This window comes from Ruegeria discodermiae (assembly GCF_030758345.1).
Lineage (GTDB): Bacteria > Pseudomonadota > Alphaproteobacteria > Rhodobacterales > Rhodobacteraceae > Ruegeria_C.
On record NZ_JAVAMO010000001.1, the window covers coordinates 337,229 to 449,716 of the forward strand.

Sequence of the window (112,488 nt, forward strand, 5' to 3'; positions counted from 1 at the left end):
TCGAGCGGGCAGTCGCGGGCAGGATCTGCAGCAGACCGTAATAAGGTCGGTTCACCGCCCAGGGGCGATGGGTGCTTTCGCGGATAGCCAGCTTGTGGACCAGCTCGCGCGGGACCTCGTAGTGATCGGCCCATTTGTTGATCGAGGCGCGCAGTTCCGGCGTCTCGTTTGGGTAGAGCGGTGGGTCGAACGCGTCGGGCCGTTCGGTTCCGCGCGCCCGCTCGCCGCAGGCGGTCAGCAGGGTGGTTGCTGCGAGCATCGCAATCGTGTTTCGGCGGGTGATGGGGGGCATTGTGGTCTCCTGTTCGCGGCAGGTTAGCGCCCGGTGATCCCGAGGGGAACTGCAACCAGGAGGGTCTTTGCCAAATTTTGCCGATTCCAGACGCGTTCATCCGGGCAGGTAGTCGTGCACCACCTCTCCCAATCCGATGGTCAGATCTGCAAGGATATGGGTGGCCGAGAGAGTTTCGAGCACCGGCAGATCAGCCACCGGCGCAAAGGCATGCTGGTTGACAGTCAACCCGGCGGGTGCCTGCCACGCGCCCTTCACGGTGACGTCCTCAAGATAATATCTGACTAACTCGCAGATTCGCGGCGTGCAATCGACATGCGGGATGATCTTCAGCAGGAAGCTGGGTTGCTGCAACGCCGACTGCACGGCGGCCTTGTCCAACTCGCGGTGCTTATAGCCCATCGTGCCGGTGACGACCCGCACCGATCCCACATCCAGCGTTCCAACCAGCGTTTCTTTCTCGACCCGCAGGCTGGGTTCGGCGAGTTTTTTGGGAAAGCCCCAGATCTCGCGGCCACCGGCAATCGGGCTGTGGTCGTTGAGATACATGGAGTGCACGTAAGAGCCAGGCTTGCCCTGATAGATCACAGGGATGACCTGACCGGATTCGGTGTAATCTCCGAAACCGGTCGAGTCGGGCATGCGGATGAATTCGTACTTTACGACGGGCTCGATGATCTCCAGCGGTTCAGGAACTACCGCACGCAAACCATCGATATCTGTGCGATAGGTGATGATCATAAATTCTCGGTCGAAGAACTTGTAGGGCCCGCGCGGATAAGACGGGCTGGTCAGCGGCATCGCAAAGGCTTTGGATTTTATGTCACCGGGCGTCATCTGAATATCCTTCTGTCCCAAGAACGCGACCGCAGGCGATGGTCGCCCATCAAATAGGGGTTCTGGTGGTGCAGAATGTTCATGCACCCAGCAGCCAGAACGTTTCATCCTGAGATTAGACTTGGCGTGCGCGGATTTTCCAGATCGAAGTTCAGCGCTTGGCTGGCAGATGCGTCGATAACAAAAAAATGCCGCGCGAAGGGCTTCGCGCGGCATTGAAATCTGTCAAAGCCCAGGGGCTCAGTTGGTGCTGTCGTCCTCGGCGGGCGCTTCGGCGTCGGCAACCAGTTCTTCGTCTTCGGATGCGGCAGAGCCGATATCGTCGAAGAGTTCCGAGATTTCGAACTCGGCTTCGGCTTCTTCTTCGGCTGCCAATTCCTGGATCGACTTACCCGAGGCCTGCAGTTCGGCTTCTTCTTGCGAACGCGCAACGTTCAGCTGGATCGAAGCTTCAACCTCGGGGTGCAGGATCACCGAAACCGAGTGCAGACCCAGTTCCTTGATCGGTGCAACCAGCGCGATCTGTTTCTTGTCGACGGTGAACCCGTCGGCGGTGGCCGCATCGGCGGCGTCACGCGGGGTGACTGAGCCGTAAAGCGCGCCAGCGTCAGAGGCCGAGCGGATCACGATGAACTGCTGACCGTCGAGCTTCTCGGCCAGAGCCTCGGCTTCTTTCTTGGTCTCCAGGTTGCGCGCCTCAAGCTGCGCTTTCTGGGCCTCGAACGAGTCGATATTGGCTTGGGACGCGCTCAGGGCCTTGCCCTGGGGCAGCAGGAAGTTGCGGGCAAAGCCGGGCTTGACGTCAACGACGTCGCCCATCTGGCCAAGCTTGGCAACACGTTCCAGAAGGATAACTTGCATGATCAGTCTCCTTACTTCACGGCGTAGGGCAGCAGGGCCAGGAAACGGGCGCGTTTGATGGCGCGAGCCAGTTCACGCTGCTTCTTGGCCGAAACGGCGGTTATGCGGGACGGTACGATCTTGCCACGCTCAGAGATATAGCGTTGCAGCAGACGGGTGTCCTTGTAGTCGATCTTGGGCGCGTTCTCACCGGAGAACGGGCAAACCTTGCGACGGCGGAAAAACGGTTTTGCAGCCATTTCAGATGTCCTTTCTCAAGCTAAGATCAGCGGCGCTCGCGGCGGCCTTCGCGCTCGTCGCGCTTCTGCATCTGGACCGAGGGGCCCTCGGCATGCTCGTCGACCTTGATGGTCAGAACGCGCATCACGTCGTCATGCAGGCGCATCAGACGCTCCATCTCCTGAACGGCCGGTGCGGGTGCATTGGTGCGCAGGAAGGCATAGTGGCCCTTGCGGTTCTTGTTGATCTTGTAGGCCATCGTCTTGACGCCCCAGTACTCGTGATCGACAAGGTTGCCACCATTGTCGGACAGCACGGCACCGAAATGTTCGATGAGGCCCTCGGCTTGCGTGTTGGACAGGTCCTGACGCGCAATCATGACATGCTCATAAAGCGGCATGTGAACTCCTGTTTCTGTCAAGGCGCACTTCAAAGACGGGGCGTTTGACCTTTCGCTGCCCCACCACGAGAGGATGCGCGGTTCGAAATCCTGCGAAAGGATGGCGCTATATACACCCTCTGGCGGGCCATGCAAGGGCAGAAACAGGGTGCGGCTGCCGCTCAAATTCCCCGCGCATGCCCCAATCTTTCGCGGGCGTGCCGCAATCCTGACGCTTTCTCTTTAGAAGCTTGCAACCAAGGGGAGAACTTCCCGCAAACGGATCAGATGCGACAAGGATGCCAGAAGGATGAAAGCAGTGCGCAAGGATATGATGGAGCAGGCGGTCGCCCTTCCCAGCTTTGAGGAAGCGATGCCATTGATGATTGCCTTTGCGCCAAACTGGCCGGCACGAAAGGTGCTGTTCCGGATTTTCGGCACCGCGATGATCCTGGGCTCGGCGCTGATGTGGCTGTTGCCGGGCGCGGATATGTCGGCCGAGGCGGCAACGTTCAAACTTGGCGCATCGCTGTTTTTCCTGCTCTGCGGGATGGCATTACTGATGATGCACCATGTGGACAATCAGCCCGATGCCTATTTCGACCCGATCCGCCGCGAGGTACGGGTGTTGCAGAAGAACAACCGCGGACGCCCCCAGACGGTCCTGCGCCGCAGCTACGAGAGCCTTGGCGCCGCCCGGTTCACCGAAAACCTGCTGGAGGTCTTTGATGTGGATGGCACCATGCTGATGCGCCTGCCGATCGAGTCCCCCGAGGTGCGCGATGCGCTGCGCGCGCAGTTGAGCGGGATGGTCAATATCACCGCCTGATCGGCGGATGTTCACCTGATCACAGCAATTGTGAGCTTATAGAGACTTGCCGTCGCCCTCGGGCGGCGCAATTCTGTTGTCATGGCGTCGTATTCAGCGGCCCCGTACTGATGCGCAAACAATTGACCGGAGAAGACCCCTATGAAAACCGCCCTTTTTGCCGCCGCTCTGGCGACAGCCGCGACTGCCGGCTTTGCCGCGCCGGAGAAATACCTATTGGATGCCAGCCACAGCCAGGTTGTGTTTGACTATAACCATCTCGGGTTCTCGACCACCTACGGCATGTTCTCGGGGTTCGAGGGCGAGATCATGTTTGACGCCGAAAACCCCGCTGATTCCAGCGTCTCGGTCGCGATGCCGGTCAAGTCGATGTTCACGGGTTGGGAAAAACGCGATGAGCATTTCATGTCCGACGACTTCTTTGGCGCAAGTGACGAAGATCTGGTCACATTCACCTCGACCAGCATCGAGGTGACCGGTGAGGACACCGCCAAGATCACCGGTGATCTGACCATGAACGAAATTACAAAGTCGGTGGTTCTGGATGCAAAGCTGAATCAATCGGCTGAACATCCCATGGCCAAGAAACCCTGGCTGGGCTTTGACGCCACCACCACGCTGGTCCGGTCGGAATTCGATGTCGGCAATTTCGCGCCCTTCGTGAGCGATGAGGTTAACGTCTTCATCTCGGTCGAGGCGATGAAAGCGGAGTAATCCGACCACAAAATATTTCTGATCGACGCCGGGGCTCGCCCCGGCGTTTTTCATGCAGGACCTATGTGCTTGCCGCATCTGCAGAGTTGCCGAGCAAAACCACATGGCTTATCCCAGCGGCTATGCGCGATGCATTTACAATCCGGGAAGCGGGCACAGATGACCTGGCCAGCCTGCTGGAACTCTACACCCATCTGACAATCAACAACCTACCGTTTTCAGTGGAAACCGCCGAAGATATCTTTCGCAGGTTTTCGTTATACGACGGAAGCGCCCTGTTGCTGGGTGAGGTTGACGGAGAATTGGTGGCCTCTTGCGCCCTGGTGGTTATTCCCAATTTGACCAGGGGTGGAACCCCTTATGCCTTGGTCGAAAATGTCGTGACACATACGGATCACCGATGCCGAGGGTATGGCAAGCGCATACTGGATGCAGCGTCACAGCGCGCCTGGGATCAGGGCTGCTATAAGGTGATGCTGATGACCGGCTCGAAAAAGCCCGCGACCTTGGCATTCTATGAGAGAGCCGGGTTCAGGCAAACCAAGACCGGGTTTCAGAAGCGGGCAGATGAGGGTCGCTAGCGCCTACCGGTGGCCTCAGTCATCATCGCGTTCTGCGGTCAGGGACACCACAACCTCCACGCCGAAGGCGAGGGAGCTTTCGTCGGGCATGCTCTGACCGATGCCGAAATCAAGCCGGTTCAGCTGCAGCGATCCGGTCATGTCTGCGCGATCATCTTCAAGCGCCAGATCGAAGGGCAGGACCACATCCAACGATTGGTCGCGGATGGTGAGCGGGCCGCGTGCCTCGTAGCCGGTTTCGGTCTTGAAGAGCTCTGCGGTGAAATTGGCCGTCGGAAACTGCGCGGCGTCAAAGAAATCTGCTCCGAGCGCCTGGCCGGTGACCGAGCCGAGCGTCAGCGACGGGATCGAGACCACAACCTCGACATCGCCCGCCTTGCCGGGGGCGTCTGGCGCGTCGAAACTGATGGACGCGGTCCAGTCGGCGAAACTGCCATCTACCTTGCTGCCCAACTGGGTGACGGAAATGCCCAGGCTGCCTTCTTCGACCTCCCAGTCTGATTGCACCTCGGCCAGCTCTGCCTGGCCCGCATGATGGTCCTCGCTATGATCATGCGCGCCGTGGCTGAACGCGCCGATCATTGCGCCTCCGATGATGGCAGCGCCCCAGGCGATGAGGGCGGCAATCGGTGGCAGGGCCGAACGGTGCTGCGTGGGCGGTTCCGGCGCGGTATTGGGGCCGGGCAGCATCCGGCGCAGGGTCTGGTCATGGTCGATGATGTGATGCTTCACCGCCCCCGCGATATGCAGCACCAGCGCCCCGATCAGCACCCATTGCAGGATCCAGTGCAGCCCGGCGGAGAATTCCGCGACGCTCTCGCTTTTGGGAACAAAGGGCAGGGATTGACCGAAGGGCCACCAGATCGGCGCAAAGCCGGTGGTTGCCGCATGGTGTATCCAGCCGCTGAGCGGGACTGCGACCAGCGAGCCATAGAGCAGCCAATGCATCGTCTCGGCGGCAAAGGCCTCGGGCTTGTTATCGGCATTCAGCAGCCCCGGATGCGGTTGGGTCAGCGTCCAGATGATCCGCGCCAGCGCCACAAAGAAAATGGTCACGCCGATGGTTTTGTGCATCGAGAACAGCAGCGCGGCGCGCGCGACCTGTGCGTCGGTTGTGGGGATGTCAGGATTGACGATCGCCTCGGCAAGCGAATTGGCGATCAGGCCCAGCGGGATCACCGTCAAGATCAACAGGGCGGTCAGCCAGTGGAACCATTTCGAAACACTGCCATAGCTGTGGCTGGTATTGGCGATGGACATGGACGGCTCCTGACTGGGTCTGTGTCGCAACATTATCGTGCCCGCGAGGCGGGACAAGTCACCTCTGCGCACAGGTAACGTGTCCGGATGCAGAGCTTGTGCGGCGCGGGCTGGTTGTCTAAACGGGGCCGACAGGACAGAACGCAGGACCAAGCAGCCATGACATTAGCATTCGTTTTTCCCGGACAGGGCGCGCAGACCATCGGAATGGGCAAGGCGCTGGCCGAGGCCTATCCGGCCGCCAAAGCGGTTTTCGACGAGGTCGACGCGGCGCTGAGGGAAAAGCTGAGTGATCTCATCTGGGAGGGCGATATTGCCGAGCTGACGCTGACGCAGAACGCGCAACCGGCGCTGATGGCGACCTCGCTGGCCGCGATGCGCGCTTTGGAGGCCGAAGGCGTGTCGATTGACCGGGCGTCGTTTGTGGCCGGGCATTCGCTGGGCGAGTATTCGGCATTGGCGGCTGCCGGGGCGTTGAGCGTGGCGGACACGGCGCGGCTGCTGCGCACCCGCGGGCAGGCCATGCAAAGCGCGGTGCCGGTGGGCGAGGGCGCGATGGCGGCCATTCTGGGCCTCGATCTGGAGGCCGTGCGCGCGGTGGCTGATGAGGCGGCGCAGGGCGATGTGTGCCAGGCCGCCAATGACAACGATCCTACACAAGTCGTTGTTTCGGGCAGCAAGGCGGCGGTGGAACGCGCTGCGGTGATCGCCAAGGAAAAGGGTGCCAAGCGGGCGGTGATGCTGCCGGTCAGCGCTCCGTTCCATTGCGCGCTGATGCAGCCCGCCGCCGACGTGATGGCCGAGGCGCTGGCCGGGGTCGAGATCAAAGCCCCTGCCGTGCCACTGGTTGCCAATGTGCGGGCCGAGGCGGTCTCGGACCCGGATATGATCCGGCAATTGCTGGTCGAGCAGGTCACCGGTTCGGTGCGCTGGCGCGAAAGCGTGCAGTATATGGCGGCGCAAGGCGTGACCGGCGTGTGGGAGATCGGCGCGGGCAAGGCCCTGTCGGGCATGATCCGCAAGATCGACCGTGCCATCACCTCATACGCGGTCGGCACGCCTGACGACGTTGCGGCTGTTCTGGCACAATAGAATTGACGAGCGCGGGTTTCCCCTGAATACCCCCGCGCGAAACGAAAACCTTGTGCTGCAAACGCAGCGGGAGACTTGAGACATGTTTGACTTGACCGGAAAGAACGCGCTGATTACCGGCGCCTCGGGCGGGATTGGTGGCGATATCGCGCGCGCGCTGCACGGGGCGGGGGCCACGGTGGGGCTGTCCGGCACCCGCGTCGAGCCTTTGCAGGCACTGGCCGATGATCTGGGCGAGCGTGCCCACGTGCTGCCCTGTAACCTGGGCGATACCGAGGCAGTCGAAGCGCTGCCAAAACAGGCGGCCGAGGCGATGGGCTCGGTCGATATTCTGGTCAACAATGCGGGCATCACGCGTGACAACCTGTTCATGCGGATGTCGGATGAGGAATGGCAGAACGTGATCGACCTGAACATGACCGCCACGATGAAGCTCTGCAAAGGCGTGATCCGCGGCATGATGAAGAAGCGCTGGGGCCGGATCGTGAATATCTCGTCCGTGGTCGGGTCCATCGGCAATCCGGGGCAGGCCAACTATGCCGCCTCCAAGGCTGGCATGATCGGATTTTCCAAGGCACTTGCGCATGAGGTTGCGACCCGCGGCATTACGGTGAACGCGGTGTCGCCGGGCTTCATTACCACCGCCATGACCGAAAAACTGACCGACGAGCAGAAAGAGGGTCTGCTGCGCAAGGTTCCTGCCGGTCGCATGGGAGAACCCGAAGAGATCGCGGCAGCCGTTTTGTATCTTGCCAGTCCCGAAGCCGCCTATGTCACCGGAAGCACCTTGCATGTGAATGGTGGCATGGCCATGTTGTAGGCTTCAAATCGGGCGGGCGGCGAAACCGTTTGCCTTGTGTGCCGACTATGCTATAGGCGGCGCACATCCCGGGGCGGTGATCATTCGCCCCGTCCTTTTGCCCGGCGAGCCGGGATCTAAACCGCCCGGACCGGGCAAAACCAAGCCAACCCGAGCGGGCAAGGGCAGACAATCGGGCCAAGAGGCCCTATGTGAATGAGGAATTGACATGAGCGACGTCGCAGATCGCGTTAAGAAGATCGTTGTAGAGCACCTGGGTGTTGAAGAGGACAAAGTGGCCGAGAATGCGTCGTTCATCGACGATCTGGGCGCAGACAGCCTCGACACCGTTGAGCTGGTCATGGCGTTTGAAGAAGAGTTCGGCATCGAGATTCCGGACGATGCAGCCGAGACCATCCAGACATTTGGCGATGCGGTCAAATTCATCAGCGAAGCTTCCTGAGCCAACGCTGACGACTGACAAAACGGCGTCTCCTGCGGGAGGCGCCGTTTTTTGTTGTTTGTTTGCCGCGCTGTGCCGGTAAATCGACCATCGGTCTCTTGCCCGAATCTCTTGCTGGTCGCACGGTCCGCCTGAGGCACAAGATCAGACGAGCAGAAAATGATCCGATCGGTCCCGATGATAAATACCGCCCGGCTGACGCTGAGCGGAATGCGGCCGGAGGATTTCGACCGCTATGCCGAGATCTGGGCGGATCCGGATGTGATTCGCTTTACCGGCGGGCAACCGCGTTCGCGCGGCGAGGCCTGGACCGCTTTTCTGCGCAATGCCGGGCACTGGCAGATGACCGGGTTCGGGCAATGGGCGGTGATCGAACAGAAAACCCGCCGGATGATCGGACAGGCGGGGTTTTTCTTTACCGACCGCGCCTTAGGCGATGATTTCGATCCTTTCCCCGAGGTCGGCTGGGTGCTGGCGCCCGAGGCGCGTGGCAAGGGCTATGGCTATGAGGCCGCTCAGGCTGCGCATGACTGGTTCGACAGGGTCATTCCCGGACCGCTGGTGGCGATGATCGACGCTGACAACCCGGTGTCGCAGCGCCTTGCCGGACGCCTGGGCTATGCGCCGCTCAGGGATGCGGTGATCCATGAAAAGAGCGTCAATCTCCTTTGCCGCAAGGGGCCGCCCGCCCGCGTCTGAGGCGAAGGCCGCAATTGACACATGCAATGCCGAAACTGGGTGATTTTTCCGAGCTATCGCGAGGTATGGTATGGTGATGAGTGCGTTGGCTCAGCGGAAGGACCGGCCATGATAATTTATCCGACAATGGAACTTCAGAACGGGCATTGCGTGACCCTGACTAAGGGGCGTCTTGAGGACCCGATGCTGTGGCATGTGGACCCTGTCGAAACCGCCCGTGGATGGGCGGCGGCCGGGGCCGAGTACATGCAGATCACCGATTTCGACGCGATTGACGGCAAGGATGGCAATGCCGAACTGATCGAAGAGATCATTCGCGCCGTGGGCATCCCGGTGCAGCTTGGCGGCGGCATGCGCAGTCGCGAGGCCATCGAACGCTGGATCGACAAGGGCGCGGCGCGGATCGTGGTGGGCACGCTGGCGGCAATCGAACCAGATATGGTCAAGGAATTGGCCAAGCGGTATCCCGATCAGATCGTTCTGTCGGTCGATGTTTGGCGCGGCCAGGTTATGACCGAAGGCTGGCGCAGCGCCAGCGCGTTCGCGCCGGAAGCCTTTATTGAAGCATTTGAGGGCGTGCCGCTGGCCTCGATCATCGTCACGGATATCGACAGCGACATGGAAGACCTGGAGGCTCAATTGGGCCTGATTTCCGCATTGGCCAGCCATTCGCGGACCCCGGTGATCGCCAGCGGTGTGGTTCGATCGAGCGATGACATTTCGCGTCTGGCCTATATCCACAACATCTCGGGCGCGATTGTTGGCCGGGCGCTGTTTCTCAAGACTGTGGATCTGAGCGACGCGCTTGACGTTGCGCGCCAGGCGCATGAGCCGGTCGCGGAATTCCGCTGATCCGGCCTTGCTTATCGTCTCAGCCGCATGCCGCCTGTAGTGGCATGCGGGCGTGTATAGATGAACGGAACATTTGTGCTCTGACGCCCAGTTAGGCGGTGGATAGCCGGTTCCGTCACGTGCCGAACACTTGCCCCCGGCCCCCCGCGCAGGCTAAGAGCAGTGACGAACACGAAAAGCAGGCATGAGGCACTATATGCGCAGAGTCGTTGTAACCGGTCTCGGATTGGTCACTCCGCTGGCAAGCGGCGTTGAGGAAACCTGGTCGAGATTGCTGGACGGACAATCGGGTGCGGGCCCGATCACACGGTTTGATGCTGTGGCATCCGGGGTCACGACAACCTATGCCTGCGAGGTGCCGCGCGGGGACGGGACCGATGGCACCTTCAGCCCCGATGACTGGATGCCCCCCAAAGAGCAGCGCAAGATCGAGGATTTCATCCTCTATTCCATCGCGGCCGCTGATATGGCCTGCCAAGATGCGGGCTGGACCCCCGAGGACGAGGCCGACCGGCTGCGTACCGGCGTTCTGATTGGGTCCGGCATCGGTGGTCTGGGCTCGATTGCCGAAACCGCCAACCTGATCAAGGAACGTGGCCCGCGCCGGGTCTCGCCCTTCTTTATTCCGGGTGCGCTGATCAACCTGGCCTCGGGTCAGGTGTCGATCCGTTTCGGATTCAAGGGGCCGAACCATTCGGTGGTGACCGCCTGCTCGACAGGCGCGCATGCCATTGGCGATGCCAGCCGTATCATCCGGGCCGGCGATGCCGATGTGATGATCGCGGGCGGCGGCGAGGGCTGCATCTGCGAGATCGGGATTGCCGGCTTCAACTCCTGCAAGGCGCTGTCGACTAAATATGGCGACGATCCGCAAGCGGCAAGCCGCCCCTATGATGTTGATCGCGACGGGTTTGTCATGGGTGAAGGTGCGGGCATTGTCGTTCTCGAAGAGTATGAACATGCCAAGGCGCGCGGCGCAAAAATCTATGCTGAAGTTCTGGGCTATGGCATGTCCGGGGATGCCTATCACATCACCGCGCCATCTGAGGATGGCGACGGGGCCGAGCGCTCGATGAATGCCGCGCTGGCCAGCGCGGGCCTGCAGGCCTCTGATCTGGACTATATCAACGCCCATGGCACTTCGACCATGGCGGATACCATCGAGTTGGGCGCGGTTGAGCGGTTGCTGGGGGATCATGCGGCGAATGTGACCATGTCATCGACCAAGTCCGCCACCGGGCATCTGCTGGGTGCGGCAGGCGCGATTGAGGCCATCTTTTCGATCCTGGCGATCCGGGATCAGGTCGCTCCGCCAACGATCAACCTGGACAACCCTGCTGTCGAAACGCCGGTTGACCTGGCCCCGAATGCCAAGCGGGAACGCAAGATCGATGTGGCCCTGTCGAACTCCTTCGGATTTGGTGGCACCAATGCGAGCGTGATCTTCGGAAAGGCCAGCTAAATGTGGCGCAGTCTTGCCTCGAACATGCTGACATTCCTGCTGGTTGGCTTGTTTCTGGTTGCTGGCGTGGTGCTGTGGGGTCAATCGCAATACCGGTCCGCCGGGCCGCTGGAAAGCGCGATCTGTCTGCGGGTTGAATCCGGGTCGAACATGACACGGGTCAGCAATGATCTCGTCGATCAGGGCGCAGTGACAAATGCGCGGATCTTCCGGATCGGGGCGGATTATCAGGACAAGGCCGGGGACCTGAAGGCCGGCAGCTTTCTGGTGCGCGAGGGTGCGACGATGGAACAGATCGTCGATCAGATCACCAAAGGCGGTGCAAGCACCTGTGGGACCGAAATCGTTTATCGCATCGGTGTGACCCGCAACCAGATGGAAGTGCGCGAGTTGGACCCCGAAAGCCTGCAATTCGTGGAACTGGCCGAATTTGACCCCGATGCGGATGACGCGCCAGAGGTCTATGGCGAGAAACGGGATCAATCGGACACACGCTATCGCATCGCGATGGCCGAAGGTGTCACCACCTGGCAAGTGGCCGACGCGCTGAAGGCCTGGGATGTGCTGAGCGGTGATGCGGGTGAGCTGCCGGGTGAGGGCATGCTGGCCCCTGACAGCTATGAGGTGAGGCCGGGCACCGAGGTTTCGACGGTTCTGGCCGATATGCAGGACAAGCAGGAATTGCGGATCAACGCGGTCTGGGAAAGCCGTCAGGACGGGTTGCCGCTGAACTCGCCGGAAGAGATGCTGACCCTTGCATCGATCATCGAAAAGGAAACCGGCCTGTCCGAAGAGCGCGGCCAGGTGGCCAGCGTCTTTGTGAATCGGCTCAATCAGGGGATGAAGCTGCAGACAGACCCGACCGTGATTTATGGGATCACCAAGGGGCAACGGGTGTTGGGACGCGGTTTGCGGCGCAGTGAGCTTCGCCGTGTAACACCCTGGAATACCTATCTGATCGACGGGCTTCCGCCAACGCCCATCGCCAATCCCGGACTGGCCAGCCTGGAGGCCGCTGTGGCGCCTGAGGAAACGAATTTTGTGTTCTTTGTTGCCGATGGCACAGGGGGCCATGCTTTTGCCGAGACGTTGCAGGAGCATAACCGCAACGTCGCCAAATGGCGCGAGATCGAGGCGGAGCGGGCAAATTCCGGGAACTGACCGGGTTTGTCCGAAAGGGAGTTTATTTCTTGCACGCAACGGGGTTTAGTATGGTGGGGCCTCATGGCCCTGCCTGACAAACATCCCCCACATCGGACCGCCCATGCCCTGTTTTTGTGACACTGCCGCCTTCAGCATGCCGGTGATGCCGGCGAGCAGCCTGTCGGTCATGGCGGTGCCGCCGCAGATGGTAAAGCTGCAAAGCCTGCTGGGGTTGCAGGCACAGGCGCAGGCCGACATCCGTGCGGATATGAAACTGGCTGCGATGCTGCCGGACATGAGCTCGGATGCATACCTGCGGGCGACCCTTGCGGCCAATGCACCGACGATCCAGTTGCCTGCCGTGCTGCCACCGGGCGGCGGCGGGATGCTGTCGATGATGGTGAAACTGGCGATGGTTGCGCCGGTCTTTCCGGTCACCAATCCGCGTATGCTGATGGCCTATATCCAGCAGGCCGTTGCGAGCCTGGCGGCGAGTGTCCTGCCGCAGGCGCAAGCCTTGCCAGCCGTGCAGATGCAGAACATGGCCATCGCTGCGCGGGTGACGCTGGCGCTGCGGGCGCAGGGCATCTGCCCGATGGCGCTGGCCAATGTGGATGCAAGCTTTGCCGCGCAGGCGGGTGTCGCCAATTCGCAAGGCACATTTTCATCGGCCATGGGGTTTGCCGCTACGCTGCCGCGCTTGCGTATGCCGCCTTTTGCCCTGCCCGGACCAAAGCTGGATCTTGCCTATCAGATGGCAATGGCGGCGCAGGCGGCCAATGCGCCTGGGGCGATGGGGTTGCCCGCCATGTCCGATCCCAACCTGACAAAGGCGCTGCTGAGCCAGCTTGGCGTCTTGTCGACCGTCCCGGTGCCTGCCTTGCCGATCCCGCTTGATGAGTTGAAGGCCATGGCCGAGCAGGTGCAGGATCTGGCGACGATACAGGAAGCCTTCGGGCCGGATGCGCTGACGCCTGCCGGTGTTGCGCGGGTAAACGCGATGCTCAGCTATATGGCCAGTCTGAAGATACCGATGCCGCTGCCTGCGCAGTCGCTGCAGGTGCAGCTGGATGCCTTGCCCAAGATCGAGGATGTGACGCAAGGGGCGCAAGCCGCGAGTTCGGGGGCCATGAATATGGCGGCCTCGATGAGTGTTGCGCCGCCTGCTGTGCCGATTCTGCCCTTGCTGGAAGAACTCGCCGCAATGAAGGCAAAGCTGACGCCGGGATCGTTGGTGCCATGCGTCATCTGCAATGAACAGATTGGGGAGATTGCGGCTGCTATGGCAAATAATCGGCTGCCAGCGCCGCCGCCGCTGCCTCAACTGCCGTTCTAGCTGGCGTCTGATCGCGCGGCGCGTCTGGCAGGGTTTTCCTAATTTTTCGTATATTTAACGGATGGTTATCCGTTGCATCTGTTGCGGGATTCCTTGACTTTCCGCACGTTAACGCGTATAGGTTGTGTCATGCTGGAAGACATGGGTGAGCGGCCTCGGGGATGACCCCGTTGGCCGTTTTTTCATTTCTCTCGTGCGGAGATCACTCACGCAAGAGGTCACGAGCAAACATGACTTTGATTACCCCGGAGGAGCGGATTTCGCGGACGGCAGACCTGTTGGCGTCGTTCGAGGAAACCATTCGCGGTCTGCGAAACGCGGCGGAAGACCTGCGCAGACAGATCGAGGCCGGGGAGGATGCAGATCTTGCTGGCGGAGCCAGGCAATTGGGACAAGTGAGCGGCCTGATCCGCGACTGTCAGAAAGTGGAGAAAAGTTTTGTCGAACTACATCATGCCCAAACCGGAATTGCCCAGGGCGGGTACGCCCTCGACCTTGAGCAGGCTCGATTTGAGGTCGGGTGCCGACTGGCTCGCCTCCGCGCCTGCTGCCGTCAGGGAGGAGTTCCTGAGTGAGATCGGGGAGGGAGGGCTGTGCGCCCTCCCTTTCCTGTTCGAGTTCTGGGCGCTGCCGCATCAGTTGCCGCCCGAGGGCGACTGGCGCGCCTGGGTGGTGATGGGTGGCCGGGGTGCGGGTAAGACGCGTGCCGGGGCGGAATGGGTGCGGTCTATGGTCGAAGGCGCGCGGCCTTTGGATGCCGGGCGGGCGCGCCGTGTGGCGCTGGTGGGCGAGACCTATGACCAGGTGCGCGATGTGATGATTTTTGGCGATAGCGGGATACTGGCCTGCTCGCCGCCGGATCGTCGCCCGAAATGGAAAGCCTCGGAACGCAGGCTGGTCTGGCCCAACGGGTCCGAGGCGCAGGCGTTTTCCGCCTCGGACCCCGAGGCTTTGCGCGGGCCGCAATTTGATGCGGCATGGGTCGATGAATTGGCGAAGTGGAAGAAGGCAGGCGAGACCTGGGATATGTTGCAATTTGCCTTGCGGCTGGGGGATGCGCCGCGCGTCTGTGCAACAACCACGCCGCGCAATGTGACGGCGCTCAGGGATTTGCTGGCGCCCCCCTCGACCGTGGTGACCCATGCGCCGACTGAGGCGAATCGGGCCAATCTGGCGGACTCGTTCTTGGACGAAGTGCGGGCACGTTATGCCGGGACAAGGTTGGGACGGCAGGAGCTTGAGGGCGTTCTGATGGCCGATGTCGAGGGCGCGCTCTGGAGTTCTGAGATGCTGGAGGGCGCGCAGGTTGACGCCGCGCCTGAGCTTGACCGGGTGGTGGTGGCACTAGATCCGGCGGTGAGTTCAGGCGCGTCTGCGGATGAATGTGGGATCGTTGTGGTTGGCGCGCGGATACAGGGGCCGCCGCAGGATTGGCGGGCTTACGTGCTGGCGGACCGGACGGTGCACGGAAAGGGACCGGCGGGCTGGGCGCAGGCGGCCATTGCGGCGATGGAAGAATTTGATGCGGAGCGGCTGGTGGCGGAGGTCAATCAGGGCGGGCAGCTTGTCGAAGAGGTTTTACGTCAGGTTGATCCGATGGTGCCGTTCAAGGCGGTGCATGCGGCGCGGGGCAAGGCGGCGCGGGCGGAGCCGGTGGCGGCGCTTTATGAGCAGGGCAAGGTGTTCCACCTGCGAGGGCTTGGTGCCTTGGAAGAGCAGATGTGCCTGATGACAAACGAGGGCTTCGAGGGACAGGGATCGCCGGACCGGGTGGATGCACTGGTCTGGGCCTTACATGAACTGATGATCGCATCAGCCGTGCACTACAAGCGACCACGGTTGCGGGTTTTGTAAGGCTCTCGGCTGCGGCCGCTCTACATCCAACAAAATGGCGCTCGGGTTTCGGGCGCCTTTTTTTGTGCCCCGTTGCGCGGGGGGCGGACGGTGGGTTCCGAGGCTTTCAACCTCTTTGCGCGATAACGGTGTCAACGAAGCGGTGAGGCGTCACTGGCGCGGTGGGCAATGAGGAGCATCACGGATGGTATTTGATTTCTTGCGGCGCGGGGCAAAGGCGGATGTGCCGGAGGCCAAGGCAAGTGCGGCGGGGCCGGTGGTCACCTGGCACAGTGCAGGCCGCGTGGCGTGGAGCGCGCGCGACACCGCCTCGCTGACGCGGACCGGCTTTGCGGGCAATCCGGTGGGGTTCCGGTCGGTAAAGCTGATCGCTGAGGCGGCGTCGGCGCTGCCTTTGGTCCTGCAGGATGCGGAGCAGCGTTATGAGACCCATCCTCTGCTGTCGCTGATCCGACGCCCGAATGTGGCGCAGGGCAAGGCCGATCTGCTCGAGGCGCTTTTCGCGCAACTGCTCTTGTCGGGCAATGCTTATGTCGAGGCGGTGCAGGGCGAGGGCGGCTTGCCGCTTGAGCTGCATGTTCTGCGCTCGGATCGGGTCAGCGTGGTGCCGGGGCCGGATGGCTGGCCGGTGGCCTATGAATACGCGTTGGGCGGGCGCAAGCATCGGTTCGATGTCACGGGCGTCAATCCGACGATCTGCCATATCAAGAGTTTTCATCCGCAGGACGACCATTACGGTTTTGCGCCGATGCAGGCGGCAGCGATGGCGGTCGATGTGCATAACGCGGCCTCGCGCTGGTCCAAGGCGCTTCTGGACAATGCGGCGCGGCCTTCGGGGGCGCTGGTCTGGAAAGGATCGGACGGGCAGGGAGTCATGGCCGAGGATCAGTTCCGCCGCTTGAGCGACGAGATCGAGGCGAATTATCAGGGCGCGCGCAATGCCGGGCGACCAATGGTTCTGGAAGGGGGGCTCGATTGGAAACCGATGGGGTTCTCGCCCTCGGATATGGAGTTTCAGAAGACCAAAGAAGCCGCCGCCCGCGAGATCGCGCTGGCCTTTGGGGTGCCGCCGATGTTGCTGGGCATCCAGGGTGACGCGACCTACTCGAACTATCAGGAGGCCAACCGGGCGTTTTACCGCCTGACCGTGCTGCCCCTGGTGACGCGGGTGGCGGCGGCGCTGTCGGAGTGGCTGTCCGGGTTCAGTGGCGAGGCGTTCGAGCTGAAGCCGGATCTGGATCAGGTTCCGGCGCTGGCCGCCGAGCGCGATGCGCAATGGGCGCGGGTGAACAATGCGGACTTCCTAAGTGGGGCGGAGAAGCGGGCGTTACTGGGACTGCCCGCAGGAGAGGCGGATGGCTGATGGGCCGGGATACGCGCCGTTTGATTGCGCGCCGGGGCTGCGGCTGGCGGCGCATGAGAAGGTCTCGGCGATCCAGCATGAGCATCTGTGCCGGAGGCTGGACCAGATGGAAGAGCTGATGCAGCGGCTGGAAAAACGGTTGTGGCTGACGGTCTACGGGGTCGCGGCGGTGATACTGGCGCAGGCGTTTCAATCGCTGGTGATTGCAACGCCATGAGTTTCAGGGATTTGCGAGGAGGTGTTCACGTATGAGCACGGAGTTGGAACACAAGTTTGCGCGCTTCGGCGACGGTCTGACGGTCGGGCAGGACGCAACGATCCAGGGCTATGCCAGCCTGTTTGGGCAGGTGGATCAGGGCGGCGACCGGGTGATGCCGGGGGCTTATGCGCGGTCTCTGGAAAAGCTCGGTACGGCGGGCCAGCGGGTCAAGATGTTGTGGCAGCACGACCCGGCGCAGCCGATAGGTGTCTGGGACGAGGTGCGCGAGGATGAGCGCGGGCTGTGGGTCAAGGGCCGACTTCTGGAGGATACCCAAAAGGGCCGCGAAGCGGTGGCGCTGATCAAGGCGGGGGCCATTGACGGGCTGTCCATCGGCTACCGCACCACCAGGGCGCGCAAGGATGAGAGCGGCCATCGGCTGCTGACGGAACTGGAGCTTTGGGAAGTGTCCTTGGTGACCTTTCCGATGCTGCCCAGTGCGCGGGTGACGGCCAAGGGCATCACGCCCGACGAGGCCGAGGCCTGGCGCAGCATTGCCGATGTGCTGGAGGGCGCACGGCAGGACCTGGCGCAGCGATAGCGCCGCGACAAACAGCAGAAAAAGGGGTGTTCCCATGAGCAAGACCGATGCGTCGGCCTTGACCGGCGAGGCTGTGCCGCCGGTGCAGGAGGTGAAGCGGGCGATGGCTGGCTTTGTCAGCGAGTTCAAAGGGTTCCGGGCGGAACTTGAAACCAAACTCAAACAAACAGAAGAGCGAGTGAGTATGCTGGATCGTAAATCTCAACTGGCGGGCCGTCCGCCTTTGGCGGGCTCCATCGAGGCGGGTCAGCCGCATCAGAAAGCCTTTGGCGACTATCTGCGCTCGGGCGATGACGACGCGCTGCGCGGGCTGGAGATGGAGGCAAAGTCTCTGTCCACCGCCGTCAGTGGCGATGGCGGGTTTCTGATCGACCCGCAGACCTCGGATGTGATCAAGTCTGTGCTGAAATCGACGGCCTCGATCCGCTCCGTTGCGTCGGTGGTGAATGTTGAGGCCAATTCCTACGACGTGCTGGTCGATCATTCCGATGTTGGCGCGGGCTGGGCCGCCGAGAACACGCCCTCGACCGAAACCGGCACTCCCAGCATCGACCGTATCTCGATCCCGCTGCATGAGCTGTCGGCGCTGCCGAAAGCTTCGCAGCGCCTGCTGGATGACAGCGCCTTCGAGATCGAGACCTGGCTGGCAGGTCGCATCGCCGACAAGTTCGCCCGTGCCGAAGCCGGTGCCTTCATCACCGGTGACGGTGTCGACAAGCCGCGCGGCATCCTGGATCACGCCAAGGTGGACAATGACGTCTGGGCCTGGAGCAATCTGGGCTATGTGCCGACCGGTGTTGATGGCGGTGTCGAGGCGGATGCGATTGTCGATATCGTCTATGCGCTGGGGGCGCGGTACCGCGCCAATGGCAGCTTTGTGATGAATTCGAAAACGGCCGGCACCGTGCGCAAGCTGAAGGATGCCGATGGCCGCTTCTTGTGGTCGGATGGTCTGGCGGCGGGTGAGCCTGCGCGCCTTATGGGCTATCCGGTGGTGATCGCCGAGGACATGCCTGATCCCGGTACAGACAGTTACGCGATTGCCTTTGGTGACTTTGCGGCGGGCTATACCATCGCCGAGCGTCCCGATCTGCGGGTGCTGCGCGACCCGTTCAGCGCCAAGCCGCATGTTCTGTTCTACGCCACCAAGCGCGTGGGCGGTGATGTGAGCGATTTTGCCGCGATCAAGTTGCTGAAATTCGGCACCGCGTAAGCGGTACCGAGTGGCGGGCCGGGGAACCGGCCCGTGCGCGGGCGTGCGCCGTGAAGGCCTTTCACGTTGTCTAGCTGCTCCCCTCCGTTCGAGCGACGTGGGGTGGTGCGCGTCCGCATCAATCAGGGAACGCGACCCGGAGGGGTCCGAGTTTGCGGAGTGTATCTATGATGTTGACCGAAGAAACCTCGATCCCGGACGCGGCGCTGCCGGTGGATCAGTTCAAGGCGCATTTGCGGCTGGGCACCGGGTTTGCCGAGGGCGACCTGCAGGATGGTGTGCTGCGCGGGTTTCTGAGGGCTGCGATCGCGGCGATCGAAACGCGCACGGGCAAGGCTCTGATTTCGCGGTCGTTTTCGCTGGTCCTGAACCGCTGGCGCGATCCGGCGGGCGAGGTGCTGCCGGTGGCGCCGGTCACCGAGCTGCGCTCGGTGGTGCTGGAAAACGCGCAAGGTCACGAGAGCGTGTTGAATGCTGAGAGCTATTGGCTGGAGAAAGACAGCCAGCGGCCAAGGCTGAAACCTGTGGGCGGAGCACTGCCCCTGATCGCGCAGGGCGGCAGCGCGCGGGTTGTCCTGAATGCCGGAATGGCGGCGGATTGGGGCGGGTTGCCCGCTGACCTGGGTCAGGCGGTGCTGATGCTGGCGGCGCATTACTACGAGTACCGCCACGAGACTGCGCTGGGCGATGGCTGCATGCCCTTTGGCGTGACCAGCCTGATCCAGCGCTACTGCAGGATGCGTCTAGGTCTGGGAGCGGGGCAATGAGCGCGCCGCGTCTCAATCGCAAGCTGGTGCTGGAAGCCCCCGCGCGGGTGGCGGACGGGGCTGGCGGGTTCAGCGAAAGCTGGCAGGCGCTGGGCACGCTCTGGGGCGAGGTTAAGGCGCGCAGCGGCACGGTGCGGTCGCAGGCCGGGGCTACGGTGTCGCGGGTCAATTACCGGATCGTGTTGCGGGCGGCACCCCAGGGTTCGTCGATGCGACCCGAACCGGATCAGCGGCTGCGCGAAGGCGACCGGATCTATACGATCCGGGCGGTGGCTGAACTGGGATCGGACGGGCGCTATCTGACCTGTTTTGCGGATGAGGAGGTGTCGGCATGAGCTATGGCATGGCGGCGGCCTTGCAGGCGGCGGTGTTTCAACACCTGTCGGCGGATGTGGATATCAGCGCGCGGGTTGGCGATGCGATCTATGACGCGCTGCCGAGCGGCACGGTGCCCGAAACCTACATTGCGCTGGGCCCGGAAGAGGCGCGGGACCGCTCGGATGTGAACGGGCGCGGTTCGGAGCACCGGTTCATCGTTTCGGTGATCTCGGAGGCGGCGGGGTTTGCCGCGGCCAAGGAACTGGCGGGCCTGATCGGGGACGCGTTGGACGATGCGCCCCTGGCGCTTGGCCGAGGACGGCTGGTGGGGCTTTGGTTCGAACGCGCAGTGGCGCGCCGGACCGGCTCGGGTGGGGCCGTGCGGCGTATCGATCTGCGTTTTCGCGCGCGCGTCGAAGACAACTAAATTTCTGGATTTGGAGACACGATATGGGTGCTCAAAACGGCAAGGACCTGTTGGTCAAGGTGGATATGAATGGCGGTGGTCTGTTCGAGACCATTGCGGGGCTGCGCGCCACGCGGGTGAGCTTCAACGCGGAAAGCGTGGATGTGACCAGCCTGGAAAGCCAGGGCGGCTGGCGTGAGCTGCTGTCGGGTGCGGGTGTGAAATCGGCGGCGATCTCGGGGTCGGGCGTGTTCAAGGACGCCAACACCGATGAGCGGGCGCGGCAGTTGTTCTTTGACGGCGAGACGCCCGAGTTTCAGGTGATCATCCCCGATTTCGGCATTGTCGAGGGGCCGTTTCAGGTGACCTCGATCGAATATGCGGGCAGCCATAACGGCGAGGCGACCTATGAGATGTCCATGGCCAGCGCCGGGGCGCTGAGCTTTACGGCGCTTTGAGCCATGGCCAATCCGTGGGCGGGCGAGGTGGCCCTTGTGATCGATGGCGAGCGGCGGGTGCTGAAGCTGACGCTGGGCGCGCTGGCCGAGCTTGAGGCCACGCTGGACAGCGGTTCGCTGGTGGATCTGGTGCAGCGGTTTGAAGGCGGGGCGTTTTCGGGTCGCGATGTGCTGGCGCTGATCGTGGCGGGGCTGCGCGGGGGCGGGGCGGATGTGACGGCCTCCGATCTGCTGCGCGCCGAGATTGCGGGCGGTCCCATGGGGGCGGCCAAGGCGGCGGCGGAGCTGATCGCACGCGCCTTCATGGTGCCGGGCGAGGCATGAGCGGGTTTGACTGGCCCGATCTTATGCGGGCCGGGATGCAGGGGTTGCGCCTGTCGCCGCAGGCGTTCTGGCAACTGACGCCTGCGGAATTGCGGTTGATGCTGGGGCAGGCGGCGGCGGGCCGGCCATTGGACCGGACAGGGCTGGACGCGCTGCTTGCGGCCTACCCGGATGCGGGAAATGGAGAGAATGATGACGGATAGCGACGGAATTTCCGATCTGCAGGAAAGCGGTGAGGCGCTGGGCGAAACGCTTGGCAGCACGGCGGCGATGGCCGCAGGTTTCGACACCGAGCTGCGACGGGTGCGGTCTGCGCTTGCCGCGACTGGCAAGGACGTCGAGACGCTGGAGCGGGGCATGTCGAGAGGGTTGCGCCGGGCTTTTGACGGGATGGTGTTTGACGGCATGAAACTGTCGGATGCGCTGTCGACGATCCGGGATTCGATGATCCAGACCGCTTATTCGGCGGCGATCAAGCCGGTGACCAACCATGTGGGTGGGTTGCTGGCCGATGGCGTGGGCAATCTGGTGTCAGGCATCTTTCCTTTTGCCGATGGGGCGGGGTTTGCCCAGGGGCGCGTGATGCCCTTTGCCAATGGCGGCGTGGTCTCGGGGCCGGTGAGCTTTCCGATGCGCGGTGGCATGGGGCTGATGGGTGAGGCCGGGCCGGAGGCGATCATGCCGCTGGCGCGCGGTGCCGATGGCAAGCTGGGCGTGCGCAGCGCGGGCGGCGGGCGGCCGGTGAGTGTTGTCATGAACATCTCGACACCGGATGTGCAGGGCTTCCGGCGCAGCCAGGGCCAGATCGCGGCACAGATGGGCCGCGCACTGAGCCGGGGCAACCGCAATCGCTAGGGGAGAGCAGGGATGGTTAACTTTCACGAGGTACGGTTTCCCGCATCGCTGAGCTTTGGCTCGGTGGGCGGGCCCGAACGGCGGACCGATGTCGTCACGCTGGCCAACGGGTTCGAGGAGCGCAACTCGCCCTGGGCCCATTCGCGCAGGCGTTATGATGCCGGGCTGGGCATGCGGTCGCTGGATGATGTCGAGACGCTGATCGCCTTCTTCGAGGCGCGGCGCGGGCAGCTCTGCGGCTTTCGCTGGAAGGATTGGTCGGATTTCAAGTCGTCATCAGCCTCGGCTGAGGTGTCCCATGATGATCAGGTGATCGGTGTCGGGGATGGCGTGCTGCGAACGTTCCGGCTGACCAAGCTCTATCGCTCGGGCGAGTTCAGTTACGAACGGCCCATCAAGAAGCCGGTGCGTGGCAGCGTTCGGGTTGGCATCGAGCAGGACGAGCAGCGCGAAGGGGTGGATTATGAGATCGACGAAACCTCGGGGCTAGTGAGTTTTGTGGTGGCCCCCGCGGCAGAAACGCAGATCACCGCCGGGTTCGAGTTCGATGTGCCGGTGCGTTTTGATACCGACCGCATCCAGACCAGCGTGGCCAGCTTTCAGGCAGGCGATGTGCCGAATGTGCCAGTGGTGGAGGTCCGGGTGTGATGGCGGGTCTGACGCAAGGGTTTCAAGACCATCTTGACAGCGGGCTGACCACGCTGTGCCGCTGCTGGGCGATCCGGCGCAAGGACGGCGCGCGGCAGGGGTTCACCGACCATGATTGCGATCTGGAGTTCGACGGGCTGCTGTTCCGCGCCGATACCGGGTTGACGGCGGCGGCCCTGCAGCAGGGCACCGGGCTGTCGGTCGACAATTCCGAGGCGGTTGGCGCATTGAGCGACGCTTCGATCCGGGCCGAGGATATTGAGGCGGGCCGCTATGACGGCGCCGAAGTTACGGCCTGGTTGGTGAATTGGACGGACCCGCAGATGCGGCTGATGCAGTTTCGCGGCACGCTGGGTGAGTTGCGCCAATCGGGCGGCGCCTTTCAGGCCGAACTGCGCGGGCTGACCGACCAGCTGAACCGGCCGATTGGGCGGGTTTATCAAAAGCCGTGTACAGCGGTTTTGGGTGATCGCGCTTGTACCTTCGATCTGGATAGGCCGGGATATGCGACCGAGCTGGAGGTGGTGGAGATCGACGAGGATGTCAGCCTGCGCTGGCCCGCGCTGCCCGGCTTTGCGCCGAGCTGGTTCGAGAGAGGCAGGCTGGATGTGCTGGACGGGGCGGCAAAGGGGCTCTGGGGTGCGATCAAGACCGATCGACTTCTTGATGGGCGCCGCAAGATCGAGCTGTGGGAGCCGTTGCGTGCGGTGGTCTCGCCTGGGGACCGGGTGCGGTTGACGGCGGGGTGTGACAAGCGGATGGAGACATGCCGGCTGAAATTCAACAACCTGCTCAACTTTCAGGGATTTCCGGACCTGCCGGGCGAGGATTGGCTGATGGCAGTGCCGAAACGGTCAGGCGTGAACCAAGGCGGGAGCCGCAGATGATCGCGCGTGGCTCGGAGATCGTGGAGGTGGCGCGGGGCTGGCTGGGCACGCCTTACCGCCATCAGGCTGCCGCCCGTGGGGCAGGGTGCGATTGCCTCGGGCTGATCCGGGGCGTCTGGCGCGAGTGCTATGGTGCCGAGCCCGAGGCCGCCCCGGCCTATAGCATGGACTGGTCCGAACCCCAGGGCGAGGAACGGATGTGGGCGGCGGCGCGCCGTCATCTGATCCCGTGCGATGCGGGGCCATGGCGGCCCGGTGACATGTTGCTGTTCCGAATGCGGTCGGGGTCGGTGGCCAAACATGTAGGCATCCTGTCCGAGGTGGGGGAGGTGCCCCGCTTCATCCATTCCTATTCGGGGCATGGGGTGGTGGAGAGCGCGTTGAGCGCGCCCTGGCGGCGCAAGGTGGTTGCCCGGTTTGAATTTCCTGTGGAGGTGAAGTGATGGCGACGATCGTCCTTTCTGCGGCCGGAGCGGCCATTGGCGGGTCCATCGGGGGCACCTTTACGGGTCTGTCCTCGGTGGCGATTGGGCGCGCGGTTGGCGCAACGGTGGGCAGGCTCATCGACAACCGTTTGCTGGGGCAGGGTGCCGAGCCGGTCGAAACCGGCAAGGTGGACCGGTTCCGCCTGACCCATTCGGGTGAGGGCGCGGCGGTTTCTCGGCTGCATGGCAGGATGCGGATTGCCGGGCAGATGATCTGGGCGTCGCAGTTCCGCGAACACGTCAGCCGCAGCGGTGGCGGAGGGGGCGGCAAGGGTGCGCCCAAGCCGCCGGAGCCGGAAGTGACCCAATACAGTTACACGGTGTCTGTGGCACTGGCGCTTTGCGAAGGAGAGATCGCGTCGGTGGGGCGTGTCTGGGCCGATGGTGAAGAGATCGAACATGACCGGCTGAACATGCGAGTCTATACCGGCAGTGCCGATCAATTGCCCGATCCGACCATGGAGGCAATTGAGGGCACCGGCGCGGTCCCCGCCTATCGCGGCACCGCCTATGTGGTGATGGAGGATCTGCCGCTGGGTCAGTTCGGCAACCGGGTGCCGCAATTCTCGTTCGAGGTGGTCAGACCGGCGCAGGAAGAGGCCGAGGATTCCCGAGACGATCTGGGGCGGATCGTGCGCGCCGTGGCGATCGTGCCAGGGACCGGGGAATACTCGCTGGCGACCAGGCAGGTCAATTACAGCAAGGGCTGGGGGCAGCATTGGGCGGCAAATGTTCACTCGCCGACCGGCGGGACCGATTTCGTGCAATCCATGAAAGCCCTGCGCGAAGAGGTTCCGGGATGTGATGCCGCCTCGCTGGTAGTGTCCTGGTTCGGGGGCGATTTGCGTTGCGGAGAATGCCGGATCGAACCCAAGATCGAGCGGCGCGAGATCGATGGCGCCAACATGCCCTGGCGGGTGTCGGGCGCGGGCCGCTCCGGCGTGGCCGAGGTGCCGCGCAAGGATGGCGAGCCGATCTATGGTGGTACCCCGGCAGATGACTCGGTGGTCGAGGCGATCCGGCATCTGCAGGCGCAGGGCAAGCGGGTGATGTTCTATCCCTTCATCCTGATGGATCAGGATGAAAACAACACGCTGCCCGATCCCTGGAGCGGGGCCGAGGCCCAGCCGGTTCTGCCTTGGCGTGGGCGGATCACGCTCAGCGTTGCGCCGGGGTGGATGGGCAGCCCGGACAAGACGGCGGCGGCGGATGACGAGGTGGCGGCGTTTTTCGGCACCGCGCAGAGGTCACATTTCCAGATCAGCTCGGGCCGAGTGTCCTATAGCGGTCCGCAAGAGTGGAGCTTTCGCCGCTTCATCCTGCATTACGCCGCACTCTGCGCGGCGGCGGGAGGTGTATCGGCCTTCTGCATCGGCTCGGAAATGCGGGCGTTGACGCAGATCCGGGGGGCGAATGGCTTTCCGGCGGTTGACGCGCTGCGCCAGTTGGCGGCGGAGGTGCGCGACATTCTCGGGCCGGATACCAAGATCAGTTATGCGGCGGATTGGTCGGAATATTTTGGCTATCAGCCCGGCGATGCGCCCGGCGACCGGTATTTCCATCTGGACCCGCTTTGGGCGGATGAGAATATCGATTTCATCGGCATAGACAATTACATGCCGGTGGCCGATTGGCGCGATGAGGAGGATCATCTGGACGCGCAGGCCGGTATCAACTCGATCTACGATATCGACTATCTGCGCTCGAATATCGAGGGCGGCGAGGGGTTTGACTGGTATTATGCCTCATCCGAGGCGCGCGCGGCGCAGGTTCGCACCCCGATCACCGATGGCGATCATGACGAGCCGTGGGTCTGGCGCTATAAGGACCTGCGCAACTGGTGGTCGCAGCGGCATTACGAGCGGATCGGTGGGGTGCGCCAAGCGCTGCCGACCGATTGGGTGCCGGGGTCAAAGCCGTTCTGGTTCACCGAACTGGGTTGCGCGGCCATCGACAAGGGGTCGAACCAGCCCAACAAGTTTCTGGACCCGAAATCCTCGGAATCCCGGTTGCCGCACCATTCTAACGGGCTGCGCGATGACTTCGTGCAGATGCAGTATCTGAAGGCGGTTCTTGGCTATTGGACGCAGCCTCAGAACAATCCGGTGGCAAGCGAATATGACGGGCGCATGATCGACATGGCCAATGCCTATGTCTGGGCCTGGGACGCGCGGCCTTTTCCCGCCTTTCCGAACAATCGCGAACAATGGAGCGATGGGAGCAATTATGCGCGCGGGCATTGGTTGACTGGGCGGGTGAGCAACCGGTCGCTGGCCTCGGTCGTGGCCGAGATCTGTCGTGCCTCCGATCTGGTGGACAATCTGGATGTCTCGGAACTCTGGGGTGTGGTGCGCGGCTATGTGCTGGATCAGGTCGAAGATGCGCGCGCGGCCCTGCAACCACTGATGCTGCGCTATGGCTTTGATGCGATTGAGCGCGACGGCAGGCTGGTCTTTCGCCTGCGCGATGGCAAGCAGGCCATCGAAATCCTGCCCGACCAGTTTGCCGAGAGTCGCGAGCTGGACGGGGATGTCGAGCTGCGCCGCGAGGCGGATGTGGACATGACCGGGCGCGTGCGGCTGCGCTTCGTACAGTCAGGCGGCGATTTCGATGCGATCTCGGAAGAGGCGATCTTGCCCGATGACGCGACCCATGCGGTGGCGACGAGCGAGATTCCCCTGGCCATGACCCGCGCCGAGGGACGGCAGACGGTCGAACGCTGGCTGGCCGAGGCGCGGGTGTCACGCGACACGGCCCGGTTTGCTCTGCCGCCCTCGAAATTAGCGCTGGGCGCGGGCGATGTGGTGCAATTGCCCTCGTTGGATGGCAAAACGGCGCGGTATCGCGTGGACCGGGTGGAACAGACCGATTTGCAACTGATCGAGGCGGTGCGGATCGAACCGGGCATCTACGAAACCACCCAAATGGTCGAGGATGTGCCTGCGCTACGCGCCTTCGCGCCACCCTTGCCGGTGACGCCGATGTTTCTGGACCTGCCGCTCATGACCGGGGACGAGGTGCCGCATGCGCCTTATCTGGCGGTCGCGGCTGACCCGTGGCCAGGTTCGGTCGCGGTGTATCGATCCTCCAGTGACCAGGATTATGAGCTGGGTGAGATCATCGCGGCGCAATCGGTGATCGGCAGGACAGAGACGCCGCTGTTCCGGGCGGGGCAGGGGTTGTGGGACCGTGGGGCGGATTTGCAGGTTCGTCTGATCTCGGGGGAATTGGAATCACGTGGGATCGATGCGTTGCTCAATGGTGCGAATCTGGCGGCGATCGGAAATGGGTCGAGCGGGACCTGGGAATTGCTGCAATTTTCCGAGGCAGAGCTGATCGCACCGGACACGTACCTGTTGCGCAACCGGCTGCGGGGGCAGTTGGGCAGCGATGCGCTGGTGCCCGAGGTCTGGCCGGAAGGCTCGGTCTTTGTGCTGCTCGATCGCACGGTGACGCAGCTGGGCCTGTCCAGCTCGGCGCGACGGGTTGCGCGGCACTTCAGGATTGGTCCGGCGGCACGTGGTTATGATGACCCTTCTTATCTACACCGGGTCGAAGCCTTTGACGGCAACGGATTGCGGCCCTATGCGCCGGTACACTTGCGGGCCGAGGCAAGCCTAAGCGGGCATCGGATCAGCTGGATTCGCCGGACCCGGATCGACGGGGATAGCTGGGACGCGCCCGAGGTGCCGCTAGGTGAGGAGAGCGAGAGCTATTTGCTGCGGGTGACGCGTGAGGGGGCAATGCTGCGCGAGGTGGTGCTGGGTGGGACGGACTGGACCTATACAGAAGCGATGCAGGCGCAGGATGGCGCTGAGAACGGCGTCCGGATCGAGGTTGCGCAGGTTTCGGCGCGGTTTGGACCGGGGCTTTTTGCGATTATGGACTGGGCGGCCTGAGCTTGTGTTGCCTCTGCTGCATGGTGACATCAGCAACGCCGCATGCGCCTTGCTGAGGGTCGCACCAGACATGCGCCGTCGGATATGCGTGCAAATGGTGGCGGACGCATCCCAGGCGGCGGAGCATGTGCGGCGCACCGGGCGGCTGCATCCGCGCTATGGCAACGGATCGCTGATGGCGGCCGCACGCGCGCGCGGCATCGCCGATGAGCCGGGATTTGACGACCCGGACTATTGCGGCTGTGTGATTGAGGTCCTGCAAGCCGTGATGCGATACCGCGAAACCGAAGGGTTTCACGTCAAAGATAGTCTCGATTACAAGGGGTTGCCAGAAAGTTGAACCTCCACCGCTTTCGGCTTGCTCCAAGATGCGCTACATATAAGAACTGCGCAAACATGGAGGCAGATTGATGGCCGAAACGCGTGCACATATTTCTTCCGTTGATCCGGTTTGGGATCGCATTACCAAAGAAGCTGAAGAGGCGGTTCGCGATGAGCCGTTGATGGGTGGTCTGGTTCATGCCTGTATCCTGCATCACCGGTCGCTGGAAAAGGCTCTGTCTTATCGGATTGCCGCCAAGCTGGCCTCGAACGAGATGTCGATGGTGATCCTGCGAGAGATCGCGGATGACGCCTATGCGAAGGCGCCGGAACTTGTCGAAGCGGCGCGCGCCGATCTGGTTGCGGTTTTTGAGCGCGACCCGGCCTGCCACCGCCTTTTGCAGCCCGTGCTGTATTTCAAGGGCTATCAGGCGATGCAGGGCTATCGCATCGCGCATTGGCTGTGGCATCAGGGCAAGCACGACCTAGCCTATTTCTTCCAGATGCGAATATCTGAGATTTTCGGGATCGACATTCACCCGGCAGCGCGGATCGGCAAGGGGATCATGATCGATCATGCCCATTCCATCGTGATCGGTGAAACCGCTGTGGTGGGTGACAACGTCTCGATGCTGCATTCGGTGACGCTGGGCGGGACCGGCAAGGAAGAAGAGGACCGCCATCCCAAGATCGCCGATGGGGTTCTGATCGGGGCCGGTGCAAAAGTGCTGGGCAATATCACTGTTGGCCGGTGCAGCCGGATTGCCGCCGGTTCGGTGGTTCTGTCCGAAGTGCCGCCCTGCAAGACGGTTGCGGGCATTCCGGCCAAGATCGTGGGCGAGGCGGGCTGCGACCAGCCTGCGGTCAGCATGAACCAGATGTTTCGGTCCGGGTTGTGACGGCTAAGCGTCACTGACCTGATCCCAAAAAATGAAAACGCCGCCGGAATTCGGCGGCGTTTTTTTGTATCTTGGCGATGCTTCAGGCCAGCATCATCATCGGGTTTTCCAGATTATCGACAATGGCTTGTAGCAATCGCGCGCCAAGTGCACCGTCGATGACCCGGTGATCGACCGACATGGTCACCGACATCACAGTCGCGACCGTCAACTCGCCATCATCTCCGACCACAGGCTTCTTGACGCCGGTGCCCACCGCCAGAATACCGGCATGGGGCGGGTTCACGATGGCGTCGAAATTGTCGATGCCGAACATGCCCAGGTTCGAGATCGCAAAGCTGCCGCCCTGATATTCATGCGGCGCAAGCTTGCGGTCGCGGGCACGGGCGGCGAGGTCTTTCATCTCTGCCGACAGCGCCGAGAGCGATTTCATGTCGGCATCTTTCAGCACCGGCGTGAACAGGCCACCTTCGATCGCGACCGCAACGGCGACGTCGGAGGGTTTGAGCTGGAATACACGGTCCCCGGCCCAGACGGCGTTGCATTCGGGGACCTGTTGCAGCGCATTGGCCATCGCCTTGATGATGAAATCGTTGACGCTGAGCTTGGTGCCGCGCGATTCCAGCTGTTTGTTGAGCTGGCTGCGGAATTTGAGCAACGCGTCGAGCTTGATGTCGCGGCGCAGATAGAAATGCGGGATCGACTGTTTTGCTTCGGTGAGACGTGCGGCGATGGTCTTGCGCATGCCATCAAGCGCAACCTCTTCGTATTCGCGGCCTTCATACATGCGCGCGACCATATCAGTCGAGGGGCCAGTCGCTGCGGCTGCGGCAGGGGCTGCGGCGGCAGGTGCGGCAGCGGCGGGCGCGGGTTTGGCGGCGGTTGGGCTGGCGCCTTCCACATCCGCCTTCACGATCCGCCCATGCGGGCCGGAGCCTGCGATCTGGCTGAGGTCCAGCCCCTTCTGGGCGGCAATGCGGCGGGCCAGCGGCGAGGCGAAGATGCGGGTGCCGTCAGCGAATTTGGCTGCGGCGGGGGCAGGGGCGGGTGCATCGGAGCCCCCTGCGGGGGCCGCCTCTTTACCCGCGTCGGCAGCGGGGGCTGCCTCCGGCGCCTTGGCGGGGCTGGCGGCGATATCATCGGCGCTTTCGCCCTCTTCCAGCAGCACGGCGATGGGGGTGTTGACCTGCACGCCTTCGCTGCCTTCGGCGACGAGGATCTTGCCGACGATGCCTTCATCGACCGCCTCGAATTCCATCGTGGCCTTGTCTGTTTCAATCTCGGCCAGCAGGTCGCCGGACGACACGGTGTCGCCCTCCTTGACCAGCCATTTTGCCAGCGTGCCTTCCTCCATTGTTGGAGACAAGGCGGGCATCAGGATTTCGGTGGGCATCTCAGCGGTCCTCAATCAAAGTAATTTGGTCGAAAGGCGCCCTGGGGCGCCCGGTGCCGCGGGCGAGGGTCTCGATCGCGGCTGTGATCTTCGTTTTGTTCTCGGCCATCCAGACATAAGCGGTCTGGTGGCTGGGGCGGGACCCGATCAGGCGCAGATCCGCGGCCAGCCGTTCGGGAACCAGGCCGGTCACCTCACGGCCATCGACCGTGAGGCTCACCCGGTAGCATTCCGTCGCTGGATCGCGGCCCCTGATCTCCATCCCAGTCCCTTAGCGGTAGGTCACTTCTTTGACGGCGGCGATCACCTCATCCGTGGTCACCAGCGCCAGTTTCTCAAGGTTGGCAGCATAGGGCATCGGCACGTCCTTGCCGGTGCAGTTCACAACCGGCGCGTCAAGATAATCGAAGGCCTGTTGCATCACCACCGAGGAGATGTAGGAGCCGACCGAGCCCTGCGGCCAGCCTTCTTCGACCGTCACCAGGCGGTTGGTTTTCATCACCGAGTTGATAATTGCACCGGTATCCATCGGGCGCAGCGTGCGCAGGTCGATCACTTCGGCATTGATGCCGTCGTCGGCCAGCTTGTCGGCGGCTTCCAGCGCGAATTGCATCGAGATGCCGAAGCTGACGATGGTGACATCGCTGCCCTCGCGGCAGATTTTGGCCTTGCCGAAGGGGATGGTGAAATCATCCAATACCGGCACATCGAAGCTGCGGCCATAGAGGATTTCGTTTTCCAGGAAGATCACCGGGTTGGGATCACGGATGGCGGTTTTTAGCAGGCCCTTTGCGTCGGCGGCTGAATAAGGCATCGCCACTTTCAGGCCGGGCACCTGCATGAACCAGGCCGCATAGTCCTGGCTGTGCTGGGCGGCGACGCGGGCGGCGGCGCCGTTGGGGCCACGGAAGACCATATGCGCGCCCATCTGACCGCCGGACATGTAGAGCGTCTTGGCCGCCGAGTTGACGATGTGATCCATGGCCTGCATCGAGAAGTTGAAGGTCATGAATTCGACAATCGGCTTCAGCCCACCAAAGGCCGCGCCGACACCGATGCCGGTGAAGCCGTGCTCGGTGATCGGCGTGTCGATGACGCGTTTGTCGCCGAACTCGTCCAGTAGGCCCTGGCTGACCTTGTAGGCGCCCTGATATTCCGCGACTTCTTCGCCCATCAGGAAAACGTCCGGATCGGCGCGCATTTCTTCGGCCATGGCGTCGCGCAGGGCCTCGCGCACGGTTTGCGGTTTCAGTTCGGTGCCTTCGGGCCAGTCCGGGGTCAGATCGACCTGCGGGGCGGCGGGGGCCGCAGCGGCAGGGGCGGGCGCTTCGGAGCTCCCTGCGGGAGCCGCCTCATTACCCGCGTCAGCCGCTGGTGCGGCTTCCGGCAGGGCGGAGGCGTCTTCGCCTTCTTCAACGAGGATCGCGATGGGGGTGTTGACCTTGACCGCTTCGGTCCCTTCCGCGACGAGGATCTTGCCGACGATGCCTTCATCGACGGCCTCGAATTCCATCGTGGCTTTGTCGGTTTCGATCTCGGCCATGATGTCGCCGGACGACACTGTGTCGCCCTCCTTGACCAGCCATTTTGCGAGCGTGCCTTCTTCCATCGTGGGCGAGAGGGCGGGCATGAGAATTTCGGTTGCCATGTCTGGTTTGTCCCCTCAGGCGTAGATGTCGGTCCAGAGCTCGTCGAGCGCGGGCTCGGGGCTCTCTTTCGAGAAGTCGGCGGCTTTGTTGACGATCTGCTTGATCTCTTTGTCGATCGCCTTCAGGTCGTCCTCGCTGGCGTGTTTGCCGCTGAGCAGCAGCTCGCGCACATGTTCGATCGGGTCGCGTTCCTCGCGTACTTTCTGCACCTCTTCGCGGGTGCGGTACTTGGCCGGGTCGGACATTGAGTGACCGCGATAGCGATAGGTCTTGACCTCGAGGATATAGGGGCCCTTGCCCGCGCGGCAGTGCGCTACGGCCTTTTCGCCCGCCGCCTTGACCGCCAGCACATCCATGCCATCGACAATCTCACCGGGAATGCCAAACGCCTCGCCGCGGTGGAAGATATCCTTGGTCGAAGTCGAACGCTGTTGCGAGGTGCCCATGGCGTATTGGTTGTTCTCGATCACAAACACCACCGGCAGATGCCAAAGCGCGGCCATGTTGAAGGTTTCATAGACCTGGCCCTGGTTGGCGGCCCCATCTCCGAAATAGGTGAAGGTGACGCGGCCGTTTTCCTTGTACTTGTCGGCAAAGGCCAGACCCGCGCCTATCGGAACCTGCGCGCCGACGATGCCATGGCCGCCATAGAAATGCTTCTCTTTCGAGAACATGTGCATGGAGCCGCCCTTGCCTTTGGAATAGCCGCCCTCACGTCCGGTCAGTTCGGCCATCACCCCGTCGGGGTTCATGCCACAGGCCAACATATGGCCGTGATCGCGGTAGGAGGTGACGCGCTTGTCGCCTTCTTCGGTGGCCGCTTCAAGCCCGACCACGACGGCCTCTTGCCCGATATACAAATGGCAGAACCCGCCGATCAGACCCATGCCGTAGAGCTGGCCCGCCTTTTCCTCGAATCGCCGTATCAACAGCATCTCACGATAGTATTCTTTCAGCTCTTCAGCGGAAACGTTTGGTTTCCTTGTGCTTTTACGCGCTGCCATGGCCGGCGGATCCCCTTATGCTGAGATAGTTTAGCGTTAAACTATCTCTTAAAGCATTTCCGATGCCATTGCGAGACATAATATTACGTAGGGGAAAACGCGGCTGAAAACGGCTGAAAATAAGGGCGATCAGCGAATGACGATCTCATCAGAGCGCAGCAGACCCAAGACCGAACGCGCTTGCTGATCGAGCAGGTCGAGGTCAAGGTAATCGTCGGACAGGCGCTTTGTGAGGTTTTCCATCCGCTCGATCTCGGCATCAAGCGTGGCCAGGTTCTGTTGCAGGTCACTGCGTTCGGCGCTGATTTCGACCCGGCGAAACAGCCCGAAATCCCCCTGCACGGCGGCGAAGGTGAAATAGGTGCCGATGGCAAAGGCGAAGGCAAAGAACAGCAATGCGCCAAGGCTGGGTCGATTGGATCGGGTCACGTTGAAACCGTTTATGAAAACTGCCTGTCTTGCGCCCTTTGCGGACGTCTCAGCGCAGTATGGCACAGGTGATTCGCGTTGTGAATCCAAGAAATGTGACGCGCGCGCAGTTTTTGTTGCGGGTGTTGCCCACCAAGACCGCGCATGCAGCTGGGATTAGACCTACGGGATATTGGAGCACTCAATACCGTTTCTCAGACGATCTGCTACTCGAACTCGACGATATAGCCTTTTGCCTTCTCCAGACCCGAGGCATCGCCCCATTGCGGCTTGCTGTCGCCGCCCCAGTAATGGAACCGCGCGACGCTTTCGTTTCCATCCCGATTGTCGGGCTGATGTTCATACCAGTTGCTATAGCCCAACGGCGCGCCGTTGACCCAGATCCAGCCCTTCTCGGCGCTTTCTACGTCAGGCTGATGCAACAACCCGATCCACGGGCCGATGAAGTGACCGGGTTTCCATTCCTCCCAGAGCGTGTCCTCCTGCCGGATCAGGTCGGCGATGAAGTCGTTTTGCGCCTGCGAGGTAATCGAGACGAGGCTGCCCCCCATGGCGCGCGCTTCGGCATCGGCTTCGGCCCAGTTGATGCCATCGGCCGCCACGATCGAGTAATCATGCCCGTTAAACGCCTCGGTTCTGAGGATATCGCGCCCGGTGATGGCCTCTTTTGCGGCGGCCTCCAGCGCCTGCCGGTCCAGCGCGTCGCGTGCGGCGCTAAGCCCGTTTGCGCCTCCGCCTTCCCAGACATGATGATAGACCACCACACCAGCCGCCGCGCCAACGCAGAGCAATGTGGTTAGGGCGAGGCCGGTTCCGCGCCCGCGCAACTGGCGTCTTAGAATTGCGATCACAGACAGGCGCGCGCCGTCCTCCAGCCCGATCTGATAGGCGCGAACCGGGCGGGGGATGTTCTTGAGCCGTTGATTGCCCAGCGACTGGACCTGCAAGGTCAGTTTGCCCTCGATCTGGTCGCGCACATCGCTGGAGACACAGATACCGCCCGGAGCGGCCAGCGATTCCAGACGGGCCGCGATATTGACGCCATCCCCCAGCAGGTCGCCCTCGCGTTCGATCACGTCACCGACGCCGATACCGATCCGAAACCGGATGCGCTTGTCGCTGGGCAGGGGATCGTTGCGATGGCGCAGCGCCTCTTGCACCTCGACCGCGCAGCGCACCGCCTCGACCGAACTGGTGAATTCGGCCAGCACGCTGTCGCCTGCGGTATTGGCGATGCGTCCGCCGTGATGGGCGATCAGCCCATCCATGATTTCGCGATACTGCGTCAGAGTGGTGGTGGTGAATTCCTCATCCGCCGCCATAAGCCGGCTATAGCCCGCCACATCGGCCGCAAAGAGCGCGGCGAGTTTGCGCTGAATGCCCGTGTCCTGCTGCAAATGGTCCGTCCCGGTTCTCTCTGTTGCCTTGCGCGGCTCTTCCGCCTTTCTCTCAAAGCCTATACTAACCAGGCGTTTTTGCACCATGTCCTGTTTGAGGATATGCGTTCAGGCCTGCTGCTGATCGACAATTTCACTCAACTCGCGATCAAGCGCGCTCCAGACCCGCCGGATCAGCGGGCTGTTGCGAAGCGCCTCTGGCGTGGTCAGCCAGATCGGGAGTGTCGGCAGGGGCAGGGAGAGCGGTATTTCTTCCAGATTCGGATCGGCGCGCCCGACCGAGGCCTGCCCAAAGCCCAGGCCGCAGCCCGCACGGATGAGTTCCCAGTAAGCTGTCTGGAGATCGCATCTTGTCGTAAAGAACTCCCGATCGACGGCGAAGCCCGCGTCGCGAAAGCCCTGAATGATCTGATCGTTGCGGTCATAGCCGACGAATTCATGAGTCAATATGTCGGCATCCCGGGTCGGTCGCCCCGCCCGATCAAGGTAGTCCTTATGACCGAACAGGCCCACTTCCAACTTGCCCACATACCGGCTTACCACGTCCAGTTGGTCTGGCCGCACCATGCGCACCGCGATATCGGCCTCGCGAAACAGCAGATTTTCGGTTGTGTCCGAGGCCACAAGTTCCAGCGAAATCTCGGGCACCGCGCGCCGGAGGCGGGCAAAGATCGGCGGCAGCACGTGATGGGCCATGAAGATTGACGCAGTAATGCGCACGGACCCGCTTTCCGCCTGCGCCGCGCCCGCTGCGTGCAACTCCAGCAGATGCGCCGCCTCCTGCATCCGGCGCGCCGGAGTGAGCAGGTCAAGCGCGGCTTCGGTCGGCTGCATGCCGCTCGCGGTGCGTGTGAACAGGTCAAGGCCAAGCCTGTCTTCCAGCGTTGAGATATGCCGCCCGACCGTTGGCTGGGTCAGTCCCAGACGACGCGCCGCCGCCGAGAGTGACCCGGTCTCAGCCACGGCAAGCAGCGTTTGAATATGGGCCCAGTCGAGCCGGGAGAGCGGAGCTTGCATACATAAATGCATACCAAATGAACATATTTTGGCAATTCTCAAACGAAGAAGAATATCTCAGATTGCCGTTCATACCTGAAAAGGAGCGTCGATATGGGTGGAACGGTTCTGATACTTGGCGCAAGCGGGCGCTTTGGTAGCGCCGCTGCGGATGCGTTCTGGAAAGCGGGATGGTTTGTGCGGTTCTTTAATCGCGAGGCAGATGATCTGGGCAGCGCGGCCTCGGGTGCCGATGTGATCGTCAATGGCTGGAACCCGCCTTATGACCAATGGGCCGCAACCGTGCCCGAGCTGACGCGACAGGTGATTGCCGCCGCCCGGACCAGCGGGGCGATGGTGATCGTGCCGGGCAATGTCTATGTCTTCGGGGTGGACTCCCCGGCGCGCTTTGATGCGGACACGCCGCATCACGCCACGAATCCGCTGGGCCGCATCAGGATCGAGATGGAAGACGCCTATCGCAAGTCGGGGGTCAAAACCCTTATCCTGCGGGCGGGCGATTTCATCGATACCGCACGCTCGGACAGTTGGCTGGACAAGGTCATTCTGGCCAAGCTCGACCGGGGCAGGTTCACCTATCCCGGCGACGCGGACCAGCCCCATGCCTGGGCGTTCCTGCCGGATATGGCGCGCGCGACAGTGGCACTGGCCGAAAAGCGTGACCAGCTTGCCCGGTTCGAGGATGTGCCCTTTCCCGGTCACACGCTGACGGGGCGGGAACTGGCAGAGGCGGTGGCGTCGGCATTTGGGCGTCCGCTGGGGCTGCACCGGTTCAACTGGCTCCCTGTCCGGATGATGTCGCCATTCTGGAAAATGGGCCGCCACCTGGTCGAGATGCGGTATCTATGGTCAAAGCCGCATGCATTGGACGGCACGCGCCTGAGCGAGCTTCTGCCGGAGTTTGAGGCTACGCCCGTGCAAGAAGCCCTGACCTTGGCGTTGAGTGCTGCGCAGTACAGCCAGACCGATCTGGCGCGCGTCGCGAATGCAAAGGCCAGAGAAAAGAAAACGCCGCAGACATTATCTGCGGCGCGTCCTGAATTCTGAGCCGTCCTGAGGCTTTCAGGCTTCGGCCTTGGCGGCAGCCGGGTTAGCGCCGGGCTTGGCCGCGCGGCCGGGGTTCAGCGGGTCGTCCTGACGCTGCACCGAACCTTCGAAATGCGCGCCGCTTTCGATCGCGATGGTCTTGTGGATGATGTCGCCTTCGACCCTTGCGGTCGAGGTCAGGCGCACCTTGAGGCCCCGGACACGGCCCACGATACGGCCATTGATCACCACGTCATCAGCGGTGACTTCGCCCTTGATGGTGGCCGATTCTCCGATCGTCAGCAGATGTGCGCGGATATCGCCCTCGACCGTGCCTTCGACCTGAATGTCGCCGGTGGTCTTGAGGTTGCCGGTCACATGCAGATCCGAGGACAGCACCGATGCGGGCGCTTTTGGCTTGGGCGCGGTGGGCTTGTAATCACTCTGGGCAGGCGCTGCGGGGGCCGCTGCGGGTGCAGCGGATGCGGGTTTGTCCGCTTCGGGCGCCTTGGTTCCGGGCTCGTTGATTTTGCTCTTAGAAAACATCTCTTGCAGCCTTGATGTAGGTCATAGGGTTCACGGGTTTACCATTGACGCGCACCTCATAGTGCAGATGCGTGCCTGTGGACCGTCCGGTGCTACCCATATCAGCTATGTGATCGCCGCGCGAGACCCTTTGACCGACCTTTACGCGGATCTTGGTGTTATGAGCGTAAAGTGTCTCAATGCCGAATTCATGTTTGATTTTAACCAGCCTGCCAAAGCCCGATTGCCAGCCCGCATGGGTGACCACACCATCGGCTGTGGCAAAGATATCGGTGCCATGCGCGCCCGCGAAATCGGCCCCGTTATGCATCCGGCGACCGCCCGTTTTGGGGTCGCGCCGGGTGCCGAACCCGCTGGTAAAACGCACGGCGGCGTGAACCGGGCTGGCAAAGGGCGCTTTCTGGGCGGCGATGCGATAGAGGTTCAGCTGATCCATCTGCTGCAGCAGCTTGTTGGCGCGAATCTCGTCGGGTGAGGCTTCCTCACCGCGTGTGCTGAAGGATAAAGGGGTCAGCGGACCGCCCACACCGCTATAGCCGCGCCGCACCTGTTCGATGATCCGGTCGGTGGGCATGCCCGCGCTGCGGAACATCTTGTCCAGCGGTTCGACCGAGATGGCCATGGCTTCTTCGAGCTGACGGAAGATCTGTTCATTCTGCTCACGCATCAGCGAGATTTCCAGCTCCAGTTCGTCGCGGGCCTCAAGCGCTGATTGCGCATCAGAGATGATCTGGTCGCGCTCGGCTGCAGTCCGGCTGAGCGCGTCAGCGATCAGGTCCATCTGCGCGGGGGCGGCGGAGGCCAGTTTCTGCGCGTCGTCGCTCTCGGCCTCAAGCTGCATTTGTGCCAGCGTGGCGCGTGCCGTCTCGCGTTCTTTCATTGCCGTGCGCAGCGTCGTCTGGACCACCTCGATCCCGGTTTCCAACTCGCTGCGGCGGATTTCCGAGTTCAGTAGTTCGGACTGCATGGCCGAGACCTGCGCCAGTGCGGCGTTGAACCGCTCCTGCGCGGCCAGCGCCTCTTCGGCGCGGGCGTCGCGTTCCTGCGACAGGGCGTTGAGCCGATCCTGATAGGTGGCCTGATCCCGGCGCGCCTGCTCGCGGAAATTGCCCGAGCCGATGCTGTCCATCAACAGGATCGCGGTCGCCACAATGGTCCAAGCCACAAGCGCCGAGGCACCGGCAAAAGCCATAAGCTGGGTTTCAGGTCGGAGGCGGATAAAGCGGGTGTCGCTGTCGGATTTGAGGAAAACACGGCGTTCCGGGAAGCGTCGTTCCAGAAACGCATGAATTTTGATCGCCAGCCTTGTACGCACGCGTAGGTCCCTGTCTGCCCCCAATAGGCGGCCCATCGGTTTGGTCCTGCGGGCCTTGGTGCGACTGAATAGCCACATGTTAACAATTGAGCAAGCGTGACACCTTACTGCTGGTCTCAAGGTGGTACTTTCCGCCGCTCTTGCGCGGAAAATTGCCGAAAATTGAGGCAAATCCGCCTGTCTCAGCGCAGATAGGCCGGAAACTCCTCGGCAAGTGGCCAGTAGAAGTCGGGCGGCAATCCGGCTTCGGCGCGTTTTTCCTCATTGAAAGGCGGCTTCAGGCCGCCTTTGAAATAGTGTTTGACCAGGGCGTGAAAGACCTCTTTCGGGTCGCTGTTTTCCCTCCCGCAGCAGAAATTGAACCATTTCGCCCCATAGGCCACATGGCTGACCTCTTCGGCATATATGGTGTTCAGGCTTTCCACCGCCGCGGTTTCACCGGCTTTTTCGAAGATGGCGATCATGCCGGGTGTGACGTCCAGACCGCGCGCTTCCAGCACCATGGGCACGATGGCTAGCCGTCCATGCAGGTCGTCAGCGGTATCCGTCGCGGCCCGCCACATGCCGTGATGTGCGGGCAGATCACCATAGAAACTTCCCATGTTTTCAAGACAGTCACACATCAGGTTAAAGTGCTTTGCCTCGTCATCAGCGGCCTTGACCCAGTCGTCATAAAACCCGGTTGGCATCGGGGTGTCGGAAAAACGCGCGATGATATCCCAGTGCAGATCGACCGCGTTAAGCTCGATATGCGCGACCGCGTGCAGCAGCGCGATCCGACCGGCGGGCGATCCCGGTTTGCGTTTCGGCACATCGCGCGGGCTCAGCAATTCCGGCCGTTCGGGTCGCGCGGGGTGATCCGGCGGGGTCGCGTTGCCAAGCGGAATGATCTCACCCGCATCGCGCGCCGCCTTCCAGGTCGCGGCATGTGCGCGTGATTTCGCCGCCTTGGCGCGGCCATCGGCGGTGCTCAGCACATCAACCGCCATCGCGCTCAAGGTGTCAGGGGCTGGGGTGCTGGGGGCATCGGTCACGGCGTAGGGCGCTCCGGGGTCGTTTTGAAACAGATCTGTGCCCGGCTATCAAATGCGCGCGGGTGATACCAGCAGATCCGCAGATCGATATCGGCTGCGGGTGCAACAGGGCACTGGACAAGCGCGCCATTCCGTCCTAGCACGCCCTCGAAACTCAGCATTCCTGCCAGGCGACCCCTTTCAACTCAGAATGGAGGCCTGCATATGGCACGGCTTGTTTCCCGCACCCCCAATGGCATTTTGGTGGGCGATCAGCGCAAAGATCAGATCCTTCTTCTTCAGGACATGGATGGCGACGGCACCGCCTCGGGCGTCGATGAGACGCGCGTGTTCTTCGATGCCGACAACGCCTCGGGACTGGTCGCGCCCACCGGCAATGTGTTCACCATCCATCAGGCCAGCGACAAATCGGTCTATTTCGGCGATGGCAATACCGACACGGTCTATCGACTGAGCGATACCAATGGCGACGGCGACGCGCAGGACGCAGGCGAGGCGCGGGTCTGGTTCTCGGCTGATAATGCGGCAGGATTCTCGACTGTGACGCCGAATGGCGTGCATGAGGGCGCTGACGGCGCGATCTATATCGCCAATGCTGGCGTGTCCTCGGCCCCGCAGGATGCGATCTATCGCACGCTTGATCTGAATGGCGACGGTGATGCCAATGACGCGGGCGAGGCGACGCTGTGGCTGGACCTGCAAAGCGTCATCGATACCGCCGTGCCTTTTGATCTGAGCTTTGACGGCGATGTGGCTTATCTGAACGACCTGACCGGAGCTGCGGTGGATGTGATCTACCGGATCGAGGACAAGAATGGCGATGGTAGCATTCAGAGCGACGAGGTCGTCAACTTTATCTCCGACGACATGAATTTCGGCGCGCCGGTGGATATTGCCAGCACGGTTGCGGTGGACGGTGCGCTCTATACGCTGACCTGGTTCCCGGATGCAGGCGAGGTGCTGAAGGTCTATCGCCTGGAGGATCTGGACGGATCGGGCCAGATCGACTCGCAGCACGAGGCGCGCGAGGTCTGGAACGCCAACCAGATGCCCGACGGGATTGATGCAGAGATCGGGTTTTCCATCACCGCGGATGAGGATGGCAACCTGGCGCTGAACGGCAACAGCTTTGCCGGTGCGGGCAATGTGATCCGGTTGAGTGACCTCAACGGTGATGGCGATTATTTCGACGGAGGCGAAACTGCGTTGTTTGGCTCCAGCACCTATGACGATCAACTGACCCGCCCACGCGCTTTGGAAACTTATGAGGGCAAGGCGCAGGTAACCGCCGGGACCGCTGGCGCGGGCAACCATTTCTCGGTCTTCCTCGATACCGAGAGCAACACGCTTTATGCGAGCGGCGAGAATGTGGTGGGCCAGTTGGGCAATGGCGCGACGGGGTTCGATATCAAGACGCCCTTGGCGGTCGAGATGCCGGAAGGGTTTGACGCCAAGATCGTCTCTGTCTCCGCCGGTCTGCTGCATACCACCTTTCTGACCGAGGATGGCGATGTCTATGCGTTTGGCTTCAACAATCGCGGGCCGCTAGGGACCGGGGATGAAGAGACCCGCACCAGTGCCGTCAAGATTGACGCGCTGGATGATGCGGATATTGCCAGCATCGAAAACGGCAATGGCGCCTCTTATGCAATCTCCGAGACGGGGCAGCTCTACGCCTGGGGTAATAACAGCAACGGGCAGTTGGGGCTGGGCGATCTGGAGGAACGGCTGACACCGCAAATGGTCGAGGCGTTGGGTAATGAAACCGTGGTCACCGTGTCATCGGGTACTGCCCACACGCTGGCGCTGACAGCCGATGGTCAGGTCTGGGCCTTTGGCAGCAACACGGACGGCCAATTGGGTTCACCCGACGCGCTAGACGAGGATGGCGCGCCCGCGCGACGCTCGGCAGAGCCAGTTCTGGTCGAAGGTCTGCCCGAAAACATCACCTCGGTGACAGCAGATACCAAGACTTCATACGCGGTGACCAGTGATGGTAGGGTCTTTGGCTGGGGCGAAAGCCGCAATGGTCAGTTGCTGCAAGGCGCGGATAATGGCGATGGCACTTTCGCGCCCGATACCTCGGACTTGCTGGCCCCGGTGGAACTGACCGGGCTGCCGGGTAACGTGGTCGAGGTCAAGGGCGGTGCCCGCTGGGCGATGGCCCTGACCGAGGACGGTGATGTCTATGCCTGGGGTCCGAATGACGAAGGCCCAACCGGTGGGCTGGACGGTGATCCAGCATTGGAAAGCGATGCCAGCTTCTACCCGACCCTGATCGCCGAGCTTGATGACGTGAACGTGGTGGAACTGCAGACCGGCCCGAACTCGATCATCGCGGTGACCGATACAGGTGAGATCTTCACCTGGGGGTCCAACTCTGACGGGCGCCTTGGCTTCTCTTCCGATGGATCGGTCTATGCCCCGACCCAGATCGAGCTGGGCGGCGAGGCTGACCCGTTCCTCGTTTCCGCAACGCCGGGGGACAACGCCCGCGAGGTGGAGAATGACAGCGCGCTGACGCTCTCCTTCACCGAAGAGGTCGAGGTTGGTGAGGGTCTGATCACCTTGGTCAACCGCACCGACGGCACGCGGACCGAGATCTATGTGAGCGACGCGCGTCTGATTCAGATCGACGGCGACACCGTGACGGTTCTGCTGCCAGAACATCTGGACGCCGATACGCGCTATGCGGTGGAAATCACCGACGGTGCCTTTGTCGATCTCGACGGCAATCCGTTTGAAGGCATCGCCGAAGGTGACACATCCACCTTCAACTTCGCCACCAGCGAGACGCCGTCGCTTGCCGAGGCGGGAAAGGGCACGTTCGGGGATGACCTGCTGCGCGCTGGTGCGGGTGATGACCGCGTCAACGGGCGCTGGGGGGATGATATCATCTCTGGCGGTGCCGGCGACGACCGGCTAAAGGGCGGCTTTGGCAATGATCTGTTGAATGGCGGTGCGGGTGATGACCGGCTGAAAGGCGGGTTCGGTCGGGATACGCTGGCTGGCGGCGAAGGTAACGACGTGCTGACCGGCGGCTGGGGTCGCGAAAGTTTTGTCTTTGACGGCGGGCATGACGTGATCCGCGATTTCGACCCGGGTTTCGATTTCTTCTGGTGGAGCCGTCCGGGCGACAGCATCGTTCTGGATATCGAGGGTGTTGAGAGCTTCGATGACGTGCTGGCCTCGGCGTCGCAGAATGGGCGCAACACCGTGCTGGAATTCAGCGAAGACGACAGCCTGACGCTGCGCAATATCTGGGTGGCCGAACTGGACAGCGACGATTTCGCTTTTGTTTGACAAAGTCACCCCGGGCGCGTGTTTGAGCGCCCGGGGTGATTGGAAAACTGCACGGAACTGTGTTGCGATCCGGTGCCGTGCCCGGTGGCCGGAAACTTTCAAAGTTTCCGGACCGATTTCATTCAATGAAATCGGCTGCGCCCAGCCTTCCCATCTCAACTTGCCTCACCGCTGTAGTCTGAAAGCAAAGCTTTAAAGCAGGTCGACCCAAGTCGTCCTGCGTTGCCGAGGTGGGCGGGCCTCAGAGCGCTTCGACCGCCTCCAGCACCTCTTCCACATGGCCGGGAACCTTCACCTTGCGCCAGATACGCGCGATCTTGCCATCCGGGTCAATCAGATAGGTGGCGCGTTCGATCCCCATTGATTTGCGCCCATACATGTTCTTTTCCACCCAGACGCCATATTGCTCGCAGGTGTCAGACTCCGCGTCCGACAGCATGGTGGTGGTCAGCCCGTGCTTGGCGACGAATTTATCATGCTTGATGACGGTATCCTTGGAAATCCCCAAAACGTGAGCGCCCGCATCGGAAAAAGCCTGCAACTGCTCGGAAAAGCCGATGGATTCCTTGGTGCAGCCCGGCGTATCATCACGGGGATAGAAGAACAGGACAACCTTGGAGCCGCGCAGGTCGGACAGCGTGACCTCGCCGCCCCCATCGCGGGGCAGGGTAAAGTCCGGGGCGGTATCGGAAAGATCGGGCATAAATGTACTCCGGCGGTAAATTGGTGACAGACACTCGGCATATTAGGCCGCCCAAGTGAAGCGGAAAGGCGTGAGCGACAAAAATAATACCCCTCCTGGCGCGACGCGCCGCCGCTCGCGGGTGGCGCGTGTCTCGATCTGGTCTATGCGGGGGTTTTTGCTGCTGGTCCTGCTGGCCGGGGTCTCCGCATTTGTCTCTCTGGGCCGGAACCTGGATGCGCCCGACTGGATGCGGCACCGGATCGAGGCGCGGCTGGAACGGGTGCTTGGTGGTGCGCAGGTCGAATTCGGGACGGTCAGGTTCATCATGGATCAGGGCTGGCGCCCGCGCCTGAGCCTGCGCGATGTCACGCTAACCGCCGCCGACGGCACGCCGATCGCGCGTCTGGCTGATACCCAGGCCAGCCTGGCCATGCGGCCGCTCTTGCGGGGCCAGATACGCGCCAAACGGATCGTGCTGGACGGGCTGTTTGTTCTGCTGCGGCGCGATATCGAGGGCAATTTCGCGCTGACCTTCGGGGATGGGGCGACGCCTGTGGAAAGCGCTCCGAACCTGTCCGGGCTGATCGAAGAATTTGACGAGGTGTTCGAGCTGCCGCAATTGTCCGCGCTGGTTGCCGTTGACATGAACGGGCTGACGCTGAGCTATGAGGACGCCCGCCATGGCCGCGCCTGGACGCTGGATGGCGGGCGTATCCAGCTCTACCGCAGTGATGATACCCTGCGCATGGCCACCAGCTTTTCGTTGCTGGGCGGGCGCGATTATGCCAGCAGTATTGAAGCCAATTACACCAGCAGCATCGGATCGCGCGAGGCGTCTTTTGGCGTTTCGATCAGCGATCTCGCCTCCGAGGATATCGCGGTCCAGAGCGTGGCGCTGGCCTGGCTTGAGGTGCTGCGCGCGCCCATTTCGGGCTCCTTGCGCGGTGGCATCGATGCACAGGGCGTGTTGCAGCCGGTCTCGGCCACGTTGCAGATCGGCGAGGGCGTGCTGCAACCCACCAACGAGACCCGCCCGATCCCGTTCCGCAGTGCGCGCACCTATTTCAGCTATGATCCGGGCGCGCAAGTGCTGCGCTTTGACGAGCTCGCCGTGGACAGCGCCTGGGGGATGGCCTCGGGTCTGGGCACGGCCTTTCTGAACGGTGCCGATCGAGGGCAGCTTGACAGTATCGAGGCGCAGTTTCGCCTCAGCGGACTGGAGGTCAATCCCAGGGATGTCTATCCCGAGCCGCTGCAACTGGATGCAGCGGATCTGGGTTTTCGGCTCGACCTGCGCCCGTTCCGCCTGCGACTGGGGCAGATGACCATCCGCCACGCCGATCGCAATCTGCATCTGACCGGTGATCTGGCCGCCGCGCCCGAGGGATGGGACCTGTCGGTGGATGGCAAGCTGGACCGGATCACGCCGCAGCAATTGCTGCATTACTGGCCCGAAGGGCTGGCGATCAAGCCGCGCAAATGGGTCAGCGAGAACCTGCGCGCGGGGCAGGTCAGCGATGCCGAGCTTGCGCTGCGGCTGCGCCCCGACCAGCCTCCGGACATCTATGCGGGTTTTGATTTCGACGAGGCCGAGGTGAGATTCGCGCGCACCCTGCCACCCTTGACCCAAGCGCAAGGGCGGGCCGATCTGTTCGGGCGGCGCTTTACCGTCACCGCCAGCGCCGGGCAGGTTGTCAGCGATGCGGGCGCGGTGATCGATGCGGCAGGCTCGTCTTTCATCATCCCTGATATCGGCATCAAGAAAGCCGCGCCCGGCATCGCGCGCTTGGCGGCACGGGGTCCGGTAACGGGTATGCTGTCGCTGCTGAACCGACCGCCGCTGAACCTGATGGACAAGGCCAACCTGCCGGTTGATGCGGTGGACGGCAATGTCGAGATGACGGGCACACTGGCCCTGCCGCTGAAAGACAAGGTGAAGCTGCCGGATATGGAGTTTCATTTTGCCGGCACGGTCAGCGATGCCGCCAGCGATATTCTTGTGCCGGGTCAGGAGGTCAGCGCCGCATCTCTGGCGCTCAGCGGTGATCAGACCGGTGTCAACCTGTCCGGCCCAGCGCTGTTCGGCGCGGTTCCGATGCAGATCGACTGGCGGCAACCCATTGGCAAGGGCCCCGAGACGCGCAGCCGCCTGACCGGCTCGATCGAGCTGTCGCGCGCTTTGCTGGACGAGTTGAACGCGGGCCTGCCCGAGAGCATGGTCAGCGGCTCGGGGCGGGCGGATATCGTCTTTGAGGTCGGCGGGGGCACGCCGCCGGAACTTGCGGTCTCCTCCGATCTGGTGGGCGTGGTGCTGGCGATCCCGGAACTGGGCTGGCGCAAGCCCGCTTCAGCTTCGGGCAATCTTGAGATCTCCACCGTGCCCAAGCCCGGCGCGGATATCGACCGGATCGCGTTGCAGGCGGCGGGCCTGCGGGCGCAAGGCCGGATTAGCTTTGGCGAGGAGGACCAGTTCGAGCGCGCCAGTTTCAGCAGTTTTGAGTTGCGCAACTGGATCGCGGCCCCTGTCGAGTTGATCGGGCGTGGCAGGGGTGCGCCCGATATCCGTCTGCTTGGCGGGCGGGTCGACATGCGCAACGCCACATTCGGAAGCGGCGGTTCGGGCGGTGGCGGCAGCAGCGGCAGTGGGCCAAAGATCACCGCCAATCTGGACCGGTTGCAGATCACCGACAGTATTGGGCTCACCGGGTTTCGGGGAGAGTTCGTCACCGGTGGCGGCCCAAGCGGGAATTTCACCGGCGCCATCAATGGCGGCACGCAGATCACCGGTCAGGTGCTGCGCCGGGGCGGGCGGAGCGGGTTTTTCCTGCAATCCGAAGATGCGGGCGGTGTGTTCCGCTCGGCAGAACTGCTCAATCAGGCGCGCGGCGGCTCGTTCCAACTGACGCTCGAACCGGTGGAGAGCGCGGGGCATTACGACGGGCAACTCAGGGTGCGCAACACGCGGATCAAGGACGCGCCCGCCATGGCCGCGTTGCTGAACGCGATCAGCATCGTCGGTCTGATCGATGAGATGTCGGGGCAGGGCATCCAGTTCTCGTCGATGGATGGCCGGTTCCGTCTGACCCCAACCGAGGTGATCGTGCTGGAAGGCAGCGCGGTGGGGCCGTCGATGGGCATCTCGGTTGATGGCCGGGTCGATACGGAACGGCGTGTGCTGAACCTGCGCGGGGTGATCTCTCCGGTCTATCTGCTCAATGCGGTTGGGCGGGTGATCAGCCGCAGTGGCGAGGGGTTGTTCGGGTTCAACTATACGCTCACCGGGCCGATGACCGACCCGCGAGTCGGGGTGAACCCGCTTTCGGCGCTGACGCCGGGCATCCTGCGCGATATCTTCCGTGGCGAACCGCGCCCGACGGTTCCGGGGCAAGAGCGCGCTCGCCCACAGGAATCGAGACGCGACTCGCTCACCCGACGCCATGGCGAAGATCGCTAGTTTCCAATCCGGCCGCATCGCCGTATAGGGCGGCGCATGAAACTCAGCGATTTCGATTTCCACCTGCCTGAAGAGTTGATCGCAACCCGGCCCGCAAACCCGCGCTCCTCGGCGCGGCTGCTGGTGGCCGAGGGCGCGCGGATCAGCGACGCCCATGTCTATGACCTGCCCGACTGGTTGCGGCCCGGCGACCGGCTGGTGCTGAATGACACACGGGTGATCCCGGCGCGGCTGAGCGGGCAGCGTCACCGCGACAGCGCGCAGGGGCCTGTTTCGGCCCGGATCGAGGCAACCTTGCTGGATCCGCGTGCCGATGGTAGCTGGTCGGCGCTGGTGAAGCCACTAAAGAAGGTGAAACCGGGCGAAGATATCCGCTTTTCGGACGCGCTCAGCGCCACGCTGGTCGGCGTAGAGGAGGGGCAGGCGGTGCTGCGCTTTAACCTGAGCGGCGAGGATTTCGATGCCGCGCTGGCCGAGGCGGGCGCGATGCCGTTGCCGCCTTATATCGCCAGCAAACGCCCGGCGGATTCGCGCGATAAGACCGATTACCAGACCGTCTGGGCCCGCCATTCCGGGGCGGTGGCCGCTCCCACCGCCTCGCTGCATTTCGACGAAGCCTTGCTGGCAGCCCTTGCCGCGCGCGGTGTCGCATTCACCCATGTGACGCTGCATGTGGGCGCGGGCACCTTCCTCCCGGTCAAGGTTGAGGATGTGACCACCCACAAAATGCACGCAGAATGGGGCCGGGTTAGCCCGCAGGCGGCCGAAGAGATCGCCCAGACACAGCGCGCAGGGGGGCGGATCATCCCGGTCGGCACCACCGCGCTGCGCCTGATCGAAAGCGCGGCACGCGGTGGCACGATCGCGCCCTGGGAGGGCGAGACCGACATCTTCATCTATCCCGGCTTCGAATTCCGGGTGACCGATGCGTTGATGACCAATTTCCACCTGCCCAAATCGACGCTGCTGATGCTGGTCTCGGCCCTGGTCGGGCAGGACCGTGCCCGCGCGATCTATGATCATGCGATTGCAGGCAAATACCGGTTTTTCTCCTACGGGGATTCCTCGCTGCTGATCCCCTGAGCATGGGCCGGAACCGACAGTGAAATTGTCGTAGACAAACGCGTCACACCCGCGCAGAGATGGCACCGTGGACGCAAGATCGGCCAAGCACAGGGAGGCGCAGATGCTACAGGTTCTTTCCAGCGCTTGGGCGCTTTTGCTGGGCATGGGCCTGCTGATGGTGGGCAACGGGCTGCAGGGGACCTTGCTGGGTGTGCGCGGCGAGATCGAAGGGTTCTCGACGCTTGAGATGTCTTTTGTGATGTCTGCCTATTTCCTGGGCTTTCTTGGGGGATCGCGACTGGCCCCCGAGATGATCCGCCGGGTTGGGCATGTGCGGGTGTTTGCGGCGCTGGCCTCGTTCATCTCGGCGGTGATGATCATGTATCCGCTGCTGACCAACCCGGTTGCCTGGTTCGTTGGTCGCGTGGTGATAGGGTTCTGCTTCTCGGGCGTCTATGTGACGGCCGAAAGCTGGCTGAACAACGCCGCCGATAATGAAAACCGGGGCAAGGCGCTGTCACTTTACATGATCGTGCAGATGACTGGCATCGTGACCGCCCAGGCCCTGATGCTGGTGGGCGGGCCGGAAGGCTATGAATCCTTCGTCATCGCCTCGATCCTGGTTTCGATTTCTTTTGCGCCGATCCTGCTGTCGATCTCACCGACCCCGGCCTTTGATACCGCCAAACCTATGAGCTTGCGTAAGATCCAGCAGATCTCGCCATTGGGCTGCGTTGGGATGTTCCTGCTGGGGGGCGTGTTCTCGGCGCAGTTCGGCATGGCGGCGGTCTACGGTTCTGTCGCCGGGCTGACATTGACGCAGATTTCGATCTTTGTGGCGACTTTCTATGTCGCGGCACTGCTGGTGCAATATCCGCTGGGCTGGCTGTCGGACCGGATGGACCGGCGGCGGCTGATCTTTCTTGTTGCCAGTGGCGGGGCAGGCGGTGCGCTGCTGGCGATGCTGCTGGGGGACTATTTTGCCATTCTGCTGATCGCGGCCTTTGTGATCGGGGGCATGTCGAACCCACTCTATTCGTTGCTGCTTGCCCATACGAACGACTTCCTTAGTCACGATGACATGGCTGCGGCCTCGGGCGGGTTGGTGTTCATCAACGGGCTGGGCGCGATTACGGGGCCGCTGATTACCGGTTGGTTGATGAGCGACAAGGTCTTCGGGCCTTCCGGGTTCTTCTTTCTGATCGCGGTGCTTCTGATCGTCCTGGCGCTTTATGCCGCTTTCCGCATGACCCAGCGCCCCTCCATTCCGGTCGAGGAAACCGGGACCATGTCGCCGATGGGTCCGATCGCGACTCAGGTCGCGATGGAGGTCGCCCAAGAGGTGGCCATCGAGGCCGAATTGGAAGGGCAGGAGGCGGAACAGTCGGCCTGAGCGCCCGTATGTTCCGGCAGGGATGGCGACAATGCGCGGCTCACCTCACGCATTGTTTCATTCCGGCGCGCGGTTTTGCTCACACCTGTTCCTTTGATCTGGAAACAATCCCGCGCTCCAAATGGGCGATTACCGCAAAACATTCATAAAAGTGTTATAATTTTCACATTCCGGGTCAAAACTTGCGCACATGACCGGAAACAATCGCAACACTCATGATGTGTTGCAATTCGTGACTATATCGGGGCTGCAAAAAAAGTGTTACTCTACATATGCCTTTGGGGGGCATATGAAAGGTGGAGTGAGGACATGACAGGTCCTGAAGATGTACTGAGTTTTTGGTTGGACGAAATCGGTGAAGACGGGTGGTACCGACAAGACGACGCGCTGGATCAGCAGATTCGCGAAAAGTTCTTGTCCGCCTGGGAGGCAGCATGTGAAGGGCGCTTTGCGCTTTGGCTGACATATCCCAGCGGCGCGCTTGCTTACATTATCCTGATGGATCAGTTCCCGCGGAACATGTTCCGGGGCGAGGGACGGGCATTCGCCTCGGACCGCGCGGCCCTGGCAGCAGCAAAATGCGCTGTGGACAAGGGTTGGGATATGCGGATCGATGAACCCGCACGGCAGTTCTTCTACCTGCCGATGATGCATTCGGAAAGCCTCTGCGATCAGGAGCGCTGCGTGCGTCTTCTGTGTCAGCGGATGCCCGAAACGGGCGCGTCAAACATGGTGCACGCGCAAGCGCATCGCGAGATCATCCGTAAGTTCGGCCGGTTTCCATATCGTAACGAAGCGCTCAGCCGCGAGACAACGCCACAGGAAATGGCGTTTGTGTCAAACGGCGGTTACGGCGCAACCGTTCGCGAATTGCAATCGGCCGCCGTTTAAGACGGCGCCGGAACGCATCCGCGCAGGGCGGTCACGCGTGTCGCGACGGCATCAGCCGTTGTCTCAATGGCTTGGTCAAGCAATTGACCGGGCTGGTCAGCCAGATCGTCGATCCGCGTTTGCGCTGCGCTGAGCCTTGTGTTCAACGCATCCAGTTGTGACTGGATTTTGGCCAGCTGCGGCTGATCAGCCAGCGCTTTTTGTGTGTCGAGCGCCTTGATCTCCCCGCGCAGCGCGTTGAGCTGCGCCACAATCTCCTGCATATCATCGCGCAAGGGTGTCACCACCTGCACCGTCTCTTGAACCGTGTCGGCGACCTGGTTTGCTCTGTCGACGGTTTTCCACGCCAGAAACAGGCAGACCGCCAGCAGGATCAGCGTTGCATTGAGCAGCGCCAGCACAAGATCTTTCAGTATTTTTGCCATGTCTCGGGGGCCTCCGGCGATGTCTGTTTGCAGCTCTGAGGTTAATTTCTAGCCAGCATCGGGCGATGCGTATAGGGTGAATTCCAGCGGATATCCGCGACATAGCCCCGCGATGCGTATTCTTTTCTCATGGGTTGTTGATGCGTCGCAAAAAGTAGTTTAATGCTAAACTAATTTTCACGGACCGGCGCCGAGAGGGAAACATGGCTGCACAATCCTTTGATCTGATCGTAATTGGCTCAGGCCCTGGTGGCTATGTGGCCGCCATTCGCGCCGCGCAACTGGGGCTCAAGACCTGTGTGGTCGAGCGTGAGCATCTGGGTGGCATCTGCCTGAACTGGGGCTGTATCCCGACCAAGGCGCTGCTGCGCACCTCCGAAGTGTTCCACCTGATGGAGCGCGCCAAGGAGTTCGGCCTGTCGGCGGGCAAGGTCGGCTTTGATCTGGATGCGGTCGTGCAACGCTCACGCGGGGTGGCCAAGCAACTCAGCGGCGGGGTCGGGCATCTGCTGAAAAAGAACAAGGTGACCGTGATAATGGGCGAGGCCTCGATCCCTGCCAAGGGCAAGGTCGCCGTCAAGACCGACAAGGGCAGCGAAGAGCTGACCGCCAAGAACATCATCGTGGCGACAGGCGCGCGGGCGCGCGAATTGCCGGGGCTGGAGGCCGATGGCGATCTGGTCTGGACCTACAAGCACGCGCTACTGCCGCCGCGCATGCCCAAGAAACTGCTGGTCATTGGTTCGGGCGCAATCGGTATCGAATTTGCCAGCTTCTACAACACGTTGGGTGCCGATACGACCGTGGTCGAAGTGATGGATCGCGTTCTGCCGGTCGAAGATGCCGAGATCAGCGCATTCGCGAAGAAAGCCTTTGAGAAACAGAGCATGAAGATCATGGAAAAATCCATGGTCAAGCAACTCGACCGCGCCAAAGGGAAGGTCACCGCGCATATCGAAGCGGGCGGTAAGGTTACAAAGCACGAGTTCGACACCGTGATTTCCGCCGTGGGCATTGTCGGCAATGTGGAGGGGCTGGGTCTGGAGGCTCTGGGCGTCAGGATCGACCGCACTCATGTGATCACCGATGAGTTCTGCCGCACCGGTGTGGATGGCGTCTATGCGATCGGCGACATCGCGGGCGCGCCATGGCTAGCGCATAAAGCCTCCCACGAGGGTGTGATGGTCGCGGAACTTATCGCAGGCAAGCATGCCCACCCCGTCAAGCCGGAAAGCATCGCGGGCTGCACCTATTGCCAGCCGCAAGTGGCCTCCGTCGGCTATTCCGAGGCCAAGGCCAAGGAGCTGGGTTATGAGATCAAGGTGGGTCGCTTCCCCTTCATCGGCAATGGCAAGGCGATCGCTCTGGGAGAACCTTCGGGGCTGATAAAGACGGTGTTTGACGCCAAGACCGGCGAGCTTCTGGGCGCGCATATGGTGGGTGCCGAGGTAACCGAGCTGATTCAGGGCTATGTGGTGGGCCGCCAGCTGGAGACCACCGAAGAAGATCTGATGCAGACCGTCTTCCCGCATCCAACGCTGAGCGAGATGATGCATGAAAGCGTTCTGGATGCCTATGGAAAAGTCATCCATATGTAAGGCGCGCTGACCGCGAAAAAGACAGGCTGGGCAGGATGTTGCCCGGCCTTTTTTATGTCGACTCAACGCATCGGCAGGCGCCATCGGCACACTGCTGCTTACAGTCCCTGCTGGACCTTCTCCGGGGTGCCTGTTTAAGTCGCGGCGAACCCGATGGAATGCCATGTCCAGCCTGAATAGAATCGTGATGAACCGATCCAGCCGGCGGCTGATCCGGAACCTGCAGCCCGAGCGGCTGGAGGTGGCCGAGATCTCCGGCAAATGGGGGCAGCATTTCCCGTTTCGCTCTTATGACAGCTTCCGCTATCCAGCGCATGACATCTGTGCCGGCCCGGTTCTGGACCATGACGGGCAGCCCCGCCGCTTCGATCTGGTGCTGGCCAATCAGGTCTGGGAGCATCTGGATCGCCCCTATGAGGCGACGCTCAACGTGATCGAGATGCTCAGGCCCGGCGGGTATTTCTGGCTGGCGGTGCCCTTCTTCATCCCGTTTCACGCAGCACCGCGGGACAATTCGCGCTGGTCGGCGGACGGATTGCGCAACCTGCTGATCGAATGCGGTTTTGCAGAGGATCAGATAGATGCGCATCAATGGGGCAATCGGCAGGCGGCGCTGCGCAATCTGGAACCAGACTGGCCGCCGCAATACGACCCCGAGCGGGACAATCTGGACGACGACCCGGATTTCCCGATCTGCGCCTGGGCACTGGCACGAAAGACATCTGATGACGCCTGAGAGAACCCGCTGGGGCCTGATCCTGCTGATCTGGGCTGCGGGGCTGGGGGCCGCCGCGCAATATGGCAAGATCAGCGTGGTCTTTTACCGGATGGAGGCGCTCTATCCGGGCGTGGGTCATTGGCTGGGCTTTACGGTGTCGATGGTGGCGGTTCTGGGCATCATCTTTGGCATCGTGACCGGTGCTGTCGTGGCCGCGATCGGGTTCCGCCGCGCGCTGGTCGGTGCGCTCTGGATCGGGGCGGCCATGTCCGGCCTGCAGGCGCTGGACCTGTCCTTCGGGCTGTTTTTGCTGACCCGCGCGGTCGAAGGCCTATCTCATCTGGGGCTGGTGGTCGCCGCCCCGACGCTGATCGCGCAGATCAGCAGCGAGCAACACCGGGGCGCGGCGATGACGCTGTGGGGGACGTTTTTTGGCGTATCCTTCACGGTGCTGGCCTGGCTTGGGCTGCCGTTGGTGGATCGCTATGGCGTGCTGAGCCTGTTTGCCACGCATGGGCTGATCATGGCGGCGCTGGCAGTGATCCTGCATCTGGCGCTGCGCAGCGTGCCCGCGCTGCCGCGGCAGCCCATGCCGCGCTTCTCCGCGCTTCCGAAGCTGCACCTGACCATTTACCGCTCCCCCTGGATGAGCGCACCGGCTGCGGGCTGGCTGTTCTACACCGCCTGTTTCGTGTCGATCCTGACGGTGATCCCGCCCTTCATAGCCCCGGAATGGCGCAGCTTTGTCGTCGGCGCGATGCCGCTGGCCAGCATCCTGTCCTCGATGAGCCTTGGCGTGCTGCTGTTGCGCTACTTGCAGGCGGTGCAGGTGGTGCAACTGGGCTTTGGCCTGAGCGCCCTGAGCATGCTCTGGCTCTGGTCCATGCCGGGCGATCCGCTTGCCTGCGTGGTCCTGGCGGCCTCGATGGGGCTGATCCAGGGCGCCAGCTTTGCCGCCATCCCGCAGTTGAACGCCACCGTGGTCGACCGGGCCTATGCACAAGGGGCGCTGGCGCAGACCGGCAATCTGGGCAACGGTATCGGCACGCCGCTGATGGTGGCCCTGCTGGCGCTCTCGGGCTATTCCTCCATGGCGGGGGCGGTCACCTTGCTGTTCCTCTCGGGTTTGCTGGTGCATCTATTACTGGCACGTCTGCGTGCCGCTGGGTGATGTTCTTGTAACGTTCTTATTTTTTTGTTGGAGACTCAGACGCGGTTCACTATGTGTTAACCGGTGAACCGAGGGCATGATGGCTGAGCTGAAAAATATCGAGGTGCGCGGCGCGCGCGAGCATAATCTCAAAAGCATCGACGTGGATATTCCGCGCGATCAGTTTGTGGTGATCACCGGGCTTTCGGGCTCGGGGAAATCCTCCCTGGCGTTTGACACGATCTATGCGGAAGGGCAGCGGCGCTATGTCGAGTCGCTCAGCGCCTATGCCCGCCAATTCCTTGATATGATGGAGAAACCGGATGTGGACCATATCAGTGGTCTCAGCCCGGCAATCTCGATCGAGCAGAAGACGACCTCGAAAAACCCGCGCTCGACCGTGGGCACCGTGACCGAGATCTACGACTATCTGCGCCTGCTTTTCGCCCGCGCTGGAACGCCCTACAGCCCCGCCACCGGCCTGCCCATCGAAGCGCAGCAGGTGCAAGACATGGTCGACCGGATCATGACGATGGAGGAGGGCACACGCGGCTATCTGCTGGCCCCCATTGTGCGCGACCGCAAGGGCGAGTACAGAAAAGAGTTTCTGGAGCTGCGCAAACAGGGGTTTCAGCGGGTCAAGGTCGACGGTGAGTTCTACGAGCTCGACACCCCGCCCACGCTGGACAAGAAGTTCCGCCATGACATTGACGTGGTGGTCGACCGCCTTGTGGTGCGCGAAGGGATGGAAACCCGGCTGGCCGACAGCTTGCGCACCGCGCTTGATCTGGCGGACGGGATCGCGGTGCTTGAGACAGCCCCGAAAGAGGGCGATCCGGAGCGGATCACGTTCAGCGAAAACTTCGCCTGCCCGGTTAGCGGCTTCACCATTCCAGAGATCGAGCCGCGCCTGTTTTCCTTCAACGCGCCGTTTGGGGCCTGCCCGGATTGTGACGGGCTGGGGGTTGAGCTGTTCTTTGACGAACGCCTCGTGGTGCCGGATCAGAACCTCAAGGTCTATGACGGCGCTCTGGCGCCCTGGCGCAAGGGCAAGTCGCCCTATTTTCTTCAAACCATCGAGGCCATCGCGCGCCACTACGAGTTCGACAAGAACGCCAAGTGGAAGGACCTGCCAGCCCATGTTCAGCAGGTCTTCCTCTATGGCTCGGGCGATGAGGAGATTCCGTTCCGCTACGATGAGGGCGGGCGCGTCTATCAGGTCACGCGGGTGTTCGAGGGGGTGATCCCCAATATGGAGCGCCGCTATCGCGAGACGGATTCGAACTGGATTCGCGAGGAGTTCGAGCGCTACCAGAACAACCGCCCCTGTGGTACCTGCGACGGCTACCGCCTGCGCCCCGAAGCGTTGGCGGTCAAGATCGCTGGCCTGCATGTGGGTCAGGTGGTGCAGATGTCGATCCGTCAGGCGTTGGCCTGGATTGAGGATGTGCCGAACCACCTGTCGGTGCAGAAACAGGAAATCGCGCGCGCCATCGTCAAGGAAATCCGCGAACGACTCGGGTTCCTGAATAATGTGGGTTTGGAGTACCTTACACTGTCTCGTTCAAGTGGAACGCTGTCGGGGGGCGAGAGCCAGCGTATCCGTTTGGCCAGCCAGATCGGCTCTGGCCTGACAGGGGTGCTTTATGTGCTGGATGAACCCTCGATCGGGCTGCATCAGCGTGACAATGACCGGCTGCTCGGCACGCTCAAGAACCTGCGTGACCAGGGCAATACGGTGATCGTGGTGGAACATGATGAAGAAGCCATTCGTGCCGCCGACTACGTGTTTGACATCGGACCGGGCGCGGGGGTGCATGGCGGGCAGGTTGTCAGCCATGGAACACCGGATGTGGTTGCGGCGGATGCGGCCTCGATCACCGGGCAGTACCTGTCCGGCACGCGCGAAATCGCGGTCCCGCCCGAACGCCGCAAAGGCAACAAGAAGAATGTTAAGGTGGTCAAGGCCACCGGCAACAACCTGAAAGACGTCACCGCCGAGTTTCCGCTGGGCAAATTCGTCTGCGTCAGCGGCGTGTCGGGTGGGGGCAAATCGACGCTGACCATCGAGACGCTGTTCAAGACCGCCTCGATGCGCCTGAACGGCGCGCGGCAAACGCCCGCGCCTTGTGAAACGATCAAGGGGCTGGAGTATCTGGACAAGGTGATCGATATCGACCAGCGCCCCATCGGGCGCACGCCGCGGTCTAATCCAGCCACTTACACCGGGGCCTTCACCCCGATCCGCGACTGGTTTGCGGGTCTGCCCGAGGCCAAGGCGCGCGGCTACAAGCCCGGTCGCTTCAGCTTCAACGTCAAGGGCGGGCGCTGTGAGGCCTGTCAGGGCGATGGCGTCATCAAGATCGAAATGCACTTCCTGCCCGATGTCTACGTGACCTGCGAGACCTGCAAGGGCGCGCGCTATAATCGCGAGACGTTGGAGATCAAGTTCAAGGGCAAGAGCATCGCTGATGTGCTTGATATGACTGTGGAAGATGCGCAGGAGTTCTTTAAGGCCGTGCCCTCGATCCGCGACAAGATGGATGCGCTGGCCCGCGTTGGGCTGGGCTATATCAAGGTGGGTCAGCAGGCCACGACGCTCTCGGGCGGCGAGGCGCAGCGGGTGAAACTTTCGAAAGAGCTCAGCAAACGCTCAACCGGTCGTACGCTCTATATTCTGGATGAACCCACTACGGGCCTGCATTTCGAAGATGTCCGTAAGCTGTTGGAAGTGCTGCATGAACTGGTCGATCAGGGCAATACGGTGGTGGTGATTGAGCATAACCTCGACGTCATCAAAACCGCCGACCATATCATCGATATCGGCCCCGAGGGCGGCGATGGCGGGGGTGAGATCGTGGCCACCGGCACACCGGAACAGATCATCGAGGAACCGCGCAGCCATACCGGGCATTATCTGAAAGTGATGCTTGACCCGCAGGCGGTGGCGGCTGAATAACAATCGCTGCGATACCGAGCAGGGGATGTCAGAGCGCGACATCATGGATCGCCTGCGGCCCTTGCGCGACCTGCCGGACGGTATCGTCGAGCATCGTCAGGGTCAGTTCGGACAGATCGTCGTTGCCAAGCAGGGAGATGAGCTGTTTCTGGTGTTTTGCCCGGGGGGCGTACCCCTCAGCAATGACGCCCTGAGCGGGGTGATGTCTCGGATCAATCTCGGCACCCCGCTGGTTCTGACCGGGGTATATACGCAGGCGATGTTGCTCTGTCTTGCGTTTGTCGGGTCTCCGAAACAGGTCTATGTCATGGGTGGTGGCGGGGGCCGGGTGCCAATGGTGCTGAGCGCCCTGATCAAAGGTATCACGATCCAGAGCTCCGAGATCGACCAAGACGTGATCGAATTGTCGCGCAAGTATTTCGGGTTGCGCGATGAACCGCGCCATCAGATCGCCTGTTGCGATGGGCAGGAGCATCTGTCAGAGCAGCCGGATGGTTCCTTCGATCACATATATCTCGATTGCTTTGCCGCAGACGGTTTTGTGCCTGAGCTGCTGACGACGGTTGATTTCTTTCAGATGTGCTCGGGAAAACTAAGCGAGGGAGGCGTGATCTGCATGAACATGGTCGATCGCGATCCGTCGTTTGCCATGCAAAGAAAGCGGTTTGCCTCCGCTTTCCCGATCGCCTGGCAGTTGGAGATCGACGGGACCCATGTGCTGTTTGGCCGAATGCCGGGCGCTTCAGCAGCGCGTGATCTGGTCGCAGACGCCAGAGCCGTTCAAACCGATCTGCTGCTGGGGTTCGATTTGTCGGATCACGCCCTGCGCCTGACGTCTCTGGCGGGCGCGGGGTAGTGGCTAGTCGCGTCTGCGCCGCTCAAACCTCGGCAGCATGGCCGAGAAGTCGCGGCCCTTGCCGTCTTCGGCTTCGACAAATTGCTCGTAGAGAGCAGTCGCCGCTTGGCCCATCGGCGTGTCCGCATCGGCGCTTTCGGCGGCTTGCTGGCTCAGGCGCAGGTCTTTGAGCATCAGCTCGGCGGCAAAACCAGGCTGGTAGTCATTGTCCGAAGGCGATTGCGGGCCAATGCCGGGCGCGGGGCAATAGGCGTTCATGGTCCAGCTATAGCCCGACGATGTACTGACCACGTCAAACATCTTTTGCCTGTCGAGCCCCAGCTTGTCTGCCAGCGCAAAGGCCTCGCAAGTGGCGATCATGGTGACGCCGAGGATCATGTTGTTGCAGATCTTGGCGGCCTGACCTGCGCCCGCTTCGCCGCAATGCACGGCCTTTTGGCCCATGATGTCAAACAGGGCGGCGGCCTTGGCAAAGGCATCCTCCGAACCGCCCGCCATGAAGGTGAGCGTTCCGGCGCTGGCGCCACCGACACCTCCCGAAACCGGTGCATCGACAAAGAGCAGCCCGGCCTGTTCGGCTTCCGCCGCGACCGAGCGGGCGCTTTCGACGTCGACGGTAGAGCAGTCGACAAGCGCGGCCCCAGTTTCCATCACCGGCAGGATATCCTCCGCGACCGAGCGCAGGATCGCGCCATTGGGCAGCATGGTGATCACCACCTCGGCCCCGGCAACCGCATCTCTGGCGGTGTCGGCCATGGCGATCCCATCGACCCCGACCGCAGCGGTGTCGAACCCGTGAAGTTGATGCCCCGCCTTGGCCAGATTGGCCGCCATGGGTGCGCCCATATTGCCCAGGCCGATAAATCCGATCCTCATGTCGTCTCCTCCTCGAATGTCAGACCTTCCTGGTCCAATGGGTGCAGCATCCGGGTCACGGCATCCGCCGGGACATCCATGTCCTTGTATTGCCAGCGCGGGCTGCGGTCCTTGTCGATGATCTGGGCGCGGATGCCTTCCAGAAAATCGCCATGCTCCATTGCGCGCGCGGTGAAGCGGTATTCCAGTTCCAGCGCCCTGCGGATGGTGGGCGAGGCCGCGCGCAGACGGTGCAGGATCTCGACCCCACACGCCATCGACAGGGGCGAATGGCGGGACATGGTTTTCAGCGCCTGCCGTGCCAGATCACTGTCCCGCGCGCGCAGATGGGCGAGGATATCACCCAGTGTGTCGCCGTCAAAGAGGGGGTCGATCTCGACCTCCAGACCGCGCAGATCACCGGTTGGGGCAGGGCGAGCATGGGTGTCGACCAGCGTGGCATCGCCCGAGCTTTCCAGCATATCGATCAGGTCAGCCCATTGCTCCTCCGGGATATAGTGATCCGCGAACCCGGCCAGAATGGCGTCATCCGGCCCCAGCCGATGCGCGGTAAGGGCAAGATATTCGCCCAGCCGACCCGGCGCTTGCGCCAGCATCAGCGACCCGCCCACATCGGGCACGAGGCCGATTGCAAATTCAGGCATGGAGATGCGGGAGCTATCACAGACCACCCGGTGCGAGCCGTGGCAGCCAATGCCAACGCCGCCGCCCATGGTGAAACCCTGCAGAAAGCTGACAACCGGTTTGGGGTATTCATGGATCAGCGCGTTCAGCCGGTATTCATCGCGCCAGAAGCGGCGGCCATAGTGAAAGTCGCCCTTAGTGCCGGTGTCATACAGTTCGGCAATATCACCGCCTGCGCAGAAGGCCTTGTCGCCCTCAGCATCGATGATCACCAGATCGATCGCATCATCCTCGCGCCAATTGCGCATCGCGGTGTCGATCCCGAGGCACATGCCATAGGTCATGGCATTCAGCGCCTGAGGCCGGGTCAGGGTGATCCGGCCGGCACGGCCGGTGGTGCGGATGTAGATGTCAGACATTGGCGGGACCACGCTCCATAAGTGTTTCCAAGCGTTGCGTCGCGCGCCGGGGATGTCCAGACATCAGAGCGCCGCATGTCGTGACCCAGCCCAAGAACCAGGGCCCGACAATGACGAAGGCCGCCACGGCGATTAGCAGGGTTGGCGCGAAGCTTATCATCGCGAGCTTCGCGTTCGAACCGATCATCAGCAGAGACAGAGATCCAAGGATCAACACAAGTGGCACTGCCCAGACCCACAGACCCAGGAAGAGAATAGGCGACAGGACCGGGAGCCGGATCGCCTGTTTGAGCGTCCAGATTTCATGGGCACGGAAACAGCCCATTATGCGTTTCCAAATCGCATTCATCCGGTTCGGCCCTAGCGTGCTGCCAGCATATGACGGGCCACGATCACCCGCATGATCTCATTCGTGCCTTCCAATATCTGATGCACCCGCAGGTCGCGCACAAGCTTTTCGATCCCGTAATCGGCCAGATAGCCATAGCCACCATGCAGTTGCAGGCATTGATCAACCACCTTGGACCCAGTCTCGGTCACGAATTTCTTGGCCATGGCGCAGAATTTAGTGGCATCGGGCGCAGCATTGTCCAGCTTCCAGGCCGCCTGCCGCAGAAAGGTGCGGGCGGCCTGCAGCTCGATCTCCATATCCGCCAGGCGGAATTGCAGACCCTGGAACTGGTCGATGCTCTGGCCGAAAGCTTTGCGTTCGGACATGTATTGCAGCGTCATGTTCAGCGCGGTCTGGGCCGCGCCCAGCGAGCAGGCCGAGATGTTGAGCCGCCCGCCATCCAGTCCCATCATCGCGTATTTGAACCCGTCGCCTTCCGTGCCCACAAGATTGCCCGCCGGGATCTTGCAATCATCGAACTGAACCTGCGCGGTGGGCTGGCTCTGCCATCCCATCTTCTTCTCCAGCGCGCCGAAACTGAGGCCGGGCGTGCCATCCTCGACATAGACGGTCGAGATGCCCTTGGGGCCATCGCCGCCGGTACGGACCATGCAGACATAGGCATCGGAATAACCGCCACCCGAGATGAACGCCTTGCTGCCGTTCAGCGTATAGCCCTCATTGGTGCGTTCGGCGCGGGTTTTCAGTGCGGCAGCGTCCGAGCCGGAACCGGGTTCGGTCAGGCAATAGCTGAGCACGGTGTTCAGGTTGAGGATATCGGGCATGATCCGCGTCTTGAGTGTGTCATCGGCGAAACTGTCCAGCATCTTGGCGCACATGTTGTGGATCGACAAGAAGGCAGCAACCGAGGGGCAGGCCATCGACAGCGCCTCAAAGACCAGCGTGGCGTCCAGCCGCCCCAGCCCCGCGCCGCCGCTATTCTCGGAGACATAAAGCCCGCCAAAGCCAAGTTCGCCTACACGCGGCCAAAGCTCCTTGGGGATGGTGCCGTCAGATTCCCACTGACGGGCAAAAGGCGCGATCTGCTCCTGCCCGAAGGCATGGGCCATATCGAAAATGGCGCTTTGTTCTTCGGTCAGTGCGAAATCCATGGGGTCTCCTCCACCGGCATGGTTCGAAATTGAACAGGTGTTAAATTAATACGGCTCCCGCCGGTGCCGATCAAGCCGCAAATCCGCAAAGAGCCTTTGCAGGAATGCAAAGCATTTGCGTTCCGCTGATCCTCGTGACGGTAATTCTGCCGGGTGCGCTTGTGTTTTAGCCAGCTGATCACCGGGACATCTCACTCGAAATCGGATCGCAAGCGTAAGTTGAAATACCGTTTGCCAATACCCGATCACCTACGGCATCGTGCGGGTATGCGATATGGTCCTGTTGTATATCTCCTCTCCGCCTCGGCGGCATTTGCGTCTTGCCCGGCGGATCAGAGTTCTTTCCTGTCCTGTGAAATCGAAGGAAAGTCAGAGATCTTGCAGGTCTGCTATGACGCCGAGGCCGCGTATTATTCCTATGGACCACGCGGAGGGCCAGCCGAGCTTGCCTTGTCAGAGAGCTATGACACGCTCGGCTACACGCCATGGCCCGGTGTCGGGCGCGCGATCTGGGAGGCCATCACATTCACCAATGGAGACTATACATACACGGTTTCGGGCGGTGTCGACCGCATGTTCGGTGATGAGGCCGAAGCAGATAACCCACATCCCCAATTCGGATCGGTAACGGTGAGGAAGGGGGATGACATCCTCGCCGAACTCACCTGCGACCGCGCAACGGTTGCGTTTAGCTGGTCCGATAACCTCTATGACTACAAGGAAGCTGCGGGGTTCGAATGGGATTATCGTGACCGCGGCTGGAAAACCCGCCGCTGAGATCGCCTGAACTTGTTGGTTTCACAGATCGGCGTGGAATTCTTCGATCAGGTGTTGGACCACCGCCTGTCCAGGATCGTCGCCGCGCGCGCTGGCTTCGGCGTGGACGCGGCGCTGTCGGGTGGCTGAGGTGCCGCCCTCGGCGATGCGGCGTAGCCGGGCCAGATCGCCCAGCGTTCCCAGCGCTTCGGCATCCTCGGAGAGCATGCCCATCAATTCATCAACCAGCAGCGAGATCGGCTTGATCGAGCGGTCGCCGAAATCGATCATCCCTTCGCTGACCCCGTAACGCTGCGCGCGCCAGCGGTTTTCACCGATCAGGAACCGGTCATAGGTGCGCCAGCGCAGATTGCGCGATTTCAAACGGCAGAGCATGCGCAGCAGCGCCTGATTGAGTGCGGCCAGCGCCAGCGTATGCTCCAGCCGGGGCTGCACATCCATGATCCGGGTTTCAAGCGTCGGGAATCGATGCGATGGGCGCAGGTCCCACCAAATCTTGGTGGTGTCCTCGATCACGCCCATCTCGATCAGGGTGCCGGTGGTGCGTTCATATTCCGACCAGCTGTCAAACTTGGGCGGCAATCCGGTGCGGGGCAGGTTGTCGAACACGGTCAGCCGGTAGGAGGCCAGCCCGGTATCCTCGCCATTCCAGAAGGGCGACGAGGTCGAGAGCGCCAGCAGATGCGGCAGGAAATAGCTGAGCTGTGGCATCAGGTCGGCACGCAGCGACTTGTCTGCAATCCCGATATGGACATGCATGCCGCAGATCAGCATCCGCCGCGCCACGCCGCCGAGCGCATGTTGTAGCGCGTCATAGCGGTCCTTGCGGGTGTGATGCTGATCTTTCCAGTTTGCGAAAGGGTGGCAGGAGACAGCGATGGGGGCCAGATTATGTTTCGCCGCATGCATCGAGACGCAGGCGCGCAGGCGTTTGAGGTCCTCTCGGGCGCTGGCGATGGTGGTGTGGGGGCGGGTGCCGACCTCGATCTGGCATTGCAGGAATTCGGGACTGACCTGACCCTCGAACTCGGCCTGACAGGCGGTCATCAACGCCTCGGGAGCAGTGGCGAGCTGGAACGTGTCCTTGTCGACCAGCAGATATTCCTCTTCGATGCCCAGCGTGAAGTCTTGCTGCATCCGGTTTCTCCCTTGATGGCCCGCGCCCTGTTTGGCTGCCCTTACGGCCCGCCCAGACACGTTGAGTGGCCTAAACTTCTGCAACCTAACCAGTTTTCTGCTCTCCGGTCGAGAGCGTTGAAGCGCGGGCTGAGCGGGCGGCGACGTCCGCCAAGGTTGGCGCAATGGCGGGTGTCGGAAGCGCGGGCTGATCAGATTAACACAGTTTAATTGCGTGTTCCGGTCTTCGCCAATCCGGCCAACCACCTCTTATCTTGTCCACAAGTGCGTCCCGAGCTTCTGATCACACGGATGGCCGGGCGCAAAAAAACAGAGGAGGATAAGATGAAGACCGAAACAAGCGCCTTCGCAGGCCAAACAAAGACACACCCGCTCAACACGCGCGTTTTTCAGGATGAGGCGTTCGCAAAACGCCTGGAGGCTGACCCACGCGCCGCATTGGAAGAAGTGACCGGCCCGCTGCCCCAAGGGGTCGAATACCGGTTGGTCTGGGATACCGCGACACTCAAACACGTCCATATCCCGCAACCGCCAACCACTGCTGAGATCAGCGACGCGGATCTCCTCTTTGCACAAGGGGGCAGCACGATGCTTTGCACGGCGATTGCCGTCGGAAGTGTGGCCACTGGTGTGATCAGTGCGAGCGTCACCATAAGCTACATGGTCACGACCGAGGTCTAGCGCGCTCCGCTCCGCCCGCGGTTGTGCATGCTTGCACATATACTGGGTGTTCGCGCGGGATACTCTTTCTCGCCGAACACTCTAACTTTGCTCCAAAGGGCCAAGATTGTGGCTCTGCATCCTGGACACGCCATCAGAACGGAGCAAGGCCATGAGTTGGAACCCCGCCCTTGACGCCAATATCCCGACCGGAGATGCGGTCGACGCGATCGAAACTGTCATCGTTCCACGCGCCCGCGATCTGGGCGGGTTCGAGGTGCGGCGCGCTTTGCCTGCGCCAAAACGGCAGATGGTCGGACCGTTCATCTTTTTCGATCAGATGGGACCGGCGGAGTTTCTGACCGGGCAGGGGATCGATGTGCGTCCGCACCCGCATATTGGCCTCGCCACGGTCACCTATCTCTACAAGGGCCGCCTGCATCACCGCGACTCGATGGAGATTGACCAGTGGATCACGCCCGGCGCGGTGAACCTGATGATCGCGGGCAACGGCGTCACCCATTCCGAGCGTACCGATGGCGAGGCGCGCCAGGCCCCGCTGGAGATGTTTGGCATCCAGACCTGGCTGGCTCTGCCGGAGGCGCTGGAGGACGACGCGGCCTCGTTCGAACATGCACCCGCCGATACGCTGCCGCTGCTCGAAGGCGAGGGCAAGCAAGTGCGCGTGATCCTCGGGGATGCCTGGGGCGAACGCGCGCCGGTCACGACCACATCCGAGATGTTCTATGTCGATGCGGTGCTGGAGCCGGATGCCGCCATCCCGCTGCCCGACAATCACGAAGATCGCGGGGTCTATGTGGTCGAAGGCGAGGTGAGCGTTGGCGGCCAGAATTTCGAGGCCGGTCAAATGATGGTTTTTCGCCCCGGCGACCGTCTGAGCCTCAAGGCGGGTCCGCAAGGCGCGCGGCTGATGATGCTGGGCGGGGCGACGTTCAGCGGCTCGCGTTACATTTGGTGGAATTTCGTGGCCTCGTCGCAGGACCGCATCGACGCCGCCAAAGAGGCCTGGCGCGCGGGCGACTGGACCCATGGCCGCTTCCGTTTACCACCAGGCGACAATGCCGAGTTTATCCCGCTACCGGAGCGCTGATCGCGTGGCGGATCGGGGACGGATTGCGAAATCCTCAGGCCGATCGGAAAAAAGTGCGAATGCGTGCTTGACCCTGCACCGCACTGCCCATAATACACGCAAACGCTCGGGCGACCGGGTAAGACAGCGGGCGGTTGTAGCTCAGTTGGTTAGAGTACCGGCCTGTCACGCCGGGGGTCGCGGGTTCGAGCCCCGTCAACCGCGCCACTGCTGTCATCCTGCGGACCCGGGACAAGCGGTCCATGAAAACGATGCGCGGTTGTAGCTCAGTTGGTTAGAGTACCGGCCTGTCACGCCGGGGGTCGCGGGTTCGAGCCCCGTCAACCGCGCCATTTTCTTTCTTTTTGGTAATCCAGATCACAGTCAACGCGCCTCTGCCCGTGATAGCTGCGCGCTGCGGGTCTATTTTGGCCCGTGTGACGGAGACCGATTATGCCGACGAAGATTAAGACCAAGAACCAGAAGCCCAAAAAGAAGATCTTTACCATTTCGGGGATCGATCTGGACGCGCTGACCACGATTCTGGACAAGCGCGACACCTGGGGGGCGTATCGGCCCAATGTTTCGCTCGTGCCCAAATATGACAAGACCAAGACGGTGACCGAGATCACCATCACGCTCAAGCCGGTGATGGATATCCCGAAATGGAAGGAACTCTCCAAATCTACCAAGAAGCGTCAGGCGGAATGGAACCGCATGGTGATCGCGCTGGAAAAGTACCTGCGCAAGCTCTATGCGCTGTCGCTTGAGGCGCTGGTCAAGGTCGTCAAGGATCTGGAAGGCAAGGACGGTCTTAAGAAGGCGGATTTCATCAAGGAACAGAAGAAAGCCAAGGAAGCCATTGAAAAGGCGGCCAAGGACTATGACAGCAAGCAGATGGGCGGCTACAAGCAGGGCGTCGAACTGGCCGACATTCCGCCCGACCCGCCCGAAGTGAAACAAGCGATCTCGAATCCGAAACTGGTGGTCTATTCGGTTGGCGGCAACACCATTGAACAGGTCTTCAACAACCTTAACAAGCGCAAGTTCTGGGGGCGTTACCGCTCGAACCAGTCAAAAACGGCCACCTATCAGCTGGACGGTCATATCAAGACAATCACCGTGACCGCCAAGCCGGTGATCACCATGCCGAAATGGAAGAATTATTCCAAGGGCAACAAGGGGCAGAAGGGCACCTGGGACACTATGTGGAAAAAGCTCAAGGCGCATGAGGACAATCATCACAAAATTTTCCTGAAATGTGTCAAGAGCTTCGAGGAAGATCTTAAATCCGATAACGTCACCAAGAAGGAGCTTCCGACCCATTGGCGGGACGAGACCAAAAGCTGGCAGGATGATCAGGACGCCTATGACTCACCAGCCCAATCGGATCACGGGATCAACGAAGGGGTTGAACTGGATTTCTCGCACGATCCCTGATTTTCGGCATCATGCGAGGTTTTGACTTCGGACCCGAACGATCCTCCGGACGGGGCGGGCTCACGGCAGAGCTTGGCGTCTAGGTTGTCGGGATCGTCGCAAGGGACATTCCCGACCTGATGCGTGACTTGGAGGCCAGATTGCGGGCGGTACTCTACCCCCCGCAGATCAATCGGTTCTTGAGGTGTTTCAGCGCTCGGGGATCAACGGGTTGATCCCCGAACAACCGCCATCAGGTCAGCGCGTCCAGCACCCGCGCCCAGGACCGGATGCCCTTGTGAAAGCTCTTGAGGTCGTATTTCTCGTTGGGCGAGTGAATCGCGTCATCCTCATTGGCATAGCCGATCAGCATCGCATCCATACCCAGAATGTCCTTGAAGAACCCAACGACGGGGATCGAGCCGCCCATGCCGGTGAACACCGCCTCGCGGTCCCATTCATCCGAGAGCGCGCCGCGCGCGGCCTCGAACTCCGGACGATGGATATTCATCACCGAGGCGCGGGAGCCTTCCAGGTCATTGTCCCAGACCACTTTGGTATCCGGGGCCAGACGATCCTCGACATGTTTGCGGATATTGCGGCGCAGCGCGTCCGGGTCCATATCGCCCACCAGTCGGCAGGTCAGCTTGCAATGGGCCTCAGACGGGATCACGGTCTTGGACCCGGCGCCATTATAGCCGCCCCAGATACCGTTGATTTCAAGCGTCGGGCGCGCCCATTGCTGTTCCAGCGTGGAATAGCCCGTTTCCCCATGCGGCTGGCTGTAGCCGACCGAGCTCAGATACTCCTCCTCGTCAAATCCGCAATTCTGCCATTGGCGCAGCTGGTCTGCGGGCACCTCATGCACGCCCTCATAAAACCCCTCAACCGCGACGCGCCCGCTTTCGGGATCGTGGAACGAGGCGATGATGCGGGATATCTCGCGCAGAGGGTTCAGGCCGGGGCCGCCATAGTGACCCGAATGCAGGTCGATGCGCGGGCCGATCAGAGTGAATTCATCCTTCAGCATGCCGCGCAACTGCGCCGCGATCGACGGCACTCCGCGAGATACCATTGAGGTATCGCAGACCAACGCCAGATCGGCTTTCAGCTCGACCTTGTGCGCCTCAAGGAAGGGCACCAGCGAGGGCGAGCCGCTTTCTTCTTCGCCCTCGAAGAAGAAGGTGATGCGGCAGGGCAATTCGCCATGCACGGCCTTCCAGGCGCGGCAGGCTTCGACAAAGGTCATCAGCTGGCCCTTGTCGTCCGAGGACCCGCGACCGCGAATGATGGTGCCATTCTCGGTCTCGTGCAGATCGGGATCGAAAGGCGCGCGTTGCCAGAGCTCAAGCGGGTCGACCGGCTGCACATCGTAATGGCCGTAAAACAGCAAATGCGGCCCGCTGTCACCCACATGCCCCACCACCATCGGATGACCCGGCGTGGTGCGTTTTTCGGCCTGAATGCCGTTGCTTTGCAGATCGCGCACCAGCCAGTCGGCGGCCTGATCACAATTTTCGGTATAGGCCGGATCGGTCGAGATCGAAGGGATGCGCAACAACTCCATCAGGCGCTCGGTGGCCTTGGGCAGGTCGTCGTCGATTCGTGCCAGCACGTCAGCTAGAGACATTCGTGAACTCCGAAGATTTTGAGATTTTCTGCGCCAGACCGTATCATTGTCGCGGCGAGTGTCCAGTTTGACTTGATTGAAGTCAAAGATGCGACATGACGCCCTTGTCTAATGTATTGATTGAACCGGGGAGGGGCTGTATCCACCTCTAACGCAAAATCGGTCGCCGGACCGTCGTTTCGATCCACATCGGGGCGGAAGCCAAGGAGAAGCATGTTGGACTATACCGCACAGCTTGATACCGCCATTGCGCGTCTGCATGAAGAGGGCCGTTATCGGACCTTCATCGATATTGAGCGTCGCAACGGCAATTTTCCACATGCCGTCTGGACCCGGCCCGATGGCAGCCAGCAACCCATCACCGTCTGGTGCGGCAATGACTACCTTGGCATGGGGCAGAACCCGATTGTGCTGAACGCGATGCATGAGGCGATTGATGCCGCAGGTGCGGGCTCGGGCGGGACGCGCAACATCTCTGGCACTACGGTCTACCACAAACAGCTTGAGGCCGAACTGGCTGATCTGCATGACAAGGAATCCGCGCTGCTATTCACCTCGGCCTATATCGCCAATGACGCCACGCTCAGCACGCTGCCGAAACTGTTTCCCGGTCTGATCATCTATTCCGATGCGCTGAACCACGCCTCGATGATCGAAGGCGTGCGCCGCAATGGTGGGGCCAAGCGCATCTTCCGTCACAATGATGTGGCCCATCTGCGTGAATTGCTTGAGGCGGATGATCCCAAAGCACCGAAGCTGATCGCCTTTGAATCGGTCTATTCCATGGATGGCGATTTTGGTCCCATCGAAGAGATCTGCGATCTGGCCGACGAGTTTGGCGCGTTGACTTATATCGATGAGGTCCATGCAGTGGGCATGTATGGTCCCCGCGGCGGTGGCGTGACCGAGCGTGACCGTCTGGCGCACCGGATCGACATCATCAACGGCACGCTGGCCAAGGCCTTTGGCGTGATGGGCGGCTATATCGCCGCATCGGACAAAATGTGTGATGCCATAAGGTCTTACGCGCCGGGCTTCATCTTCACCACCTCGCTGCCGCCGTCGGTTGCAGCAGGTGCGGCGGCATCGGTCGCATATCTCAAGGGCGCGCCTGAGCTGCGCGAGCGGCACCAGACCCAAGCAAAGATTCTCAAACTGCGCCTGAAAGGTTTGGGACTGCCGCTTATTGATCACGGATCGCATATTGTTCCGGTGATGGTCGGAAATCCGGTGCATACCAAGAAGTTGAGCGATATGCTGCTGGAAGATCACGGCATCTATGTCCAGCCGATCAACTTCCCGACGGTTCCGCGTGGAACTGAACGGCTGCGCTTTACGCCATCCCCCGTTCATGGCCCCGATGAGATGAATGCATTAGTGCACGCGATGGACGAATTATGGTCACATTGTGCGCTAAATCGCGCCGAACTTGCCGGATAAGCTCTTCGCTGAGTATGCAAATCCGATAGCTGCGTGTTACAGTTAAGTTAACAATAAGCGTGAACGAATCGCATTGGGGCGATTTCATGCACTGCTTACACTCGCGGCAGGCAAAACGGGGCGGCAGAAATGATTGGGCGTAGACCCCAACCAGTAGAGTCCGAGGAATCGGAAGTCGTGAGACCCAAGGGGTTTGACGATTTTGAATTGCGTCTGGGCGATACCATGCGTGGCGAGCGGGCGACCCTGGGCAAATCTCTGCTGGATGTGCAGCGCGAGCTGCGGATCAAGGCCAACTATATCGCCGCCATCGAAAACTCCGATCCATCCGCCTTTGACACGCCCGGCTTCATCGCCGGGTATGTTCGTTCCTATGCGCGCTATCTGGGCATGGACCCGGATGAGACTTTTGCCTCTTTCTGTGAAGAAAGCGGGTTCGAGGTGGCGCATGGCATGTCGGCGCAGGCCTCGGTGATCAAGAAATCCGGCTCTGAGGTGATCGCCAGGGGACCGATCGGGCATGACCCGTTCATCTCGCCCAACACCCCCTTCATTCCCGGCGGCGACTCCGTCTTTTCGCAGATCGAACCGCGCGCCATCGGCTCGCTTCTGGTGCTGGTCGCGTTGATCGGTGGCATTGGCTATGGCGGCTGGAGCGTGCTGAAACAGGTGCAGCAGGTGCAATTGGCTCCAGTCGAACAGGCGCCGCTGGTGCTGGCCGATCTTGACCCGCTTGAAGGGGCGCTGCTGACCGAAGAGCCCGGCGTCGAAGATGGGGCGCCAACGGCGGATGCGCTGGATCGCCTCTATCGTCCGCAGGCGCTGGATGTGCCGGTTCTGGTTTCGCGCGATGCGCCGATCTCGACGCTGGATCCCCGCACCGTTGGCAGCTTCCGCCCGCCGGAACTGCCCGAGGTGCAGATCGCCGATTACCAGCGCAAGGAAGAGTTGATCGGGCCGCAATTCCCCTCGGTTCCGCAAGTGGTCGAAGATGCGGCGCCCAGCCTGCAGATGGTCGCGGTCCGCCCCTCCTGGGTGCGGGTGACGGCGGCGGATGGCACGCATATTTATGAAAAGATCATGGAGCCGGGCGAAGTCTATGAGGTTCCGCTGACCGAAGAACCGCCGAAATTGCGGGCCGGTGAATCCGGGGCTGTTTATTTCGTGGTGAACGGCGCGCATTATGGGCCGGTTGGCGAAAAGGGCGTTGTGACCAAGAATCTACCGCTCTCGATCGATGCGGTGAACGAGCGCTATCAGGTGGCCGACATCAAGCAGGATGGCGATCTGGCCCGCGTCGTGGCGGAAATGCAGACATTGCCGGACGAAACAGCGCAGGCTGCGCAGTGATCTGACCGTTGCGGGCCGTCCCGCATCGCCCTATGTATCCCCCAAAGACATAGAGACCGGCTCGCCGCCGCAGACAGGGATCCCCATGTCGCTCAATCACGTGCGCCCCTGGCGCAACATATATCGCCGCAAATCCCGTCAGATCATGGTGGGCAACGTCCCCGTTGGTGGTGACGCGCCGATCTCGGTGCAGACCATGACCAACACGCTGACCACGGATGTGGCCGCGACCGTGGCACAGGTGGACGCCGCCGCCGAGGCGGGCGCCGATCTGGTCCGTGTCTCGGTGCCGGATGAGGCCTCCTCGAAAGCGCTGAAAGAGATTATCAAAGAGGTGGCGGTCCCGATCGTCGCTGACATCCATTTCCACTACAAACGCGGTATCGAAGCGGCTGAGGCGGGCGCGGCCTGCCTGCGCATCAATCCGGGCAATATCGGGGACGAGACCCGCGTCAAAGAGGTCATCAAGGCCGCGCGCGACCATGATTGCTCGATCCGGATCGGGGTCAATGCAGGCAGTCTGGAACGTCACTTGCTGGAGAAATACGGCGAGCCGTGCCCCGAGGCGATGGTGGAAAGCGGCCTCGAACATATTCGCATTCTGGAAGACAATGACTTCCACAATTTCAAGATCAGCGTGAAGGCCAGCGACGTCTTTCTGTCAGCCGCGGCCTATCAGGGCATTGCCGAGGCCACCGATGCACCGATCCATCTGGGCATCACCGAGGCGGGCGGGCTGGTCTCTGGCACCATCAAATCCGCCATCGGGCTGGGCAACCTGCTGTGGATGGGGATCGGCGACACGATCCGCGTCAGCCTCAGCGCCGATCCGGTGGAAGAGGTCAAGGTCGGCTATGAAATCCTGAAATCGCTGGGCCTGCGTCATCGCGGCGTTAATATCATCTCCTGCCCGTCCTGTGCCCGGCAGGGCTTCGACGTGATCAAGACGGTCGAAGCACTGGAAAAACGTCTGGAACATATCAAAACGCCCATGAGCCTCAGCATCATCGGCTGCGTCGTGAACGGGCCGGGCGAGGCGTTGATGACCGATGTGGGCTTTACCGGCGGCGGAGCCGGATCGGGCATGGTCTATCTGGCGGGCAAGCAGAGCCACAAACTGTCGAATGATCAGATGATCGACCACATTGTCGAGCAGGTCGAGGCCAAGGCCGAACAGATTGAGGCAGAAAAGGCGGCCTCGGATCAGGCCGCCGAATAAGTTTCATCATGCATGAGCTATGAACGGCAACAATTTGTTGCTGTTTGTTTTTCACCCGCGTTCGGCGCGCACGCCATCCACAATCTGTTGCATCTGGTCGGCGGGCAGGAAGCCGCGCAGCATCTCGGATTCCAAAACAAAGCTGGGCGTTCCCGAGATTTGCAGCTTTTGCGCCAACTCGCGGGTCTGGCTGATCTCTTCGGTCACCGCGTCGCTGTCCATCGCTGCGAGGATCGCATCGCTATCCAGCCCCAGCCCGTCCGAGAGGCGGCGCAGTGTCACATCGGAGACATCGCCGCCGAATTCCAGCAGTGCGTCATGTACCTGCTTATAGGCATCGTCGCCCGCAACCTGTTTGGTGGCGATGGCGAAACGCGACGACAGAACCGAGGCATCGCCCAGGATCGGCAATTCCTTGATCACCAGCCGGATATTGCCGTCTTCGGCCAACAGGCTGGCCACTTCGGGCACGGCGCGGCGGCAATAGCCGCAGCGGTAATCCATGAACTCGACCAAGGTGATATCGCCATCCGGGTTGCCACCGACCCAGCTATAGCCGTCGTTGAACAGCGCATCGGCATTGGCCTGCACCAGTTCCTGATCGGCAAACGCGGCCGCCTGCTGCTGCTGTTGTTCGAGAATTTCAATCGCCTCGACGATCACTTCGGGGTTTTCCAGCAGATAGCTGCGCACCTGTTCGCCAAAGGTGGCGCGCTCTTCCTCGGTCATGGAATTCAGATCAAACGCCTGAACAGGCTGGGCGATTAGCGTGAGCGCGGTCAGGGCCGGGGCGGCAAAGCGGAACATTATCTCTTCCTTCTTTTCTTTTCAGCTCGTTTGGCGGCAAGAAGCACATCTTCGGCCCGTTGCCAACCGGGTGATCCGGTGGACAGTTGAGCAACGGCCCGCTGTGCATGCAGGCCCGCATCTTCCATTCGGCCATTTAGCGCATAACGTTCCGCCGTCACCAGCGACGCCATACCAGTCTGACCGAGTTTTGAATAGGCCACCGCCAGATCGCGCATCATCCGCGCATCGCGAAAATCACGGGTGCGGGCGCGTTCCAGCACCGGCAGCGCCTCTTTGGGGCGATCCAGCGCCAGCAGTGCGCGGCCATATCCGGCAAGGATCAGCGGCTCAGTGGGCGCAATTTCGGCGGCGGCCGCATAGGTCTGCATCGCCTCGGATGTGCGGCGGTTTTCCATCAGGATCTGGCCCTTCAGTTCCAGATAATAGGGATCGTCGGGCTTCAGGCTCAGCGCACGGTCAATGGCCGCGCGGGCCTGAGACAGGTTTTGGCTGCGGTGATAGGCGGCGGCCTCGCGCATGGCGCGGATATCGGCATAAGGTTCCGACTGCGCCCGGCGCATCGTCCATTTCGGGCTGCGCATAAAGGCCGAGAGCTTGCCCTTGACCCGTGCGAACCAGTAGTCGGCATTTTCGTTTGGTTCGGCGCCGTCGCCAAAGGCGGCCACATAGGATTCAGCCGCCCGCATCCGGTCGCGGTTCATCGGGTGCGAGCGCATATAGGGGTCCTGTAGGGACTCGCTCAGCGTTTCCTGCCCCACGAATTTGCGGTGCAGTTGGACCATGCCGCGCGGGCTGATGCCAGCGGCGCGCAGGAAGCTTACGGCGGAGCGGTCGGCAGCGGATTCCTCGGCGCGCGTGTGTTTGAGAAAGCTGCGCAATGCCGATGTCTGCGTGCCCGCAGCTATGCCGCCGCCGGCCTCGGGGCTGCCAGCAGCCGCGACCGCGAGGCCCAGCAGAAAGCCAAGGGCCGAGGCGGTTTGTGCGCTCTGGATGTTGCCGAGGCGGCGCGCGATATGGCCGTTGGCGATGTGGGCGGCCTCATGCGCGATCACCGCCTGCAGCATCTCCGGGGTCTCGACCTGCAGGATCAGGCCGTAATTGATGTAGATCGCGTTGTTGTCGACAACAAAGGCGTTGAAGCTGTCGTCGTTGACCAGCAATACCTTGACCCGTCTGGGATTCAGCCCCGCCGCCCGCAGGATCGGAAAGGATAGCTCGCGCAGGCCGTTTTCGATATCCGCGTCGCGCAGCAGACCTACTGCGCCAGCCTGGATCGCACTCAGCAGCAAGAGCAGGCAGCTCAGCGCCAGAGCCGGGATTGACGCCAGCCGGGATACGCGATCAAAAGCCATGGCCGCAACATGGGAGATGGGCATGAGAAACTCAACCCGGTCCAGGGTCGATCCCTTCATCGTGATGGACGTGATGGAGGCCGCCCGCCGCGCCGAAGAGGCCGGGCGCCACATCATCCATATGGAGGTTGGCCAGCCGGGCACAGGCGCGCCCAAGGGCGCGCTGGCGGCGCTTGGGGCGCGGATGACATCCGATCCGATGGGCTACACTGTTGCGCTGGGTCTGCCCGCTTTGCGTCAGCGTATCGCCCGGCTTTATGGCGACTGGTACAATGTCGATCTGAACCCCGAACGGGTGATCGTGACATCCGGCTCCTCGGCGGGGTTCCTGCTGGCCTTCACCGCGCTTTTCGACAGCGGCGATCGGGTCGGTATCGGCGCGCCGGGCTATCCCTCCTATCGGCAGATTCTGCGCGCGCTGGGGCTCGAACCGGTCGATCTGCCCACCGCGCCGGAAAACCGGCTGCAACCGGTGGCAGAGGATTTCGCCGGGCTTGAACTGGCCGGTCTGATGGTGGCCTCTCCGGCCAATCCAACCGGCACGATGCTGGGCCGTGAGGCGCTGGGGGCGCTGATCGACGCGGCGCAGGGGCAGGGGGCGTCGTTCATCTCGGACGAGATTTATCACGGTCTGGAATATGAGGCCAAAGCGGTCAGCGCGCTTGAGATCAGCGATGAGGTCTATGTGATCAACTCGTTCTCCAAGTATTTTTCGATGACCGGATGGCGGGTGGGCTGGATGGTGGTGCCCGAGGATCACATCCGCACGATTGAACGCCTGGCCCAGAACATGTTCATCTGCGCCCCCCATGCCAGCCAGGTGGCCGCGCTGGCAGCGATGGAATGCGAGGACGAATTACAGGCCAATGTGGATGTCTACCGCCGCAACCGTCAGCTGATGCTGGAAGGGCTGCCAAAGGCGGGCTTAACCAATATCGCGCCGCCTGACGGGGCGTTTTACGTCTATGCCGATGTTTCCGACCTGACCAATGACAGCCGCGCCTTTGCCGCCGAAATTCTCGAACACGCCGCGGTCGCGGTGACGCCGGGGCTCGACTTCGACCCGGCGCGCGGGCATCACACCTTGCGGTTCTCTTATGCGCGGGCCACGGCGGATATCGAAGAGGGGCTGACGCGGCTGCGCGAATTCATGCGATCTCGCGGATAGGTGTTTTCCTCATGCCGATTGCTCTTGTATGATCGCGCAAAACGGCAAGCAAAAGACCGAAGGCAATGAGCAGAATTTTCAAGATCGCAACACTGGCCCTTGGGCTGGTTTTCGCCTTGACGGGCGTACTTTGGGCACAGGGTTTTGGCGGGCTGGCGCGCGTTGACGCCGGGCGCAGCCTGATTACGGATGCGGGTCGCGAGGTGGGCGTCGATCTGCATCTAAGCCAGGGCGTGCCATACCGGGTGTTCACATTGGACAGCCCGCCGCGCCTTGTTCTGGACTTCAAGGAAGTGGACTGGTCCGGGCTGGATGCCAGTGATCTGAACAAAAGCGCGCGGATTTCGGATGTGAAGTTCGGCACTTACGTGCCGGGCTGGTCCCGCATGGTCCTGGCGCTGACGGGGACGCTTTCGGTGGCGCAGGCCGGGCTGGAGGTCGACCCGGTCACCGGCGGCGCGCATCTGGCGATCCGGCTGGCGCCGGTGGAGGCCGAGGATTTCGCCGCTGCCGCAGGCGCGCTTCGCGACCCGCGCTGGGACTTGCCGGACCCCCAGCAGTTTGATCGCCCGTCCCCACGCAGGGCAGACGCGCCGCTGCGCGTGATGCTCGACCCGGGCCATGGCGGGATCGACCCGGGGGCTGAAACCGAACAGGTCGTGGAAAAGCATCTGGTGCTGACCTTCGCGCGCGAATTGCGCGAGCTTTTGGTGCGCAGCGACAGGTTCGAGGTCACGCTGACCCGAGATGCGGATTATTTCGTCTCGCTGGAGCGCCGCATCGCACTGGCGCATGAAGCAGGCGCGGATATTTTCATTTCACTGCATGCTGATGCGCTGGCCGAGGGGCAGGCTCATGGCGCGACGGTTTATACGCTGTCGGATGAGGCCTCCGACATTGCCAGTGCCAAACTGGCCGAGCGTCATGATCGCGACGACCTGCTCTCGGGCGTTGATCTGAGCGATACCGATGATGAAGTCACCGATATTCTGCTCGATCTGGCGCGCCAGGAAACCCGGCCCCGCTCGCAAACCCTGGCGCGCGTGCTGGTCGACAATATCGCCGCCCAGGGCACGCCGATGAACCGGCGGCCGCTGCGCTCGGCTTCCTTTTCGGTGCTCAAGGCCGCCGATATTCCCTCGGTTCTGATCGAAATCGGGTTCCTGTCCTCGCCCCGTGACCTGGAAAACCTGGTGGACCCCGCGTGGCGCGCGACCATGGCAACAGGCATCCGCAACGCGCTGCAGGACTGGCGGGCACAGGATCAGGCCCGCCGCGCACTGGTCCGGCACTGATATCCTCACAAGCCGGTCTGCGCCTTGAACGCGCCATCGGGTCCAGCGGCGGCGGAGCAAGGCTCATGATCGGCAAAGGCCCGCGCGCCGCGCCTTGCGTGACGAAACGTTTCCGGTTCGTGTTTTGACGCCCCGCATCGGGATGCCTATATAGGGCCCATCGCACAAAAGGGCAGCAGCGTGATCCGGTTTATTCTTTCCTTCTTCGGGACGATCTTCACACTCGTCACATTGGGTATTTTCATGGCCGCCCTGACAATCGGCGGTGTGTTCTGGATGTATGGCCGGGACCTGCCCAGCCACGAGTCGCTGGCCCGCTATCAACTGCCCACCATCAGCCGGATCTATTCCGGCGAAGGCACGCTGATTGATGAATTCGCCAAGGAACGCCGCCTGTTCACCCCGATCGAGGAGATCCCCGATCTGGTGAAACAGGCTTTCATCTCGGCCGAAGACAAGAATTTCTATTCCCACAAGGGCTTCGATTTGCGTGGTATCGCCGCCGCCGGGGTTGAGGCGATTCAGTCGCGGGGGCAGAATATCCGCGGTGCCTCGACCATTCCGCAGCAGGTGGCCAAGAATGTGTTCCTGAGCGGCGAACGCTCGGCCGAGCGCAAGATCAAGGAAATCATTCTGGCCAACCGCATGGTCACCTCGCTGAGCCGCGATGTGGTGCTGGAGATTTATCTGAACGAGATTTTCCTGGGCCAGAACTCGTTTGGTGTGACGGCTGCCGCGCAGACTTTCTTCAACAAGACGCTGGCGGAGCTGGAACCCCATGAGGCCGCGATGCTGGCCGCGATGCCGCAGGCGCCCAGCAAATACCACCCGGTGCGCGCCAAAGAGCGCGTGACCCAGCGCCGCAACTACGTGCTGCGCGAGATGTATGAGAACGGCTACATCGACAAGGCGGTTTATGAGGAAGAGAAACAGAAACCCCTGCGCACGGTGCAGAACGGTGATTTCGAGAGCTTCCGCACCGCTTTGCCGCCGCGCGATTATTTCACCGATGAAATCCGCCGTCAGTTGAGTGACGATTTCGGCGAGGGAGAGTTCTTTACCGGTGGCATGGCGGTGCGCGCCACAATCGACGAGGAATTACAGGTCGAAGCCGCCCGCTCGCTGCGCGAGGGGCTGCAGAAATACGACCGGCAGCGGGGCGTCTGGCGCGGCACCGACGTGGTGCTGCTCGCCGAGGTGCTGGGGGACGAGGCCGCATGGCGTCAGGCGCTTGCCGTAGCCGAAGTACCCCGCGACATCACGCTGGGCGGCAAATGGCATCCCGCCGTTGTGCTGTCGGTGGCGGATCAGCAACTGACCGTTGGCGTCGAGGATGGCGACAGCGCAGGCATCGTGCCGCGTGACGACATAAAATGGATGCGCGGCAACTTTCAGGACAACTTCACCGTTGGCGATGTGGTTCTTGTGCGGGCGGGCGAAACAGCCGGTCAGTACTCGCTGCGGCAGGTACCCGAGGTGCAGGGCGGCTTTGTTGCGATGGATGTGAACTCGGGCCGGGTTCTGGCGATGCAGGGCGGGTTCAGCTATCAGGATTCGGTCTTTAACCGGGCCACGCAGGCGCAGCGCCAGCCGGGGTCTTCGTTCAAGCCCTTCGTCTATGCAGCGGCGCTGGACAGCGGTTACAGCCCCGCAACCATCGTTGTGGACGCACCGATCGAGATCAACACGCCGCAAGGCCTGTGGCGGCCCCGGAACTCATCGAATAAATTCTACGGCCCGACGCCTTTGCGCACCGGCATCGAACGCTCGCGGAACCTGATGACGATCCGTCTGGCGCAAGAGGTGTCGATGCCGGTTGTGGCGGGCTATGCCGAACGCTTCGGGGTCTATGACCATATGGGCTCGTATCTGGCCAACTCGCTGGGTTCGGAAGAGACCACGCTTTACAAGATGGTGGCGGCTTATGCGATGTTCGCCAATGGTGGCGAGCGGGTGGAGCCCACGCTGGTCGACCGTATTCAGGACCGCTATGGCGAGACGATCTATCGCCATGACGACCGCAACTGCGTCGATTGCAGCAATGACACCATTGCCCCCAACGCAGCGCCGCGGATCGAGACCAATCGCGAGCAGGTGATGGATCCGATCACCGCCTATCAGCTTACCTCGATGATGAAGGGTGTTGTCGATCGCGGTACCGCCGCCAGCACGGTAAACCTGCCGGTGCCCACGGCGGGCAAGACCGGCACCACCAATGACGCCAAGGATGTCTGGTTCATCGGTTTCACCTCGAATATCGTGGCGGGCTGCTATATCGGTTATGACCAGCCGCGTCCGATGGGGCGCGGGGCCTATGGCGGTGCCATGTGCGGCCCGGTCTTCCAGAGCTTCATGGAACACGCGGTCGAGAAATATGGTGGCGGGCCGTTCGACGTGCCCCCCGGTGGCTATTTCATCAAGATCGACCGCTTTACCGGCGCGCGACTGCCGGACGAAGCCAGCGGCGATTATGTGGTGGCTGAATATTTCCGCGAAGGCGAACAGCCGATCTTTGGCCTGACCTATGATGGCGGCTTTGCCATGGGCTCGGACCTGCCGCTGTTCGAAGAGGCGCGGCAGGCCGGCGTGTCAGTGACCACCTCAACCGGCAGAAAAACCACGGTGGGGCCAAATGCCTCGCAGGGCACGGTGAGTTCCGGCGGGCTTTACTGACCGGCTTCGCGCAGGAAAAGCGCCAGCAGGTCTTTCTCCTTGTCATTGGCTATGCGACCCTTGGCGCGCCAGGTGATCGAGAGCGCGCATTTGACCGCCACCCAGGCGGTCAGCCGCGTGGAATCCACCGACATCGCCTCGGCATAGAGCGCGAGGCAGCGACGAAGGCGCTGTGGATCGCGGACCAGATTGGGCAGCCCTCGGGGATTGCGCAGGGCATTGGCCATCTCAAAAGCGGGATCGCCGAAATACCCCTTGGCGTCGATTATGCGCGGGCCGTTTTCGGTGAGGATCACGTTGTCATGATGCAGATCGCCATGCAGCGGCACCTGCGCGGGCTGGCTGTCCAATAGCTCGCGCGCCAGTTCCTGCGCGCGCTGGATGTCCTGCCACTGCGCGTCATCACAGGCTGCGCCGCGTTCGAGTGAAAAGAGCGGTTCGGTGATCACCTCAAGAGGCGGCAGGCCCGGCACGGGCGGGGCAGGGCGCTGGTGAAGCTGCGCGGCGGTTTGCGCCAGTAGCTCAGCCGCGCGCGTATCCTCGCCACTGCGCGCAATATCCCCCAGCAGCGGGCCGTCGAGATGCTCCAGCAGCAGCACAGGACCGTCATCCACCAGCACCCGGACAGCGCCGCGATCCGCCCAAGCGCTGAGCAGCGCGACGCCCGGCCCCTCATTGGCCCGGTCGGCGCGCATATAGAGCTTCAGTACCGCAGGCGTGCCATCCGCTTTCAGCACCGCCCAGACCTTTGCAATGGGCGACTCTCCCAGCGGGCGCGGGTCGCTCAGGCGCAGGCGGTGCAGCGTGTCGGCAAGCTCGATTTCCATCTCAGGCACGGGGTGGTCCAGGTGATCTTGTGAAGGGGTCAGGCTCTTGCTATCACGCAAGCCACACTTGTGAAGTCAGGAAGTCCCAAATGCGCGCCGAGACGCAGAGTATTGTCGCCGAGATCGAGAAGTCGCTGGAGTTGCTGGCCCAGCGGATGGATTACGAGACCGCGCCGCACCGGCTGGAGGAATTCAACGCCCGTGTCGAGGATCCCAACCTGTGGGACGATCCCGAAGCGGCGCAAAAACTGATGCGTCAGCGGCAGTTGCTGGTTGATGCGATGGACACCTATAGCTCGATCAAGACCGACATGAATGACAATGTCGAACTGATCGAATTGGGCGAGATGGAAGAGGATGACGAGGTCGTCACCGACGCTGAAGAGGCGCTGAAGGCGCTGCAGGTGAAGGCGGCTGAAAAAGAGCTTGAGGCGCTGCTGGATGGCGAGGCCGACGGCAACGACACCTTCCTTGAGATCAACTCGGGCGCGGGCGGTACCGAAAGCTGCGACTGGGCTTCAATGCTGGCGCGGATGTATGTCCGCTGGGCCGAGAAGAAGGGCTATAAGGTCGAGCTGCAATCGGAAAGCGCGGGCGAAGAGGCGGGGATCAAATCCGCCGCCTACAAGATTTCCGGCCACAACGCCTATGGCTGGCTGAAATCGGAAAGCGGCGTGCATCGGCTGGTGCGGATTTCACCGTTTGATTCCGCCGCCAAGCGGCATACATCCTTCAGCTCGGTCTGGGTCTATCCGGTGGTGGACGACAATATCGAGATCGAGGTGAACCCGGCTGATATCCGCATCGACACCTATCGGTCTTCGGGTGCGGGCGGGCAGCACGTGAACACCACGGACTCGGCGGTGCGGATCACCCATATTCCCACCGGCATCGTGGTGACCTCTTCCGAGAAATCCCAGCACCAGAACCGGGACATTGCCATGAAGGCGCTGAAATCGCGGCTCTACCAGCAGGAACTCGACCGCCGCAACGCCGCCATCAACGAAGCGCATGAGGCCAAGGGGGATGCGGGCTGGGGCAACCAGATCCGGTCTTACGTGCTGCAGCCCTACCAGATGGTCAAGGACCTGCGCACCAATCACGAGACCTCGGACACCAAAGGCGTGCTGGATGGCGATCTGGACGGGTTCATGGCAGCCACCCTGGCGCTGGACGTCGCGGGCAAAAGCCGCGCCGAGGCCCAAGGCGAGTAACGCCCGGCCTCGTCAGCCCCCACTTTCCGCGCTTGCCACGAATTAATGTTTCTCAAGTGGCAATCCTAAACTAATTTTACTACCATTCGTCCCTGCCGCGCGGAACAGGCGCGCAAAGTGCATTTAAAGCATCAATTTCTGGGGAGGGGACAATGCCCACATACAATACGACCGTCAACAATGCGTTGGATGTTACGCGTCCAGATGGCAGCACTGTTTCATGGTTCGACAACGAGTATATCGACATTCTTTGGATGAGCGATCCCACAAGCAACCAAATCTCGACCATGAACACGAGATTGACCGGGTCAAACTGGACGATAGATGCGCTGCGATTTTCCTCGAATACCGAATTTACCAATATTCAGGACCTGAATGGTGCGGATGGACGGAACATCTCGTGGGTGAGGCTGGGCCAGAATTCGGATGTCGATCTGATTTCGACGCGCATAAAACACATCGAAGGCAGCGATGGCAATTTGCACGACATAAAGCTGGGCAGCGCCTCGACCAACAGCATCACGCTTTATGCCGATGCCAATCATATAACCACCGGTTCCGGATGGGTCGGGCAGATCGAGACGGGTGGCAAAGACAAGATCACGGTGAATGGGGATGTCGGGCGTATCAGCGCGGGCCGGCAAAATGATCAGGTCAAGATTCTGGACGGTCGGGTGGAATATGTCGATCTCAGCCGCGGCGTCGATCTGCTCGAAATCTCGGGCGAGAGCCGGGTGATCACGGCGCAGGCTTATCTGGGCAGCAACACATTCAAACTGACCAACAATGCGCGCGTTTTCCTGCTGGATTCCTTTGATGGCAACAACACGGTCAATGTTTCCGGAAACGCCCGGATCGAAAATGCAAAACTTGGCGGGGAGGGGACGACCAACAAGTTTACCCTGAACGGGAACGGCCGGATCGACAAATTGCAGCTTTCCGAGACAGATGGCTTGATGATTAACCTTAACGGCAGCAGCCAGATCCGCTATCTGAATCTCTATGATACGCAGAACGCAAAAATTACGGCATCAGGCAACAGCCGTATCGAAATTCTGGAAATAAATGAGGCCAGCATGACGCTCGACACCGACGAGCGCTGGTTCAACTACATATCAAGCTGGGAAAGCTCGAACACTGTGAATATCGGGTCCGGTGGCGCTGGACGTATCGTGATGCACGCCGAAACCGCTCAGACCCAGACGATCACGGCAGAGGGGTATATTTCTTATGTCGAAGTTGGGGACAATCAGAAAACCAAATTGACCCTTGGTGACGAGGGCGCTGGGGTGATCAAGCTCAGTGAAGCGAATGATACGGTCGAAACAGGCAGTGGCTGGGTCGAACTGATCTCGACGCGCGACGGAAACGACTTTGTAAGGATGGGCTCTGTTGGCGGCGGGCTGGTGCGTCTTGGAAACGGAAATGACACCATCGTCGTCAATGAAATGAGCGAGGACAACGGTGTGAGCGTCAATGGTGGATCGGGGATCGACACGATCCGGTTCGGCCCGTTCACAAAAAGCGTGACGTTCGGACTGAACCTGGATGGTGCCTGGCAGAACGTGTCCGATCCGAGCCTGGGCTATGTGCAGGCGATTGGCATCGAAAATATCTGGGGCGGAACCCGGGGCGACTTGTTGACCGGGGATCATCGGGCCAACGAACTGCGGGGCCTAGCGGGGAATGACACGCTGAATGGGCTTCAAGGCAATGACAATCTGATCGGGGACAATGGCAATGACCGCCTGATTGGTGGTGATGGCGCTGACAAGCTTCTGGGAGGCAATCAGAACGACACTCTGTTCGGGAACGCCGGAAATGACTCGCTTACCGGCGGAAACGGAAATGATCGCCTGGTCGGTGGCGCTGGAAATGATCAGCTGGTCGGCAATTTGGGTGCCGACACCCTGGTTGGTGGCGATGGCGGCGACCGCCTCTTTGGAAGTGGCGGGGCAGACCGGCTTGAAGGGGGCAGAGGGAACGATCATCTTGATGGTGGGCCTGGTGCCGACATATTCCGATTTGGCCCCATGTCGGGGGCGGATACGATCAAAGGGTTCGAGGACGAGCTGGATCGCATGGAGATCGTCGGTCAGGCCGGTGGCTTTGGCGGCTTGACGATCACGAATAGCGGCAATGACTTGCTGATCCAGCACGACAATGGCTCGATCCGCTTGCTGGATGAGGCTGGGCTGGTTTTGACCGGGGCGGATTTCCTGTTCGTGTAGGGCACTGGCGGGGCCGGACAAGACGGTCCCGCCCCATCGGCTGGCCTGCTGCCAAGACCGTGCTATGGACAGACGCGGGCCCGCGTCTGCCTTGCCACAGCCACCAGAATTGACAGGTGGATAGAGCACACCGGTTTTGCTCTCTCCCGGGCCTGTGATCGATACGTCTGGCGATATGGTTCGGAGTGCGAAAGTCGCCTCCGCGATGCATCTTTTTTTCCCATGATACCACGACTAGGCTCTTTGCACGGAGACCGCGACATACCCGGCAAGGAGGAGAAATCCGGTGGAGAAGGAGTTTGGCGTGCCGCCCCTGGGGCCTGCAAGTGTCGATATGATCAAACGGGCCTTGCGAAACGGGTGGCAGGATTATCGCAAGGCGCCGCTCTTCGGCCTCCTGATCGCAGCGTTTTTCATTCTTGGCGGTTGGCTGTTCGTCTGGATCACCTTGCAGACCGGGAGCACGTTCTGGCTGATCCTGGCCGCCATCAGCTTTCCGATGATCGGTCCATTTGCGGTTGTGCAACTCTATGAGGTGTCGCGGCGGCTTCAGGAAGGGGAGCCGCTTAACCCCGGAGAAATCTTCGGCGTCATGCTTGGGCAGGGCCGCCGTCAGATGCCATCGATCTGCGCCATCATTGTTGTGGTCTTCCTGTTCTGGTTCTTCATCGGACACATGATCTTTGCCCTCTTCCTCGGGTTGACGACGATGACCAACATCTCATCCTCGATGGAGGTGTTTCTGACCCTGAACGGGATCGTCATGCTGGCGATGGGAACACTTGTCGGCGGGCTGTTTTCGCTGCTCCTTTATATGCTCACCGTATTGTCCATCCCAATGCTGCTGGATCGGGAGCTGGATTTCGTCTCGGCCATGATCGCAAGCTACAAATATGTGATTGCCAACGCCAACGTAATGCTGCCCTGGGCTGCCTTCATTGCCCTCGCGACCTTTGCGGCGATGATCCCCTGGTTTCTGGGCCTCTTCATTGTTTTGCCCGTGCTGGGTCATGCCACCTGGCATCTCTATAGCGAGATCACTGGCGCAGGTGGGGTGGGCGCGGCCTCAGCGGGTCAGGTCAGCGCCTGATCCTCTGGCAGATGCGCCTTTTGTAGCGCAGAAAGCTGATCTGCGGTGATTGCGCCGCTCTGTCGCGCGGCGCGCAGGATGCGCGCGGGGTCGCGGCCCAGATATTCATAGATCACCGGAACCACATGCGGGCATCCGGAGGCGGGGCGGCGCATCGCGTGGCCGGTCCAGACAGGGGTATCTGCGTCGGGCAGCGGGGACAGGAAAGTGACCGCACAGGCCTGCGCGCCGCGTTGCGATGTCACCAGCATCAACCCGGCATCCTGGCAGGCTGCGTAGCCCCGGAACTCGTGCCGGGGCAGACCAGCCTCCGCCGCGTTATAGCCCCGGACAAAGACCTCGCCAACTTCGCGGAAGATCAGGATCAGCGCGGACAGGAACCCGGCCGAGGCGTCCCCCAGACGGCGGGTCACCTGGTAGAGTCCCGAAGGCAGTACCCGTTCGTCCAACGCCGCGTGATCCTGCGTCATGAAACCCTGCAGAAAATCCGCGCCCAAGAGCGGCGCTGAGCGCGAAATTACGGCGACGGGGTGCAACAGGATACGCGCGTCGGTGCCAAAGAAATCGCAGATCCGGTCGAGCACATCGGGGCGCGGAAAGCTCTCGCCCGAGAGATACCGGTTGAACTGGGTCCTGTTGATGCCCAACTGGCGCGACAATTCAGAGATCGACGGGTAGGCGCGCGAGAGGAGGCGCAGGTTATCCCCGAAAATCATGCGAAGCTGCGTCTGGGTCCGTTTTGTTCTTGGCATTTCTGATCCGGTTGCAGCAAGGAAGTTTGGCCAGAACCAGAAGGTCGGGCAGAAGACCCGACCGATGACCGAATTAGCTAACGATGACACGAAACGGCACCGGTGGAGATGCCGCATGGGCGGCACCGTAGCTGCAAACGGTCAAAAATCAACTCTATTGAGGTGTTATGGTTGCACATTCTTGGAAATATGCACGGTATTCGCAACCACAAGGTCAGCGGGTGATCCCGCATTCGACAGATGCGGGATCGTGGCTTTTGTAGATCCTGCGGGATCAATCGCCGCGCATCAGGGCGGCAACACCGGTACGGGCAACCTCAGACAGGCCCAGCGGCCGCATCAGATCAGCGAAGGCGTCGATCTTGTCCGGCGCGCCGGTGATCTCGAACACGAAGGAATTCAGCGTGCTGTCAACCACGTTGGCGCGGAAAATATCGGCCAGCCGCAGCGCTTCGACCCGCTTTTCGCCGCTGGCCACAACCTTGAGCATGGCCAATTCGCGCTCGACCGAGGCGCCTTCGACGGTCAGGTCGTGCACGTCATGCACGGATACGATCCGGCCGAGCTGCGCCTTGATCTGCTCGATCACCTGCGGCGTGCCGGTGGTGACGATGGTGATGCGGCTGAGATGGCCGGCATGGTCCACCTCGGCCACGGTCAGGCTTTCGATATTATAGCCGCGCCCCGAAAACAGCCCGATCACGCGGGCCAGCACACCGGGTTCGTTTTCCACCAGCACGGCGATCGTGTGGCGTTCCTGCACATCCGAAAAGTTCGGGCGTAGGTTATAGGCCGAATGGCGCGTGGCGCCTTTTTTGATTTGTAGGGCAGACATTTACGTCCCTTTCTTACGTCTCGCGACCAAGAATTTTTCAAAAATTCTTGGCAAATTTCTTTTGAAGAAATTTGGCTACACCAGGACCGACCCTTTGGTGTCGATCACACCTTGTGTCTCGGCTTCGCCCAACAGCATCTCGTTATGGGCCTTGCCCGACGGGATCATCGGGAAGCAGTTCTCGTGCTTTTCCACCAGACAGTCGAAGATCACCGGGCCGTCGTAGTTGATCATCTCCATGATCGCGTCATCCAGATCCTTGGGGTCGGAACAGAGGATGCCCTTGGCGCCAAACGCCTCAGCCAGTTTGACGAAATCGGGCAGGGCCTCTGACCAGGAATGCGAGTAGCGCTCGCCATGCAACAATTCCTGCCACTGGCGCACCATGCCAAGGCGCTCGTTGTTCAGGATGAACTGTTTCACTGGCAGGCGGTACTGCACGGCGGTACCCATCTCCTGCATGTTCATCAGCCACGAGGCTTCGCCCGCCACGTTGATCACCAGCGCATCCGGATGCGCCATCTGCACGCCGACCGAGGCCGGGAAGCCATAGCCCATCGTGCCCAGCCCGCCGGAGGTCATCCAGCGATTGGGATCCTCAAACCCCAGGAATTGCGCCGCCCACATCTGGTGCTGGCCCACTTCGGTACAGACGTAGCGGTCGTGGTCCTTGGTCAGCGCCTCAAGCCGTTCCAGCGCGTATTGCGGCTTGATCGAGGTTTCGCTGGCCGTGTATGCAAGGCAGCTCACCGCGCGCCAGTCGCTGATCTGTTTCTGCCACTGCGCCACATCCGCCTTGGCGGTCTTGCGCCCGCGCGACTTCCAGACCTTCAAGATGTCCTCAAGCACATGACCCACATCACCCACGATCGGGATATCGACGCGGATCACCTTGTTGATCGAAGAGGGGTCGATATCGATATGCGCCTTTTTCGAATTCGGGCTAAACGCGTCGATGCGCCCGGTGATCCGGTCGTCGAAGCGGGCGCCGATATTGATCATCAGGTCGCAATCATGCATCGCCATGTTGGCCTCATAAAGACCATGCATGCCCAGCATCCCGATCCAGTTCTCGCCCGAGGCCGGGTATGCGCCCAGACCCATCAGGGTCGAGGTGATGGGGAAGCCGGTGGCATCGACCAGTTCGCGGAGCAACTGGCTGGCGGCCTTGCCGGAATTGATCACGCCGCCGCCCGTGTAAAAGACCGGTTTCTTGGCGGTCTCGATGGCGGCGACCAGTTCGGTGATTTCCTCCATGTCGCCCTTGACGGCGGGCTGGTAATGCGAATCCGTCGGGCGTGGGCCGGTATAGTCGCCGCTGGCGAATTGCACATCCTTGGGAATGTCGATCAGCACCGGGCCGGGCCGGCCGGCGGTGGCGACATGGAACGCCTCATGAATGGTTTTTGAGAGCGCGTCCGTGTCCTTGACCAGCCAGTTATGCTTGGTGCAGGGGCGGGTGATGCCAACCGTGTCGGCCTCCTGAAACGCGTCCGAGCCGATCATGAAGGTGGGCACTTGGCCGGTCAGCACGACGATCGGGATCGAATCCATCAAGGCATCGGTCAGCCCGGTCACGGCGTTTGTTGCTCCGGGTCCGGAGGTCACCAGCGCCACGCCGGGCTTGCCGGTGGCACGCGAATAGCCTTCGGCGGCGTGGACCGCGCCCTGTTCGTGACGGACCAGAATGTGGCGAATGTCGTTTTGCAGGAAGATCTCGTCATAGATCGGCAGCACGGCGCCACCGGGATACCCGAATACCGTGTCCACGCCCTGATCCTTGAGGGCTTGCACAACCATCTTTGCGCCGGTCATCTCACGTGTCATCTGCTTTGCTCCATTGGCGACATCCGTGTCAGCATAAAAAAAGCCCCCGAAGGTTCGGAGGCGCATGGGGTCGATTATGGTCTACCGTTACCGGCCCATGCGCGCGTGTCCTACGATGACTACTAGGGTCGTCATGATCCCGAGGCTCCTTTAACTGCGACCGGACATTATGTGCGCTTGTCGGGGGCGTCAACAGGCAATCCGATGAAAATCATGCGGTCAAAACCGGTTTTTCGACATTTTATTGCGTCATCGCCCCTCTGTCGGACATTTCACGCAAACCGGCGGGCCGTCCTGCAGTGGCAGGGTGGCCAAAACCGGCATCGCGCTGTCTGAAACAGGCAAGAGCCGGGCGAGTCGCGGTGTCACGCTCAATCTCAGCGATGAGGATGGAGGCGGCGATGGACCTGCATGAGATAGTCGATCTGGGTCGATACCCGGTGGATTGCCCTGACAGCGCGGCGCTGCGGCGATTGAAACTGGACCTGCAGGAGGAACTGGCCGAGGATGGCTGCGCCGTTTTGCCTGGTTTTGCCCATGCCCGGGGCGTCGCGGCGCTGGTGGCAGAGGCGGATGGCGCAGCGGGCGCGGCGCATCGATCCTTCAACCGCACCAATGCCTATTTCACCAAGGACAACCCGCAGCTGCCCGCAGCGCATCCGGTGCGGCGCTTCTTTGAGCGCTCCAACGCGTTTGTTCCGGCGGATAATTTTGCACAGACCGGCCCGCTCAGGACGATCTATGCGCATCCCGGTTTTCTGCCATTCATCCGCGAGGTTCTGGGCGAGCCCGAGAGCCGGTTTTTTCGCTATGACGACCCGCTGGCGGATGTGATCGTAAACGTGGTCGAGAAGGGGCAGGGGTTTCCCTGGCATTTTGACACCAACACCTACACCGTCACGCTGGCGATCCAGAACGGCGAGGGGGGCGGTGCGTTTGAATATGTCCCCAACCTGCGCAGTCCGAGTGACGAGAATTTCGCCGGGGTTGCGCGGGTGCTGGACGGAGATCGGCGCCATGTCCGGCAGCTGGAATTGCAACCCGGCGACCTGCAGATATTCCGGGGCCGCCATTCCCTGCATCGCGTGACCGGGGTCGAGGGCGACCGGAAGCGCTATGTGGGCATCTTCTCCTTCGTTGAGGTCGAAGGCATGTGCGGCGGGGTCGAGCGCACGCGCCAGCTCTATGGCCGCGTCTTGCCGCATCATATCGAGCGCGCGGGGCGGCGCGAAGACCAGTTGCTGGATTGAGGTCCGCCGGGCATTCCTGCGCGCGCGTCTGCGATCGTTTTCTGAGAATCCGCCGCCGTGACCGGGTACTGGTCTCGGACGAGCCATGACTGACGGCGGCAAGGGAACTCAACGCTGGCAATGGGCACGACCCTTGGGCTAGGCTTTTCGGGATCGTCATCTGATCACGCTTCACCCCAATGGACGAGACAAGGACAGGACCCGATGCACTCCAAGATCATCTTTACAGGAGCCGTTTGCGCCGCGATTGCGCTTTCCAGCCTGACGGCGAGCCCGGTTCAGGCCAAGGATACCGGCGCGCTTATCGCAGGGGTCGCGCTTGGCGTGCTGGGGGCCTCGATCGCGCATCACCACCACAAGCACGGGGCACCGTATCAGAAACATCCCGGCGTTTCTCCGGAGGAGAACGCCATCGGCCTGTGCATGCACCGCACCAAAACCGCGATGTCCAACCAGGGCTATTACGCCGTGGATTTCGAGCAAACCCTGTCTTACGAGACCAATGCGGACGGGATCGACCTGATTGACCTGGAGGTGGCCCGGTCCAAGGACAGCAACGATCAGCGCAGCACCATCAAGGCCCATTGCGCAATCCAGAACGACGCCGTGGTGAATTTCCGGTATTCGACCTACTGAACCAAGAGTTGCCGCTAGGTCGATGCCGATTTCGATACTGGCATCACATAAATTCAGTGGGACCGGGATCGAGGCTAAACTAGCGTCTTTGTGCGCCGTGCCAGGGGGCGGCCCGGCGATGCGCGGCGGCCTGCGGCCTTGATACAGTGCTTTCTTCCCATACCAAACAAATGAAAAGCCAGTGAGATTTCTGACAAGATCGAGTTGGATAGCTGAGCAGCACCCAGAGGCTCCACCGAGAAGCCCATCAACTTTATGTCTCAAGCCGTCTTGGGACTACAGTTGTTGGAGATTTAGAAGTTGGGCCAATGCCCTGGCGTGGCAAGCTCTATGACGTTTCCGGATGGATCGTCAAAATACAGGCTTCTTCCGCCACTGGGAAAAGTAACCTCTCCGGTGATCGCTACCTTTCGTGATAGAAGGTAACTTTTCCAGTCGTCAAACTCTCGCACGGAGATATGGAAAGCCATGTGAGCTGGGCCATCAGCTCTGTGACCTGGAATGAAACCGCCATAAAGCTCGTGATCCTGTGATGCAAAACCGCGATCGAATATCAGCAAAGCTTGGCTTGTTCCCGCGTCAAATGCCAGCATCGTGTCTGTTTGCATCATCAACTGAAGGTTTAAGACATGGGCATAAAAACCCAAACTCGCTTCAACACTGTCCGTATAAAGGACAGTTTCACATATGCCGCGTATTTTAGGTTTATAAGGTATGGTAGCTCCAAACTACGCATCGTTGCGTTAAAAACCGCTACCCTAGAGGTAACGAGCTGTCTATTGGTGTGCCGCTCTAGACACTGGACGGGACCAGCAAACCCGCAGAGAAGTGATAGGCTATCTTAAGACTGTGAAAGGTGCGAAAGTCTGGAGAAGATGTTATATTTTCGGATGGTTGCATCTCTAATGCAGCAACCACCAGGGTTGACCTTTTGTGATCATTCCATGGAGTTTAGAACCGCCCGCCCGTCCCCTGCAATACCCCATGTTCCAGCGCATAGCGGGTGAGGCCTGCGGTTGAGGATATGCCCAGCTTGCGCTTGATATTCTTGCGGTGGGTTTCGACCGTGCGGACCGAGATATCCAGCGCGATGGCGACCTCCTTGTTGGATCTGCCCTGCGCCAGTTGCAGCAGGATCGTCTGTTCGCGGCCCGTCAGTGCCTCGCGGGTCTCGCCATCCTTGGGCTCCAGCGAGCCGCTGGCACCGGTGCAGAGATAGCGCTCGCCGCGCATCACCGCGTCGATGGCCTGCTTGATCTCGTCCGTGGGCACGTCTTTCAGCACATAGCCCATCGCGCCATGGCTGAGCGCGGTGGAGATATATTCGGAACTATCATGCATCGACAGGATCAGGATGCGCGTGCCGGGCGCGCGTTCCAGCAGGATTTCGGTGGCGCTGAGCCCGCCCACACCGGGCATGTTCAGGTCCATCAGGATCACGTCCGGTTGCAGCGCCAGCGCGCGGTCCACCGCCTCTTGTCCGTTGTTCAGCGTGCCGACCACCGCGATATCGTCATAGCTTTCCAGGATGGACTGGATGCCTTCGGCAACCATCGGGTGATCGTCAACGATCAGGACGCGGATGGGCGTATCGCTCATGTATTCACACTTCTTCGCTTCGGTGCGCCCTCGTCTTCGGGCGGCAGCAGGTGGCTCAACGGCAGATCGATCTCGATCACGGTGCCGCTGCCTGGGCCGCGTGATGACAGGATGCGCAAGGTGCCGTCAAGCTGTTCGATCCGTTCCTGCATGTTGCGCAGGCCCAGCCCGGCACCCGGGCTGGCGGTATCGGCCGGCAGGCCCTTGCCGTTATCCGTGATCCGCATGGTGGCCCCCTTCTTGTGGCCGCGCAGATCGATACTGACCCTGGTGGCACCCGCGTGACGTTCGATATTGGTCAGCGCCTCCTGCGCGATCCGGTAGAGCGCAATCTTGCTGTCCTGATCCAGACGGTTGCGGAAGACCACGGTGGAAAACCCGGTCTCGATCCCGGTGCGTTCCCTGAAATCATCCGTCAGCGCCTTGAGCGCGGGGCCAAGGCCCAGATCGTCCAGCACGCCGGGGCGCAGATCGCGGCTGATCCGGCGCACTTCGGTGATCGCGGTGCTCAGATTGTCGAGGCCTTTCTCTAGCGGTGCCGCCGCGCCGTCACCATCGCCGCGCATCAGCCGCCGTCTTGCATTGTCCAGCGCATAGCGCACGCCCACCAGGATCTGACTGATCCCGTCATGTAATTCGCGCGCCACGCGACCGCGTTCTTCCTCCTGCGCGTCAAAGACCCGCTGGGTCAGTTCCTTGAGCTTGGCATCCGCCAGCCTGCGCTCGCGGATGTTGATGACCATGCCGCTGAGAAACACCACCAGCAGCGCGATCAGGGCGATGCCGCCAATATAGTAGAAGGTGCGGCGGGCGCGGTTCTCGACCTGGGCACGGGCGGCGGCGACCGAGGCCAGAACGTCGTCGATGAATACCCCGGTGCCCACGGCCCAGCGCCAGCTGGGGAACGAGGTGACATAGGTGATCATCCGAGCCTCCTCGCCGGTTGAGGGTTTCGGCCACAGATAGGTGTGATAGCCCGCGCCCTGTCGGGCGATGCGGATCAACTCGTCCACCACCGGTGTGCCTTCGCTGTCGGACAGGCCGATCCAGTTGCGGTTGATCATGTCGGTCTGGCGCGGGCTGACCAGGTTGTTGCCGTCATAATCATAGACAAAAAAGAACCCCTCATCGCCAAAGATCATGGCCGACAGAATCTGCGCGACCTGATCCTTGGCCTCCTGATCGTCGGGGGCGGCTGAACCGTAGATGAAGTAGAACCCGTTGCGCGCCTGAGTGACGTAGTTGCGCAGCTCTGCCTTCTTGGCCTCGATCAGCTCATGTTCCAGCTGCGCGATTTCGCGTTCGGCCAGCCTGCGCGACTGATAGGACACCAGAAGCGCGATCGCCGCCACGGCCGCGATCAGCGGCAGCGTCGCCAGCAGAGACAGCTTCTGGGCATAGTTGGGGCGAAAGAGCGTGCGCAGCCATTGCATGTCCGAATCGATAGGCAAGAATCAGCCAGGATGCAAAGCCCATGAGTCGCGTATCACCCGGATGGCGACAGGGATTGAGCTCCGCAAGTCCATGGTTGCCCGCCATCGTCGGGGAATTTTTTTTGCGGCAAGACCGGTCATCTACGCAGTCATGGGTATTTCCTTGCCTCACGTCTTGGTTACTGTGGCGCCACGGAAACATTCTGCCCCGCGCGGGCAGACAAGAACTTGTTTGGGAGGAATACCGTAATGGATCGCCGTTCATTTCTGAAGGCATCGACCGCTGGTGGCGCGGCTGCCGCGGCCACGTCGCTGGCTGCACCGGCCTATGCACAGGGCAAGCGCACACTGACCATGGTCACCTCGTGGCCGCGTGGCTTTGCCGTGCTGGACGATGCCGCCAGCTACATGGAAAAGACCGTGTCCGAGCTGTCCGACGGTCAGTTGACCATTGAAAAGAAAGCACCGGGCGAACTGGTGGGCGCACTGGAAGTGTTTGACGCGGTGTCGTCGGGTCAGGCCGACATGTACCACTCGGCGGATTACTATTTCGTCGGTCAGCATCCGGGCTATGCCTATTTCACCTCGGTTCCCTTCGGCGGTACCGCGCAGGAGGTCACCAACTGGTACCTGCATGGCGGCGGTCAGGAGCTGCATGACGAGCTGGGGTCGATCTTTAACCTCAAGGGCCTGATCGCAGGCAACTCGGGGTCCCAGTCAGGCGGCTGGTTCCGCAAGGAGATCAACAGCGTCGACGACTTCAAGGGTCTGAAATTCCGGATGCCGGGTCTGGGCGGCCAGGTGCTGACCAAGCTGGGCGCATCGGTGCAGAACATCCCCGGTGGCGAACTCTATCAGGCGCTGTCTTCGGGCGCGCTGGACGGTCTGGAATGGGTTGGTCCGCTGGCCGATGAACGCGCTGGTTTCCAGGAGGTTGCCAAGGTCTACTACACCGCCGGTTTCCATGAGCCGGGCTCGGCGCTGGCCGCGTCGGTCAACCTGGATGTCTGGAACGACCTGACCGATCAGCAGCGCTCAATCATGACGCAAGCCTCTTATGCCACGACCTACTGGCAGCTGGCGCAGACGCTGGCTGGCAACGGTGCAGCACTGGCGCGCCTGCAGGCGCAGGGCGTCAAGACGCTGCAATTCCCCGATGATGTCTGGGACGGCTTTGGTTCGGCCTCCAAAGAAGTGCTGGACGAGTACATGGATGACGAGCTGTTCGCGAAAATCCGCGCCAGCTATGAAGCCTCGATGGCTGAATCCTCGGGCTGGCTCAGCAAGTCCGACGCCTTCTATGTCGAACAGCGCGTGCGCGTGCTGGGCGGCTAAGTCGCAGCCACATTCGGGAAAGGCCCCGCAAGACGGGGCTTTTCCTTTTGATCCAACGACGTTGCCGGGGCAAGCTATCCGGCAATGGACGTATCGGGGGACAACATGCAGGACGTCAAATCCGCAAGTCTCGGGTCGGCATTTTCCGCAATCGGAAACGGTGTGCTCTGGGTGCTGCAAAACCTGGCCGAGGCCTTTTACAACATAGGTTATGCCATCACGCACCCGATGCTCTGGCTGAACTGGTCGGACAAAGAGGCGGTGATGCGCTTTGTCTACTATGGCGGCTCGGTCGAGTTCTTCTTTGCCGTTACCGCGCTGGTGCTGGTGATGACCGCGATCGGCATCTGGCACCGTCCCTTCATGTGGGGCTGTGTGCGGGTGATGGAAGGGTTCGCCAACACGGTGGGGCGCTTTTTTGCCTGGGCCGGGCTGCTGATGGTGCTGCAGCAGATCATCATCGTGTTCATGCAGCGGATTTTCACGCGCCCGGATATCATTGTGGGTTTTGGCATTCCGATGCAGTTTGACATCAGCTGGTATGCCGAACAGCTAAAGCTCTATAACGCGCTGATCGTGGCCCTCTGCGTGACCTACACCTTTGTGCAGGGCGGACATGTGCGGGTCGATCTGATCTATTCGGCGGTCCGGTTCCGCACCAAGAAGGTGATCGACATGTTCGGATCGCTGTTCTTCATGGTGCCGATTGCAGTGATGACCTGGATGTATGGCTGGTACTTCCTGTGGCGGCACCTGATCGTGCCGAAACCCTCGGCCAGCGACACGCTGGAGCGCTTGCTGACCAAGTCGCGCGCGCTGCGCTGGAACGTCGAGACCATCGGTTTCAGCCCCAGCGGTTTCTCGGCCTATTTCCTGTTCAAGATCCTGCTGGTGGCGTTTGCCGGGCTGGTCTTTATCCAGGCCGTCGCCTTTTTCTACCGCTCCTGGCTGGAATTCGTCGAAGGGCAGGACAGCGAGAACAAATACCTCGACAAGGATACGCTTGGCGAGGGCGAAGAAGCCTTTGAAGGCGTCCATTGAGAGTGAGAATCTGAACCATGCTATTCGGTCTTGATGGCGTCGAAATCGGCCTGATCATCGTCTTTTTCTGCCTCTTTGGCAGTATCCTGTCGGGCTTTCCGGTGGCCTTTGCCATCGGCGGGGCCGGTATCATCTCGTTCGGGATCATCGCCGCGCTGGACAGTGCCGGGTTGCTGATCCATCAGGCGATCGACACCTCATCGGTGATGTATCGCGACCTGATCAGTTCCGGGGTGCATCCCGATACCGTGTCGGTCTTCCGCTTTCCCGACCTGCCTCGCATTGACGAGCCGGTCTTTGTGAATGGCTGGGAAACCGCGCTGGACCGCAACGTGTCCTTTATCGTCAACCGCATCAACGAGCGCGTGCTGGCCGGGCAATCCATCGAGACCCTGCTGGCGGTGCTGATGTTTGTGCTGATGGGCATCACGCTGGAACGCTCGAAGATCGCCAATGATCTGCTGACCACCATGGCGCGGGTCTTTGGTCCGCTGCCCGGTGGTCTGGCCGTGTCGATTGTGGTCGTGGGCGCCTTTCTGGCCGCCTCGACCGGTATCGTCGGCGCGACGGTGGTGACCATGGGGCTGCTGGCGCTGCCCACGATGCTGCGCAACAACTATTCGCCGGAACTGGCAACCGGTGTGATCGCCGCCTCGGGCACGCTGGGGCAGATCATTCCGCCTTCGATCGTGATCGTTCTGCTGGGCACGCTTGCGGGCGATCTTTATTCCGCCGCGCAGGAAAGCCGTGCCGTGGCGGCGGGCTGTACCGATGCGCTGACCTATCTGGGCGAGCCTGCGGTGGTTTCGGTCGGCACGCTGTTCCAGGCGGCCTTGCTGCCGGGCATCATGCTGGCACTGCTCTATGCGCTCTACGCTTTTGGTTACGCCATGTTGAACCCGGACAAGGCACCGGCGGTGCCAATGGGGGATGCCGGTAACGAGCCGATTACCCGCGGCGAGGGGCTGACCTGGTTCCTGGGTGCGCCCCTGGCGCTGATTGCCGGTGTGATCCTGCTGTCCAGCGCGGGTATCATCGGATCGCAGAGCACCACGGTTTCGGCCTTTTCGGATATCGGCGAGGGTGCCAGCCTGCGCACCAATGTCTCGGAGCAATGCCAGGCCTCGATGATCGAATTGCATGGGCAACAGGCCTGGGACGCGGCGGTGGCCGAGCAGGCCGCCATCAACGAGGCCGGGGGCGTCACCGAAAGCCAGCGTCTGAGCGAAGAGGAGTTCGCGGCAGCCCAGCAGGCCAAGATCGATGCAGCGGCACCCATCGGAAACGGCATGGCGGTCATCATCGTGCTGTTGGGCCTGACCCTGATGCTGGGCCGTGGCGTCGCACCCTCGCGCGATGTCAGACCGCTGATCGCCGGGGCCATCGGATTGCTGCTGATCGTTCTGGTGGATGTGCTGTTCATTTCACCGGTCACCTCATCAGGGGCTACGGTACTCATCATGGCCTTGCCGCTGCTGTTGGCGCTCTATGGCTGTCGCGAGGCCGCGATCCGTGCCGCGCGCAACGAGTTGATCCGGGTGGTCTTCCCGCCGCTGGTACTGATTGTTGCGGTGCTGGGCTCCATTCTGGGCGGCATAACGAACCCGACACCGGCGGCGGCGCTGGGTGCAGGCGGGGCGATCATGCTGGCGGCCTATCGCAAACTGCAGGATCAGGGCCGGTCCGGCATGGTGATCATCTGGTCGACCTTCGCCATCATCATCTGCGTTCTGATCGGCGTGAATTTCGACCTGCGCATCAATCAGAGCAGCGTCAGCGTCGAAAGCTGGGTCGCCTTCTTCCTGGCCTATGCCGCCTATCTCTATGCGCTGTTCGGGCTGCTTTTTGGGTGCTGGGTGCTGTTTGCGGGCGGGGTTCTAACCCCAGTGGTGCGCGAGACGGCCAAGGTGACCTCGATGGTGTTCACCATCCTGATCGGCTCGCAACTGCTGAACCTGGTGGTGATCTCTTTCGGGGGCGAGCACTATATCCAGCAATTCCTGAAGAGCTTTGACAATGAATTCACGGTCTTCCTGATCGTGATGCTGGTTCTGTTCGTGCTGGGTTTCGTGCTGGATTTCCTTGAGATCATCTACATCGTGATCCCCATCGTGGGGCCGGTGATCTATGGCGGGTCGTTTGATCCGAAATGGGTGACGATCATGGTGGCGGTGAACCTGCAGACCTCATTCCTGACGCCTCCCTTCGGCTTTGCGCTGTTCTACCTGCGCGGGGTGGCCCCGAAAGAGGTGACGACAGGCCATATCTATCGCGGGATCATTCCGTTCGTGATCATCCAGGTGGTGGGGATCGCGATCCTGTGGTTCTTCCCGGCCATTGTGACGATCGTACCGGATTTGATCCCGAACTGATCCGCTTGTCGAAGATGTAAAAGGAGGCCGAAACCGGCCTCCTTTTTTCTTTGGTCAGACGGTGCCTTTTTGATGCGTGATGCTCTCGAAGGCGCGTTCCGCTTCGTGGTCGATCTCCAGCCCGCTTGGATCGAACGTACCCGCATGGGGGTCGTCGAACACGGCGCGGTCCAGTTTGCCGACCCGCTGCCCGACAATCGTGGTCACAACCGCGTCGCCGGTGATGTTCACCACGGTCCGCATCATGTCGACGATCCGGTCCACGGCGAGGATGATGGCGATCCCTTCCAGCGGCATGCCAAGCTGGTTCAGAACCATGGCCAGCATCACGATGCCAACACCCGGTACGCCCGCCGTGCCGATCGAGGCCAGAACCGAGATCGAGATCACGGTCATATAGCCGCCCAAACCCAGTTCCATGCCATAGGCATTGGCCAGAAAGACCGTTGCCACCCCATGCATGATCGCGGTGCCGTCCATGTTGATCGTCGCGCCCAGCGGGATGCCGAACGAGGCCACCGAGCGATCCACGCCGATGCGCTGCGTCACGCATTGCATGCTGGCCGGGATCGTGGCGTTTGAGCTGGATGTCGAGAAGGCAAAGACCTGTGCCGAGCGCATTTTCTTCAGGAATGCCAGCGGGCTGAGCCCGGTGCAGACATAGAGCAGCACCATCAGCGTCACGCAGAGATGGAAGATCAGCGTCAGGCTGATCGTGGTCAGATAGCCGATGACGGGCGCAAACAGGCTGAACCCTTCCAGCGCAAAGGTTCTGGCGATCAGGCAGAACACGCCGATCGGGGCGAAGGCCATCACGATCTGGACGATCTTCATCGCCAGCTCGTTCATGAACTCGCAGCCTTCGACAAATTTCTTTGCCTTGGTGCCCAGCATCAGAACCGCGATCCCCACAACCATCACATAGAAGATGATCTGCAGCATCTCGCCATTGGCCAGCGCGTTGATCGGGTTCTTGGGAACGATGTTGGCCAGGATATCCCAGGTGCTCAGCTGCGCGGCAACATCCACATTGCCACCGGCCAGATGCACGCTTTCAAAACCCGTGCCCGGCCCGATAACATTGGCAAAGACCAGCGCGGTGATGACAGCCAGCGCGGTGGTCGCCAGATAGGTGACGAAGGTCAGCCCGCCAACACGGCCCAGAATCTTGATATCGCCAATTCCCACAACCCCGCAGAGCAGCGAGAAGACCACCAGCGGCACAACAAGCATCTGCAGCGCGTTCAGGAACATCTGGCCGAGCATCGCAAAAAGCCCGTTGACCAACCCGTCCTGCAGGGCAGGGATGGCGAGATAGTTCAGACCCAGCCCAAGAGCCGCGCCCAGAGCCAGCGCGATCAGGATCTGTGTCGTCAAAGTGGCCGACAGCAGTCGGTGCGTAGCATGTACCATGGTCTTTACCCTCCAAAAACCGTAGCAAACCGGCGGCTGTCTATAGCCGCAGTGACAGGGCCTGCGCCCATTCTCAGGGCCCGGCCAGAATGTTTCAGATGTGTGATAGGCGTCGCAAAAGCTCGACATACTTGGTGACGCAGCGTCACCATTCAAGCGCGTGAAAGCCGGCAACGGGCATTTCTTGATTAAATTGTGTTAATGGCGGCGGCGAGGCCCCGCCTGAAATGCCGATTCCGAAAATTAAAGATTATATTTCAGATAGTTAGCGGCGTCACTTGAACTCGATCAAATCCCAACGGTTGCCGAAGGGATCACGCCACACGGCGACGATCCCGTAAGGTTCATGGCGCGGGTCTTCCTCGAACAGCACCCCGGCGGCGGTCATCGCTTCATGGTCGCGGGCAAAATCATCACTGCTCAGGAAGAACCCGACGCGCCCGCCGGTCTGGTTACCGATGGCGGCCTCCTGCTCCGGGCCATCGGCCTTGGCAAGCAACAGTGACCCGGCACTTCCGCCCGGCGGCGTCACCCGCACCCAGCGCTTGCCGCCGCCCAGATCCACATCCTGATCGAGGGTAAAGCCGAGCGTGCCCACATAAAACGCAATCGCCGCATCATAGTCGGGCACCACCAGCGTGGTCGCAAAAAGCTGTTGGGTCATCTCGTCACTTACGGGTCGGCCAGCGGTCGGGCAGGCTGATATTGGCGACCTGTTCGGCAATCGGATCGGTCGAGAGCGGGTGGGTATCGGCCTCATAGGTCTTGGGGTCGCGCATCTTCTGCCAGATACCGCGATGATAGACTTCAAGCCCGGAAAACCGCGCCTTGTAGCCCATCTTGGGGCTGCCGGGCACCCAATAGCCCAGATAGACATAAGGCAGACCTGCCCCACGCGCGATCTCGATATGGTCGAGGATCATATAGGTGCCCAGCGAGTTCTGCTGCTGGTCCGGGTCGTAGAAGGAATAGACCATGCTCAGCCCATCCTCCAGCACGTCAGTCAGGCTGACGGCGGTCAGATCGCCGCTCTCCTTATCGACATATTCGATCACCCGGCTGCGGATCGGGGTTTCCTCGATCATCGCGGCAAATTCGAACACATCCATATCGGCCATGCCGCCATCGGCGTGGCGCGCATCGAGATAGGTGCGGAACAGCTCATATTGTTCATCGGTGGCCCAGGGCGAGGTCGCGCGCCGTTCCAGCGCGTTGTTACGGCGCAGGGTGCGTTTCTGCCCCTTGTTGGCCTCAAACGCGCGCACGTCGATCCGGGCCGAAAGACAGGCGGCGCAATCGGAACAGGAGGGCCGGTAGAGCACGTTCTGCGAGCGCCGAAACCCCTGCTGCGACAGCGCGTTGTTCAGGCTGTCCGCGCCTTCGCCCTGCAGCGCGGTGAACAGCTTGCGCTCCATCCGCCCGTCGAGATACGGGCAGGGTTGCGGGGCGGTCACGTAGAACTGAGGCGCTATCGGCAGCGTGTGGCGCATGAATGATCCCTAAACAATGGCTTGTCGGGATGATAGCAACCGATTCGGGACCCGCCAAGAAGGGATTGCACCCCTCAGGCAATCGCACGACGATTGATGGCAACCGTGCCAAGCACGGTGTCGCTCAACCCTTGTCCGCGCGCGCCAGTCAGCATCATGACGATCGAGATTACCTGCAGGATCGGAAACGCCATCGAGATCGTATAGCCCGCTGTATGGGCCAGCGCCTGTCCAGGATCAAGGCGGCTGCCGTCACTGTCGCGCAGCTCAACCCCGACAAAGCGCATGCCCCAGGTGGATGAGCCCGAAGCAATGGTGGCGGTACGGTAGACGAAGCCGATCACCAGATACAGCACCGGGAAAAAGAACAGCCCGATAAAGGCGGTGAAGGGAATGGCGATCAGGCTGATCAGGACGATCAGCAAGCTGTCAAACACCCAGGCAAAAAAACGCTTCGCGGGGACCGAGGCATAGAATTCGGGCTGATAGTCAGGGTTGGGCAGGTGGGTCATGGCTTACATGTCTGATAAGATGGGGATGCCCCGCCATGAGGCGGGGCAGGGTCAATGCCGGGGGGCAGTCTAGAGTGTTCAGGCCTTGCTGTCGCCGTCCGTTTCCGTGCCGGTTTCGCGGTTGGCGCGGCTGCGCTCATCCATGAACTGGTCGAACTCGGACTTGTCCTTGGCCTCGCGCAGACGCTCCAGGAAGGCCTCGAAATCGTGCTGTTCCTGTTCCAGACGGGCCAGCGTATCGGCCTTGTAGGAATCAAAGGCGCTGTTGCCGGTGGGGGTCATTGCGCGCATTCCGTGGCGGGGCCAGGCGGCGCTGCGGCGGCAGGATTTGCTGAACATGCGTTTGCTCCAGATCATATAGGCAAGAAGTGCGAGGCCGACAGGCCAGAAGAAGATGAACCCAAGGACCATCGCGGCGATCCAGGCGCCTTTGCCCTTGCTGTCCATCCAGGCTTCGGTCCGCTGAAACCACCCTTGGGTCGAAGGGGAAACGGCGGGTTCAGTCATCATACTCATTGTTGGTTTCTCCAGATCGAGGGGATGTAAATCGCTTTCACATCATACCAGATGGGGGCGGGCCGCGGCATTGCAAGAGTTGATGTAAAACTTTTTTACATTCAGCCCGCGTTGACCTGCTGGCGCCACAATGGTCTAGGTGCATGCATGACCGGTTCGCTTGAAATCACCCGCCTGCCGCTGGCCTTCGACCCCGATCTGGGCGCCGAGGCGCGCGCTTTGGTTCCGGGCCTGTCTGACGATCACGCGCAGCTGATCGCGGGGACCGGCGGTAGCAGCCCCTATCTCAAAGGTCTGATCGAGAAAGAGGCCGATTGGCTGCCGCAGGCTTTGAGTACGCCGGACAACGCGATGCAGGCCGAGATGGCCGCGTGCCGCGCGCTGCCGCCCGATCAGTTGAAACCGGGCTTGCGTCAGGCGAAGCGGCGCATCGCATTGTTGACGGCGCTGGGGGATCTGTCCGGGGCATGGCCGCTGGAAAAGGTCACAACCGCGCTGACCGATTTCGCCGATCTTGCGGTGGGCCTCGCGGCACGGGCCGAAATCGCGGTGCTGATCCGGCGCGGCAAACTGCCGGGCCAGAGCGAGGATGATATCCACGCGGCTGCCGGGATGGTGGTGCTGGCCATGGGCAAGATGGGCGCGCACGAGCTGAATTACAGCTCGGATATCGATCTGATCGTGCTATTTGACGAAACCCGTTATGACCCCAACGATTTCTACGAGGCGCGTCAGGGCATGGTGAAGGCCACCCGCAATCTCTGCGCCACGCTCAGCGACAAGACGGCTGATGGCTACGTCTTTCGCACCGATCTGCGCCTGCGCCCCGATCCAGCAGTCACCCCGGTCTGTATGGCGATGGAGGCGGCGGAGCGCTATTATGAAAGCCTCGGGAGAACATGGGAACGCGGGGCCTATATCAAGGCGCGCGCTTGCGCCGGTGATCTGGAGGCGGGGCAGCGCTTTCTGAAAACGCTCACGCCTTTTGTGTGGCGACGGCATCTGGATTTCGCCGCCATCCAGGACGCCCATGACATGCGTCTGCGTATCCGTGAGAACAAGGGAATGGGTGGTGCGCTGCAGGTGCCGGGGCATGACATGAAACTGGGTCGTGGCGGCATCCGGGAGATCGAGTTCTTTGCCCAGACAAGGCAGTTGATCGCGGGCGGGCGCGACCCCGATCTGCGCCTGCGCGGTACGGTTGAGGCTCTGCGGGCCCTGGCTGGTAAAGGCTGGGTGCCGCAGGAGGTGGCGGATCAGCTGACCATGCATTATCGCGCCCATCGAGAGGTCGAACATCGCATCCAGATGGTGCATGACAACCAGACCCATAAGGTACCCCAGACCGAGGACGGGATCGCGCGTGTGGCCTGCCTGATGGGCACCACGCCAGAGGCGCTCTGCGCGGATCTGAGGGAACGTCTGGCCGAAGTGCATGCACTGACCGAGGATTTCTTTGCCCCCGAGGCCAGCCCCGCCGCCGCGCCGCAGCCCGAGATCGCCTTTGATGCCTCGATCCTGGCGCGCTGGATGACCTATCCCGCCTTGCGCTCGCAGCGGGCGCGGCGGATCTTCGACCGGCTTCGCCCCGAATTGCTGAGCCGTCTGGCCCGCACCACCAAACCCGAAGAGGCGCTGATGGCGCTGGACGGGTTTCTGGCCGGGTTACCCGCCGGGGTGCAGCTCTTTTCGCTGTTCGATGCCAATCCGCATCTGATCGACCTGCTGATCGACATCGTCGGCACCGCGCCCGAGCTTGCCGGGTACCTCTCGCGCAACTCCTCGGTGTTTGACGCGGTGATCGGCGGCAGCTTCTTCGATGACTGGCCCGGGCGCGCGGCGCTGCAGGCTGACCTTTCTGCCCAACTGGCAGATGAGGGTGACTATGAACGGCGACTGGATCTGGTTCGGCGCTGGAAGAAGGAATGGCATTTCCGGGTCGGGGTGCATCACCTGCGCGGTCTGATCGACGGCGCCACGGCCGGGGCGCAATATGCCGATCTAGCCGATGCGGTGATCCTGTCACTGCTGCCCGTTGTGATGGAGAATTTTGCCATCAAGCACGGGTCGGCGCCGGGACGGGGCGTGGCGGTTCTGGGCATGGGATCGCTGGGGGCGGGGCAGCTTAACGCCGCCTCGGACCTTGACGTGATCCTGATCTATGACCCGGAGGAGGTCGAGTTTTCCGACGGGCGCAAGCCATTGGCCGCACGGACTTATTTTGCGCGCCTGACCCAGGCCCTGATCACCGCATTGACCGCGCCGATGGCGCAGGGGCGGCTTTACGAAGTCGATATGCGCCTGCGCCCCTCGGGCAATCAGGGGCCGGTTGCCACCAGCTGGGCCAGTTTCACCAACTACCAGCGCAACGAGGCCTGGGTCTGGGAACATCTGGCGCTGACACGGGCACGGTTTGTAGCGGGCAACGAAGGTCTGGGTCATGATATCGAGACCTTCCGCCGCGACTTGCTGGGCCAGCCTCAGGACCGCCGCAAGGTCTTTGCCGAAGTCTCGGAAATGCGCGAGCGACTAGAGGCGGCCAAGACCCCCTCGGGTATCTGGGACGCCAAGACCGGCCCCGGTCGGATGCTGGATATCGAATTGGTGGCACAGACCGGCGCGCTGCTGTCCGGCAGCCCGGAACGCGATGTGGCTGCGGGGCTGGACGGCGCGGTCGCTGCCGGGTGGTTGAATGTCGCTGAGGCGCGGCAATTGCAGGACAGCTACGCGCTATTTCTATCGGTACAATCGGCAGCGCGGCTGCTGGTATCGGACACGGCGATCGAAAGCGGCACGATCGGCGAGGGCGGCGTGGCCTTCCTGTGCCGCAGCAGCGGGATCGACCGGATCGATGCGTTGCAGGCCGCGCTGGCGGCAGCTTATGAAACAAATGCCGGGATCATCTCGGCAGCAGTGAGGGAAAGCGCAGATGGCACGCGGCAGTGATCCTCTGGACCCCAAGGGGCTGATACGGGAAGCCTATCGCATCGACGGGATCACCCCACCGGAATGCCGCAGCATCTTTCTGGACTGGGCGCTGAGCCTGCCGGCGGAGGTCGACCAGAACACCGCGCTGCGCACGCTACATGACAGGTTTGGGGCCGAGACCCCCGATCACCCGATGACCGAAGTGCTGGCGCAGGGGCTGAAGGCGGCCCAGAACCCCAGACGCCGGGGTGGCTGGCGCTCGCGCGAGCGCGGCTGATTGGCCACACCTGCGCGACAATTTCCGCTCTGGTTGCAAATCGTCCCATAGCTGCCGCAATTCGCCGAGAACATGCTCCGCATGACCCGGGTTTCGTAAAGAGGCCCCAATACGCATAAGGAGCAGGGACAATGAATTCCATGCGAGCAGTGGTGTTAATCGGTTTAGGCGCGGGCATGACTGCCTGCAGCACGTCCGACATTCCCAGTCGGCACACCGGCATCGACCAGGTGCCTTTGATTGAAACCTCGGTGCTGCCACAGGATGGCGCGGGTGCCACCACCGTCATCTCGACCCCCGAAGCGGTGGTGGATCGACAAGTGGTCGAACGCCCGGCCGACGAGGAACAGGATGACCCGGTGGCGGCCATCGCCTCTCCGGTGTCGGTTCATGCGGTGCAGGTGCGCGTGCCCCGGTCGCTGAAAGTGTCAGAGCGCAACAGATATCTGCCCTTTGGCGATATCGTATGGCGCGAGGACCCGATCGGGGACCGGCACGCGCAGGTGCAGAAGATCATGCAGGATGCGCTGATGCATGGCGTCACCCCGCTGGAAGGACCGGGGAAGGTCGATGTCGAGGTCGAACTGGTGCGCTTTCATGCGATCACCGAAAAGGCACGCTATACCACCGGCGGCGTGCATGCGATCACCTTTGATCTGACGCTTAGGGATCCAGAAACCGCCGCGATGGTGGTGCCCCAGCGCCGCATCCGCGCCGATCTGGAGGCTTATGGCGGCCAGCAAGCCGTCAATGCCGAGGCGCTTGGCGTGACCCAAAAAGCGCGGATTTCCGAGCATCTGAGCGACGTGATCCGGCAGGAACTGACCAGCCCTGAGGGCTATCAGAACGCAAAACTTGGTGTCTTCCAACTGCTGAACAATCTCTGAGGCTTTCACTCGCGCAGCGATGCACGTAAGAGGGCGCCATGACAGCGCCCTCTTTGCTTTCCGACCGCCCCCGTGTCCGCCTGAAACCCAAGGCCAATGCCCGCGCCATCCGGCATGGCTTTCCCTGGGTCTACGCCAATGAACTGGTGACCGACCGCCGCACCAAGAAACTCGCCGCCGGTACCCTGGCGGTGCTGGAGGATGAGGGCCGCGCGCCGCTGGGGTTGGTCTCGGTAAACCCTGCCTCCAAGATCATCTGTCGCGTGCTGGATGCCGCGCCTGACGCGGTACTGGATCAGAGCTGGTTTGAGTTGCGCCTCACCCGCGCGTTGGCCCTTCGGGACCGCCTGTTCGATGCGCCGTTCTACCGGTTGGTGCATGCCGAGGCGGACGGGTTCCCCGGTGTGATCATCGACCGGTTCGGCGAGACCTGCGTGATCCAGCCCAACGCCGCCTGGGCCGAAGCGCATCTGGAGGTGCTGACCGAGGCGCTGATCTCCGTGACCGGGGTGCGGAGTGTGCTCAAGAACGGCTCGGGCCGAACCCGCGCGCTTGAGGGGCTAGATGATGCCAGCGCGGTGCTGCGTGGAACCGAACCCGCCGCGCCGGTGCCGGTGCCGATGAATGGCGCAACCTATCTGGCGGATCTGACCGGCGGGCAGAAAACCGGGTTGTTCTACGATCAACGCCCCAACCACGCCTTTGCCGCAAGGCTGGTCCAGCCCGGCGCGCAGGTGTTGGATGTGTTTTCCCATGTCGGTGGCTTTGCCTTAGCCATGTTGGCGAGCGGCGCTGGGGACGCGCTGTCGGTCGACGGATCAGTCGCTGCATTGGCGCTGGCCGGGCAGGGGGCAGAGGCCTCTGGCTTCGCCGACCGTTTCTCCACCCGTCAGGGTGACGCGTTCGAGGTGCTGGCCGCCTTGGGCGAAGAAGCCCGCCGCTTTGACGTAGTGATCTGCGACCCGCCCGCCTTCGCGCCGAACAAACAGGTGCTTGAGGCCGGTCTGCGCGCCTATGAACGGGTGGCGCGGCTGGCGGCCCCACTGGTCAAACCCGGCGGCTATTTGGGCCTGTGTTCCTGCTCGCATGCGGCGGATCTGTCGCGCTTCCGCAGCGCCTCGGCGCGCGGGATCGGGCGGGCGGGCCGGCAGGTGCAGCTGATCCATACGGGCTTTGCCGGGCCGGACCATCCGCTGATGCCGCAACTTGCCGAAAGCGGCTACCTCAAGGCGCTGTTTTTCCGGCTGTGAGGGCGGTTCTCGACACCTGCGTGATCTTCCCCACGATCATGCGCGAGATGCTGCTGGGCGCCGCAGAGCAGGGGCATTTTGAACCGCAATGGTCGGACCGCATTCTGGAGGAATGGGCGCGCGCCGCCGCCCGGCTGGGACCGGAAGGCGAGGCGCAGGCCCGCGCCGAGGCCGCCCTGATGAGTGCGGCATGGCCCAAGGCGCGGGTGGCGCAAGCGCCGGGGATCGAGGCGCGGCTCTGGCTGCCCGATCCGGCGGATATCCACGTGCTGGCCACGGCGATTGCAGGATCGGCGGACACGATCATCACGCTCAACGCCAAGGATTTTCCCCGCAATATCCTCTCCGAAGAAGGGCTGACCCGCATCGACCCCGACGGGCTGCTCTACCAGTTCTGGCTGCAGGATCCGACTGGCATCGAGGCCGTGGGCCGCACGGTTCTGGAAAAGGCGCGGGGGCTGTCGGAAGGGGAATGGCAGATGCGACCGCTCTTGAAGAAAGCGCGCCTGCCACGGCTGGCCAAAGCGCTTGCCGGGATCACCTGACGCGGCTCAGGCGTCGGTTTTCCAGCGCGCTTCCAACTTTTCCAGCGCGGCGATGCGGTCCTGGGTCTTCGGGTGGCTCATCAGCCAGGCCGGGGCCACGCCCGCGCGCTGCTGGGTGAGATCTTCGAGCTTGGCAAACAGCGACTTCTGGGGTGCCACGCCGATCCCGGCCTTGGTCAGCAACGCGGCGGCGTACTCATCGGCCTCGTATTCATCCGAGCGCGACAGGTGCGAGGCCAGCAGGCTGGTCAGCATATTGGCGATCATCGCGCCGACAAAGGGGATGAAACGGTTCAACACCATGATCAGCGCGGTGCGCAGCGCGTTCTGGCCCGAGAAATCGATCATCCGCCTTTTGGCATGCCCCAGCGCCACATGGCCCAGCTCATGGGCGATGACGCTGGCCATCTCCTCGGCACTGACCTCACCATTGCGGAACTTGCGGTAAAACCCCCGCGTGATGAAGATACGCCCGTCCGGCGCGGCCAGCCCGTTCACCGGGTCGATCTCGTAGATAAAGACCGGGATACGCTGCAAATCCAGCGCCGCCGCCAGCTGATCCGTGATCCGCTTGAGCGCGGGGTCGGCCAGTTCGGTCGATTTCTGATCCAACTCCCGATGCGTGCGCCAGACCGAGACGCGGTACATCACCAGCGCGTAGAGGATGGCCAGGAGGATCGGGGTGAACTTCAGCATGGGGTAGATATGTGGGCTTGCAGGTCGGGAGGCAAGACAAAGAATGTCTTGATGTCTGCTTGGCGGACAAAGCAGGCCTGCGCGGCAAAAGCGAAGCAGCCGCCTCAACGAACGGTTTAAGAGCTAGGCGTTGTTGCGGTTGGGAGAAGGAATTAAGCCGACTGATAGAGGGCTACTCACCGTCGGTCAAAAGTGAATTCCATAGAATTGTGGGCTGACGCGCATCGAACTCTTGTATCCTTGATTGAAGTTCTTGTTCCCAAGGACCCGGTTTTGCCCGCGCAGCCTCTATTGCTCGTTCAAAGGCGGTCAGAGCTTCTTCTTCGCGCCCAATTTGCGATAGGGCTATCCCGCGCTCAAGGTGGATTGCAGCACTTCTTGCAAGCATAAGAGGCAAAAAGTCTAACCAAATACGTGTAGCCAGTGAAATGTTGCAATAGCGAAGCTTCTTGTGCCCTTCGTAGCTATCATTCCTGCATGCCATAGCCATCGAGTCGGATAGCAGGCCCAATGGCAAGAGGAGCAAAAACAAAAAAACAATCCAGACGCGAACTGCCTTCCCGATCCACTTGGGAATCGCAGCAATCCACTTCCACCTTGGCGAGGCGGCATTTTCTGATGATGTGCTCATACCTGTTGTTAACAGAGAGCATTGCTCTGAGGAACGGGGTCGCTAACCAAAAGCAATACTCCTGCGACATCGGATACCGATTGCAGCGTAGGTCAATGGAATGTCGCCATGGGCTCAAACCAGACAAACCCTACCGCGTGAGTTCCCGCATCCCCTGTTCCAGCCCGGCGAGCGTCATCGGCACCATGCGGTTCTCGAAGATGTCCTGAACCATGGTGATGGAATGGGTGTAGCCCCAGTATTTCTCGGGAACCGGGTTGATCCAGAGGTTTGACGGCCATTGGTCGCGGGCGCGCGCTAGCCAGACCTGTCCGGCCTCCTGATTCCAGTGCTCATTCGCGCCGCCGGGATAGGCGATCTCGTAAGGCGACATGCTGGCATCACCCACGAAGATGCATTTGTAGTCCGAGCCATAGGTGCGCAGCACTTCATGGGTGGGGATTTGATCCGTCCAGCGGCGGGTATTGTCGCGCCAGACGCCCTCATAGAGGCAGTTGTGGAAGTAGTAATATTCCAGGTGCTTGAACTCGGTGCGCGCGGCGGAGAAGAGTTCCTCGACCACTTTCACATGCGGGTCCATCGAGCCGCCCACATCCAGAAACAACACCACCTTGACAGCATTGTGCCGCTCGGGGCGGGTTTTTACGTCCAGATAGCCGTGCTCGGCGGTGGCGCGGATGGTGCCGTCCAGATCGAGCTCATCGGCGGCACCTTCGCGCGCCCAGCGGCGCAGGCGTTTGAGCGCCACCTTTATGTTGCGGGTGCCGAGTTCGACCGTGTCGTCGAGATTCCTGAATTCACGCTTGTCCCAGACCTTGACCGCGCGCTGATGGCGGCTTTCCTTCTGGCCGATGCGCACGCCCTCGGGGTTGTAGCCATAAGCGCCGAACGGAGACGTCCCGCCCGTGCCGATCCACTTGTTGCCACCCTGATGGCGGCCCTGTTGCTCTTTCAGGCGCTCTTTCAGCGTCTCCATCAGCTTGTCGAAACCGCCAAGCGCCTCGATCTCTGCCTTTTCCTCGGCGCTCAGGTGCTTTTCGGCCATCTTCTCCAGCCAGTCGCCGGGGATGTCCACGGCTTCCATGACTTGAGACATGCTGATCTGTTCCAGCCCCTCGAAACTGGTGGCGAAGGCGCGGTCGAACTTGTCGATATTGCGCTCATCCTTCACCATCGAGACGCGGGCGAGGTAATAGAACGCCTCGACATCATAGGTGGCGAGGCCGAGCTTCATGCCCTCAAGAAAGGTCAGGTACTCGCGCAAGGAAACAGGGATTCCAGCGCTGCGCAGGTTTTCGAAGAAGGGCAGGAACATGTCGGCTCAGATCAGGGTACGGTCGATCACTATGGTAAGGATCAGCCCGAGCAGAGCAAAGGCGATTCCGTAACCCGCCGCATATTGCGCAACGTCAGCTTTCGAGCCGTTGCGTTTTTTGGCGGTCCTGCCGCCGATAACGGCCCCGATCAGGGCCATTGCGATTACGATCATGCCGTTTTATCCGCCCAGTTCCTGCCGGGGATTCAGCGCCGCGACCTCTTGCATTCTGGCGCGCACCGCCCAGTCCGAGCCGAACCCGTATCGCGCCCAACCCAGACTGTCCAGCCTGACATCTTCGGCCTTGTCGCGTTCGCCCTGCAACTCCAGCGCCTCGGCATCAAGCAGCATCAGGGTCGAGAGCAGCGCGGCGTTTTCGGCCCGCTGAGCCACTTTCAGCTGCGGGCGGATTTGCTGGCGCGCCTCCTGCGGTTGCCCGTTGGCCAGCGCATAGGCCGCTGTCTGGGTCACCACATAAGCGGTCTGCAGATCGGTGCCCGGCGTTTGTGACAGGTAGTAGAGCGCGCTGCGGTAATGCTGCTGGGCGGCTTCGGGATCGCCCGCCTGCACCATGCGCCCCAGGATATAGTGGCTGAAGGCGCGGCGGTGATCGGTCCAGCCTTGTTGCTGCGCGATCCGCGTCGCCTCGGTCGCGGCCCGTTGGCGCTGTGACTGCGTTGCGCCAGGTCCCAGGGCGGTCTGGGTCGCCTCGATCCAACTGCGCGGGGTCTTTGAGATCGGGCGCTCGGCCACGCGCACGCCGCGCGGGTTCTGCCGCGCGAGAATGCCGGGCAGGGCGGCTGCGACCTCGTCCCGGGTCATGCCATTGCGCAATGCGGGGTCATAGCTGGCCCGCAGGATCAGCATGTCAAACCCGGTCAGCACCGTATGCACATTGTCGTCGTTAAAAACCGAGTCGGGCAGGCGATAGAGGTCGTTCAGCGGACCGATGGCCTGGGCCAGTTCCTCATGCAGGCAGTCGCGCACTTCCTGCGGGCTGACATCATTGGGGATGAAAATGCCCAATTGCTTGCGTTCGCGCAGCAGCGCCCAGTTGGTTTCCGGCTTGCGGCGCTTGCGGCGGAAGTCTGCCAGGCTGGAGACATTGGGCACCACGAAACAGGCCGCATGGGGCAGGGCCCGGCGAATCTGGTCGCGGCTGACCGCTTCGATGGTGATATTCGCCTCGCTGCCCGAAACCTGCTGGATGTTGATCCCGGCTTCGCGGCGTAAGCGTTGCAGCAGTTGTGACAGATCGCTTTGCAGGCTTTCCGGCGGCGCGCCGGTGACGCGCAGGGTGATCGGCTGCTCGAACCGGGTAAAGAGCGGCAGCTCGCGCCCGCTTTCCAGCTCGAAATGCAACGCCAGGAAATCACTTGCGATATTGGCGTTGGAGCGGACCGGCGCAGGCGGTCGGGTTGCGGCAAAGGATTTCATCGGCGGCAGCGGCGTCGGCGACACCTGCGCCCGGGTGGGCGTGTCGCGCACCGAGGAGGCGGCGCATCCGGCTAGGACCATCACA

General features: G+C 61.6%; 107 protein-coding genes and 2 tRNA genes (2 of these 109 only partly in view). 66 read left to right on the forward strand and 43 right to left on the reverse strand.

Annotated elements, in window-relative coordinates:
- The 5 genes from Q5Y75_RS01665 to rpsF all read right to left on the reverse strand — a co-directional run.
- A protein-coding gene (locus tag Q5Y75_RS01665; RefSeq protein ID WP_306193710.1) for a lytic transglycosylase domain-containing protein crosses the window boundary here: on the reverse strand, window positions 1-292 show its 5' portion. 197 nt of this gene lie to the left of the window's left edge; only the first 292 of its 489 coding nucleotides appear in the window; it begins with the start codon at window positions 290-292; the stop codon falls past the left edge of the window.
- A gap of 96 nt (window positions 293-388) precedes the next feature.
- A complete protein-coding gene (locus tag Q5Y75_RS01670) occupies window positions 389-1,129 on the reverse strand; it encodes an acetoacetate decarboxylase (protein ID WP_306193711.1) in 741 nt (246 codons plus the stop codon).
- 240 nt (window positions 1,130-1,369) lie between these two features.
- Window positions 1,370-1,990 carry a 50S ribosomal protein L9 gene (rplI, locus tag Q5Y75_RS01675; RefSeq protein WP_306193712.1) on the reverse strand — a complete coding sequence of 207 codons (621 nt, stop codon included), beginning with the start codon at window positions 1,988-1,990 and terminating at the stop codon, window positions 1,370-1,372.
- Between the two features lie 11 nt (window positions 1,991-2,001).
- Window positions 2,002-2,229: a 30S ribosomal protein S18 gene (rpsR, locus tag Q5Y75_RS01680; protein ID WP_005608650.1), complete on the reverse strand. Its 228-nt coding sequence runs from the start codon at window positions 2,227-2,229 to the stop codon at window positions 2,002-2,004.
- Between the two features lie 26 nt (window positions 2,230-2,255).
- Window positions 2,256-2,609, reverse strand: coding sequence for a 30S ribosomal protein S6 (gene rpsF, locus Q5Y75_RS01685; protein WP_306193731.1), 354 nt, complete (start codon window positions 2,607-2,609; stop codon window positions 2,256-2,258).
- Between the two features lie 289 nt (window positions 2,610-2,898).
- On the opposite strand from rpsF, the gene Q5Y75_RS01690 reads away from it, so the two are divergent.
- The 3 genes from Q5Y75_RS01690 (at window position 2,899) to Q5Y75_RS01700 (ending at window position 4,712) form a co-directional block, all read left to right on the forward strand.
- Entirely contained in the window at window positions 2,899-3,417 is a 519-nt protein-coding gene (locus Q5Y75_RS01690) for a hypothetical protein (protein ID WP_306193732.1), read from the forward strand.
- Between the two features lie 141 nt (window positions 3,418-3,558).
- Entirely contained in the window at window positions 3,559-4,131 is a 573-nt protein-coding gene (locus Q5Y75_RS01695) for a YceI family protein (protein ID WP_306193734.1), read from the forward strand.
- Between the two features lie 122 nt (window positions 4,132-4,253).
- On the forward strand, window positions 4,254-4,712 hold the full coding sequence (locus Q5Y75_RS01700; RefSeq protein WP_306193735.1) for a GNAT family N-acetyltransferase: 459 nt from the start codon (window positions 4,254-4,256) through the stop codon (window positions 4,710-4,712).
- A gap of 15 nt (window positions 4,713-4,727) precedes the next feature.
- On the opposite strand, the gene Q5Y75_RS01705 is transcribed toward Q5Y75_RS01700, so the two are convergent.
- On the reverse strand, window positions 4,728-5,972 hold the full coding sequence (locus Q5Y75_RS01705; RefSeq protein WP_306193737.1) for a cytochrome b/b6 domain-containing protein: 1,245 nt from the start codon (window positions 5,970-5,972) through the stop codon (window positions 4,728-4,730).
- A 159-nt stretch (window positions 5,973-6,131) separates the two neighbouring features.
- Between Q5Y75_RS01705 and fabD the strand changes: the two genes are divergently transcribed.
- From fabD to cysE, 27 genes are all read left to right on the forward strand, one after another.
- Window positions 6,132-7,064 (forward strand): ACP S-malonyltransferase, encoded by a 933-nt coding sequence (gene fabD / locus Q5Y75_RS01710; protein WP_306193739.1) that lies wholly within the window; start codon window positions 6,132-6,134, stop codon window positions 7,062-7,064.
- A gap of 82 nt (window positions 7,065-7,146) precedes the next feature.
- Window positions 7,147-7,884 (forward strand): 3-oxoacyl-[acyl-carrier-protein] reductase, encoded by a 738-nt coding sequence (gene fabG / locus Q5Y75_RS01715; RefSeq protein WP_306193741.1) that lies wholly within the window; start codon window positions 7,147-7,149, stop codon window positions 7,882-7,884.
- 208 nt (window positions 7,885-8,092) lie between these two features.
- Complete coding sequence (locus tag Q5Y75_RS01720) at window positions 8,093-8,326, forward strand: acyl carrier protein (protein WP_008756330.1); 234 nt, start codon at window positions 8,093-8,095, stop codon at window positions 8,324-8,326.
- Between the two features lie 159 nt (window positions 8,327-8,485).
- Window positions 8,486-9,025, forward strand: a complete 540-nt coding sequence (locus Q5Y75_RS01725; protein ID WP_306193744.1) for a GNAT family N-acetyltransferase — start codon at window positions 8,486-8,488, stop codon at window positions 9,023-9,025.
- 108 nt (window positions 9,026-9,133) lie between these two features.
- Window positions 9,134-9,877, forward strand: coding sequence for a 1-(5-phosphoribosyl)-5-[(5-phosphoribosylamino)methylideneamino]imidazole-4-carboxamide isomerase (locus Q5Y75_RS01730; RefSeq protein WP_306193746.1), 744 nt, complete (start codon window positions 9,134-9,136; stop codon window positions 9,875-9,877).
- A 196-nt stretch (window positions 9,878-10,073) separates the two neighbouring features.
- Window positions 10,074-11,339, forward strand: a complete 1,266-nt coding sequence (gene fabF, locus Q5Y75_RS01735) for a beta-ketoacyl-ACP synthase II (RefSeq protein ID WP_306193747.1) — start codon at window positions 10,074-10,076, stop codon at window positions 11,337-11,339.
- Complete coding sequence (gene mltG, locus Q5Y75_RS01740) at window positions 11,340-12,500, forward strand: endolytic transglycosylase MltG (protein ID WP_306193749.1); 1,161 nt, start codon at window positions 11,340-11,342, stop codon at window positions 12,498-12,500.
- 145 nt (window positions 12,501-12,645) lie between these two features.
- The gene (locus Q5Y75_RS01745; protein WP_306193751.1) at window positions 12,646-13,818 is read left to right on the forward strand and encodes a hypothetical protein; all 1,173 of its coding nucleotides are present in this window, start codon (window positions 12,646-12,648) and stop codon (window positions 13,816-13,818) included.
- A gap of 230 nt (window positions 13,819-14,048) precedes the next feature.
- On the forward strand, window positions 14,049-14,393 hold the full coding sequence (locus Q5Y75_RS01750) for a hypothetical protein (RefSeq protein ID WP_306193753.1): 345 nt from the start codon (window positions 14,049-14,051) through the stop codon (window positions 14,391-14,393).
- The gene (locus tag Q5Y75_RS01755) at window positions 14,329-15,672 is read left to right on the forward strand and encodes a DNA-packaging protein (RefSeq protein ID WP_306193754.1); all 1,344 of its coding nucleotides are present in this window, start codon (window positions 14,329-14,331) and stop codon (window positions 15,670-15,672) included. The genes Q5Y75_RS01750 and Q5Y75_RS01755 overlap by 65 nt, the downstream gene beginning before the upstream one ends.
- 184 nt (window positions 15,673-15,856) lie before the next feature.
- Entirely contained in the window at window positions 15,857-17,035 is a 1,179-nt protein-coding gene (locus tag Q5Y75_RS01760; protein WP_306193756.1) for a phage portal protein, read from the forward strand.
- Window positions 17,028-17,252 carry a GTA head formation protein, RCAP_rcc01685 family gene (locus Q5Y75_RS01765; protein ID WP_306193757.1) on the forward strand — a complete coding sequence of 75 codons (225 nt, stop codon included), beginning with the start codon at window positions 17,028-17,030 and terminating at the stop codon, window positions 17,250-17,252. The genes Q5Y75_RS01760 and Q5Y75_RS01765 overlap by 8 nt, the downstream gene beginning before the upstream one ends.
- A gap of 31 nt (window positions 17,253-17,283) precedes the next feature.
- Window positions 17,284-17,835, forward strand: coding sequence for an HK97 family phage prohead protease (locus Q5Y75_RS01770; RefSeq protein WP_306193759.1), 552 nt, complete (start codon window positions 17,284-17,286; stop codon window positions 17,833-17,835).
- Between the two features lie 34 nt (window positions 17,836-17,869).
- Complete coding sequence (locus Q5Y75_RS01775) at window positions 17,870-19,048, forward strand: phage major capsid protein (RefSeq protein WP_306193761.1); 1,179 nt, start codon at window positions 17,870-17,872, stop codon at window positions 19,046-19,048.
- 167 nt (window positions 19,049-19,215) lie between these two features.
- Window positions 19,216-19,815, forward strand: coding sequence for a head-tail connector protein (locus Q5Y75_RS01780; RefSeq protein ID WP_306193762.1), 600 nt, complete (start codon window positions 19,216-19,218; stop codon window positions 19,813-19,815).
- Entirely contained in the window at window positions 19,812-20,150 is a 339-nt protein-coding gene (locus Q5Y75_RS01785) for a phage head closure protein (RefSeq protein WP_306193764.1), read from the forward strand. Before Q5Y75_RS01780 ends, Q5Y75_RS01785 begins: the two co-directional genes overlap by 4 nt.
- The gene (locus Q5Y75_RS01790) at window positions 20,147-20,560 is read left to right on the forward strand and encodes a DUF3168 domain-containing protein (protein WP_306193765.1); all 414 of its coding nucleotides are present in this window, start codon (window positions 20,147-20,149) and stop codon (window positions 20,558-20,560) included. The genes Q5Y75_RS01785 and Q5Y75_RS01790 overlap by 4 nt, the downstream gene beginning before the upstream one ends.
- A 23-nt stretch (window positions 20,561-20,583) precedes the next feature.
- Window positions 20,584-20,997, forward strand: a complete 414-nt coding sequence (locus Q5Y75_RS01795) for a phage major tail protein, TP901-1 family (protein ID WP_306193766.1) — start codon at window positions 20,584-20,586, stop codon at window positions 20,995-20,997.
- 3 nt (window positions 20,998-21,000) lie between these two features.
- Window positions 21,001-21,321: a gene transfer agent family protein gene (locus Q5Y75_RS01800; protein WP_306193767.1), complete on the forward strand. Its 321-nt coding sequence runs from the start codon at window positions 21,001-21,003 to the stop codon at window positions 21,319-21,321.
- Window positions 21,318-21,524 (forward strand): rcc01693 family protein, encoded by a 207-nt coding sequence (locus tag Q5Y75_RS01805; protein WP_306193768.1) that lies wholly within the window; start codon window positions 21,318-21,320, stop codon window positions 21,522-21,524. The genes Q5Y75_RS01800 and Q5Y75_RS01805 overlap by 4 nt, the downstream gene beginning before the upstream one ends.
- Window positions 21,514-22,176 carry an RcGTA-type gene transfer agent tail tape measure protein gene (locus tag Q5Y75_RS01810; protein ID WP_306193769.1) on the forward strand — a complete coding sequence of 221 codons (663 nt, stop codon included), beginning with the start codon at window positions 21,514-21,516 and terminating at the stop codon, window positions 22,174-22,176. Before Q5Y75_RS01805 ends, Q5Y75_RS01810 begins: the two co-directional genes overlap by 11 nt.
- A 12-nt stretch (window positions 22,177-22,188) precedes the next feature.
- Window positions 22,189-22,824 carry a DUF2460 domain-containing protein gene (locus tag Q5Y75_RS01815; protein ID WP_306193770.1) on the forward strand — a complete coding sequence of 212 codons (636 nt, stop codon included), beginning with the start codon at window positions 22,189-22,191 and terminating at the stop codon, window positions 22,822-22,824.
- Window positions 22,824-23,711, forward strand: a complete 888-nt coding sequence (locus Q5Y75_RS01820) for a phage/gene transfer agent baseplate hub protein (protein WP_306193771.1) — start codon at window positions 22,824-22,826, stop codon at window positions 23,709-23,711. The genes Q5Y75_RS01815 and Q5Y75_RS01820 overlap by 1 nt, the downstream gene beginning before the upstream one ends.
- The gene (locus Q5Y75_RS01825; protein WP_306193772.1) at window positions 23,708-24,154 is read left to right on the forward strand and encodes an NlpC/P60 family protein; all 447 of its coding nucleotides are present in this window, start codon (window positions 23,708-23,710) and stop codon (window positions 24,152-24,154) included. The genes Q5Y75_RS01820 and Q5Y75_RS01825 overlap by 4 nt, the downstream gene beginning before the upstream one ends.
- Complete coding sequence (locus Q5Y75_RS01830) at window positions 24,154-28,095, forward strand: baseplate multidomain protein megatron (protein WP_306193773.1); 3,942 nt, start codon at window positions 24,154-24,156, stop codon at window positions 28,093-28,095. The genes Q5Y75_RS01825 and Q5Y75_RS01830 overlap by 1 nt, the downstream gene beginning before the upstream one ends.
- Window positions 28,004-28,435, forward strand: coding sequence for a DUF7742 family protein (locus Q5Y75_RS28635; protein ID WP_445758197.1), 432 nt, complete (start codon window positions 28,004-28,006; stop codon window positions 28,433-28,435). Before Q5Y75_RS01830 ends, Q5Y75_RS28635 begins: the two co-directional genes overlap by 92 nt.
- A gap of 70 nt (window positions 28,436-28,505) precedes the next feature.
- Complete coding sequence (cysE, locus tag Q5Y75_RS01840; RefSeq protein WP_306193777.1) at window positions 28,506-29,315, forward strand: serine O-acetyltransferase; 810 nt, start codon at window positions 28,506-28,508, stop codon at window positions 29,313-29,315.
- An 82-nt stretch (window positions 29,316-29,397) separates the two neighbouring features.
- On the opposite strand, the gene Q5Y75_RS01845 is transcribed toward cysE, so the two are convergent.
- From Q5Y75_RS01845 to Q5Y75_RS01875, 7 genes are all read right to left on the reverse strand, one after another.
- On the reverse strand, window positions 29,398-30,708 hold the full coding sequence (locus Q5Y75_RS01845) for a pyruvate dehydrogenase complex dihydrolipoamide acetyltransferase (protein WP_306193779.1): 1,311 nt from the start codon (window positions 30,706-30,708) through the stop codon (window positions 29,398-29,400).
- 1 nt (window position 30,709) lies between these two features.
- The gene (locus Q5Y75_RS01850; RefSeq protein WP_306193781.1) at window positions 30,710-30,970 is read right to left on the reverse strand and encodes a hypothetical protein; all 261 of its coding nucleotides are present in this window, start codon (window positions 30,968-30,970) and stop codon (window positions 30,710-30,712) included.
- A 9-nt stretch (window positions 30,971-30,979) separates the two neighbouring features.
- On the reverse strand, window positions 30,980-32,356 hold the full coding sequence (locus Q5Y75_RS01855) for a pyruvate dehydrogenase complex E1 component subunit beta (protein ID WP_306193782.1): 1,377 nt from the start codon (window positions 32,354-32,356) through the stop codon (window positions 30,980-30,982).
- Between the two features lie 15 nt (window positions 32,357-32,371).
- Window positions 32,372-33,361: a pyruvate dehydrogenase (acetyl-transferring) E1 component subunit alpha gene (gene pdhA / locus Q5Y75_RS01860; RefSeq protein WP_306193784.1), complete on the reverse strand. Its 990-nt coding sequence runs from the start codon at window positions 33,359-33,361 to the stop codon at window positions 32,372-32,374.
- Between the two features lie 129 nt (window positions 33,362-33,490).
- A complete protein-coding gene (locus Q5Y75_RS01865) occupies window positions 33,491-33,790 on the reverse strand; it encodes an FtsB family cell division protein (protein WP_306193785.1) in 300 nt (99 codons plus the stop codon).
- A 206-nt stretch (window positions 33,791-33,996) separates the two neighbouring features.
- Window positions 33,997-35,187, reverse strand: a complete 1,191-nt coding sequence (locus tag Q5Y75_RS01870; protein ID WP_306193786.1) for an adenylate/guanylate cyclase domain-containing protein — start codon at window positions 35,185-35,187, stop codon at window positions 33,997-33,999.
- A gap of 108 nt (window positions 35,188-35,295) precedes the next feature.
- Window positions 35,296-36,204, reverse strand: coding sequence for a LysR family transcriptional regulator (locus Q5Y75_RS01875; RefSeq protein WP_306193787.1), 909 nt, complete (start codon window positions 36,202-36,204; stop codon window positions 35,296-35,298).
- A gap of 93 nt (window positions 36,205-36,297) precedes the next feature.
- Between Q5Y75_RS01875 and Q5Y75_RS01880 the strand changes: the two genes are divergently transcribed.
- Window positions 36,298-37,251 carry a Rossmann-fold NAD(P)-binding domain-containing protein gene (locus tag Q5Y75_RS01880; protein ID WP_306193788.1) on the forward strand — a complete coding sequence of 318 codons (954 nt, stop codon included), beginning with the start codon at window positions 36,298-36,300 and terminating at the stop codon, window positions 37,249-37,251.
- Window positions 37,252-37,266: 15 nt separating this feature from the next.
- Here the strand turns inward: Q5Y75_RS01880 and Q5Y75_RS01885 are convergent, their stop codons facing one another.
- The 3 genes from Q5Y75_RS01885 to Q5Y75_RS01895 form a co-directional block, all read right to left on the reverse strand.
- A complete protein-coding gene (locus Q5Y75_RS01885; protein ID WP_306193790.1) occupies window positions 37,267-37,776 on the reverse strand; it encodes a bactofilin family protein in 510 nt (169 codons plus the stop codon).
- Complete coding sequence (locus tag Q5Y75_RS01890) at window positions 37,766-39,091, reverse strand: M23 family metallopeptidase (RefSeq protein ID WP_306195659.1); 1,326 nt, start codon at window positions 39,089-39,091, stop codon at window positions 37,766-37,768. Before Q5Y75_RS01890 ends, Q5Y75_RS01885 begins: the two co-directional genes overlap by 11 nt.
- Window positions 39,092-39,273: 182 nt before the next feature.
- A complete protein-coding gene (locus tag Q5Y75_RS01895) occupies window positions 39,274-40,080 on the reverse strand; it encodes a ferritin-like domain-containing protein (protein ID WP_306195661.1) in 807 nt (268 codons plus the stop codon).
- 249 nt (window positions 40,081-40,329) lie between these two features.
- On the opposite strand from Q5Y75_RS01895, the gene Q5Y75_RS01900 reads away from it, so the two are divergent.
- Window positions 40,330-43,428, forward strand: a complete 3,099-nt coding sequence (locus tag Q5Y75_RS01900) for an RCC1 domain-containing protein (RefSeq protein WP_306193792.1) — start codon at window positions 40,330-40,332, stop codon at window positions 43,426-43,428.
- A 241-nt stretch (window positions 43,429-43,669) separates the two neighbouring features.
- Here Q5Y75_RS01900 and Q5Y75_RS01905 read toward each other — a convergent pair whose 3' ends face one another.
- Window positions 43,670-44,131 (reverse strand): peroxiredoxin, encoded by a 462-nt coding sequence (locus Q5Y75_RS01905; RefSeq protein ID WP_306193796.1) that lies wholly within the window; start codon window positions 44,129-44,131, stop codon window positions 43,670-43,672.
- Between the two features lie 70 nt (window positions 44,132-44,201).
- On the opposite strand from Q5Y75_RS01905, the gene Q5Y75_RS01910 reads away from it, so the two are divergent.
- The 4 genes from Q5Y75_RS01910 (at window position 44,202) to Q5Y75_RS01925 (ending at window position 50,916) form a co-directional block, all read left to right on the forward strand.
- Window positions 44,202-47,567, forward strand: a complete 3,366-nt coding sequence (locus Q5Y75_RS01910) for a YhdP family protein (RefSeq protein WP_306193798.1) — start codon at window positions 44,202-44,204, stop codon at window positions 47,565-47,567.
- Between the two features lie 36 nt (window positions 47,568-47,603).
- On the forward strand, window positions 47,604-48,650 hold the full coding sequence (gene queA, locus Q5Y75_RS01915; protein ID WP_306193799.1) for a tRNA preQ1(34) S-adenosylmethionine ribosyltransferase-isomerase QueA: 1,047 nt from the start codon (window positions 47,604-47,606) through the stop codon (window positions 48,648-48,650).
- Between the two features lie 103 nt (window positions 48,651-48,753).
- Entirely contained in the window at window positions 48,754-50,025 is a 1,272-nt protein-coding gene (locus tag Q5Y75_RS01920) for an MFS transporter (RefSeq protein WP_306193800.1), read from the forward strand.
- 309 nt (window positions 50,026-50,334) lie between these two features.
- Window positions 50,335-50,916 carry a DUF924 family protein gene (locus tag Q5Y75_RS01925; RefSeq protein ID WP_306193801.1) on the forward strand — a complete coding sequence of 194 codons (582 nt, stop codon included), beginning with the start codon at window positions 50,335-50,337 and terminating at the stop codon, window positions 50,914-50,916.
- Here the strand turns inward: Q5Y75_RS01925 and Q5Y75_RS01930 are convergent.
- The gene (locus tag Q5Y75_RS01930; protein WP_306193802.1) at window positions 50,913-51,341 is read right to left on the reverse strand and encodes a hypothetical protein; all 429 of its coding nucleotides are present in this window, start codon (window positions 51,339-51,341) and stop codon (window positions 50,913-50,915) included. The genes Q5Y75_RS01925 and Q5Y75_RS01930 overlap by 4 nt on opposite strands.
- A gap of 203 nt (window positions 51,342-51,544) precedes the next feature.
- On the opposite strand from Q5Y75_RS01930, the gene lpdA reads away from it, so the two are divergent.
- From lpdA to Q5Y75_RS01955, 5 genes are all read left to right on the forward strand, one after another.
- Complete coding sequence (gene lpdA / locus Q5Y75_RS01935) at window positions 51,545-52,939, forward strand: dihydrolipoyl dehydrogenase (protein WP_306193803.1); 1,395 nt, start codon at window positions 51,545-51,547, stop codon at window positions 52,937-52,939.
- A 187-nt stretch (window positions 52,940-53,126) separates the two neighbouring features.
- A complete protein-coding gene (locus Q5Y75_RS01940) occupies window positions 53,127-53,675 on the forward strand; it encodes a class I SAM-dependent methyltransferase (protein WP_306193804.1) in 549 nt (182 codons plus the stop codon).
- Window positions 53,665-54,828, forward strand: a complete 1,164-nt coding sequence (locus tag Q5Y75_RS01945) for an MFS transporter (protein WP_306193806.1) — start codon at window positions 53,665-53,667, stop codon at window positions 54,826-54,828. The genes Q5Y75_RS01940 and Q5Y75_RS01945 overlap by 11 nt, the downstream gene beginning before the upstream one ends.
- A 79-nt stretch (window positions 54,829-54,907) precedes the next feature.
- The gene (uvrA, locus tag Q5Y75_RS01950; RefSeq protein ID WP_306193808.1) at window positions 54,908-57,766 is read left to right on the forward strand and encodes an excinuclease ABC subunit UvrA; all 2,859 of its coding nucleotides are present in this window, start codon (window positions 54,908-54,910) and stop codon (window positions 57,764-57,766) included.
- A 25-nt stretch (window positions 57,767-57,791) separates the two neighbouring features.
- On the forward strand, window positions 57,792-58,622 hold the full coding sequence (locus Q5Y75_RS01955; RefSeq protein ID WP_306193810.1) for a spermidine synthase: 831 nt from the start codon (window positions 57,792-57,794) through the stop codon (window positions 58,620-58,622).
- Between the two features lie 3 nt (window positions 58,623-58,625).
- Here the strand turns inward: Q5Y75_RS01955 and mmsB are convergent, their stop codons facing one another.
- The 4 genes from mmsB to Q5Y75_RS01975 are packed head-to-tail and all read right to left on the reverse strand — an operon-like array spanning window position 58,626 to window position 62,044.
- The gene (mmsB, locus tag Q5Y75_RS01960) at window positions 58,626-59,498 is read right to left on the reverse strand and encodes a 3-hydroxyisobutyrate dehydrogenase (protein ID WP_306193812.1); all 873 of its coding nucleotides are present in this window, start codon (window positions 59,496-59,498) and stop codon (window positions 58,626-58,628) included.
- The gene (locus Q5Y75_RS01965; protein WP_306193813.1) at window positions 59,495-60,541 is read right to left on the reverse strand and encodes an enoyl-CoA hydratase/isomerase family protein; all 1,047 of its coding nucleotides are present in this window, start codon (window positions 60,539-60,541) and stop codon (window positions 59,495-59,497) included. The genes mmsB and Q5Y75_RS01965 overlap by 4 nt, the downstream gene beginning before the upstream one ends.
- A complete protein-coding gene (locus tag Q5Y75_RS01970) occupies window positions 60,534-60,866 on the reverse strand; it encodes a hypothetical protein (RefSeq protein WP_306193814.1) in 333 nt (110 codons plus the stop codon). The genes Q5Y75_RS01965 and Q5Y75_RS01970 overlap by 8 nt, the downstream gene beginning before the upstream one ends.
- A 35-nt stretch (window positions 60,867-60,901) precedes the next feature.
- Complete coding sequence (locus Q5Y75_RS01975; RefSeq protein ID WP_306193816.1) at window positions 60,902-62,044, reverse strand: acyl-CoA dehydrogenase family protein; 1,143 nt, start codon at window positions 62,042-62,044, stop codon at window positions 60,902-60,904.
- Window positions 62,045-62,422: 378 nt separating this feature from the next.
- Between Q5Y75_RS01975 and Q5Y75_RS01980 the strand changes: the two genes are divergently transcribed.
- The gene (locus tag Q5Y75_RS01980) at window positions 62,423-62,821 is read left to right on the forward strand and encodes a hypothetical protein (RefSeq protein ID WP_306193817.1); all 399 of its coding nucleotides are present in this window, start codon (window positions 62,423-62,425) and stop codon (window positions 62,819-62,821) included.
- Between the two features lie 21 nt (window positions 62,822-62,842).
- Here the strand turns inward: Q5Y75_RS01980 and Q5Y75_RS01985 are convergent, their stop codons facing one another.
- Window positions 62,843-63,958, reverse strand: a complete 1,116-nt coding sequence (locus tag Q5Y75_RS01985) for a carboxylate-amine ligase (RefSeq protein ID WP_306193818.1) — start codon at window positions 63,956-63,958, stop codon at window positions 62,843-62,845.
- Between the two features lie 324 nt (window positions 63,959-64,282).
- Here Q5Y75_RS01985 and Q5Y75_RS01990 point away from each other — a divergent pair, with 324 nt between their 5' ends.
- The 5 genes from Q5Y75_RS01990 to Q5Y75_RS02010 all read left to right on the forward strand — a co-directional run bounded on the left by Q5Y75_RS01990 (window position 64,283) and on the right by Q5Y75_RS02010 (window position 67,148).
- Window positions 64,283-64,639: a hypothetical protein gene (locus Q5Y75_RS01990; RefSeq protein WP_306193819.1), complete on the forward strand. Its 357-nt coding sequence runs from the start codon at window positions 64,283-64,285 to the stop codon at window positions 64,637-64,639.
- A 151-nt stretch (window positions 64,640-64,790) separates the two neighbouring features.
- Window positions 64,791-65,729 (forward strand): pirin family protein, encoded by a 939-nt coding sequence (locus Q5Y75_RS01995; protein WP_306193821.1) that lies wholly within the window; start codon window positions 64,791-64,793, stop codon window positions 65,727-65,729.
- 130 nt (window positions 65,730-65,859) lie between these two features.
- Window positions 65,860-65,936, forward strand: a tRNA-Asp gene (locus Q5Y75_RS02000).
- A 48-nt stretch (window positions 65,937-65,984) separates the two neighbouring features.
- Window positions 65,985-66,061 (forward strand) — tRNA-Asp (locus Q5Y75_RS02005).
- A gap of 100 nt (window positions 66,062-66,161) precedes the next feature.
- Complete coding sequence (locus Q5Y75_RS02010) at window positions 66,162-67,148, forward strand: DUF922 domain-containing protein (protein ID WP_306193823.1); 987 nt, start codon at window positions 66,162-66,164, stop codon at window positions 67,146-67,148.
- A 232-nt stretch (window positions 67,149-67,380) separates the two neighbouring features.
- Here the strand turns inward: Q5Y75_RS02010 and Q5Y75_RS02015 are convergent, their stop codons facing one another.
- Window positions 67,381-68,757 (reverse strand): M20/M25/M40 family metallo-hydrolase, encoded by a 1,377-nt coding sequence (locus Q5Y75_RS02015; protein ID WP_306193824.1) that lies wholly within the window; start codon window positions 68,755-68,757, stop codon window positions 67,381-67,383.
- Between the two features lie 216 nt (window positions 68,758-68,973).
- On the opposite strand from Q5Y75_RS02015, the gene hemA reads away from it, so the two are divergent.
- The 3 genes from hemA to ispG all read left to right on the forward strand — a co-directional run bounded on the left by hemA (window position 68,974) and on the right by ispG (window position 72,766).
- Window positions 68,974-70,197: a 5-aminolevulinate synthase gene (hemA, locus tag Q5Y75_RS02020; RefSeq protein WP_306195662.1), complete on the forward strand. Its 1,224-nt coding sequence runs from the start codon at window positions 68,974-68,976 to the stop codon at window positions 70,195-70,197.
- 129 nt (window positions 70,198-70,326) lie between these two features.
- Window positions 70,327-71,547, forward strand: coding sequence for a helix-turn-helix domain-containing protein (locus Q5Y75_RS02025; RefSeq protein ID WP_306193825.1), 1,221 nt, complete (start codon window positions 70,327-70,329; stop codon window positions 71,545-71,547).
- Between the two features lie 85 nt (window positions 71,548-71,632).
- Window positions 71,633-72,766 carry a flavodoxin-dependent (E)-4-hydroxy-3-methylbut-2-enyl-diphosphate synthase gene (gene ispG, locus Q5Y75_RS02030; protein ID WP_306193826.1) on the forward strand — a complete coding sequence of 378 codons (1,134 nt, stop codon included), beginning with the start codon at window positions 71,633-71,635 and terminating at the stop codon, window positions 72,764-72,766.
- A 51-nt stretch (window positions 72,767-72,817) separates the two neighbouring features.
- On the opposite strand, the gene Q5Y75_RS02035 is transcribed toward ispG, so the two are convergent.
- Both Q5Y75_RS02035 and Q5Y75_RS02040 read right to left on the reverse strand, forming a co-directional pair.
- Window positions 72,818-73,573: a DsbA family protein gene (locus Q5Y75_RS02035; RefSeq protein WP_306193827.1), complete on the reverse strand. Its 756-nt coding sequence runs from the start codon at window positions 73,571-73,573 to the stop codon at window positions 72,818-72,820.
- A complete protein-coding gene (locus Q5Y75_RS02040; RefSeq protein ID WP_306193828.1) occupies window positions 73,573-74,952 on the reverse strand; it encodes a M48 family metalloprotease in 1,380 nt (459 codons plus the stop codon). Before Q5Y75_RS02040 ends, Q5Y75_RS02035 begins: the two co-directional genes overlap by 1 nt.
- Here Q5Y75_RS02040 and Q5Y75_RS02045 point away from each other — a divergent pair.
- From Q5Y75_RS02045 to Q5Y75_RS02055, 3 genes are all read left to right on the forward strand, one after another.
- The gene (locus tag Q5Y75_RS02045; RefSeq protein ID WP_306193830.1) at window positions 74,951-76,096 is read left to right on the forward strand and encodes a pyridoxal phosphate-dependent aminotransferase; all 1,146 of its coding nucleotides are present in this window, start codon (window positions 74,951-74,953) and stop codon (window positions 76,094-76,096) included. The genes Q5Y75_RS02040 and Q5Y75_RS02045 overlap by 2 nt on opposite strands.
- A 65-nt stretch (window positions 76,097-76,161) precedes the next feature.
- On the forward strand, window positions 76,162-77,391 hold the full coding sequence (locus Q5Y75_RS02050) for an N-acetylmuramoyl-L-alanine amidase (protein ID WP_306193831.1): 1,230 nt from the start codon (window positions 76,162-76,164) through the stop codon (window positions 77,389-77,391).
- A gap of 180 nt (window positions 77,392-77,571) precedes the next feature.
- Complete coding sequence (locus Q5Y75_RS02055; RefSeq protein ID WP_306193833.1) at window positions 77,572-80,064, forward strand: penicillin-binding protein 1A; 2,493 nt, start codon at window positions 77,572-77,574, stop codon at window positions 80,062-80,064.
- Here Q5Y75_RS02055 and Q5Y75_RS02060 read toward each other — a convergent pair.
- Window positions 80,058-80,891 carry an aminoglycoside phosphotransferase family protein gene (locus tag Q5Y75_RS02060; protein ID WP_306195664.1) on the reverse strand — a complete coding sequence of 278 codons (834 nt, stop codon included), beginning with the start codon at window positions 80,889-80,891 and terminating at the stop codon, window positions 80,058-80,060. The two genes, Q5Y75_RS02055 and Q5Y75_RS02060, sit on opposite strands and share 7 nt — an antisense overlap.
- A gap of 89 nt (window positions 80,892-80,980) precedes the next feature.
- On the opposite strand from Q5Y75_RS02060, the gene prfB reads away from it, so the two are divergent.
- From prfB to Q5Y75_RS02075, 3 genes are all read left to right on the forward strand, one after another.
- Window positions 80,981-82,105: a peptide chain release factor 2 gene (gene prfB / locus Q5Y75_RS02065; protein WP_306193835.1), complete on the forward strand. Its 1,125-nt coding sequence runs from the start codon at window positions 80,981-80,983 to the stop codon at window positions 82,103-82,105.
- Window positions 82,106-82,257: 152 nt separating this feature from the next.
- Complete coding sequence (locus tag Q5Y75_RS02070) at window positions 82,258-84,336, forward strand: calcium-binding protein (RefSeq protein WP_306193837.1); 2,079 nt, start codon at window positions 82,258-82,260, stop codon at window positions 84,334-84,336.
- A gap of 286 nt (window positions 84,337-84,622) precedes the next feature.
- A complete protein-coding gene (locus tag Q5Y75_RS02075; protein WP_306193838.1) occupies window positions 84,623-85,426 on the forward strand; it encodes a DUF2189 domain-containing protein in 804 nt (267 codons plus the stop codon).
- Here the strand turns inward: Q5Y75_RS02075 and Q5Y75_RS02080 are convergent.
- The 3 genes from Q5Y75_RS02080 to Q5Y75_RS02090 form a co-directional block, all read right to left on the reverse strand.
- A complete protein-coding gene (locus Q5Y75_RS02080) occupies window positions 85,411-86,178 on the reverse strand; it encodes a helix-turn-helix domain-containing protein (RefSeq protein ID WP_306193841.1) in 768 nt (255 codons plus the stop codon). The two genes, Q5Y75_RS02075 and Q5Y75_RS02080, sit on opposite strands and share 16 nt — an antisense overlap.
- A 274-nt stretch (window positions 86,179-86,452) precedes the next feature.
- A complete protein-coding gene (ilvN, locus tag Q5Y75_RS02085) occupies window positions 86,453-87,013 on the reverse strand; it encodes an acetolactate synthase small subunit (RefSeq protein ID WP_306193843.1) in 561 nt (186 codons plus the stop codon).
- A 75-nt stretch (window positions 87,014-87,088) separates the two neighbouring features.
- A complete protein-coding gene (locus tag Q5Y75_RS02090; RefSeq protein WP_306193845.1) occupies window positions 87,089-88,840 on the reverse strand; it encodes an acetolactate synthase 3 large subunit in 1,752 nt (583 codons plus the stop codon).
- Between the two features lie 401 nt (window positions 88,841-89,241).
- Here Q5Y75_RS02090 and Q5Y75_RS02095 point away from each other — a divergent pair, with 401 nt between their 5' ends.
- Both Q5Y75_RS02095 and Q5Y75_RS02100 read left to right on the forward strand, forming a co-directional pair.
- Window positions 89,242-90,090 carry a HalD/BesD family halogenase gene (locus tag Q5Y75_RS02095; RefSeq protein ID WP_306195666.1) on the forward strand — a complete coding sequence of 283 codons (849 nt, stop codon included), beginning with the start codon at window positions 89,242-89,244 and terminating at the stop codon, window positions 90,088-90,090.
- Window positions 90,091-90,294: 204 nt separating this feature from the next.
- Window positions 90,295-90,726 carry a hypothetical protein gene (locus Q5Y75_RS02100; RefSeq protein WP_306193846.1) on the forward strand — a complete coding sequence of 144 codons (432 nt, stop codon included), beginning with the start codon at window positions 90,295-90,297 and terminating at the stop codon, window positions 90,724-90,726.
- 293 nt (window positions 90,727-91,019) lie between these two features.
- Here the strand turns inward: Q5Y75_RS02100 and Q5Y75_RS02105 are convergent, their stop codons facing one another.
- The 3 genes from Q5Y75_RS02105 to Q5Y75_RS02115 form a co-directional block, all read right to left on the reverse strand.
- Window positions 91,020-91,442: a VOC family protein gene (locus Q5Y75_RS02105; protein ID WP_306195668.1), complete on the reverse strand. Its 423-nt coding sequence runs from the start codon at window positions 91,440-91,442 to the stop codon at window positions 91,020-91,022.
- A gap of 235 nt (window positions 91,443-91,677) precedes the next feature.
- Window positions 91,678-92,325 carry a response regulator transcription factor gene (locus Q5Y75_RS02110; RefSeq protein WP_306193847.1) on the reverse strand — a complete coding sequence of 216 codons (648 nt, stop codon included), beginning with the start codon at window positions 92,323-92,325 and terminating at the stop codon, window positions 91,678-91,680.
- The gene (locus tag Q5Y75_RS02115) at window positions 92,322-93,758 is read right to left on the reverse strand and encodes a cache domain-containing protein (RefSeq protein WP_306195670.1); all 1,437 of its coding nucleotides are present in this window, start codon (window positions 93,756-93,758) and stop codon (window positions 92,322-92,324) included. Before Q5Y75_RS02115 ends, Q5Y75_RS02110 begins: the two co-directional genes overlap by 4 nt.
- Window positions 93,759-94,007: 249 nt before the next feature.
- Between Q5Y75_RS02115 and Q5Y75_RS02120 the strand changes: the two genes are divergently transcribed.
- The 3 genes from Q5Y75_RS02120 (at window position 94,008) to Q5Y75_RS02130 (ending at window position 98,506) form a co-directional block, all read left to right on the forward strand.
- Window positions 94,008-95,093 (forward strand): TRAP transporter substrate-binding protein, encoded by a 1,086-nt coding sequence (locus Q5Y75_RS02120; protein ID WP_306193848.1) that lies wholly within the window; start codon window positions 94,008-94,010, stop codon window positions 95,091-95,093.
- Window positions 95,094-95,198: 105 nt separating this feature from the next.
- Window positions 95,199-96,134 carry a TRAP transporter small permease subunit gene (locus Q5Y75_RS02125; protein ID WP_306193849.1) on the forward strand — a complete coding sequence of 312 codons (936 nt, stop codon included), beginning with the start codon at window positions 95,199-95,201 and terminating at the stop codon, window positions 96,132-96,134.
- A 17-nt stretch (window positions 96,135-96,151) separates the two neighbouring features.
- Window positions 96,152-98,506 (forward strand): TRAP transporter large permease, encoded by a 2,355-nt coding sequence (locus tag Q5Y75_RS02130; protein WP_306193850.1) that lies wholly within the window; start codon window positions 96,152-96,154, stop codon window positions 98,504-98,506.
- 54 nt (window positions 98,507-98,560) lie between these two features.
- Here the strand turns inward: Q5Y75_RS02130 and Q5Y75_RS02135 are convergent, their stop codons facing one another.
- The 5 genes from Q5Y75_RS02135 to Q5Y75_RS02155 all read right to left on the reverse strand — a co-directional run bounded on the left by Q5Y75_RS02135 (window position 98,561) and on the right by Q5Y75_RS02155 (window position 102,437).
- Window positions 98,561-99,919, reverse strand: a complete 1,359-nt coding sequence (locus Q5Y75_RS02135; protein ID WP_306193851.1) for a dicarboxylate/amino acid:cation symporter — start codon at window positions 99,917-99,919, stop codon at window positions 98,561-98,563.
- 274 nt (window positions 99,920-100,193) lie between these two features.
- Window positions 100,194-100,583: a VOC family protein gene (locus Q5Y75_RS02140; RefSeq protein ID WP_306193852.1), complete on the reverse strand. Its 390-nt coding sequence runs from the start codon at window positions 100,581-100,583 to the stop codon at window positions 100,194-100,196.
- Between the two features lie 4 nt (window positions 100,584-100,587).
- The gene (locus Q5Y75_RS02145; RefSeq protein WP_306193853.1) at window positions 100,588-101,409 is read right to left on the reverse strand and encodes an arginyltransferase; all 822 of its coding nucleotides are present in this window, start codon (window positions 101,407-101,409) and stop codon (window positions 100,588-100,590) included.
- A gap of 74 nt (window positions 101,410-101,483) precedes the next feature.
- Window positions 101,484-101,921, reverse strand: a complete 438-nt coding sequence (locus tag Q5Y75_RS02150) for an RDD family protein (protein WP_306193854.1) — start codon at window positions 101,919-101,921, stop codon at window positions 101,484-101,486.
- Between the two features lie 78 nt (window positions 101,922-101,999).
- A complete protein-coding gene (locus Q5Y75_RS02155; RefSeq protein WP_306193856.1) occupies window positions 102,000-102,437 on the reverse strand; it encodes a DUF2852 domain-containing protein in 438 nt (145 codons plus the stop codon).
- 147 nt (window positions 102,438-102,584) lie between these two features.
- Here Q5Y75_RS02155 and glnE point away from each other — a divergent pair, with 147 nt between their 5' ends.
- The 5 genes from glnE to Q5Y75_RS02180 all read left to right on the forward strand — a co-directional run bounded on the left by glnE (window position 102,585) and on the right by Q5Y75_RS02180 (window position 108,324).
- Window positions 102,585-105,383 (forward strand): bifunctional [glutamate--ammonia ligase]-adenylyl-L-tyrosine phosphorylase/[glutamate--ammonia-ligase] adenylyltransferase, encoded by a 2,799-nt coding sequence (glnE, locus tag Q5Y75_RS02160; RefSeq protein WP_306193857.1) that lies wholly within the window; start codon window positions 102,585-102,587, stop codon window positions 105,381-105,383.
- Window positions 105,367-105,642 (forward strand): hypothetical protein, encoded by a 276-nt coding sequence (locus tag Q5Y75_RS02165; RefSeq protein ID WP_306193858.1) that lies wholly within the window; start codon window positions 105,367-105,369, stop codon window positions 105,640-105,642. The genes glnE and Q5Y75_RS02165 overlap by 17 nt, the downstream gene beginning before the upstream one ends.
- Window positions 105,643-105,818: 176 nt before the next feature.
- Window positions 105,819-106,529: a DUF6778 family protein gene (locus Q5Y75_RS02170; RefSeq protein ID WP_306193860.1), complete on the forward strand. Its 711-nt coding sequence runs from the start codon at window positions 105,819-105,821 to the stop codon at window positions 106,527-106,529.
- 38 nt (window positions 106,530-106,567) lie between these two features.
- A complete protein-coding gene (locus Q5Y75_RS02175; protein WP_306193862.1) occupies window positions 106,568-107,779 on the forward strand; it encodes an RSP_2647 family RNA methyltransferase in 1,212 nt (403 codons plus the stop codon).
- Window positions 107,776-108,324: an RSP_2648 family PIN domain-containing protein gene (locus Q5Y75_RS02180; RefSeq protein WP_306193864.1), complete on the forward strand. Its 549-nt coding sequence runs from the start codon at window positions 107,776-107,778 to the stop codon at window positions 108,322-108,324. The genes Q5Y75_RS02175 and Q5Y75_RS02180 overlap by 4 nt, the downstream gene beginning before the upstream one ends.
- 6 nt (window positions 108,325-108,330) lie before the next feature.
- On the opposite strand, the gene Q5Y75_RS02185 is transcribed toward Q5Y75_RS02180, so the two are convergent.
- The 5 genes from Q5Y75_RS02185 to Q5Y75_RS02205 form a co-directional block, all read right to left on the reverse strand.
- The gene (locus Q5Y75_RS02185; protein WP_306193866.1) at window positions 108,331-109,020 is read right to left on the reverse strand and encodes a M48 family metallopeptidase; all 690 of its coding nucleotides are present in this window, start codon (window positions 109,018-109,020) and stop codon (window positions 108,331-108,333) included.
- A gap of 172 nt (window positions 109,021-109,192) precedes the next feature.
- Entirely contained in the window at window positions 109,193-109,651 is a 459-nt protein-coding gene (locus tag Q5Y75_RS02190) for a tetratricopeptide repeat protein (protein ID WP_306193867.1), read from the reverse strand.
- Between the two features lie 130 nt (window positions 109,652-109,781).
- Entirely contained in the window at window positions 109,782-110,966 is a 1,185-nt protein-coding gene (locus Q5Y75_RS02195) for a vWA domain-containing protein (RefSeq protein ID WP_306193868.1), read from the reverse strand.
- Window positions 110,967-110,972: 6 nt separating this feature from the next.
- Complete coding sequence (locus Q5Y75_RS02200; RefSeq protein ID WP_306193869.1) at window positions 110,973-111,140, reverse strand: apolipoprotein acyltransferase; 168 nt, start codon at window positions 111,138-111,140, stop codon at window positions 110,973-110,975.
- A 6-nt stretch (window positions 111,141-111,146) separates the two neighbouring features.
- On the reverse strand, window positions 111,147-112,488 hold the 3' portion of the coding sequence (locus Q5Y75_RS02205) for a DUF2927 domain-containing protein (RefSeq protein WP_306193870.1). It continues 26 nt past the right edge of the window; only the last 1,342 of its 1,368 coding nucleotides appear in the window; its start codon lies beyond the right edge, outside the window; the stop codon is at window positions 111,147-111,149.

Coding starts and splice junctions, on each gene's coding strand:
- fabD (WP_306193739.1), top strand. CDS start 6,132: ATGACATTAGCATTCGTTTTTCCCGGACAGGGCGCGCAGACCATCGGA.
- Q5Y75_RS02155 (WP_306193856.1), bottom strand. CDS start 102,437: ATGAGTATGATGACTGAACCCGCCGTTTCCCCTTCGACCCAAGGGTGG.
- fabF (WP_306193747.1), top strand. CDS start 10,074: ATGCGCAGAGTCGTTGTAACCGGTCTCGGATTGGTCACTCCGCTGGCA.
- Q5Y75_RS01810 (WP_306193769.1), top strand. CDS start 21,514: ATGACGGATAGCGACGGAATTTCCGATCTGCAGGAAAGCGGTGAGGCG.
- Q5Y75_RS01830 (WP_306193773.1), top strand. CDS start 24,154: ATGGCGACGATCGTCCTTTCTGCGGCCGGAGCGGCCATTGGCGGGTCC.
- Q5Y75_RS01725 (WP_306193744.1), top strand. CDS start 8,486: ATGATCCGATCGGTCCCGATGATAAATACCGCCCGGCTGACGCTGAGC.
- Q5Y75_RS02130 (WP_306193850.1), top strand. CDS start 96,152: ATGCTATTCGGTCTTGATGGCGTCGAAATCGGCCTGATCATCGTCTTT.
- Q5Y75_RS01795 (WP_306193766.1), top strand. CDS start 20,584: ATGGGTGCTCAAAACGGCAAGGACCTGTTGGTCAAGGTGGATATGAAT.
- Q5Y75_RS28635 (WP_445758197.1), top strand. CDS start 28,004: ATGGCGCTGAGAACGGCGTCCGGATCGAGGTTGCGCAGGTTTCGGCGC.
- Q5Y75_RS02175 (WP_306193862.1), top strand. CDS start 106,568: ATGACAGCGCCCTCTTTGCTTTCCGACCGCCCCCGTGTCCGCCTGAAA.
- Q5Y75_RS01805 (WP_306193768.1), top strand. CDS start 21,318: ATGAGCGGGTTTGACTGGCCCGATCTTATGCGGGCCGGGATGCAGGGG.
- Q5Y75_RS02090 (WP_306193845.1), bottom strand. CDS start 88,840: ATGACACGTGAGATGACCGGCGCAAAGATGGTTGTGCAAGCCCTCAAG.
- Q5Y75_RS02050 (WP_306193831.1), top strand. CDS start 76,162: ATGAGCAGAATTTTCAAGATCGCAACACTGGCCCTTGGGCTGGTTTTC.
- Q5Y75_RS02035 (WP_306193827.1), bottom strand. CDS start 73,573: ATGTTCCGCTTTGCCGCCCCGGCCCTGACCGCGCTCACGCTAATCGCC.
- Q5Y75_RS01995 (WP_306193821.1), top strand. CDS start 64,791: ATGAGTTGGAACCCCGCCCTTGACGCCAATATCCCGACCGGAGATGCG.
- cysE (WP_306193777.1), top strand. CDS start 28,506: ATGGCCGAAACGCGTGCACATATTTCTTCCGTTGATCCGGTTTGGGAT.
- Q5Y75_RS02165 (WP_306193858.1), top strand. CDS start 105,367: ATGGCACGCGGCAGTGATCCTCTGGACCCCAAGGGGCTGATACGGGAA.
- Q5Y75_RS02025 (WP_306193825.1), top strand. CDS start 70,327: ATGATTGGGCGTAGACCCCAACCAGTAGAGTCCGAGGAATCGGAAGTC.
- Q5Y75_RS01820 (WP_306193771.1), top strand. CDS start 22,824: ATGGCGGGTCTGACGCAAGGGTTTCAAGACCATCTTGACAGCGGGCTG.
- Q5Y75_RS01760 (WP_306193756.1), top strand. CDS start 15,857: ATGGTATTTGATTTCTTGCGGCGCGGGGCAAAGGCGGATGTGCCGGAG.
- Q5Y75_RS01905 (WP_306193796.1), bottom strand. CDS start 44,131: ATGCCCGATCTTTCCGATACCGCCCCGGACTTTACCCTGCCCCGCGAT.
- Q5Y75_RS01705 (WP_306193737.1), bottom strand. CDS start 5,972: ATGTCCATCGCCAATACCAGCCACAGCTATGGCAGTGTTTCGAAATGG.
- Q5Y75_RS01845 (WP_306193779.1), bottom strand. CDS start 30,708: ATGCCCACCGAAATCCTGATGCCCGCCTTGTCTCCAACAATGGAGGAA.
- Q5Y75_RS01825 (WP_306193772.1), top strand. CDS start 23,708: ATGATCGCGCGTGGCTCGGAGATCGTGGAGGTGGCGCGGGGCTGGCTG.
- Q5Y75_RS01885 (WP_306193790.1), bottom strand. CDS start 37,776: ATGTTTTCTAAGAGCAAAATCAACGAGCCCGGAACCAAGGCGCCCGAA.
- Q5Y75_RS02110 (WP_306193847.1), bottom strand. CDS start 92,325: ATGAGCGATACGCCCATCCGCGTCCTGATCGTTGACGATCACCCGATG.
- Q5Y75_RS01990 (WP_306193819.1), top strand. CDS start 64,283: ATGAAGACCGAAACAAGCGCCTTCGCAGGCCAAACAAAGACACACCCG.
- Q5Y75_RS01730 (WP_306193746.1), top strand. CDS start 9,134: ATGATAATTTATCCGACAATGGAACTTCAGAACGGGCATTGCGTGACC.
- Q5Y75_RS02070 (WP_306193837.1), top strand. CDS start 82,258: ATGCCCACATACAATACGACCGTCAACAATGCGTTGGATGTTACGCGT.
- lpdA (WP_306193803.1), top strand. CDS start 51,545: ATGGCTGCACAATCCTTTGATCTGATCGTAATTGGCTCAGGCCCTGGT.
- Q5Y75_RS01670 (WP_306193711.1), bottom strand. CDS start 1,129: ATGACGCCCGGTGACATAAAATCCAAAGCCTTTGCGATGCCGCTGACC.
- uvrA (WP_306193808.1), top strand. CDS start 54,908: ATGGCTGAGCTGAAAAATATCGAGGTGCGCGGCGCGCGCGAGCATAAT.
- Q5Y75_RS01780 (WP_306193762.1), top strand. CDS start 19,216: ATGATGTTGACCGAAGAAACCTCGATCCCGGACGCGGCGCTGCCGGTG.
- Q5Y75_RS01695 (WP_306193734.1), top strand. CDS start 3,559: ATGAAAACCGCCCTTTTTGCCGCCGCTCTGGCGACAGCCGCGACTGCC.
- Q5Y75_RS01775 (WP_306193761.1), top strand. CDS start 17,870: ATGAGCAAGACCGATGCGTCGGCCTTGACCGGCGAGGCTGTGCCGCCG.
- Q5Y75_RS02200 (WP_306193869.1), bottom strand. CDS start 111,140: ATGATCGTAATCGCAATGGCCCTGATCGGGGCCGTTATCGGCGGCAGG.
- Q5Y75_RS02135 (WP_306193851.1), bottom strand. CDS start 99,919: ATGGTACATGCTACGCACCGACTGCTGTCGGCCACTTTGACGACACAG.
- Q5Y75_RS02190 (WP_306193867.1), bottom strand. CDS start 109,651: ATGAGCACATCATCAGAAAATGCCGCCTCGCCAAGGTGGAAGTGGATT.
- Q5Y75_RS02080 (WP_306193841.1), bottom strand. CDS start 86,178: ATGCCAAGAACAAAACGGACCCAGACGCAGCTTCGCATGATTTTCGGG.
- rplI (WP_306193712.1), bottom strand. CDS start 1,990: ATGCAAGTTATCCTTCTGGAACGTGTTGCCAAGCTTGGCCAGATGGGC.
- Q5Y75_RS01900 (WP_306193792.1), top strand. CDS start 40,330: ATGGCACGGCTTGTTTCCCGCACCCCCAATGGCATTTTGGTGGGCGAT.
- queA (WP_306193799.1), top strand. CDS start 47,604: ATGAAACTCAGCGATTTCGATTTCCACCTGCCTGAAGAGTTGATCGCA.
- Q5Y75_RS01930 (WP_306193802.1), bottom strand. CDS start 51,341: ATGGCAAAAATACTGAAAGATCTTGTGCTGGCGCTGCTCAATGCAACG.
- Q5Y75_RS01750 (WP_306193753.1), top strand. CDS start 14,049: ATGACTTTGATTACCCCGGAGGAGCGGATTTCGCGGACGGCAGACCTG.
- rpsF (WP_306193731.1), bottom strand. CDS start 2,609: ATGCCGCTTTATGAGCATGTCATGATTGCGCGTCAGGACCTGTCCAAC.
- Q5Y75_RS02170 (WP_306193860.1), top strand. CDS start 105,819: ATGACTGCCTGCAGCACGTCCGACATTCCCAGTCGGCACACCGGCATC.
- Q5Y75_RS02045 (WP_306193830.1), top strand. CDS start 74,951: ATGAGAAACTCAACCCGGTCCAGGGTCGATCCCTTCATCGTGATGGAC.
- Q5Y75_RS01975 (WP_306193816.1), bottom strand. CDS start 62,044: ATGGATTTCGCACTGACCGAAGAACAAAGCGCCATTTTCGATATGGCC.
- Q5Y75_RS02140 (WP_306193852.1), bottom strand. CDS start 100,583: ATGACCCAACAGCTTTTTGCGACCACGCTGGTGGTGCCCGACTATGAT.
- Q5Y75_RS01765 (WP_306193757.1), top strand. CDS start 17,028: ATGGCTGATGGGCCGGGATACGCGCCGTTTGATTGCGCGCCGGGGCTG.
- ispG (WP_306193826.1), top strand. CDS start 71,633: ATGTCGCTCAATCACGTGCGCCCCTGGCGCAACATATATCGCCGCAAA.
- Q5Y75_RS02115 (WP_306195670.1), bottom strand. CDS start 93,758: ATGCAATGGCTGCGCACGCTCTTTCGCCCCAACTATGCCCAGAAGCTG.
- Q5Y75_RS02150 (WP_306193854.1), bottom strand. CDS start 101,921: ATGACCCACCTGCCCAACCCTGACTATCAGCCCGAATTCTATGCCTCG.
- Q5Y75_RS01855 (WP_306193782.1), bottom strand. CDS start 32,356: ATGGCAACCGAAATTCTCATGCCCGCCCTCTCGCCCACGATGGAAGAA.
- Q5Y75_RS02120 (WP_306193848.1), top strand. CDS start 94,008: ATGGATCGCCGTTCATTTCTGAAGGCATCGACCGCTGGTGGCGCGGCT.
- mmsB (WP_306193812.1), bottom strand. CDS start 59,498: ATGAGGATCGGATTTATCGGCCTGGGCAATATGGGCGCACCCATGGCG.
- Q5Y75_RS02015 (WP_306193824.1), bottom strand. CDS start 68,757: ATGTCTCTAGCTGACGTGCTGGCACGAATCGACGACGACCTGCCCAAG.
- Q5Y75_RS01880 (WP_306193788.1), top strand. CDS start 36,298: ATGGGTGGAACGGTTCTGATACTTGGCGCAAGCGGGCGCTTTGGTAGC.
- Q5Y75_RS02100 (WP_306193846.1), top strand. CDS start 90,295: ATGCACTCCAAGATCATCTTTACAGGAGCCGTTTGCGCCGCGATTGCG.
- Q5Y75_RS01965 (WP_306193813.1), bottom strand. CDS start 60,541: ATGTCTGACATCTACATCCGCACCACCGGCCGTGCCGGCCGGATCACC.
- Q5Y75_RS02195 (WP_306193868.1), bottom strand. CDS start 110,966: ATGTTCCTGCCCTTCTTCGAAAACCTGCGCAGCGCTGGAATCCCTGTT.
- fabG (WP_306193741.1), top strand. CDS start 7,147: ATGTTTGACTTGACCGGAAAGAACGCGCTGATTACCGGCGCCTCGGGC.
- Q5Y75_RS01785 (WP_306193764.1), top strand. CDS start 19,812: ATGAGCGCGCCGCGTCTCAATCGCAAGCTGGTGCTGGAAGCCCCCGCG.
- Q5Y75_RS02040 (WP_306193828.1), bottom strand. CDS start 74,952: ATGCCCATCTCCCATGTTGCGGCCATGGCTTTTGATCGCGTATCCCGG.
- Q5Y75_RS02060 (WP_306195664.1), bottom strand. CDS start 80,891: ATGGAAATCGAGCTTGCCGACACGCTGCACCGCCTGCGCCTGAGCGAC.
- Q5Y75_RS01720 (WP_008756330.1), top strand. CDS start 8,093: ATGAGCGACGTCGCAGATCGCGTTAAGAAGATCGTTGTAGAGCACCTG.
- Q5Y75_RS02125 (WP_306193849.1), top strand. CDS start 95,199: ATGCAGGACGTCAAATCCGCAAGTCTCGGGTCGGCATTTTCCGCAATC.
- Q5Y75_RS01690 (WP_306193732.1), top strand. CDS start 2,899: ATGAAAGCAGTGCGCAAGGATATGATGGAGCAGGCGGTCGCCCTTCCC.
- Q5Y75_RS01700 (WP_306193735.1), top strand. CDS start 4,254: ATGCGCGATGCATTTACAATCCGGGAAGCGGGCACAGATGACCTGGCC.
- glnE (WP_306193857.1), top strand. CDS start 102,585: ATGACCGGTTCGCTTGAAATCACCCGCCTGCCGCTGGCCTTCGACCCC.
- Q5Y75_RS01925 (WP_306193801.1), top strand. CDS start 50,335: ATGACAGGTCCTGAAGATGTACTGAGTTTTTGGTTGGACGAAATCGGT.
- Q5Y75_RS01970 (WP_306193814.1), bottom strand. CDS start 60,866: ATGGGCTGTTTCCGTGCCCATGAAATCTGGACGCTCAAACAGGCGATC.
- Q5Y75_RS01800 (WP_306193767.1), top strand. CDS start 21,001: ATGGCCAATCCGTGGGCGGGCGAGGTGGCCCTTGTGATCGATGGCGAG.
- Q5Y75_RS01955 (WP_306193810.1), top strand. CDS start 57,792: ATGTCAGAGCGCGACATCATGGATCGCCTGCGGCCCTTGCGCGACCTG.
- Q5Y75_RS01940 (WP_306193804.1), top strand. CDS start 53,127: ATGAACCGATCCAGCCGGCGGCTGATCCGGAACCTGCAGCCCGAGCGG.
- Q5Y75_RS02010 (WP_306193823.1), top strand. CDS start 66,162: ATGCCGACGAAGATTAAGACCAAGAACCAGAAGCCCAAAAAGAAGATC.
- Q5Y75_RS01895 (WP_306195661.1), bottom strand. CDS start 40,080: ATGGCGGTTGATGTGCTGAGCACCGCCGATGGCCGCGCCAAGGCGGCG.
- pdhA (WP_306193784.1), bottom strand. CDS start 33,361: ATGGCAGCGCGTAAAAGCACAAGGAAACCAAACGTTTCCGCTGAAGAG.
- ilvN (WP_306193843.1), bottom strand. CDS start 87,013: ATGTCTGCCCTACAAATCAAAAAAGGCGCCACGCGCCATTCGGCCTAT.
- Q5Y75_RS01985 (WP_306193818.1), bottom strand. CDS start 63,958: ATGCAGCAAGACTTCACGCTGGGCATCGAAGAGGAATATCTGCTGGTC.
- prfB (WP_306193835.1), top strand. CDS start 80,981: ATGCGCGCCGAGACGCAGAGTATTGTCGCCGAGATCGAGAAGTCGCTG.
- rpsR (WP_005608650.1), bottom strand. CDS start 2,229: ATGGCTGCAAAACCGTTTTTCCGCCGTCGCAAGGTTTGCCCGTTCTCC.
- Q5Y75_RS02145 (WP_306193853.1), bottom strand. CDS start 101,409: ATGCGCCACACGCTGCCGATAGCGCCTCAGTTCTACGTGACCGCCCCG.
- Q5Y75_RS01945 (WP_306193806.1), top strand. CDS start 53,665: ATGACGCCTGAGAGAACCCGCTGGGGCCTGATCCTGCTGATCTGGGCT.
- Q5Y75_RS01850 (WP_306193781.1), bottom strand. CDS start 30,970: ATGGAGATCAGGGGCCGCGATCCAGCGACGGAATGCTACCGGGTGAGC.
- Q5Y75_RS01920 (WP_306193800.1), top strand. CDS start 48,754: ATGCTACAGGTTCTTTCCAGCGCTTGGGCGCTTTTGCTGGGCATGGGC.
- Q5Y75_RS01770 (WP_306193759.1), top strand. CDS start 17,284: ATGAGCACGGAGTTGGAACACAAGTTTGCGCGCTTCGGCGACGGTCTG.
- Q5Y75_RS02185 (WP_306193866.1), bottom strand. CDS start 109,020: ATGCTGAAGTTCACCCCGATCCTCCTGGCCATCCTCTACGCGCTGGTG.
- Q5Y75_RS01745 (WP_306193751.1), top strand. CDS start 12,646: ATGCCGGCGAGCAGCCTGTCGGTCATGGCGGTGCCGCCGCAGATGGTA.
- mltG (WP_306193749.1), top strand. CDS start 11,340: ATGTGGCGCAGTCTTGCCTCGAACATGCTGACATTCCTGCTGGTTGGC.
- Q5Y75_RS02095 (WP_306195666.1), top strand. CDS start 89,242: ATGGACCTGCATGAGATAGTCGATCTGGGTCGATACCCGGTGGATTGC.
- Q5Y75_RS01790 (WP_306193765.1), top strand. CDS start 20,147: ATGAGCTATGGCATGGCGGCGGCCTTGCAGGCGGCGGTGTTTCAACAC.
- Q5Y75_RS01875 (WP_306193787.1), bottom strand. CDS start 36,204: ATGCAAGCTCCGCTCTCCCGGCTCGACTGGGCCCATATTCAAACGCTG.
- Q5Y75_RS01815 (WP_306193770.1), top strand. CDS start 22,189: ATGGTTAACTTTCACGAGGTACGGTTTCCCGCATCGCTGAGCTTTGGC.